Raw genomic sequence first — 115,343 nt, 5'->3', positions numbered from 1 at the left:
CGGTTCCGGCAGGCCAACCGGGGGCGCCCGGCGGTCGGCGGCGACGAGGAGAGCGCCTTCGGTGAGCTGCTGCGCTCGCCGACCCGCACGGCCGCGAAGGTGCTCGACGAGACCGTGGGCTACCTCGGCGCCGGCGTGGCGACGCTGGTCAACCTCTTCAACCCGGAACGGGTGGTGCTCGGCGGGTGGGCCGGGCTGGCGCTGGGGGAGCGGTTCCTGCCGCAGATCCGCGAGGCCACCGCGCGGCACGCGCTGCGCCAGCCGTACGCCCAGACCTCGATCGAGCTGTGCCAGCTCGGACCCGACGCGGTCGCGATGGGCGCGGCCACCCTGCCGATGGCCCGGCTGCTGCGCCAGGGCGGTGTGCCGCGCGGCGCCGTGGCCCGGGTGACCACGACGGTGCCGCCGCCGGCCCGCCGCCCCCGGTCGCGGGCCCGCTGATGCGCCGGGCCGGCGGCGTACGCCGCCGGCCCGGCTCCGGTCACGCCGGCAGGGTCCACTTCTGGTTGGCGCCGCCGGTGCACGACCAGATCTGCAGCTTGGTGCCGTCGGTCGAGGTGTTGCCGGTGACGTCGAGGCACTTGTTCGCCTGCGGGTTCACCAGGTCCCGGCCGGCGGTCCAGGTCCACCGCTGGGCGGGGCTGCCGTTGCAGGTCCAGAGCTGGACCCTCGTGCCGTCGGTGGTGCCGCCGCCGGCGACGTCCAGGCACTTGCCCAGCGCGCGGAGGCTGCCGTCGGTGGCGCGGGTCCACTGCTGGTTCGGGCCGACGTAGCAGGTCCAGATCTGCGCGGGGGTGCCGTCGGTGGTGTTGCCGTCGGTGACGTCGAGACACTTGCCGCCCAGACCGGTGACCGCGCCGGTCGGCGCGCCGCCGCCGGACGGGGTGCCGGCCCAGGTGAAGGTGGCGGTGGTGCGCGCCGGCAGCGTGTAGGTGAAGGACTGGTTGCCCCAGACCACCTTGACCGACTGCGCCGAGGTGCCGCCGTTGTGGGCGATCAGCGCCTTGGTGCCGTCCGGGTTGCGCCAGGCGACGTTCTGCACGGTGCCGTTGGCGGTGGAGGCGATCCGGTACGCCCCGGGCCGGACGAACTTGGTGAGATGCCCGGTGGTGTAGTACTCCACGGTGTAGTCGACCTGGCCGGCGCGGGCGCCGCCCTCCTGCACGCTGATCAGGCCGGTGCAGACGTCGCAGCCGCCGTTGTGCGGGCCCAGGTGCTGGTTGAGCGCGAGGCTCCACTTGACCAGGCTGCGGCTCCAGTTCCGGGCGTAGCCGACGATGTCGGCCATGTCCTCGTTGTGCTGGTTGGCGATCCAGGTGCCGCCGGAGTGTTCGGTGCTGAACTGCGGCACGGCGGGGTAGTCGTTGTGGACCTGGCTGCCGACGGCCGGGTCGCCCCAGTAGCCGTGCCAGGCGATGCCGCCGAAGAGCGGGTCGGTGCGGACGGCGGCGTCGGCCAGCAGCCCGGAGCCGATGGTGGCGTAGTCGCCGTAGTTCCAGTCGTGCACCATGACCTTGGTGGTGATCCCGGCGGCGCGGAAGGCGGGGTAGACGAAGTTCTTCGTCAGCTCGGCCAGGCCGGAGGAGTTCCAGCTCATGCCGGGATAGTTCATGGCGGTGGGGTTGCCGGCCTGGCAGCAGTTCGGCTCGTTCTGCACCGAGAGGTAGTCGACCTTCACGCCGCGGGCCGCGTACGCCTGGATGGTCTTGACGAGGTACTGGGCGTAGGTGGCGTAGTACTCGTACTTCAGCCAGCCCATCTGGTCCATCCGGCCGTTGTCCTTCATCCAGCCGGGGGCGCTCCACGGCACCACCTTGACCCGCAGTGCCGGGTTGAGCTGCCGGGCCTGCGCGGTGAGCAGCTCGACGTCGGTGTTGTAACCGTTGGCGCCGAAGTCGCTCAGGTCGCAGCAGGTGTCGTCGAGGGAGACGTTGCCGGGTCGGGACAGGTCGGAGGCCCCGATCGGGTTGCGCACGAACGACAGCCCGATGCCGTCGGTCGGGCTGAACAGCCGGCGCATCACCTCGTCGCGGGTGGCGGCGCTGACCGGCCCGCCGCGCAGCAGGTAGGCGGTGGTGTCGGTGATCGAGGCGCCGCCGCCCTCGAACTGCTGGTAGCGGGTGTTCTCGTCGACGGTGACGGTGTGGGCGGCGCCGGCGGAGGTGGCGGCGAAGCTGATCGGGCTCTGCTGTTGCAGTCCCCGGGTGACGGTGCGACCGCCGGCGTCGGAGGTGGTGGTGAGCCAGACGCCGACGCTCTCCCCGGCGGCCTGGGCCGGCGGGGCTGGGAGGGCGACGGTGCCGGCGGTCAGGCACAGCGCCAGGGCGGCGGCTGCCGTCGCGCGGCCGGTGGTGGGGGCGGGGTACGGGCGATGTTGTCCGGAATCGACGACCATAACTGAGAAAACACCGGTCGCGGTCTTGTGTCAAGACGTGAAAAAACCCTACGGCGCGGAGCTCTACGAGTGCTGGTTCGACAGAGGCGGGGCCTACCGCGCACGGCGCGGCCCAATGTTGTGCGGGTCCCCGGCTCAGCCGGGAGCCGGCACCCCCCACCACTCGCATACCGGGGTCCACCCACACTTGGCGGTGATCGACATGCCAGGCGGGCGTTGGCCCCGCGCAAGCTGCGCGGGCGGCCGGAAGGCGGTCGTCACATGGCCCGTACCGACGTTCACCGACCCGAGTGAGTTCAGCAGCGAGACCCGCAGATCCTCGCTGGTTCACCGACATCCATGAACACGGCTGCGGCCCCTGCGGCCTTGACGAGTTCCTCGCCTCGCCCGATCGGAGCCGCACTCGCTGCTACCGGCAGCCGTCGGCTCAGGCTCCGAACCCTCGCGGCTGTCAGCTCTGCACCTTCCAGTCGCACCACAAGCTCGCCCGCCGGCAGGAGCGCGTCGCCCTGGCGTTCGATCCGTCGGCAGCGCTACTCGCCGAGCACCGCGGCGGCGAGCGCGACCTCGACGTGCCCCCGATCCGCGGAAGGGCTTGGTAGCAGAGGAGTGGCAAGCGGCACCAGGCCGCAGGCGTGATGGTCCGTTCCTGTCCGGCCCCAAGGCGGACAAGCGCCCGTGGGTCGCCCGCGCTCGTTCGCCACCCCCGGCCGGCCCTCGTGGGAGCCCGTTGACTCGCCAGACCACACAGAAGCTGCTGACATTGCTTCCGCTGGTCGTACCAGCGTCAGCCCATGGTGACCCGCGACTGCTGCCCAAGCAGGCGCACTCGCCCGCTCCGCCTGCTCAGCCCGAGGGCATCTGCTCAGCCTGGAGCCGGCATCAACCGATGCGATTGATCGACGTTAGGCGACGTGAATGATCCAAACGGGTGGCCCAAATTCGAAGTTCAATGGATATGGTCTCTTCGCAATCTGTTCGCCGCAGGTTGCCATGAGCCCACAAGGAGCGTCATATGAGCGACGAATCCGACAAGGTGGACGGCCAGCGCAAAGCAATCCGTGAACACATCGAGAAGTACAAGCGCTTCAAGGTGCCCTACGAGCAGCAGACGGCACGTAAGACGATCGAACTGGCCCAGCGGGAGATCAGCAATTTGAGGAGGCGCAAGCCGAGTATCAAGGAATCATGGGAGGACAGCTGGCGCCCATGATGGGTGATCGCGGCACGCCCGCCGGGGCTCAGTCAGGCTGACAGACTCGACATCGAGCGGCATGGGGCATGTGGATGCCGTCCGCCATGTCAATCAGCCCCTCGATCCCGTCGGGTGGCGGCACCGGGCAGGTCCATCCGTCGCACGACCGGTACCGGGCCTGAGGCCAGGACGTTACACGCGCCCACTGGGGAAAACGACAAGGGGATGAGCAAGATGGGGATTTTCAGCAAGAAGAGAAGTGCCGCGATCAGCGCAGGCGAGATCGGCACCTTCACATCGCCCCATTCCCTCACCGATACGCTGGCGGTGGCCTATGCAGGAATTGCCTCCCAACTGAGCGTCGCGAGCGCGAGATCCAGGCGCCGGGGATCGCAGCGTCCATCTATCTCAGCCGCCTGGACGCAACAGGTCTCACCGTCACCGCAGGTAACAAGATCGAAACCTACTTCCAGTTCCGCGTCGATCTGCAAGCACACGGCAACGGCTGCAAGGGCCACGCCTCCTACGACCGGCCCATGTCGGAGATCAGCAGATGGATGGGTAACGCGATCAAGCTATCGTTCGGCCTGCGGAGCGCAGTGACCGAATGCAGCATGCAGGTCGAGGATTGGCGGACCGGCTGACGGCAGGCTCCCACCGGGGTCCGCGGCTTTGCTTTGGCTCTGGTGTGGCGCGCCCTCGTTCCTGAAGCTGCATCACGGGCCGCTCGCCGGGAGATCTTGTTGGGGAGGTTCGTCGATGGCGTTACCAGTGCGAGCGGCCCGCGCGGCACCGCAGTCGTAAACGGCCTCCAGCACCGGGGCCACAGGCTGCGTCCTTCCTCGATGAGCCGGTACTCGAGACGAGGTGGTGTGGTCTCGTGGTCGCGCCGCACGCCGAGCCCGTCGGCCTCCAGCTCGCGCAGACGCTGGGTCAGCAGCTTCTCGCTCACCCCTGGCATTCGCGGCGTAGCTCGCCATAGCGGTGTACGCCCTCCTTCAGATGGGCCAGGATCACCGGTCGCCATTTGCCGCCGATGACGTCGACGGCAAGCTCCAGGGGGCAGTGGTATGCATGGTGCCCCCTTGAGGCGGGGGAGCAGGTTGGGAGCAACCGGGTGCACTGAACCTTCACACCGAACTGGTCACTGGTTCGATCCCAGCGGCCTGGACTGGGTCAGGGCCGTCCGGCCCGTACTCGGCGACAGTCGGCAGGGCAGGCAGCTCGACGAGCGGATACCGCCCTCGCCGCCAGCCGAGCCGCCCTACCCGGCAGCTAAGCCGCCGCCTCGTTGTGCTTGCGCACCAGCTCGGGCAGCTCAGCCAGCGAGTCGAGCCGGAACAGGCAGCGGTCGCTGACGGCCTTGTCGTCGAGGATGTGCCCCCACGGGCCACGCCGCACCAGCGCGGTCGCCATTCCGGCCTCCTGCGCCGGCCGGATGTCGTTGTCCAGCCGGTCCCCGACGTACAACACCTGATCGGCGGGGCAACCCGCCTCGGCAACAACGCGCTCAAAGAACGCCGCCGACGGCTTCTCCACACCCCACCCGTCCGACGTGCCGATCACGTCCACCGGCAGGTCCAAGGCGCGCAGGATCGTCTCTGCCCGTGCCGTCTGGTTACCGGCCAAGCCGGCCTGCACGCCCAACTCGCGCAGCGCGGCCAGGCATGGCCGGGCGTCCGGGTACAGGTTCTCCTCCGAGAAGTGCTCCGGCTGACCGACAGCTGCGCGGCGCTTTCGCTCCTCGGCGAGGTCGAACCCTGGCCGGAAGACCTGGAACGTATCCCGGTAGTCCAGACCGCGAGCGATCACCGCCCCGAAGACCGCCGAGAAGGTGTGGCGGGGAACGCCCAGCCAGTCCGCCCAGGATCCGTACTCCCGGGACTCGTCGACGATCGTCTCGCCCACGTCGAAGAACACGCTCGCGATCACCGTGCGATTGTGCCCCCATTGCCTAACGTGATCAACGCCGACGGGCGCTGCGGTTCGAGCGCTTCCGGATACCTTGGAGGCCGCATGCATCGGCTGCGTTCGATCTCCTGCAATGGTCAGAGCTGCTGGTGTCCGGCGGCGACGGCCAGGGTAGTGCGTCGAAGATCGCTTACGTTCGCAACCTCGTTCAGGTTGATATGGCGGTCACTCCTGTGGTGAGGATCGGCCGGGCCGGTGGCTCGGGCCCAGGAGGCATGGGTAGCGTCCGTGGCATGCCTGAAGACACCTTCCGCTCGGTGGAGATCGAGCGCACCAGCGTGGGGAAGTACGTCGTGCGGAACGCCCGCGGCGGATCGATGTCGATGGGAACGGGTGAGGGCGGCAGCTTCACGCCGGTGGAACTGCTTCTGGCCGCCATCGGCGGCTGCACTGCGGTAGACGTCGACCACATCACCAGCCGGCGCGCCGAGCCGACCCGGTTCTCCGTCGAAGTCACCGGCGACAAGATCCGTGACGAGACCGGAGGAAACCGGATGCAGAACCTCAGGGTCGAGTTCACCGTGACGTTCCCGGCGGGCGCGGACGGCGACAAGGCGCGCGAGGCGCTGCCCCGGTCGCTGCAGCAGTCGCACGACCGGCTCTGCACCGTCTCCCGTACCGTCGAACTGGGCACTCCCGTCTCGATCGTCGAGGCTGCCGGTCCCGACGGGGACTGAGCCTTCCGGGCGTGCCAGGGTTCACGCGCTGCGCGGCGTTCGATCACTCCGCCGGCGAACCGGCTCAGTTCAGCCAATGAACCGATTGGTACGCCGGGCGGACGGTGTCCGTGGCGCGGTACAGGCTTTTCGCGTCGATCGGCTCTGCGCCACCGCCCGCCCGTGCCACTATCGGAGCAGAAAGGGCATAAGGGCAGGGACACGCGCCCGGACGGGACGGGGTGGTCGTGGACTCAGAGAGGCCAGGGTCACTGAGCGGAGCCGCTGCCGCGGCCAGCCAGCCGCGCCGCATATTGCGCATCGCGCTCGCCCTGCGTGGCGGGGTGAGCCTCGCCGTGTGGATCGGCGGCGCGATGAGCGAGATAGATGTCCTGCGCCGGGTCCGGCTCGAAGACGACGGCAGGGCGACGCTGCGCCGCCCGGAGTGGACGGGCACGCGTCCCGGCCAGACGAAACGGGCTGAGATCTACGGCGATCTGCTCGGGCTCGCCGGCTACCACCAGGTCGACGTCGACATCCTGGCCGGCGCCAGCGCCGGCGGCCTGAACGCGGTCATCTACGGCGTGGCGCAGAGCGTCGGCGCCACGATGGACAGCATGGAGACGGTCTGGCGTGACGCTGCTGGCATATGGAAGATGCTGCGCCCTACCCTGCCCACCGGGCGCGTGCCGTCACTGCTCAGCGGCGATCTGTACTTCTACCAGGAGATCCGCAAGGAGTTGAGCAGCCTCGTCCGGCGTGGTGATCCGGACGTGGCGGCCGAGGAGGTGACCATCGACCTTTCGGCGACCCTCCTGGCGGATGAGGGCGTGGTCGAGCGGGCGCTGCGGGAGGGACGGGCCCAGTTCCATTTCGTACGCCGGCAGGCCCCCCTCGAATCGGGTTTCACCGACCTCCCCGGCCCGTCGGACGTGACCGACCACGCAGGCGAGCTTCCGCCGCCCGTGCAGTTCCAGCTCGACCGGCTGGCACTGGCCGGACGCTCGACGTCGTCCTTTCCGGGCGCGTTCGAGCCCGCCTCCATCCACGCCGTCGCCGGCCGCTCCACCGCATACGCCGAAGGGACAGACGCCACGAACGTTCCGGAGATGTCGGGAACATTCTCGGGTACCCGGCCCACGGGCACTCCACTGCACGGGCCGCGGGCCCGCCCGTTCCACGTCATCGACGGCGGCGTATTCGACAACATACCGATCGACCGTGCGTTACGGGCCATCAACATCGCCCGGTCGTCCGCACCAACCGAGCGACGGCTCATCTACCTCGATCCGGATCCACCGACGCCGGTAGCGGCGCACACTCGAGGCTCGGACTACCGCAGCGCGCTGCACTGGTTGAGAACCATCACCCGGGCCATCGGCATGAAACAACGGTCGGAGACGGTAGATGACGAGCTCGGCCTCATCCGGGAACACAATGACCGGGCATTGGCGGCGCGCGGCCGACAGGAGGCCCTGGCACGGCAGCTCAGCCGGACCGAGAGGCTGACCGACGCTCAGCTCGATGACAAGGCGTACGCCACCTACCGGCTCGCCACCGACACCCCACGCCTCACGCTACTGCTCACCCGGCCGGCCCAGGCCACCATCGGTCGTACGCCGTTGTCCGGCCCGTATGAGGTGCTCGGCGAGCCCGAAGCCCTCACCGTCGAGAACATGCTGGCCATGGCCTACTACGACCGTGACGTGTGTCCCCGACTGTCGTGCGACGTCCACGCGGTCAACGACACCGCCACCCTCCTCATCGCCTGGATACGGGAACTGGAGGCCAAGCAACTCCGCTCCGAGCTCCACGAGCCACGGGACGTCTCCCGGCTCAAACGTCCCCTCTACCGGCTGCTGCGGATCGCCGTCCGGATACGCGACCTGGCCGATGCCGAATTCCTGCGCGACTCTCGGGGCCCCACCCGGCAGCGATCCGAGCCGCCCGACCTCGCCACCGCCGTCCGGCGCAGCCTGAACTACCAACACGCGTTGGCCCCCTTGGGCGAGCGTCTCACGGAAGCCCTCGACGTCAACACGAGCGTGGACGAGATCGACTTCTACCGCAGGCTCGCGGAGCGCTACCCCGTCCGGGGCGTGGTCATCGATTCGCCGGAGAGCACCGCTGAGTGGCGGCTACTGAATGACCTGTGGTGCTGCCTGGAAAACATACGCAGGGAAATCCAGGAGCGCGGTGCTGCGATAGCCGACGCAAGATACCGCAGCGGCGTGAGCCCGGCTGAACAGAAGCACTGGGACGATTCCCTCTTCCACGTGCTGCACCACAGCCCGCTGCAGTTCGTCGAGATCACGAAGCTCCACACCGTGTTCGCGGCCGCCGGTGGCGTCCCCGGCACCACCTCGACCATCCGCTACCACCAGGTGACCGGAAACCAATCGACGCCATTCGAAGCACTGTTCACCAAGCTCGTCCAAGCGGAGCGGGAAACCCGACTCCTGGCTCGGCTGCACAAGAACCCTGTCGATCCCACCACCCCGCTGCTCACCTCCAGATCCAAACTCGCCGGCAACACCGCCCGCAACTTCGGCGGCTTCATCGCCAGTCGGTGGCGGACGAACGACTGGGCCTGGGGACAACTCGACGCGACCGGCGGCCTGGTCGACATGCTGCTTGACGACGCGAACCTGCGGAACAACTTCGAAGCGCTGCAACAGGCCTGGAACCGCTACGTGGAGAAATCGCCGCCAGAGCTGTCCCTCAGCGAGTGGCAGGCAATGCTGACCCCCGTGTACGCCACCGTCCCGCCCCGTCCCGTCAAGGACGCACCAGTCTCCCGGCAGCAGCTCGACTGCCTGAAGCGGGGCGCGCAGGCGTGGTTGCAGTACTGGCTGCTCACCGACTCGGACACGGCGGACGGTGTAGCGACCCCAACCGCACGCCAGCGGGCCGAGAGCTTCGTAGCCGGCAGCGAAACCGTCGGGGACCTACGCCCCGCCTACCGATTCGGCCTGGCCAGCCGCCTGACCCAGCTGCTCTACCGGGCGTTCTGGCCGTCGACGTGGACCTGGTACACCGCCATCGCCCGAGTCCTCATGCTCGCCGGACGGCCGCTGTGGGTGCTCCTGCCGCTCGCCGCCGATCCACTGCGCGCCGCCGCGACCGCCGTCCTGCTGCTCCTGGCCGCCGCCGCCGTGACCGGCCCGGACGCGGACGGAACTTCCCGGTCCGGATTCACGCCAACCTCCGTCGCCGGGGTGACGGCCCTGGCCGTCGCCGCCATCGTGTGCGGCTGGCAGCTCTCGGCCTGGCTGGCGTGGCATCGACTCCGACATCAGGCCCGCCAGTGGGGGGAAGACTGGGCAGCGTCCGCCGAGCGGCTGTGGCGCAGAGCTCGCCTGAGGGCGGGTATCGGCTGGGCGATGAGCGTGGCATTCGCCGTGCTGGGCTTCTGGCTCCTGCGCGCTCCCCGTTCCGACAGCGGAGAGCGTATCGGCCCCGGGCTCGCCTCCTGGCCGGAGACCATCGCGTGCTCGGCCGCTCTCATCGCCATCGCGGTCGTCGCGTCGAAGTGGCCGTTGAGCGTCAGGGGCCCGCGCAGGAAACGAGTTCCGGCCCGCATGCTCGGCTGGCTCCTGGTGGCGATCGGGCTTGCGCTCACCGTCTCGGCCCGCCTCCGCCGCCTGTGCGTTACGGCGATCGAGGACCTGCCAATCCTCGGAACCGACGATCCCGCCGTCGGGTTGCTACTGCTCGTCGGCGCACTGTCCGGGCTCCTGCTGCTGGGCTGGTCGCACAAGTGGTGGACGCTGGGGGCGGTCCTGGCCACCGCTGTCGCCGCAACGACAGTCGCAGAAGTTGTCGCTCACCACCACCCGGAGATGCGGACAACCCATTCGCTCGGCATTGCGCTCCTGGGTTGGGTGATCGCCATGTCGCTCGTCACCGCGGTTCTACCGACCCGAGAAGAAATGGTCGAATAGGAAACGCCGACATGATGGGAAGTTCCCTGGTGGCGGACATCGATCATCTAGGCCACGCCGGACAGGTACTCCCTACGTCGCTGCGGTTCGAACCTCTCGATCGCGTACCGCAGCATGACCCGCGGCATGGCCCGGTAACGTCGGGCCAGAAACTCCTCCTCCGCCGCCCTGTCCCGGTTGCCCACCTCGCGCAGCATCCAGCCCACCGCCTTCTGGACGAGGTCGTGCGGGTCGCGCAGGAGCCGTTCACCGAGGCGGAAAGTCCAGTGGAAGTCACCGGCCCTGATGAAGGCGAAAGTCGCCATGATGGCGATGCGCCGGTCCCACACCAGGCTCGACTCGGCCAACCGGTCCAGGACGCTCCGGTCCTTGTCCACCAGCCAGGGGCCGACGATGTACGGCGCGGACGAGTCCACCAGATCCCAGTTGTTGATGTGGCCGGTGTTGGCCAGGACGACGCCGAAGATCTTCCCCCGTTCGTCCTCGTCTGCCCTGGTGAACTTTCGCACCAGGATGAACAGCGACGTCAGCCTCTCCTCGTGCACGCTGCTGGTCAGTAGCTTCGCCGTTTCCGGCAGGGAGAGATCGCGCCAGTACCGGGCGGCCACCCTGCGCTGTTCCGGCACCGGGACACCAATGGCCGTGTCGCCCTCGCCATATCCGCCTGGAGTCATCTGCAGAAACCGGCTCGATGCCTCCGCCCGCCGCGGGTCGGCGAGGCTGGCGAGTTCGTGACGCACGTCGGCGATCGTGGCCATGACTGTGCAACCTACCGCGACCGCCGACCTACCGGCATGCCGCCGACCGGCGGTCACCGCCGACGCGGCGTGACCAGCCCCGACTCGTACGCCCACACGACCAGCTGGGCACGGTCGCGGCAGTGCAGCTTCGTCATGGCCCGGTTGACGTGTGTCTTGGCGGTCAACGGACTGATCACCATGCGCTCGGCGATCTCGTCGTTGCTCAGCCCCCGGGCGACGAGCTCGACGATCTCCTGTTCGCGGGCGGTCAGCAGGTCGCGCCCGGCCGCCGGCTCGGCCGGCGGTGGGCCGCTGACGAACTCGCTGATGAGCGTACGCGTGACCGCCGGGGCGAGCAGCGCGTCGCCGCGCGCCACGACGGCGACGGCCTGCAGCAGGTCGGCGGGGTCGGCGTCCTTGAGGAGAAACCCGCTGGCACCCGCCCGGAGGGCGGCGAAGACGTAGGTGTCGAGCCCGTAGTTGGTGAGGATGAGGACGCGGACCGCGGCGAGGTCGGGGTCGGCGGCGATGCGCCGGGTGGCCTCGATGCCGTCGAGTCCCGGCATCTGCACGTCCATCAGCACGACGTCCGGCCGCAGGCGTCGCGACAGCTGGACGGCCGATGCGCCGTCGGCGGCCTCGCCGACGACCTCCAGGTCGTCCTCGGCGTCGAGCAACGCCCGGAATCCGGCCCGCATCAGCGCCTGGTCGTCGACGAGCAGGACGCGGATCACCCTTGACCGTCCAGCGGGATCGTGGCGCGTACCGCGAACCCGCCGCTGTCGCGCGCGGCGGCCTGCAACGTCCCGCCCAGTCCGGTGACCCGCTCCCGCATGCCGCGCAGGCCCACCCCCGGCGTCACCGGCCGGACCGGCGACGCCCGGCCGTCGTCATCCACCGAGACGGTCAGCCGCGCCGGGGCGTACTCGATGTGGATCTGGGCGGTGGCGGCTCCGGCGTGGCGGGCGACGTTGGTCAGGGCCTCCTGGACCACGCGATACCCGGCCTGGTCGACCTCGGCGGGTAGGTCGCGGGGCTGACCGGTGACGGTCACCTGCACCGGTACGCCGGCCGCCCGGGTCCGCTCGGCGAGCTCGCCCACCCGGGCCAGTCCGACGCGGTCCGCGTCGGAGGGTGAGCGCAGGACGCCCAGCGTCGCCCGCAGTTCCCGCATCGCGGCGCCGCTGGCCTCCTGGATCGCCAACAGGGCGGCTGACGGTTCCTCGTGGTGCTTGCGGGCCAGGTGCACGGCGATCCCGGCCTGCACCTTGATCAGGGAGATGCTGTGGGTCAGCGAGTCGTGCAGGTCCCGGGCCATGCGCAGGCGCTCCTCCCCGGCGCGGCGCAACGCCATCTCCTCGCGGGTGCGTTCGGCCTCGATCGCCCGCTGCTCGACCTGTTCCAGGTACGCCCGGCGCTGCCGCGCGACGAGTCCGGCGACGTTGGCGGCGAAGAACCAGCCCAGCAGCAGGGCGGTCCGCTCGACGATCTGCTGGCTGGGCCGGTCGGCGGGCGCGACCGAGACGTCGCGGGCCAGGAAACCGCCGAGGAAGACGAGACTGGCCAGCGCGGCGGCCGCTCGGTGCCCCCGCCAGGCGGCCAGGTAGACCGTGCCGAGGACGGGGAACGCGGCGGAAACCCCGGCGTGCACCCGGACGTGGAGGGCCAGCATGGCGGCGGTCGCCACGCCCAACGCCACGACCGGGTAGCGCCGGCACACCGCCAGGGCCGCCGCCATGACCAGGACCAGGGCGACGTCGGTCGCCCCCACCGGCGCGGCGTCCGGCGCGAGCGCGGCGTTTCCCAGCAGGAGGCCGCCGAGGGCGAGGCCACTGAGGGCGTACGGCAGATCGCGACGCATGGTCGCACTGTAGAACCGGCCGTCATCAGGGAGCATCTGGCGACTGTGGTAGCAGGGCGTACCACGGAGGTGGTATCGGTGGCCGGCCAGGTGCCTGCGGCGGCACGACGTTTTTCCGACCCGCTGCGGCAAGCATCGAGCCCATGACATACCGCTTCTTCGACCCCGCTCCCGCGAAGGCGGCGACCGGCCTGACCGCAGAGGTCTACCGGCAGATGTGGGAGGACTTCCTCGGGCCGGTACCCACCTTCCAGGCAATCGCGGCCGTGCCGGAGGTGCAGGCCGCGACGTGGGCGCTGATGCGCGAGGCCCTCCTCGCCGGGGACGCGTCCCGGGTGGATCGCGAACTCGTCGCGGCGGCGGTGTCCCGGGCCAACCGCTGCCGGTTCTGCGTCGACGCCCACGTGCTGCTGCTGCACGCCCTCGGCGAGCACGCGCTGGCCGAGGTCGTCGCCCGGGGCGGGACGCCACCGGAGCCGAGGCACGTCGAGCTGGTCGGCTGGGCCGAGTCCAGCCGGAGCCCCCGGGCCGCCGCCTGGACCAGCCCGTACCGCATCGAGGTCACCGGCACCCTGCTCGCCTTCCAGTTCATCAACCGGATCGTCTCGGCGCTGCTCGACGCGGATCTGCTGCCCGGCGGCCTGCAGCGCTCCCCGCTGGTGCGATCCGTCGGGGGCAGGCTCTACGCCCGGGCGGCCCGGGAGTTCAAGGAGCCCGGTCGCGGCCTGTCGCTACTCGACGCCGGCCCGGCGGTGCCACCGGCCTGGGCCGGGGACAGCCCGGTCGGCGTCGCGTACGCGGCGCTGAAGGACGCCGCCACGCGCGGCGGGGATCTCCTGGGCGAGGTGGCTCGCCAGACCGTCACGGCCACCGTGCGGTGGGAGGACGGACGGTACCCGGCCCGGCCCGCGGACTGGGCCGTCGATCTGGTCCGGGACGTGCCCGCCACGGACCGCGTCGGCACGCGGATAGCGCTGCTGGCGGCGTTCGCGCCCCGCGCGATCAGCCCGGGCGACGTCGCCCTATGGCGGCTCTCCCATCCGGACGACGCCGACCTCGTGCGGCTGGTCGCGTACGGCGCGATCACGGCCACCGACCACGTCGCCCAGGCCCTGTCCCCGACTCGTCACTAGGAACTCACCATGCGCAAGGCCTTCGTCATCGTCAGCACTCTGTCGCTCGCCGCGTTCGCCCTGCAGTTCATCTTCGCCGCCGTCGGCGCGTTCACGAAACCCGCGGGCGACGACGCGTACACGCTGCACAGCATCACCGGGATGGCGGTCATCCCCGTTCTCACCCTGCTCACCATCCTGTTCGCCGTGCTGGCGAAGGCGCCGGGCCGGACCGTCGGACTGGCGGCCCTGCCGCTCGGCCTGGTCGTCGTGCAGGCGCTCCTCGCCGGGCTCGCGAACGGGTCCACCGACGCCGCGGGCGCCAGCACCCCGTTCGGCCTGACCATCGCCGGGCTGCACGCGCTCAACGGCATCATCGCGGTACACGTCGTGGTCGGCGTCCACCAGGCAGCGCGGAAGCTGGCCAACCCGCCGGCGGCCGACGCCACCCCGGTGGCCGTCCGGGCAGGGGAGCCGGCATGACCACCGGCTCGCTGATCGCGGCCGACCTGGTGATCGCGGTCCTCGCGGCCGCCGCCTGGCTGGGCGGCGGCGCCACGTCGGCCGCCCGGCGTCGGCCGCTCGCCCTGGGACTGGTCGCCCTCGCGCTGCTCGCCACGCTCGCCCGGGCGATCACGATCATCGCGCTCGCCCGCGCCGGCTGGTGGTTCGCGGCGGAGAAGGTCCTCATCGCCGCCCCACTGTCACTCGCGGCGGTGGTCGCCGCCGGGCCGCGGCTGCTGCGGGCCCCGGGCGACATCCGCTCCGTCGCGGTCCCGCTTCTCTTCGCCGGGTACGCCGCAAGTGCCGGCCTGCTCGTGACGGTCCTGCACGGCTATCCGGCGTCGGCGGGAGTCGGACTGCTGGCGGTCGCCGGGGTCCTCGCCGCGACCACGGTCACGTGGCGGGTCCTCGGTGCACGCCCGTCGCCGACGGTGTCCCGGGCGGCCCTCGCGGTGGCGCTCGCGGCGCTGGTGATCGGGACCGGGCTGGCCGTCACTCCGGAGGCCGCTCCCGGCGTACCGCATGATCATCGGGATGCGCGGACCGCCGGTGAACCGACCCGGCGGTTCACCCTGACGGCCGGGACCGCCACGGTGAGCGTGAGCGGCCGGGACGTCGCGGCGTGGGCGTTCAACGGGCAGGTTCCCGGGCCAGAGCTGACCGTCACCGTCGGCGACGTCCTGGAGGTGACGCTGCGCAACCGGGACATCGCGCGGGGGGTCACGCTGCACTGGCACGGGTACGACGTGCCGAACAGCCAGGACGGAGTGCCCGGTGTGACGCAGGCGGCGGTGCTGCCCGGACAGGAGTTCGTCTACCGGTTCCGCGCCGACCAGGTCGGGACGTACTGGTACCACACGCACGCGGTATCCGACGTCGGCGTGCGGAAGGGGCTCTACGGTGCCCTGGTGGTACGCCCGGCGCCGGCGACTGGCGTCGACGTCGCCGTGCCGGTGCACACCCTTGCCGGGCTTCCACTGCCCGCACCGAGAGTGGAGCCGGTCGAGGCGGGAGTTCCCGTGCGGCTGCGGCTGATCAACACCGACAGCACGACCCACCGGTACGCCCTGGCCGGTGCCCCGTTCCGGGTCGCCGCGATCGACGGATCCGACCTGCGGAACCCGACGCCGCTCGTCGCCACCGCCGTGCTGATCCCGGCCGGGGGACGCTACGACCTGGTGTTCACCGCGCCCGCCACGCCGGTGGCGCTGTCGGTCGACGGACGCGAGGTCTACTCGACCGGACCGGTGTCGGCGGCGACCGGCGCGTGGCCGGTGCTGGATCCGCTCACCTACGGCGTCGCCTCTCCGGTGCCGTGGTCCCGGTTCGACAGGGAGTTCACCCTCGTTCTCGACCGTGGCCTCGACCTGCGAGGACTGCTTCCGCGGTACGCCCACACCGTCAACGGCGCGGCCGATCCGGACATCCCACCTCAGGTCGTCCGCCTCGACGACATCGTCAAGTTCACGATCGTGAACCGGTCCCAGGTCGTGCACCCGTGGCACCTGCACGGGCATCACGTCCTGGTGTTGGCCCGCAATGGGAAGCCGGCGACCGGGAGCCTCTTGTGGCTGGACTCTTTCGACGTCCGCCCCGGCGACGTGTGGGAGCTGGCGTTCCGGGCCGACAACCCCGGCATGTGGGCCAACCACTGCCACAACCTGGCGCACGCCGACGCCGGGATGACCCTGCACCTGATGTACTCGTGATTCTCGGCCGTGAACACGAACGACCGCCCAGCGGCCTGCAGCCCCGACGTGCGGTCTCGCGTTCCGCAGGTCAGGTAGGGATGTCTGAGGCGCTAACCTTTTGCTTCGCGGGTAGCTGCTAGGAATTCGTCGACAGAAAACGTTGCGTGCGAGATCAACGGATACCGTAGGACCATCGCGTCGTATGCCGCCCTACCACCTGCGGCGGCGGTGGCATCAGTGATCGTCGTGACGTGGTAGCCGCGTTCCATCGCGCTGCGCGCGGTCGACTCGACGCACATCGTTCCGATCATTCCGCCGATCGCCAGATACTCGACGTTGTGCTGCCGTAGCTGGACGTCCAGATCGGTGTTGGCCATGACATCGATATTCTTGTGGGGGGAGATGACCACCTCATTCGGCTCGGGCGACAACTCCGGATGGAATCGCGCACCCCAACTTCCGGCCTCGAACATGCGGTTGTCGTACATCTCCTGGTGAATGCCGGAGAGATGTTTCCAGGTGGTGTAGTCGCTTTCGGTGTAGGACATGGGAGCGAAAAAGACTGGAAACTCTTGTGCGCGCGCCCCGGCGAGAAGGCGCTTGATGTTGGCGAACGTGCCGATCCGGTCGAACTCCTCCTTGAATTCAAGGTATCCCTTGCCGCCTTCAGCGAACAATTCGTTGACTGTGTCAATGAGAAGCAGCCCGATGCGCCCAGTCTCGTACGCGTTGGTGGACACGAAACTTCCTCTCGACAGCGCTGGCGGTCTACTTCAACGTAGCCCACCCCCCTGGCGATGGTTGTTGTGTTCTGCCAGATGGTATTGGCCATGACGGCGAGACGGTCTGCGCCGGTCTCGTGCTGCGCTTCGATAACGACGACCTCACTATCCACATCGAGGGCGACGAGTGATTCCGGCTCTTCGAAGTTGAGCGGGGTTGAGGTGTCCGCGGTGGCCTCGGTTGGTGGCGGTGCGGGTGCGTAGGCGTTGGTTTTCGGGGTTGCGGAAGCCGTAGGCGTCGCGGGCGACGGTCTTGATGACGCGGTTGGTGCCTTCCTTCCGATCCGGCGTTGGTGATCCCGGTGGCCAGGAATGCGTGGATCTGCGGCCACCAGGTTTCGGTGGTGGTGGCGAGCCGGTGGAGTTCGGCTTTTGATCGAGAGCGGTCTACCCAATGTCGACGGTGGAGCGCTGTCGCAGGGCCGAGCGCTGCCGCAGGACGGAGCGCAGGCCCACGTAGGCGACCGCGCCGGAGGCCAGGTAGAGCGCGGCCTGCACGTTGAGGACGAGCACGACGCTGAGCGCGTCGCCGAGCAGGCCGGCGGCTGCCATGCCCAGCCCCTGTGACGCGTTGTAGATCGCGTAGTAGCCGCCGAAGGCTCGGCCCAGGTCGGTGTCGGGCACGCTTTGTTGGATTTGCGCGAAGGCTCCGCTGTTGTAGGCGATGCCCGGCGCGCCGACCAGGATGAACAGCAGGATGTACCACTCGGGCTGGCGGGTGACCGCCGGTCCGTTCCAGATGACGAGGCTGATCAGGGCGAACGTGGTGGCGCCGAGGCTCATCAGCAGCCGGGGACTGAGCCGAGCGCCCAGTATGCCGACAATGAGCCCGCCCGCCACGCCGCCGATCGCCTGGACGCCCCGCAGTACACCGGTGAGTGTGCCGTCAGCGTGCAGCGCGCGGCTGACGAAGACCACGAAGAGCACCACGAACAGGCCCTGCGCGATGCCGCCCAGCGCCACGCTCAGGAACGTCACGCGCACGCTGCGGTTGCGCAGCATCGCCGCGAGGCCGGACCGCCAGGCGGTGAAGAACGACGACGTACGCTCCGATGTCCCCGGCTGGGTGGCGTCGTGGTGCGCGGCCCGGCGGGCGACTGTGATCAGCGCCGTCGCGATCACGAAGGCCACGGCGGCGCCGATCGCCAGGTAACGGGTGCCTTCGCGGGTGATCGCAAACCCGCCGAGCGAGCTGCCGATGAGCCGCCCCACGCTCATGTTGAGCGCCACCATGCTGTTGGCGCGTACCAGGTGTGCGGCCTCGACGATGCCCGGCAACGCGGCGTTGCGGGCGGAGTCGAACGTCTGGGTCAGCACCGCCTGGGCCCCGGCGACCAGCGAGATGATCCACAGATGGTGCTCAGGTTGACCTAGCAGGGGGATCACCGCCACCGCCTGCAGCACGGCGACGCAGCTCATGAGCCGGAATCTGTCGAAGCGATCGGCCAGGGCACCGGCGAACGTTCCCAGCGTGATGCCGCACAGCAGCTCGACGAGGAAGACGGCGGAGGTGATGAACGCCGAGCCAGTCACCCCGAACACATAGATCGGCAGCCCGGTGAGCAGCAGCCAACTCGCCACGCTCGAGGAGAGCCCGGCAACCAGGATCAGAACGAATCCACGGTGACGCAGCAGCGTGAACATCTCAGATGAACTCAGGCGTGGGGTATGCCTGCAGACTGAGACTGACCGGCCGGGCTTCCCCGGGGGGCGCGTTGCGCATCGGACGCAGATAGGGCCGGATGACGGCGTCCAGGGTCAGCGTCAGGTGCCGCAGCTCCTCGGGGGTGACCGAGAGCGTGTAGTTGTGGAAGGTCGAACTCTCCCGCCACTCGTCCGTCAGCTTGTGCTGCTGGTGCTGGTAGCGCTGCAGCGCCCGGAAGACCTCCTCAAGCTCGAGCGCGGTCAGCGCCTCGTTGACCTGCTGCCCGTCGACATCACCCGGATCGGGCAGGAATTCGAACCCGACGGAGGCGGCACGCCAGGGGCGGTCACGCCGGTTGGCCCCCTCGGCGGGAACCCGTTCGATGAGGCCGTGTCGGCCGAGCTGATGCAGGTGGTAGCTGCAGTTCGACCCGGTGTCGCCGAGAGCCTCAGCGCACTGCGCGGCGGTTCTCGGGCCGGCGGCCAGCAGGTAGCGCAGCAGCCGCAGGCGCAGCGGATGCGCGAGAGCGCGCAGTTTGGTCGCGTCCTGCACGCGCACCCGGCGTTCCGGCTCACTCAGCTCCATCGGCACTCCTCAGCGAAAGGACTCTTTCGTTTATACGCTTGCAGGGCCGTTATCCGCAATGACCGTTTCGCTTGGGTCTCGCCTCATCGGACTTTCCGAGAACGAGCAGGGTTCGCGGGGGAGCCGACCCAGATGTTCGGGGCCGCAGCTCGTTAATGTCGAGCCGGATGATCACAGGTGAAGAGCTGCGAGCATGATCAACGATGCAACCCATCTGTTGGGGCTGCACCTCGACCGCCTGGTCGACACCCTTGAGGCACTGCCCGCCACGACCGGCGCCCCGATCCTCGCCGCGTGGAACGCAAGGAAGACCTGCTCGACCTGCTCGCGACCGCCCACACCCAACCCGACCGAAAACACGTCCACCGACTACGTCGCTTCTACACCCGCTGCGCCGCCAGCGACCTGCCCGAGCTGCACCGGCTCGCCACCACCATCGAAACCTGGTGGCCGCAGATCCACGCATTCCTGGCCACCGGGATCACCAACGCCGGATCGGAAGGAAGGCACCAACCGCGTCATCAAGACCGTCGCCCGCGACGCCTACGGCTTCCGCAACCCCGAAAACCAACGCCTACGCACCCGCACCGCCACCAACCGAGGCCACCGCGGACACCTCAACCCCGCTCAACTTCGAAGAGCCGTGATTCCTGGCCGTCCGCGCCGGTGCTGGCAGCTCACTGCCGCCTACGCCCTGAGCCTCAATCCACCGGATGGGTGACGCGACGGCGGTCGGTGCCAAGGATGAGCGACGCCGCCGCGGCCGCCAGCGCCCCGCCGAGCATCGGAAAGACGATGAACACCCAGAGCTGCTGCAGCGCGTCGCCACCTTCGAACACGGCCGGCCCGAGTGATCGTGCCGGGTTGACCGACGTGCCGTCGAGGGCGACGCCAACCAGGTGTGCTGCCGCGAGGGCGAGTCCGATGGGGAGGCCGGCGACGGCGGCGTGCTCGGTGCGGCTGGACACCACCAGGACCACCAGCACGAACAGGAAGGTCAGCACGGTCTCCAGCAGGATGGTGCCACCGAGGTTGATGCTCTCGCCATATCCATTGCTGCCCAGCGATTTCGTTTCGTCGGTGACGCCGCCCCAACGGGTCAGTGCGAACAGCAGGAACCCCGCTACGGTGGCGCCCGCAAGCTGGGCGATCCAGTACCGCACGGCGCCGAGGACGGAGATCTTTCGCGACAGCAGTACGCCGAAGGTGACCGCCGGATTGACGTGGCTGCCCGACAGCGGACCGATCGTGTAGACCAGCGCCAGCATGACGAAACCGAAGGCCAGCGCGACGACGACCACTCCGCCTTGCACCCTGGCAGCCACGGCGCTGCCCACACCGATGAAAACCAGCAGCAGCGTGCCGAGGAACTCGGCGCTGACGCGGCGGGCATCGTCCATGTCGTCAGCCTAGGCACAGTGATTTCGGCCGGTAGGAGTCTGGCGAAATCGCCCTGTAAGGGGTTCAAAGAGGCGCCTCTGTCTGCTCGTAACGCAAACGACCGGGACTACGACGGCTGCTGGCCCCGCCAAGGCGTGGCACCCGGCTTCAGTCGCGGGCGCAGGGAGCTGATAGATCGACGCGATATGATCTTGAAGTCGCCTCGGGTGCTCGATGGCCCGCATCAGAGGTTGCACAGCGAAGGTCCCGAGGATTGAGGACGAGGTCACCGACCGCGAGCCCCCAGGTGCTGATACGGGCGCGTCGGGCCATCCGCAGGTACTCCTCAGTTCTCGCGGCGGCGTCGGTAGGTCACCCGACGGAAGCCGCAGTAGCCGAGCTGCGGGTGGCTGTCGGCCCGGCCTTGGCCACCCGAGGGCGAGCAAGAATCCTGACTCTGCGAGATCGCCGAGCAGGTCGGGGTCTCGCAGATGCACGCGTCCCGGCTGCTGGCCCGCGCGTTGGCCAAGCTACTCACGCAGATGGTCGGCGCCTACTGACCCAATCTTCCATGGATCCTGCTCGGCCGGCCGCGCAGTTGCCCGCTGCTGGCAACGGATGGCTATCCACTCATCTGTGTGCCGGGCCGTCGACTCAGACGGGTTCGAACCGCGGATGAGCTCGCGCACGATAGGGGAGGTGCCACCAGGGCGAAGCAGGAAGTAGCGCAGCAGCTGTGCCACGGCCTTGCCCTCGGCGAGGCGATCGATGGGGCGAAGGCGGCAACGCGGGCGTGCCGACATCGACGACAGCAAGGACGACTCTGCGGGCCGAGCGGCCGGTGCTGGGCAAGGAGCAGGTGGCCCCGCCGAGGGTGGCCGCATGGCCAAGGACGGGGTGGTTCAGGACCAGCCGGTCCACGATCAGGTTCGCCACGAAGAGGTTGAGGCGAACATCCGGGGGCCCAGCCGCCGACGGCGGTATCGAGCTCCAAGCCAGCCGTGACTCGAGTTGCTGTGCCGGGAGTTCGCCGAAGGCGGGCGGGTCGTGAGGACTCGCCCGCCTTCGCCTGTAGGTCGGGTTCGGTTTGCGCTTTCATCCGGCCTGTTCGATACGGCGTCGTGGCTGTCCGCAGGGCTGTTGGTCATCGGGACCGGCGGCGACGGTAGGCGAGGACCGCGAGGGCGCCCACGGTGCCGGCGGCGGCCAGGACCGGTACGGGTTTCGTCCGCACCTTGTTGCCGATTTTGGTTGTCGCGGCGCGGGCGGAGGTGACCAGGGTTGAAGCGGCTTTGGCGGTGGTCTGCGGGCTGGCCTGCGTCGAGCTGCGTACCGCACTGGCGCTGTGTTGGGCTTTTTGCTGGATCGCCTTGACGCGCTGGGAGGTCTTCTGAGTCACGGTCCGGGTCAGCTGCGTCGCTGTTGTCTTAGCCGACTGGCCGACCCGGTCGACACGCTGTCGGAGTCCGTCGGCGGCGGTGGTGACCTTGGTGCCGACCTGGGCCTTGACGTCGGTCTTCTCAGCCAGGGCGGCAACGGTCTCGCCGAGTTCCGCGCGTGTGCGCTGGATGTCGCGTCGGGTCTGGTCCGGGTCGCTGCTTCCCGCTGGCGTGCTCATGACTCTCTCCGACTCGCTGCGCCGCGTATCGTCTCGGCGTCGGCGCGCACGCTGTCTCTGGTCGCCGTCGGGGTGACGGGCATGGCTTTGGTGACCTGCTTCTTGCCGCGTTGCGCCGCGATGGCGGCGGCGATGGCCAGGATCACCGTGACGATGAGGGCGGCCAGCGCATCGGGCATGATCGCGGCCAAGGCAAGGACGATCGTGGCGACGGCGCTGCCGCCGGCGTAGAGGCCGAGCGCGGCGCCGCCGCCGAGCAGCCCGGCGCCGGCGCCGGCGTGTTTGCCCTTCGTGGTCAGTTCCGCCCGAGCCATCGTCAGCTCGTCGCGCACCAACTTGGTGATCTGTTCGGTGGCGCGCTGCACCAGTTCAGCGACCGGCGCGCCAGTAGACGCAGCATCGGGGCTGCTGCTGGGACGTTCTGTCATGAGTACTCTCATCTCTCCCGCGGGTCGGAGTGCCCGGAGCGCTGCTCGGGTCAGCTGTGCAGGGCGGCCGGCGTACTCATCGAGCCTGGCGACCGACCGTCCGAACGTCCGCTCGGTGAGGGGATGAAAGTCTCGTCCAGCTGCCCGGCGGGGAGGTCGCTCTCCTGCTGGCGACGTCGCAGGGCCAACGTTCCCGCGGCTCCGGTCAGCGCCCCGGCCGCAAAGGCAAGGATGAGCGCTTGCCGAGCGGTGGAGTTCCTCCTGCGGGTCATGACTGCCTCCTGAACCCAACGTGCCTGCATGTCCTGATTGTCGGGCTCAGTTGCAGGCGTTAGGTCCTAAACGGCGGACTTGCATGGAATGTGAGTACGACTTGCCTCTCCCGGTCACCGATTGAGCTGTCGTCTACCTAGCGCGGGCGGGGGAGCCGGCAAGGTGATCGGCGTGGCTCAGGGGTGGCGAGGGTGAGCGGTACGGATCTGGGCGCCCGCAGCGAGCGGGGCAGTGAGTACGCCGACCTGTCTCGCCTGGTCCGGGCAGCGGGTCTCCTCGACCGGAGGCCGGGGCCCAGCGGTATCGCGCAGACGCTATCCGCCGCCCGCCGGTTGGTCGACCGGGCAGGCGTACGCCGTACGGCCACCGAGCTGCCAGGTCCGTACGGGGCTGCCGCACCGCCGACAGCGCTCCCGCTTGTAGACCCACCGCTCGTCCGGCACGGCCGGGTCGCTGACCACCTGGCCCGCGTCACGTCCCAGTGCCAAATGCTTCACGGCCAGCTGCCACAACCGCCTCGCCCTGGCATCCCCTACGCTGACAGCGCCGGGATCCAGCTCCGCCAGGAAGAGCAGCTCGGCTCGCCAAGCGTTTCCGATCCCGGCCCAGACCCTCTGGTCCAGCAGCGATGTCCCCACCGGCGCGCCGGCCACCGAAAGCCGGCGGACGGCCTCCACCGGATCGGCGTCGTCGCGCAGCGGGTCCGGTCCGAGCGAGGCCTTCAGGGCGCGTTCCGCGTCCGACGATAGCGGCTCACAGCGAATCGGCGCGATCAGGTCGTACGCCACCTCCGGTCCGGCCAACCGCAGCCGGGTCCCGCGCCGAGGCGGCACTGTCGGGTCGGCGATCCGCAGGAACAGCCCCCGCATGCCGAGGTGGACGTGCAGCACCGGTGCGTGGGTGAAGTGATAGAGCAGATGCTTGCCGTACGCCTCGACCGCCGTCAGGGACTGGTTGGCGTAGGGGCGCGGGTCGAAGCGACCCTGCGGGCTGGACACTTGTACTGGCTGACCGGCGAGGGTGGCGTGCTGCTCGCGGGCGTGTCGGTGGATGAGGTGCCCCTCGGGCATGGCCATCATCTACCCGGCATGCCGGTGGGAAAACCGGTGCGGCGGTCGCACCGCCACGTCCCGAAGGTGTTGATCGCGCGTTGCCCGCCATTGAAGCAGCCTCTTCATATCGCGGGCCCGCTCCCGTGCCCGTCAGCTTGGCGGGCGCAAGGACCCCACCGGTGCTGGCCGCCTCGTCGTCCGGGTGGGCGTGCACCGCCATCAAGGTCGGAGATCCCTCGGCCATGCCCAGATGCTACGAGGGGCGGTCGCCGCCGCGCGGCACTCACCGCGCGGCGCCAGTCCGCCCGTGGTCGATCGGGCGCCGGCTCGTCGAGCGGTGATCAGAGCAGGAGCAGTCGAAGTCACTGAGGCCGTTGCGGAAGTAGCCGGCGTAGATTCATCCCCCAGTTGGTGTAGGTCCAGTAGTTGCCCGGTGGAGGCATCGAACCAGCTGCACCACTTGTAGACGGTGGTGCCGTAGGGCACGTAGTCGATGGCCGTGCAGGCGGCAACTCCATACCGAGCACTTGAAACCCGTTACCTGGTGGTGTCGCCGTCCGGGAGCCTGGACGGTCGTCCTCGCTGTCCCGACGGTCGGCACCCTGGGCTGGCCGTGGTCACGACCCGCCCAGCACGGGTCCGACGCGTGTGGGGACAGCGGGGGAGCGCGGCGCCGCCGATGCACCACCGACATTGCCGCGACCGCTGCGGCGGCTCGAACCGTTCGAGATGCGGCGTGTTTGAAGATTACCTTCTTGACGACCGATCGATCCGTAGCTAAATTTCAGCCACCCGGACTGAGAGGCCGTCGTCTATGCAGACCCGACTCGCCACCGCGACTGTCCTGTTGGCCACCCTGACGACCACACTCGCGCCCCTTCCCGCCCAGGCCGCCGCCGCACCGGTGCATCCCCCGTCGGCCGAACACGGCTGGGTCACCTCGACGCTGCGGCACATGAGCCTGGAGCAGAAGGTCGGCCAACTCTTCGCCACCTACGTCTACGGCGGTGACGCCACCGAGCCCACGGCCGCCGACCGCGCCGCGAACCGGGCCGCGTTCGGCGTCGAGACGCCGGCCGAGGTCATCGACCGGTACCACCTCGGCGGTGTCTGCTACTTCTCCTGGTCGCACAACCTGGACGATCCCCGCCAGATCGCCACCCTCTCCAACGGCCTGCAGCGCGCCGCTCTCGGCGACGGCGCGAAGGGCCGGGTGCCCCTGCTCATCTCCACCGATCAGGAGCAGGGCGTGGTGCTGCGGATGCCCGCCCCCGCCGCGCAGTTTCCCGGGGCGATGGCGCTGGGCGCCGGGCGGTCACCGGGCGCCGCCCGGACGGCGGCGGAGGTCACCGGGCGCGAGCTGCGCGCCGTCGGCGTCCACCAGCCGTACGCGCCGATCGCGGACGTCAACATCGACCCGGGCAACCCGGTGATCGGCGTGCGCTCCTTCGGCGCCGATCCCAGCCTGGTGGCGGACCTCACCGCCGCGCAGGTCACCGGGTTCCAGGACGGTGCCGGTGCGAGCGCGGTCGCGAAGCACTTTCCCGGGCACGGCGACACGGCCACCGACAGTCACACCGGTCTGCCGGTGATCGACCACAGTCGGGCGGAGTGGGATCGGATCGACGCGCCCCCGTTCCGACAGGCGATCAACGCCGGTGTCGAGTCGATCATGACCGCGCACATCGTGGTCCCCGCGCTCGACCCCTCCGGCGACCCCGCGACGCTGTCGCCGACGATCCTCACCGGCGTGCTGCGCGGCGAACTCGGCTTCCGGGGCGTCATCGTCACCGACGCGTTGAACATGGCCGGCGTGCGGGCGAAGTACGGCGACGACCGGGTGCCCGTGCTGGCGCTCAAGGCCGGCGCCGACCAGCTCCTGATGCCGCCGGATCTCGCGCTGGCGCGGGACGCGGTGCTTCGTGCCGTCGCCACCGGCGAACTGACCGAGCGGCGGATCGACGAGTCCGTCCGGCGGATCCTCGGCCTGAAGTACCGCCAGGGGCTGGCCCGCTCACCGCTGGTCGACGTCGAGGAGGCGGTACGCACGGTTGGCGCGCCGGAGCACCTCGCCGCCGTCACCCGGGTCACCGACCCGACCCTCACCGCCGTCCGCAACGACGCCGGGCTGCTGCCGCTGCCCCGCGCCGACCGGTCGGTGCTGGTCACCGGCTGGAACAGCGCCGCCTTCGCCCCGATCACGACGGTCGCCGACGGGTTCATCGCTCGCGGCGCCCGGGCCACCGCCCGACCGGCGACCCTGCCCTCGGACGCGGTGATCGCCGCGACGGCCAGCCAGGCCGCCGCGCACGACCTCACCGTCGTCCTGGTGAACAAGGCTTGGGACACCGTTGTCACCGACCCGCGCGGCACCCAGCGGCGCCTCGTCGCGGCGCTGCTCGCCACCGGGAAACCGGTGATCGTCGTGGCGGTCCGCGATCCCTACGACATCGCGTACCTGCCGGGGGTGACCACCTACCTGGCGACCTACTCGTACACGCGGGCGGCGATGGACGCCCTCGTCCGTGCGCTGCACGGCGAGCTGTCCCCGAGCGGACGGCTGCCCGTCACGATCCCCACGGCCGAGGGGGCGGGCTCCGTGCTCTACCCCTACGGTCACGGCCTGAGCTGGTAGGAGGCAACCCAATGCAGCGGAGGAAATTCCTTGTCGGCGCGGTCGGTACGGGCGCGCTGGGGGCGGGAGCGGGAGCGCTCGGCGTCGGCGGGGCCCTGGCGCCCGCGGCGGCCGCCCCCGGTGTCCGTCGGGTCCGCACCGGTCTCGACCAGCTGGTGTCCTCCGGGTTCGCCGAGCTTGCCGGCGAGCGGGTCGGGGTCATCTCCAACCCGACCGGCGTCGACGCGGCCTACCGGCACCTGGTGGACCTGATGCACGGCTCCGGCCAGGTCCGGCTGGTCGCGGCGTTCGGCCCCGAGCACGGTTTCCGCGGCTCGGCGCAGGCCGGTGGCAGCGAGGGCACCGGCGTCGACGCCCGCACCGGCATCCCGGTCTACGACGCGTACGGCGCCTCGCTGGCCCGGTGGGAGAGCATGTTCACCGAGGCCGGGGTGGACACGGTGGTCTTCGACATCCAGGACGTCGGGGTCCGCTTCTACACCTACATCTGGACCATGTACACCTCGATGATGGCCGCGGCCCGGGTCGGCAAACGCTACGTCGTGCTGGACCGACCCAACCCGATCGGCGGGCGGGCCTACGGACCGATGATGACCTCGCCGTACACCTCGGGCGTGGGTCTGAAAGAGATCATCCAGCAGCACGGGATGACCGTCGGGGAGCTGGCCCGGTTCTTCAACGCCACCTTCCTGCCGGCCGAGGCGGGGCGACCGGTCGACCTGCACGTGGTGCGGTGCCGGCACTGGAAGCGCGACGACCTGGCCGCCGACACCGACGTGCCCTGGGTGATGCCCAGCCCGAACATGCCCACCCCGGACACCGCGCTGGTCTACCCGGGCACCGGTCTCTTCGAGGGCGTCGCGTCGATCACCGAGGGGCGCGGCACGACCCGCCCGTTCGAGCTGATCGGCGGGCTGGCGACCGACTTCGACCACCACTGGGGCGACCGGCTCAACGCCCGCAACCTGCCCGGTGTCGAGTTCCGCGAGGCGTACTTCTCGCCGACGGCGGCGGGGCACAAGCCGGCGTTGCTCAACAAGCTCTGCGCCGGCGTCGAGGTGAAGGTCGTCGACCGGGCGGTGTACGACCCGATCCGCACCGGGGTGGCGATGCTCATCGAAACGCACAAGTATCCGGCGTTCGCCTGGCGGCGCGACTCGTGGGACGCCGTGCGCCCGTACTGGATCGACAAGCTCACCGGCTCGCCGCGGCTGCGTACCCAGATCGACGCGGGGGCCGACGTGGACGATGTCGTCGGCGGCTGGGCCGACGAACTGGCGGCCTTCAACCGGCAGCGCCAGCCCTACCTGCTCTACTGAGGAGCGCGATCATGACCGGTTCGTCCCGTCGTCCGCTCCGCCCCCTCGCGCTCGGCCTGGCCCTGGTGGTCCTGGGCACGACGGCGCCGGCCACCGCCGCGACCGCCGGCCCGAGCGGATCCGGGCCGCCGAGCGTCACCCCCGCCGACATCCGGTTCCGCGACGACACGCTGCGCACCGGCGGCGCCCGCGAGGTGGGCCTGCTGCCCGAGCAGGTGGACCGCCTCACGGTCGACCTGGCCGGGTATCTCCAACCGACGCCGGACCACCCCGGTCACCCGGCTTACGCCGGCGCGGTGGTCCTGGCCGCCAAGGACGGCGTGATCGTCCAGCACGCGGCGGTGGGCACGGCGGTGCGGTACGCCGCCGTCGGCCCGCCGCCCGGGCTGGTCGGCGTGGAACTCCCCGCCGACCAGCAGCTTCCGACCCGGCCGGACACCATCTTCGACCTGGCGTCGGTCTCGAAGCTGTTCACCACGATCGTCGCCATGCAGCAGGTGGAGCGCGGGCGGGTGGAGCTGGACGCGCCGGTCGCCCGGTACGTCCCGGAGTTCGCCGCCGGCGGCAAGGCGGCGGTCACCGTCCGGATGCTGCTCACGCACACCTCGGGTCTGCCCGCCTTCACGCCGCTGTGGAGCAGGTACCCGACGCCGGCTGAGCGGTTCGCCGCCGCGCTCGCCACGCCGCTGGCGGGCGGGTCGACGCCGGGTTCCCGGTACGTCTACTCCGACCTCGGACTGATCGCGTTGGGCGTGCTGGTGGAACGGGTGACCGGCCGCCCGCTCGCCGAGCTGGTACGCGACGGGGTGACCGGGCCGCTGGGCATGACCGACACCGGCTACAACCCGGCCCCGGAGCAGCGGTCCCGGATCGCCGCGACCGAGTACCAGCCGTACGCCGGGCGCGGCATGGTCTGGGGCGAGGTGCACGACGAGAACGCCTGGTCCCTGGGCGGGGTGGCCGGGCACGCCGGGGTCTTCTCCACGGCGCCGGACCTGGCCGTTCTCTGCCAGTCGCTGCTCAACGGCGGCGAGTACCGGGGGCGACGGATCCTGCGGGCGGACACGGTGCGCGCGATGCTGGTCAACCACAACGCGCCGCTGGAGTCGGACTACCCGGAGAGCGACCGCGGGCTCGGCTTCGAGCTCAACAAGCACTGGTACATGATGGGGCTCTCCTCCCCGGTGGGCTTCGGGCACACCGGCTTCACCGGCACGTCGATCGTGATCGACCCGCTGTCGCACTCGTTCGTCGTCCTGCTCAGCAACCGGGTACACCCCGATCGTGGCTGGGGCAGCAACAACGTGGCCCGGCGCGCGATCGCGCGCGACCTGGCCGAGGCGATACCGGTGCGGCCGCGCTCCGACAGCGCCTGGCGGGCCGACCCGCGCGACCTCGCAACCGGCACGCTCACCGCGCCGCTGCGCCGGGCCGCCCGGGGCGGGACGGCGAGGTTCCTGCTCTGGTACGACACCGAACCCCGCTACGACAGCGCGCGGTTCGAGGTCTCCACCGACGGCGGCCAGACCTGGGCACCGGGGCGCATGGTGCTGCGGCACGCCGACCGGCGGTGGACCGCCGACGGCACGGTCACCGGCTACGGGGGCCGGGTCTGGTGGCAGGTCTCGGTGGCCCTGCCCGACCAGGCCACCCACCTGCGGTGGAGCAGCAGCACCGACGGCTCCGGCCAAGGGCGCGGCGTCTACGTCGACCGGGTCGTCGCGGCCGACCGGGACGGCGTGCTCTTCGGCGGGGAGGGCGGCGACGCCTCCCGACTCGTCGCCGACGGGTGGTCACCCGCGCGCACCTGACCAGACGGCGAACGAGTCCTGCCTCACCCGTACCGGCGCGGGTGAGGAAGGACGGTCTGCGCCCTCGCGTTCCCACCACCGATCGTCGTTCCGTCAACCGAAATGCATGCGGCGCCACCTGCCGTCCGCGGTGGTCGTTTTTCGTTTGGCGTCATCTCCGCCGCGGTCGTCGGCGGGCTTTGCTGCTCTACTGCTGCGGCGGGTCATCTGTGCCGTCGGCGACGACGATGACGACCAGCCGGCCGGCCGGTAGTGAACACGTCGGCCACCGCCAGCACGCCGCCGCCGTCCACGCCGGCGCAGAAGGTGGCGCCGTCGCCGACGAAGAGCACGGTGGTGCAGGCGTCGGCGACGCCGAAGCGGACCACCAGCGCACCCAAGCCGTCCCGGACAGGAAGCCCCCACCGGCGTCGAAGAACGACCCGTGGGCACGTGCGCGGAGGCCAACGCCAACGGCTGCGGCCCGTACGTGGAGGGCGACGACCCGGAGTACGACTGGTACCGCGACCGTGACGGTGATGGCATCGTGTGCCGGCCCCGCTGACCCTGCACAGCATGAAACGGCCCCGCCCTCCCGAAGGAGAGCGGGGCCGCTGCACGTGGAGCCGTTGATCGCCCAGCTGGTTGTCATCCAGTGGGCCAGACCGGACGGATGTAACCCTTTGGACGATGGCATCTGGTTGGGTGTCGGCGCTGCCCCGGACGATCCACAGAAATCATGATCGGCCGGACAACCTAGCCGTGTGGTGAGGCGGCTCCGGTGGGCGCCCTCGGGCGCGGGCTGCGTCGGATGCGGCGATTGCCGCCAGGACGAGGGCAGGTGCCATGGCGACCAGCAGCGGTGGCAGGACGGACGCCGCCGGCGACAGGGCGGCGAGTACGAGGACCCCGATCGGCCGGGAGCGGGAGACCCGGCCGAACACCTCGTACTCGAACATGCCCCGTCCGACGAGGAACAGCGCGGGTCCGCCGAGGATGACGATGATCCAGGCCGGTGCTGTGTGCCCGAATGGGTGCTCGATGACAAGCTCGTCGCCGACTGCGATGGCGACGATGCCGGCGACCATGAACAAGTGGGCGTAGATCGCCGGGATGACCGCGCGGTGTGGGTCGGGGTCGGCGTCGATGACCTCCGCCAGCAGACCGCCGGCGCGGTGGATGTAGATCCGCCACAGCAGCACCGTGGTAGCGAACGCGACCGCGACCGCGGCAACCCGCTCAGGCTCGAACCTGCCGCGGCTGAACGTCAGCCCGGTGACCAGGATGAGCTCGCCGAGCGCGATGAGGAAGAGCAGCCGGAAGCGTTCGGCTGCGTGCTCGCCGTAGATGCCGAACTCGGCTCTGCGCGGGGACGCACGACCCAGCCGCGGTGTGGGCAAGCCGAGCGAGACCGACACGTACTCCACGGCCACGGCCAGCGCCCACAGGACCGCACGGGCCGTGTCGTGAGTGACAGCACCCGCGATCCACGGCACTGCGGACACGCCGAACCAGAAGAGTTGCCGCAGGAAGGCGCGCTGCCCCGTGTGGCCCCGCAGCAGGAGCACGGCACCGGCGTTGCGACCGATCTGGGTGGTGACGTAGATGCCCGCGAAGATCAGGCCCTGCTCGCCGAACGCCTCCGGCACCGCGGCGGCCATCAGCAGCGTGGCGAACATGGTCGCGATCACCAGCAGCTGTATCGGCGGCCGGCGCGGGCTCAACCTGTCCGTGAGCCTCGCCGTGTTGGCCCAGACCGCCCACAGGGCCAGCAGCAACACCAGCAGCTGGAACGCGCCGCTCCAGTTCAGCTGCTCCAGCAGCTGCTGCGAGAGTCGTGCGAGCCCGAAGACGAACACCAGATCGAAGAACAGTTCCAGGTACGTCGCTCGTGGTTCCTCGGGTCGTCTCAGGAGCCCGGCTGCCCCACTCCTCATGTGCTCGCCCGTTTCGCCGTTTTGTACCACTTCCGGTAGTTCGTACCACACGACGACGCCGCCGAATCAGGGATGCGCTGCAGTGGTTCGGGTTCGAGCGGCTGTCACCCCGCCGGGCGGCGATAGAGGTCGGCGAGTTCCTTCCAACCGAAGGTCGGGACAGTTCCGCGCCGAGGCAGCGCGTCATCGGCCACGGAAATCAGGCGCAGGCTGCTCGAGCACGGGTAGCGGCGGCAGGTACGAGCTTCACGCCAGCGTCCGCGCGGCACTCCTCTGGCACTCGTTATGCACTGCCGCCGCATAGCTTGATCGTCGCGTGAGCGGTTGCCCGCAACGGGCGTCCGAGGCCAACCGGGTCGTCAGCCCGCACGCACCATTGAAGATCATTCACCGATCCGGCGAGGTCGCTGCCGTGCTAGCTGACTACCGGCGGCACCACGCCGCCAGATGACGGAGAACACACCATGCCGAAACTCGACACATTCGTCATCGTCGGAGCGAGCCTTGCCGGGGCCAAGGCCGCCGAGGCACTGCGATCAGAACACTTTGCCGGTCGGATCGTTTGATCGGCGACGAAACGCGGCGGCCGTACGAGCGGCCGCCACTGACCAAGGGGTTCCTCCTTGGCACGGCCGATGCCGAGAGCCCCTCTATTCACGAGCCGGACTGGTACGCCACGCACGACATCGACCTACGCCTGGGCACACGGGTCACCGAGGTGGACGTGCGCAACCGCATCGTGCGAACCGGCGCGGAGGCGATCGCGTACGACCGGCTGCTGCTGGCCACGGGGTCGGCTCCGCGGCGGTTCCCCGGACCGGGCGGGGACCGCGAGAACGTTCTGTACCTGCGCAGCTATGACGATTCGCAGCGACTGTCCGGCGTGTTGCGCGACGGGGGACACCTGACCATCGTTGGCTCCGGCTGGATCGGGTTGGAGGTGGCGGCCGTAGCCCGGCAGCGCGGGGTCGCGGTCACCGTGGTCACGCCGGACTCCGTCCCGCTGGGCCGCGTGCTGGGTGACCGGATCGGTGGGCTCTTCACCGAACTGCATCGCAGCCACGGGGTCGACTTCCGGTTCGGCAGGCGAGTGCGGGAGCTGCGCGGGGGCACCCGCGTGGAGCAGGTGCTGCTGGACGACGGCACCACCGTGCAGACCGACAACGTGCTCGTGGCCATCGGGGCCGAGCCGAACGTGGACTTGGCGGAGCGGGCCGGGTTGGCCGTTTCGGACGGCGTACTCGTCGACGCCTACCACCGCACCGCCGACCCGAGCGTCTTCGCCGCCGGCGACATCGCCAACGTCGACCACCCGCGGTACGGCACCCGGATCCGGGTCGAACACTGGTCCAACGCCCTCCACTCCGGTCCGGCCGCGGCGCGCTCCATGCTCGGCTCCGGCACGCCGTGGACCCGCGTACCGTATTTCTTCACCGATCAGTACGACCTGAGCATGGAGTACGCCGGGCGGCTGACACCCGGCGCGGACCTCGTCGTGCGCGGTGAGCTGGACAAGCGCGAGTGCATCGTGTTCTGGACCGTCGGCGGGCAGGTGGTGGCCGGCATGAACGTCAACGTCTGGGACGTCAACGACCAGATCCAGAACCTGATCGAGGCGGGGTTCTCCGGTCATCGGGTGGACTCGGCCCGCCTGGCCGACCCCGCGGTGCCGCTCGCCGAACTGTTGCCGTGATGGCATCAGCTGTTGCCGGGACGGTGACGAACCTTCTCGGTCGAACCGTCGTGCGACCTATCGAGATACGCACTCGTTCGTAACTGGAAGCGCACTGCGGCTCACTAGCGTGCCCTGGAGCACGGCGCGGCGGTGCCGGTGGACGAGCCGAAGTGGCTCGGCGTTCCCGGGGGCATCCCACGCCGACGATCTGCAGCGCTCGACGAGTTCGCGGCGCAGAACAATGCCGTGCCCCAACCCGGAGCACGGCATGTCCGACAAGGGAGACAATAATGAAAATCGTGGTAGTCGGCGGTACGGGCATGGTCGGCCGTCATGTTGTGACCAAGCTGCAAGAGCGAGGGCACGAGGTGATTGCCGCGGCCCCGCAGACCGGCTTCAACACCCTGACCGGTGAGGGCGTCGACGCGACGCTCGAGGGCGCGGAGGTCGTACTGGACGTGACCAACGCGCCGAACATGGAGGAGGGGCCCGCCACCGACTTCTTCCGCACCTCCGGCCGTACGCTGCTGGCCGCGGAGAAGAAGGCGGGAGTACGCCATCACGTGACGCTGTCGATCGTCGGCGTGGACCGTCCGCACGACCTTGGCTACTACCGGGCCAAGGTGGCGCAGGAGCAGGTGGTACGCGACGGCGATGTCCCATTCACCATCGTGCGCTCCACGCAGTTCTTCGAGTTCATGAAGGCGGTCGTGGACGGCAACGCCGACGGCGACACGGTCCGGCTGCCCACCACGATGGTCCAGCCCATCGCCGTCACGGACCTGGCCGCGGAGCTGGCCTCAATCGCGGTGGAGGCGCCTGTCGGTGATGTCGTCGAGGTGGCGGGACCCGAGGCGATGCCGCTGGACGAGTTCGCCCGCCGGCTCACGGCGGTGACCGGTGACGGCCGGACGGTGACCACCGATCCCAGTGTGCGGCCCTTCTTCGGGGTGGAGCTGGACGGACGGCTGCTCGTGCCCGGCCCCGGCGCCCGGCTGGCGGCCACCGACCTGCCGGCCTGGCTCGCCGCCTGAACCGGGAGATCGGCGTGCCCGGGCTGCGCGCGGCGTGCCCGGCACGGCTGCTGCTGGCGGGCGACGGCCGCCGCCGCACCTGATGGTGCGGCGGCCGGCCCCGCTGGTCATCGACGTGGTCCGGCTGCGCAGAACCAGCGGTCGGTGGTGGGCAGCCTTACGTGAGTCGCGCGGCTGCCCACCACCGACGGCAGCACCGGGACGGCCCGTCGGTCGATGAGAGTCTCCTTCACCCGGCTCAGCGGACGTGCACCCGCAGGTGTGCCAGGCGGTCGCGTTGCCGCGACCTGTTCGGGTGAACCAGTGACCGCGCGCACGCACTCGTTCGCCACCGCTTCTGCACTGGGCCTCCCTAGCGTTCCTGAGCAGAGACGACCCCGACCTGGGAGGCATGTCATGCGCGAAGAACCCGCCGTCGTGCTGGTGCACGGCGCATTCGCCGACTCGACCGCGTGGAATCCGGTCCTGGCCGGGCTGACCCGGCAGGACGTTGACGTGATCGCCGTCGCCAACCCCCTTCGCAGCCTGCAGGGGGACGCCGAGTACCTGCGGGACGTGATCGAAGGACTCGACCGGCCGGTGATCCTGGTGGGTCACAGTTACGGCGGCATGGTCATCACCGAGGCGGCGACGGACCTCGACGCGGTGCGTGGCCTGGTGTACGTGGCCGCGTTCACCCCGGACCAGGGTGAGTCCGCGTTCGAGCTCGCCGGGAAGTTTGCCGGCAGCACCCTCGGGTCGACGCCGCTGGCGTACCCGGTCGGCGGCAACGAGGTTCGCATCGGCCCGGCGAAGTCCCACGTGCAGTTCGCCGCGGACCCCGAGTTCGAGGACGCGAGCCGGCCCGGCCGCACCCAACGTCCGGTGACCGAAAAGGCGCTGACCGACTGCCTGTCCAGCGCCAAGCCCGCCTGGCGGACGCAGCCGACCTGGCAGGTGTTCGGTGACGTCGACCGCAACATCCCGGTAGAGCTGTTCCGGTTCCAGGTGCGCCGGTCCGCGCCGTACGGCGTGTACGAGGTGCCCGGGGCCTCACACGCCATCGCGACCTCGCAGCCCGAAGCGGTGACCGCGACGATCCTCCAAGCCATCGCCTACGCCACAGCCTACTGAGCCGGCCGTGCCGGTAGCCCCCTCGCGACGGGCACAGAGCCTTGACGTTCCGCCGCCGGAGGGTGAGAAGCACGCCTTGGACACCTGCCCGGACGTCCGGGGGGGGCAGCGAGGCGGTGCCCACCGCCGCTGGTCTGCTCGCGCTGCGTGAGACCGCGCCGCATCACCTGGCGTCGGTACGCGCCCACCTGATGGACGACCTCGACGACGTCGAGGTGGCCTGCCTCACCCCGGTCTTCGAGCGGCTCGGCCGGCGCCTCCGCGCCGAGCGTGCCGCGTCGTCCACCCCGGTCCGACAACCCAAGGAGCCCCGAGATGCCCGCCATCACCGTCGACGACGTCCTCGTCCTGCCCCGTCTACCCGAGCTGGACCAGTCCACCACCTACCGGCCGGTCCACCGGCTGACCACCGCCCCCAGCGGCTACGAAGGCGAAGGCTTCCCGGTCCGCCGCGCCTTCGCCGGCGTCCCACTGACCGAACTGGACCCGTTCATCCACCTCGACCAGATGGGCGAGGTTGACTACGCCCCCGGCGAGCCCAAGGGCACCCCCTGGCACCCCCACCGCGGCTTTGAAACCGTCACCTACATGATCGACGGGATCATGGACCACCAGGACTCCCAGGGTGGCGGCGGCACCATCACCGACGGCGACACCCAGTGGATGACCGCCGGCAGCGGCCTGCTGCACATCGAAGCCCCACCGGAGCACCTGGTCACCAGCGGCGGCCTCTTCCACGGCCTGCAACTGTGGGTCAACCTGCCCCGCGCGGCCAAAATGAACCCGCCCCGCTACCAGGACATCCGCGGCAAGGAATCCGCCCTGCTCACCACCCCCGACGGCGGTGCGCTGATCCGGGTCATCGCCGGTGAGGTCGCCGGACACCACGGCCCGGGCTCGACCCACACCCCCATCACCATCGCCCACGTCACCGTGCAGCCCGGCGCGGAACTCAGCCTGCCCTGGCGGGCGGACTTCAACGCACTGGTCTACGTCCTCGCCGGCCGCGGCACCATCGGCACCCACGGGCGGCCCATCCACATCGGCCAACTCGCCGTGCACGGCCCCGGCGACGCCCTACGGGTGGCCGCCAACGCCAACCAGGACGCCAACATCCCCGCCCTGGAGCTCTACATCATGGGCGGCCAGCCCATCCGGGAGCCCGTCGCCCACTACGGGCCGTTCGTCATGAACACCCGCGACGAACTGGTCCAGGCCTTCGAAGACTTCCAGGCCGGCAAGCTCGGCGTCATCCCCGCCAAGCGGCTACCGCACACCGACTCCCCGGCACCGCGTCCCTGACCGACCCCGTACCCGACAGCGCCGGGCGAGCCCGCGCCACCGGCGATGGCGACGACCGCCAGGCCGCCGGCATCCCACTTTCCCCTTGACCGAACGAAGGAACATGTCATGACAATCAGGACCGGTGCCCCCGTCGTCGTGGGCGTGGACGGATCCGCCGCGGGGTTGGACGCGGTGCGGATGGCGGCTCGGGAGGCGGCGCACCGGCGGTGTCCGCTGCGGATCGTGCACGCCTTCATCTGGCCGCTGATGGGTGTGTCGGTCTGCCCGGCCCCCGGCGGACCGGTCAACGGGGGCCTGCGCCACCAGGCCGAGCGGTACGTCGCGGAGGCCGTCGCCGAGGCCGGCAAGGTCGCCCCGGACGTGCCGGTCACCGGCGCCGTTGTCGATGGCGCGGCAACCACGGTGATGCTGGCCGAGTCCCGGGAGGCCGCGCTGGTGGTGCTCGGGCACCGTGGCCTGGGCGGCTTCGCCGGGCTGGTGATCGGCTCGGTCACTGTGCAGGTCTCGGCCCGGGCGCTGAGCCCGGTGCTGGTGGTGCGGGGAGATCCGCGCGCCGACGGCCCGGTGGTGGTGGGCGTGGACGGCTCGGAACTGTCCACCGAGGCGATCGGGTTCGCGTTCGAGGAGGCCGCCTACCGGGACGCCCCACTGGTCGCGGTGCACGGGTGGCTCCACCCCACGCCGGCCGGCCACGGTGAACTCCTGCCCCTGGTGTACGACGGGAAGGAGTACGACGAGGAGTTGAAGCGGGTCCTCGCCGAGTCGGTCGCCGGCTACGCCGAGCGCTACCCGGAAGTGGCCGTGCAGCACCGGCTGGTCCGGGGCGCCCCGGCCCACGTACTGACCGAGGATTCGAGGACTGCCCAGTTGGTGGTCGTCGGCGCACACGGACGCGGCGCCCTCGGCGGGCTGCTGCTCGGTTCGGTCAGCCACGCGGTGCTGCACCACGCGCACGCCCCGCTCGCCATCGTCCGGCACTAGGGCCTGTGTCGAAGTCGGCGGTGGTCGCGACTGTTGTCGGGTCTGCGCAGGCTCGGTAGGCCGTACCTTCACGGAGCGAAAGCGGGGCGGTTGAGCCAACTGGACTCTTCACGGGCTATGCAGAATTCTTTATAGGGTTACGCTGGCGCACCATGGCGAACCTCCGAATGACAGTGCCGCGCCTGCTGGTGTTAGAGGCGTTCCTTGATGAGCCCGAGTGCGAGCGATACGGCCTCGAGCTGGCGCGCGTAGCCGGGCTTGAGCCGGGCACGATCTATCCGATCCTCGTGGCGTTCGAGGGCGTCGGCTGGCTCACGAGCCGAGCGGAGGAGATGGATGTCCACGTCGAGGGCCGCCCTCGGCGGCGGTACTACCGCCTCACTGCGGATGGCGTGGCCGCCGGTCGTGCCGCCATCGCCGCTCGAAAGCAGCGCTCGCAGCGGGCGGGCGCCCGGAGGCTGGCGTGGTGAGCCCAGACCGAGAAGGTGAGCCGGCGCGGCGCCTCACGCTGCCTCCTGCCGAGCGGGCCACGGTCGCGGTGCTGTGCCGTCTACTGCCGGCGAGCTTCCGAAGCCGGCAGCGCGACGAGTGGACGGCTGACCTACTGAGCTTCACAAGCGGTGCGGGTGCCCGCTGGCGGTATCTGGCCAGCGCAGCATGGACGCTGCCCGCACTGCGCCACGCTGCACGTCGCGGTGGCTTTGCCGACCTGTCCACCGTCACTCCAAACCCTGGCGCACTCGCCTCGATGGCCCACGTCTTCCTCCTCGGGCTAGGTTGGCCAGTGCTTTCCTGGCTGATCATGGTGCCCGTTACCTACATAGCAGCGGACGTTCCCAGTCGCATCGCCCGGACCGGGGCGCTGGTCGACCCGAAGACGCTGTGGCCGACGGACGGACCGTTCGTCATTCTGTTTCCGTTGGAGGCCCTGCTGCGCCTGGGCGCCTGGGCAGTAATCCTCGGCGGTCCCTTCCTGCTGGGCGCCTTCGGCGCATCAGGGCTGGTACTTGCCGTCATGCGGCGTCGCCGCAGCGGTAGGCACCGGCTCGTCATCGCTGCAGTCGGGCTCGTCTGCCTCGCCCTGACAATCGTGACCGGCCTCGCCTGGTCCTACGGCGCCTTCTACCCCCACCGCGACAGCGGGCGCACGGCAGCCGTACTGGGCATTGCGGCCGGGATCCTCGCCCTCGCCGGACGACGCCTCAGCGCGCGGGTCCGAAGCACGCTCGCGGTACTCAGCGTTCTCTCGGTCACCGTGCCTTTTGTTCATCTCACGACAACCGGTGCCGCAATGCTGAACTGGTACCTCGACTAAGGTCTATGTCGAGGTCACAGCCACTCGTTGATCGCGGCGAGGTGGATGGTGGCCTCGTAGCGGACGGCCAGCTTGTCGAAGCGGGTGGCCACGGCCCGATTGCGCTTGAGCCGGTTGATGCCGCACTCCACGGCATGGCGCTGCTGGTAGACGTGCGGGTCGAAGGCTGGTGGCCGGCCGCCTTTGGATCCTTTGGCTCGCCGGTGGGCGTCCTGGTCGGCTTTGCTCGGGATCGTCGCGGCGATGCCGCGCCGGCGCAGGTAGGCCCGGTTCGCCTTCGACGTGTACGCCTTGTCGGCCAGGACCCGATCCGGGCGGGTCCTCGGCCGGCCAGTGACCAGGCGGGGAACGCGGATGGCGGCCAGGACCGGGATGAACTCGAGTCCACTGACACCTCTCAGGTGATCCGCCCGGCGGCGTCGGCGAGGGCCTGCAACGCGGTGAGCACCTTCTTCCAAGTGCCATCACGCTGCCACCTGCGGAACAGGGCATACACCGCCGACCAGGACCCGTACTGCGGTGGCACGTCCCGCCACGGCGCACCCACGCGGATCCGCCACCGGATTCCGTCAATCAACTGCCGCCTACTCCATGACGACGGTCGATCTGGCCGCTTCGGTGCTGGCAGCAACGGCTCCAGCACCGCCCACTGCACGTCAGTCAGGTCGAACCGCCGCGTCACCGCTAAGGTGTCCACGAGGTCTCCGGTTTCAGGTTCTGCTTGATCGCTGAACCATCTACCGGAGACCTCACCCATTTTCGATCTCCGACACGCGAAGATCCTCAAGCCAGCTCAAGCCCTGGCACCGACTTCGACACAGGCTCTAGGCCCGACGGCCCTGATCCTGGACGCTGCCGCGCGACCCGTACCACCTGGAGTCCAGCATGCCTGGCGTCTGCGCCGGCGGTGATGTGCGGGCCGACTCCGTGAAGCCGCGGCCGAACTCAACCAGGTCTGGACCAACCTGATCGACAACGCGCTCGCCGCGATGGGTGGGACCGGCACGCTCACGGTGCACACCGGCCGCAATGAGGACCTGCTGATCGTGGAGATCCGCGACACCGGGGCGGGGATTCCTCCGGAGGTACGGCCGCGGATCTTCGAGCCGTTCCTCACCACTAAACCGGTCGGCGAGGGGACCGGCCTCGGGCTGGACGTCTCCTACCGGATCGTTGTCAACAAGCACCCATGGAGACTCCGGGTGCAGTCCGAGCCCGGCGACACCAGGACGATCGTGTTGTTGCCGATGAGGCGCGGGTGACGGTGGTGGCATCGCCGCCTTCGCTGCCGGACTGGGCGGTTGCCGTCTGCAGCATCCGGTGGTCGACCTCCCCACGACAATGCCGCCTGATGCAGAGACCCGCACAGCGGTGCCGATCTACCCGCTCGTGAGCGACTGGCTTGGCGAACAGCGGAGTACGGCGACATCCTGACGCGGTCAGCCCGCAACGTGCGATAGTCCCGGCGTCGGCTTGCTCGGTCTGCAATGGCAGGCCGGCGCCGCCGCCGGACACAGCACGGCTCGGGCAGCCATCCGCTGCGCGGGCGCACCGTCGTGCGTTGCACCCGCCTCATCTCCCTGCTGCCGGATGGTCACCCCCTGATGCGCTGGGTGTGTGACGGCCGCGCTGAGCAGGTGGGGACCGTTGCTGACGACCGGAGGCTCGCAGCCTCGATCCGGTCACCCAGGTTGTGGTGGAATGAATGTGACCGGCCGGTAGCTAAGCCCCATCACCGTGCAGCGTGACGGACATGGCAAACAACCGTCGCCGACTGCCGTGAGGCGACTGATCCTCACCATTCTCTTCTGATACCCAAATCTCGCTTCCGGGCGGAGAAGTGGCGTTTCCGGCGGGCGAAGCCGCCGGTGGCAAGGAAGAACCAGCCGATCGTGGCGATATGCGTTCATGTCTCCGTCCACCAGTTGAGACAGCGCGGCCGCGGAATCCGTGACAGCCGCGTGGTGACAGTCACTGGTGGGGCCCCAGATTGGGATTTGCGCTTCCCCCGGCTCACGATTGAGCCTGTTGGCAGCCGCGGCGTGCTGGGAGCGGGGGCGGGAAATGGCGGCCTGTAGTGCCAATCGCGCGCCGGCTCGGGCGGACGATCTCGAGGAGGCCGCGGCGGTCTTCACGAGCGTGCGGCCACGCCTGTTCGGGATTGCGTATCGCATGCTCAGCAGCGTGGCCGAGGCCGAGAATCTGGTGCAGGAGGTGTGGCTCCGGTGGCAGACCTGCGACTGCGGCGTGGCGGTCGACCCGGTCGCGTTCCTGGTGAAGACGACGACCAGGCTGGCCATCAACGCACTGCAGTCGGCGCGGGTGCGGCGCGAGACGTACATCGGGCCGTGGCGCCCGGAACCCGTCGACACGAGCGCGGAGCGCGGGGAGGCCCTGGAGTTCGCGGCGCTGCTACTGATGGAGAAGCTCACGCCCAACGAACGCGCCGCGTATGTCCTGCGGGAGGCCTTCGACTATCCGTACGCGCAGGTTGCCTGCGTCCTGCAGTCGACCGTACCCGCGGTGCGACAGCTGGTCAGCCGGGCGCGCAAGCACATGGCGCAGGAGAGGCGTACGCCGGCCAGCGCGGCCGCGCAGCGGGAACTGCAGACCACGTTCACGACGGATCTCCACCTGGTCCTGGGACGGCGTCGAGGTGCGGTGGGTCACTACGAACGGACAGACGGCGGCCGCGCTCTGGCGCGACGGCGTCCTGGACGCCGTGCTCACGGTCGGCGCCTCGACCGACGGCATCGATCAGGTGCTGTGAATGATGAACCTGGAGAAGACCAGAGCGGTCTCCGGACCAGCCTGACCCGCGAGGTCACGAACCAGCCTGCTAACCGGTCCAGGTGTCCGGAAGAGCTTGCCCAGTCGGCCGCGGTCCTGCTGTGCGGGCAACCGGACATTGACCTGACCATCGCCCGCGGCGCGGCCCACGTGCCGGCTCTGTGGCCATGATGACGTTGAACTGGTCACCAGTACGCGGCGAAAATGATCTTGACGATGAACCGAAACGTTTGGGAGGTGTGGTGGCTGGTTCTCCGTTCGGGCAGCGGTTGCGGGAGTTCCGGCAGCTGGCGGAGATGACCCTCGAGAATCTGTCCGAGGCGTCCGGGGTGAGTTGTCGGGCGATCAGTGACATGGAGCGGGGGCACAGTCGCGCGCCACAGAAGCGGACGTTGGCGGCGTTGGCCGACGCGCTGAAGCTCGGTGACGAGGATCGTGCCGGCCTGGTCGAGCTGGCGCGTTGCGGGCGGTCGGAGAGCGGGGTCGGGCGGCCTCCGGTGGGTGAGCTACCGCGGGGGGTCAATGACTTCGTGGGTCGGGCGCGTGAGTTGGAGTTGCTCCGCCGCCACGCAATGTCGGCGTCTGCCGATGGGTCGATGCTGGTGGCGGTGGTGCACGGCCAGCCGGGGTTGGGGAAGACGGCGTTCGCGGTCCGGGCGGCTGAGCAGTTGCGTGAGGTGTTCACCGACGGGCAGTTCTACCTGGATCTCCGGGGTACGGATCCCGTGCCGATGACGGTCGGCGAGGCGTTGCTGCGGCTGCTGCGGGCGCTGGACGTCAACCCTCGCAGGATCGCTGAGGATGAGCAGGAGCGAGCCAGCCAGCTGCGAGCGATTCTGCGGGATCGGCGGTGTCTGCTGGTGTTGGACAACGCAGCGGATGAGAGTCAGGTGCGACCGTTGTTGCCGGGTCTGGGTGCGGGAATGGTGGTGGTGACCAGCCGTCGATTGTTGGGCGGTTTGGAGGGGGTGGTGCGGGTCGGGTTGGCACCGTTGACATCGGGCGAGTCCGCTGTCCTGTTGCGGGCGATCGTGGGGGAGTCGGAGCGGGCGGCCGGGCAGGAGATCGGCACCGTGGCCCGGTTGTGTGGCCACCTGCCGTTGGCGTTGCGGATCGCCGGTACGCGGATGGCGAGTCGACCGGGGTGGACGATGGGGCATCTGGCGGAGCGGCTGGGGGACGCGGATCGCCGGTTGGCGAACCTCTCGGTGGGGGATCTGGGGGTGGCGGCGGCGTTCGCGTTGTCGTACGCGCAGTTGTCCGATCCGGCGAAGGCGATGTTCCGACGGCTCGCGCACGTGCCGGGGGTCGATTTCGCCGCTCCGATCGCTGCGGTGCTCGCCGAGGTCGATCTCTGTGACGCCGGAAATCAGTTGGATGAGTTGGTTGACCTTGGCCTGCTGCAGCCCGAAGGGTTCGATCGTTACCGGTTCCATGACCTGATCCGGCTCTTCGCGGCCGACCGGCTGCGCGGCGAGGAGCCGGCGGAGGCCAGGACGGCCACCGAGCGTCGGATGGTGGATTGGTTGTTGGAGACGGCGATCGTCGCGGGCCGGTGGTTCGAGCCGGGGTTCGGCACGCCACCGGATGACTGGCAGGGTCTGGTTTCCATGGCCACGCCGGAGCAGGCGCAGAGCTGGTTGCAGGTCGAGGCGGACAGTTGGCTGGCCGCGTTGCGGTCGGCGGCCGCCGCCGAGCAGCACCAACGGGTCGTGGACGTGGCCGAGGCGATGCACTGGTACTCGGACCGCCGGATCCATTGGAGACACTCGTCTGAGGTCTACCGGCTGTCCCATGTGGCTGCTTCCCAGCTGCCTGACCGTCGGCAGGAAATCACCCACATCAACTACTACGCCTGGGCTGTCTCCACCTGTGAGCGGCGCTACGAGAAGAGCGCGGCACTGGCGCTGAAGGCCTACCGGCTTGCCGGGAAGCTCGGGGACACAAAGGAACAAGCCAACGCTCTGCACTACACGGCCCGTGCTTGGCGGATGGGCGGCAATTTCGAGAAGGCCATAAAGGCGTACCACCGCGGCCTGATTCTGGCCGACGCCGCCGGCAACCACGACGGATACGTCCAGATTCGCGTTGGACTGGGGCAGACGTTCATCGAGTTCGGCAGATTGGGCGAGGCGCTGACCGAGTTCCGGGGTGTGCTGCGGGAGGTCGATACGCGACCGGTCGCCCCCGCATCGGCGCGGGTAGCTCGGATGACGGCCCGGACGGCGATCGCCAGGTGCCTGGCCGACATGAAGCGCTGGCCGGAGGCGCTCGACGAGGCGACGCGGGCACTACCCCTGGCTACCGACCACGGCCCGAGTTTCACCGGACGGATACACCTGACGCTGGGCCGGGCACACTCCGCCCTCGGCGCGACCGACAAGGCCCGCTACCACCTGGCCCACGCGGTCAAGCTGCTGGAGGACGGCGGTGAGGACCGAAAGCCCACCAAGCCTGGACTCTCACCGGTCGATCCTTCACCTCCACCATGCGCCATGATCCTGTGTGAAGTGGAGATCCCCATGCGGGCATGGCATCGAGGCATGGCCTTACATGCACATGTGGGCGCCCCCTGTGCGCTCCAGCGAGCCAGGGCGATCAGTTCAGCGAAGGCCGAACTGGCGGCCCTTGACGCCTTGGGCGTGTCCTGCCGATCATGACACCAGTGACGGCGGCGACGGCGCGAAGGTTGGGGCAGGTCAAGCCTGCTGCGGGCCGGCAGCGCCGTCGTGTCCGGATTGATTGTCTGCTCCAGCCGTCTTCCAATGCGGTGGGCGGCCGTTTGCTCCGCCCAACCACGTCGACAGCGGCCCCTGATTCCGTCCTACGGATCGGCGCATGGCATTGACCAAGGCCAGTTGCGCTCGGGCCGGCGCCACCATCGCCTGCTCGAACTGGTCCTGCGACAGTGGTGCGGTCGTCGTGTCCACCCCCGTGGTGACGTCCAAGAGTCGCTGCACCGCTTGGCCGAACTTGTCGATCTCGGCGGTAACCGCGCTCGGGGCGACGAGGCTGGCTGACATCAATGCGGCGCTCCACGCCCCCCAGTCATAGTCCCAGCCCGTGCGTCCCAGGTGAGCGCGCCGCAAGATCATCGAGAACGTGGCGTACTCACGCAGCAGGTCCTGGTAGGCCATGAGTTGCCGGTCCCGTAGCCAGTGTCGGTCCTGTGCACGGCGGGTGAGCATCCCGCCGACGAAAACCCCGACGGTCGCCGAGAGCGCGCCGCCAACTGTCGTGGCAACGATATCCAGCAACGCCATGAAGCCTCCCCGTGACCGCCGGGCACGAGCATCGATGATCGCGGCCCTCGTCGTCAACGCACGAGACGAGTTGCAGAGCGCGAGCCGGCGGCGGATGTCTCGCAACAACCCGCTAGTGTTCTGTCCCGTCGATCATGGAAGCCAGATGAGGGCGGCGATGAGGACAAGGCTGGCGCGGTAGAGGGATGCGCGTTTGGCGTAACGGGTGGCCAGGTCACGCCACTGCTTGAGGCGGTTGAAGCAGCGTTCCACGACGTTGCGCTTGCGGTAGACCGCCTTGTCGAAGGCCGGTGGCCTGCCTCCGGCGCTACCCTTGGCAGCCCGGCGGGCGACTTGGTCCGAGCGTTCCGGGATGACATGCCGGATCCCGCGGTGACGCAACGCGCGACGGGTGGAGTCGTGGGCGTAGCCCTTGTCCGCGATTAGCACGTCGGGGCGCTTGCGCGGCCGGCCCGGCCCGGGCTCGTTCACCCGGATCGCGTCCAGCAGCGCCAACAGCTGCGGGTTGTCACCAGCCTGACCGGGAGTGAGCAGGATCGACAACGGCCGTCCGCGTCCGTCGACGGCGAGGTGGATCTTCGTGCTCAGCCCTCCACGGGACCGGCCGTGCGCACCAGGCGTCGCCGCACTTGTCGGTGAGCCCCCTTTTGCGGGCACCAGCGGCATGCTGGTGTGCCCGCACGATCGACGAGTCGATGCTGATCGTCCACTGCACCGGTGTGCCGTCGTCATGCACCTGCGCCGCCGCCAGAATTCGATCCCACGTCCCGTCCGCCGTCCAGCGGCGCAGACGTTCGTGGCAGGTCTTCCACGGCCCGAAGCGCTCCGGCAGGTCACGCCACGGCGCACCGGTACGCAGCTTCCACAGAATCCCGTTGATGACCTGCCGGTGATCCCGCCACCGCCCCCGAGAACCACCAGGCTCCGGCAGCAGCGGCACGATCACCACCCACGCCTCATCGGTCAACTCACCACGACGCACCACCGGCACATCGTCAACGACCAACCACCACAAGATCGGCAGGACACGCCCTAGCCTAGCCCGCCCTCACGCAGATGTGGGGCCGTTGCCGGTGTCCCGCTGATCCGACACGCTCCGGTCAGCCGGTCACCACACTCGGACGTCACTGGAACCACACTCCGGCCTCCTAGTGTGGTGTCACCGAAGGCGGAGAGAGCCCTTCACCGGCCCTTCTGGCGCGTCACGCTGGAATGACCATGGCCCAGACGGCCACGTTGCGCCTGGAATGGTCGCAACTTCCGGGGCAATGAGGGGGAACGAGAAGCGCGTGGGCGACGGACTGGCGCAAGGCACACACACCGTGACGGTGTGTGGGATCGATCAGCGCTTTCATGTGGCCGGTAGCGGCCCGGTGTGTGTCGTGTACCCCGGCGGTCCCGGCGTGAGCTGGGACTATCTGCGGATGCCGGAGCTCGAGGAGCACATGCAGCTTGTCTATATCGAGCCGATCGGGACCGGTCGGTCCGGTCGGCTCGCTGATCCGCGTGGCTACTGCTGTGACACGTACGTGGCATTCCTGGACGCGGTCGTCTCCCAGCTCGACACGGATCCGGTGTTCCTGCTCGGCCATGGGTACGGCGGCCTCGTCGTGCAGCGCTACGGGCTCGACCACCCGGCCCGGGTCGCCGGGCTGGTCCTGTACGGGACTTCTCCCGTGACCGACGAGCAGTTCCGGCAATCGGTTGTGGCCGAGATGATCGCCTTTCCGGCCCGCCACCCAGGCCGCCGAATGGAGGCCGACGCGGTGGTGGGCGCGTTTGAGGGTGCGCTGACCGCTACCGACGACGAGACCTTCGTCCGCTGCCTGCAGGGCGCGTGGCCCGCCTACCTCGCCGACTACTGGGCGCACGAGGAAACCTTCGCGCCGGTCCGGGCCCGCCTGCGCGGCTGGGCCGAGCCCCAGCGGGGCGGGGAAGCCGTGCCGTTCGACGTCCGGGCGGAGCTGGGCCGGATCGAAGCGCCGACTCTGATCCTGGCCGGTGCCCACGATCCTCTCTTCGGCCCACATTGGGCCGCGATGCTGCACGAGGGCGTTGCGCACTCGGGCCTGATCGTCTTTCAGCACAGCGGCAACCTGGCACACATCGAGCAGCCGGCAGCGTTCACGGGCGCGGTCGCTGACTTCATGTACCTGGTCGGCGCGGAGTGACCGAGGCGGGTCAGCCGGGGCGCGATGCGTCAGGGACACCCTGCTCAAAGCCGCTGTGGTAGTGGACCCGCGGGCACCGGTCGAACGTCGCCGACCGCGGCTGCACCCGGGTCGAGGACCGGCGGCGCCGCTGCTCACTCGATATCAACTGCTTCAGCACTTCCAGCTCGTAGCGTCGACGGCTGTTCCAGTGAGTCCGTCGAGGGGTCCTCGGGTGAATGACGTGAGCCCGAGTGGAAGCGAGACCTCGCCAGGGCGCGGTTCGTCCAGGAGCCGGGGGACCGTACGACCTCACTGCGAGGTCCTCAGGAAGTCGCCACGTATCAGAGGAGGATTCGCCATGCCGAACAGAGACGAGCCCGGGGCAGACGGGCAGCACCGCGACACACCGCGCCGGAAGTGCGAGGCGGTGCACCGACAAGACGTCCGGCACGGGCACCCGGCATACCCAGACGCGACGGAGCGGTCGTGATCGAACCCCTGCGAACAGCGGACCGGCCCTGGCTGGCGGTTCCTCATCCAGCGCAGGCAACGGTGAGGAGCGGAGTCGCACGCAACAGCGACCAGGAACCGCTGTCCCACGGGGCGCAACTGGCGCGTGAGCAGCAGATCAGCCACACGCTGCAACACGCCATCCAGCCGGTCACCAGCGTCGTCAGGCACCTCGGCGGCCTGCAGGTCGCCGTGCGATGCCACGGCGCCGACCCCGCGCTGCGCATCGGCGGCGACTGGTACCTGATTCTGCCGCTGGCCAACGGAGATCTGGTCCTGGCCGTGGGCGACGTCGGCGGTCACGGAGCGGGCGCCATCGAGGCAATGATCGGGCTGCGGTACGCGACGGTGGCGTACGCCGCCGAGGGCCACCCACCGGCAACGATCCTGTCCCGGCTAAACACACTGCTGTGCGGCGCCGACCACGGGACAACCGCGACCGCTGTCGTCGCGACATACCGGCCGAGTACGGGCCAGCTCCTCTGGGCGCGCGCCGGGCATCCACCGCTGCTGCTGGCCGACCATCACCGCGTGACACGCCTCCCCAACCCTCGAGGGCCGCTGCTGGGGGTCTTCCCGGCGCCGCCGTTCACGCAGGAGTCCCGCCACCTGCTACCGGGGCACTCGGTGCTGCTCTACACCGACGGCATGATCAAGCGGGGGACGTTCGACGACGGTATCGACCTGCTGGCCGATCGGATCACCGGCGTCGACGGGCACCCGGCGGCGATCGTCGACCGGCTCGATTTCGACGCCGCCCGCGACGACGCTTGTGCACTACTGGCACAACGCGTAGCTTGATCGACCGCCGATGACCGTCGACATCCTGCACCACCTCGCCGAGCGGGACGGCAGGACGGTGCGCTGGCGGTTCCGACAATGCCGGCTGCAGGGTCTGGGCCGGAGCCCTCGACGCCCGAGCACACCCGCACGAAGAATTCGTTTCTGCGTTAGTTCTGCCTGGTATGGGGATGACACCGCTGGTTGAATCGGTGTATGAGCTGGTCCGTCCCGGGGCGGCCGGGGGCGGACGGCGAAGGCGGGTCATGACTGAGTCGGCATTGGCAGTGCGGTTCACCATCCTGGGCCCGGTTGGAGCCCGGCGCGGTGACGCCAATCTCGAACTCGGTGGCCGTCAACAGCGGCTGGTGCTCGCCCTGCTGCTGGCTCACGGCGGATCGGTGGTCGGCCTCACGGACCTGGTCGACACCATCTGGAATCAGGCCCCGCCGACAAGCGCCGTCAACGTCGTCCATCGCTACATCGGCACCCTACGGAGGCTGATCGAGCCCGACCTGCCAGTACGCGCCGTCGGTACCTACCTCACCCGGCATGCGGCGGGATACCAACTGCGGGTCGACGAGGACTCGCTCGATCTGCTGCGCTTCCGTCGCCTGGTAGCCCAGGCCCGGCAGGCGCCCGAGACCGGCCCGGCCGTACGGCTCTACACCGAGGCGCTGGCGCTGTGGCGCGGTTCCTGCACGATGGGCCTGGATCCGGACTCGCGCGCCCATCCGGCCTTCGCCGGGATAGATGCCGAGTATTCGCAGGTCGTCCGGGATGCTGCGGACACTGCCCGGCGTGGCGGTCAGGCCCGCCTGGTGATCCCGGCGCTCCGCCAGGCGGCCGGGCAGAACCCACTCGACGAGGCGCTACAGGCCCGCCTCGTCCTCGCGCTGGCCGCCGACGGCCGGCAGGCCGAGGCCCTGGAAACCTTCCAGGAGGTCCGCCGGCGGCTCGGCGATGAACTGGGCATCGACCCCAGCCCCGAGCTGCTCGATGCCTACGACCGCCTGCTGCACCAGCGCACCTCGGCCGAATGGTGGGGCGCGCCACCACCGCTCGGAACAGTCGCCGCCAGCCCGCTCGCCCACTCGCCCGCCGACGGCGAGGAAGCGATCGGGCCAGTGAACCCACCGCCGACACCAGCTCAGCTGCCGCCGGACCACCCGTTCTTCGGCGGCCGGACAGACATCCTGACCCGGGCACAGGCGCTGCTCGAGGAGGACCGGCGGCACGGGCGGGCCACCGTGGCGCTGGCCCTCGACGGGATGCCGGGCGTCGGCAAGACCACGCTCGCGATCCGTCTGGGACACCTTCTCGCCGCGGGGTACCCGGACGGGCAGCTCTACGCCGACCTACGCGGCTTCGCCGCCCAGGACTCTGCGATGTGCCCCGTCGAGGCGCTCCGTGGATTTCTGAGCTCGCTCGGCGTACCGCGGGAGACCGCGCCGACCGAACTGCACGCGCTGGCCGGCCTCTACCGCAGCATCCTCGCCGGGCGGCGGGTCCTGATCGTGCTCGACAACTGCCGAGACTTCGAGCAGGTGAGGCATCTGCTGCCCGGCACCCCCGGCAGCCTGGCCATCGTGACCAGCCGTAACCGGCTCACCGACCTGATCACCACCGGTGGGGCCCATCCCTTGCCGGTGGACCTGCCGCCGCCCGACGAGGCGGGGGAGTACCTGGTACGGCGGCTGGGTGCCGAGCGGATCGCCGCAGAGCCGGTAGCGGTCGGTGAAATCATCGCCAGCTGTGGGCGACTGCCGCTGGCCCTCGCCCAGGTTGCCGCTCGTGCCGCAGCCCTACCAGCAACACGGCTCGCAGAGATCGCCGCAGAACTAGCGGCACCGCGCAGCCGCCTCGACAGCTTCAGCGGAAGCGCTGAGACGAGCTTGACGGAGGCGTTCTCCTGGTCGTATCGAGCGCTCAGCCAGCCGGCGGCACGCCTGTTCCGGCTACTGGCACTGCACCCCGGCCCCGATTTGACCGCGGATGTGGCGGCAAGCCTCGCCGGTGTCGATCCGCCCACCGGCACAACCCTCATGGCGGAGCTGGCCACGCACATGCTCACCCAGATCCGGTCCGGCCGGCATCAGGTACACCACCTGGTGCGGGCGTACGCCGCCGGCCTCAGCGCCGAGGAGGACACACCGCACGAGCGTGGCGCCGCCATCAGGCGCCTGTTCGACCACTACCGCTCCTCGGCGTACCACGCCCACCTGCAGTTCGATCCGCAACTCCCCGCGCCCGAGCCACCGGCGCCCGGACCCGGGGTGACACCGCTGCGCTTCGCCGGCCACGATGAGGCGATGGCCTGGTTCGAGGCCGAACGACGGGTCCTCGCAGCCGTTGTCGAGCAGGCCGGCGCGCAGGGAGTCTCCCAGGTCGCCTGGCACGTCGCGCGCACCATGCAGAACTTCCTGGACTTGACCGGCGGGACGTTGGACCTGGCGGCGACCAGGCGCAGCGGGCTCGCCCGGGCGACCGCCGAGGGCGATCCACAGGCGCAGGCCCACGTGCAGCGCAGTCTGGCCGGAGCGTTGTACCGGCTGCACGACCTCGACCAGGCGATGGAGCACCTCCAGCGGGCGCGGGACCTGGTGAAACGGCTCGAAGATCTGCAGGGCGCTCGCCAGGTAGAACTGAACTCGCCGCACGCCCGTAGGGAACAGCTTCCGCACGAGGAAGCGATCCCACAAAGCCATCGCGCGCTCGCGTCGTTCAGAACCGCCGACAAGCGCAACCAGGCACAGGCGATGCCGGCCATCGCCAGCAGCAGTACGAGGAGCACCCGGTAGGAGTGCCGGCTTGTCATCGAAGATCGCTTGTCTTCGCAACCCGTTCATCGCATCGAGGGGCGGACGCGGAGGTAGGTCAGGACCGCAAGCACGCGGCGGCGGGTGTCGTCGCTGGGCGGCAGGTCGAGCGTGGTCGGGTGTTGCGGACATTGCCAGTGCCAGCTCAGTGCCTCATCCGCTCGGGCGACCGGATCTCCGGCGGTCCCCGGGTAGGTGCGCCGCGTAGGGCTGTCACAAACAGGACGGACGTCTTGTCCTTCCTGTAGAAACTCTCGTTTGGAGGAATCTATGAGCGCTGAGCAGGCAAACCTGCCGCCAGGCGTTGAGGTGATCACGACTTTGCCGGAGGCGGCGGCTCTGATCCCGGCGGGCGCCGAGGCCAGGACGATCCGGGTCACCCTGTCGCCCGGTGACCCCGGCGCGCCGCCGCACCGGCACCCCGGGCCGGTCTTCGGCTACGTGACCCAGGGCGAGATCCTCTTCGAGCTGGAGGGGCAGCCGCCTCGGGTGCTCAAGGCCGGTGACGCCCTGTTCGAACCCGGGGGCGACGTGATCCACTACCAGGGCGCCAACAACCTTGCGGACGCACAGTCGCAGCTGGTGGTGACCATGTTCGCGCCGCCGGGCACCCCGGTTCTGACCGTGGTCAGCGCGGAGGAGCTGGCCGAACGACGACACCTGCGAGTTACCCAGCCACGATGAGCACCAGGAGATCGGCGGCTCGGGGTGATGGTCGCCCCGGTGCGCCGCGATGGGTGCGACCCGCTAGGCGATACCGAGCGCAAATCAGATGAATCAGTAGCCCGGCTCGCCGCCAGCGGCGAGCCGGGCCGCTGCCTCGGCGGGCGTGTCGTCGTAGCCTGGCCGGGCCAAGAGCACCGCGGTACCGCACCAGGTCTTGCTCTTTGCGCACGCCACACCCTGATTGCGTTGACCCGGCCCCCGGTGACAGCGGCCGGGAATTCGTGCTGTCGCTGGGGCAGGGCCGCGTCCTGTCCTACCAGGTACGTCGCCTCCTTGACCTGTCGAAGGGCTACTCGGGTAATCGGCGGCCGTCTTGGTAGAGCAGCCTGCGGAACCGTGGCCCGCCGCTGCACCTGGTGGCGGGCCACGGTCTCCCCGCGCCGTGATCGTCATGCCCGTTGACGACCAGGCGCGGCGGCTGCCCGCTGCTGCCCAGCACGCACTGGACCGCGGCTACCACGTGACCGCCGTCGCCCCCGGGCAGGGTGGCGCTGCGGCTGGTCCTCAACGGGCAAGCCGCCTTCGTGATCGCGGCGCAGGCCCTCGACCTGCCGGAGGTGCAGATCGCGGACTGACCGCCGCCGGTGGTGCCCCGGCCACGCACCTCTCCGGATGTCGTTCCGCTCCAGCCGCCGCAGGCCACGCAAGCGCATCCCAGGTGCGAGACGTGACGCACCTGGCGACCCCGAGCGCTAGGAGTGATGTGGACCCGTGGCGGTGCTGGAGCTGCGGCCGGTGGTGGCCGATGCCATGGGCCTGCCGACGGTGCCGGCGCGACCGGCGGCGGCTGCGCCGGGACTACCTGCGCCGGGCCGCCGCCCAGGACGCGCTTCGCGACATGACCCGACCAGACCGCGACCAGACGTAACGCCGCACACCCGACCGGCGCATGTAGACCGGGATTCCGGTGCGAGCGTCCAGATGACAGGGGCGGAACACCCGACCCCTCCCCGGCCTGCCGGCGGGTGGTTCCGCCCCTGTCGTACCTGATGGCCATTGGCCAGCGCGAGTACGGCGCCCGGCATGACGACCCCACCGACCGCCGCGAAGACCAGGCGTGCATCCCCGTCCAGCCCACCCCCGAGGCGCCCGCAGGGTCCACCGCACCCTAGCCGGCCAGCCCACCCCCCGCCGGTCGCGGCGCCGCCTGTGGGTCGCCGCCGCCGTGGTGGTCGCGCTGACCTTGGTCGGCGGGGTCGTCCACATGCTCGTGCCGACCGATGAGCAAGAGGCGACCGAGCGCTGCCACGACGCCATCCGGGCAAGCTGTTCTCCCCGTCGACCGCGGTGCTCGCCGAGGACGTGCAGTAGAACAACCCGCGCTGCGGTGTACCGGGCCGTGGGGGATTTGAACGCGCAGAGAGCGCGAGGTTTCGGCCACGGCCGGCGAACTCCCGGGCCATCTGGGCGCCCAGTCCGGCGCTGGCGCCGGTGATCAGGATGTTCTCGCTGCGCCCATCAGCGCACCGCTGCCGCGGCGGCCCGGCCGGCGACGCGGCCGGAGAACAGGCAGCCGCCGAGGAAGGTGCCCTCCAGCGAGTTGTAGCCGTGCATGCCGCCGCCGCCGAACCCGGCGACCTCGCCCGCGGCGTACAGGCCGGACAGTGGTTCGCCGTCGGAGCGCAGGACCCGGCCGGCGAGGTCGGTCTGCAGCCCGCCCAGGGTCTTGCGGGTGAGGATGTTCAGGCGTACGGCGATCAGCGGTCCCGCCTTGGGGTCGAGCAGCCGGTGTGGCGTGGCCACCCGGACCAGCCGGTCACCGCGGTAGGCGCGAGCCCCGCGGATCGCGGTGATCTGGGCGTCCTTGCTGTACGGGTTGGTGATCTCGCGGTCCCGGGCGACGATCGTGCGTTCCAGGTCGGCGAGGTCGATGAGCGGCTCGTCGGTCAGCTTGTTCATGCCGGCGACGAGCTCCGGCAGGGTGTCCGCGACCACGAAGTCGGCCCCGCGCTGCTTGAAGGCCTCGACCGGTGCCGGTGCGCCGGGCCGGATGCGACCGAGGACCTGGCGGATGTCGCGTCCGGTCAGGTCCGGGTTCTGCTCGGAGCCGGAGAGTGCGAACTCCTTCTCGATGATCTTCTGAGTGAGCACGAACCAGCTGTGATCGTGGCCCGTGGTCATCAGGTGTCGCAGCGTGCCCAGGGTGTCGAAGCCGGGGAAGAACGGTGGTGGTAGCCGGCGGCCCTGCGCGTCCACCCACAGCGACGACGGACCGGGCAGGATCCGGATGCCGTGCCCGGGCCAGATCGGATCGAAGTTGCGCAGTCCCTCGACGTAGTGCCACATCCGGTCCGGGTTGATGACGGTGCCCCCGGCGGCCTGCGTGATGCCGAGCATCCGGCCGTCGACGTGCGCCGGCACGCCGGCCACCATGTGCTTCGGCGGGACGCCGAGCCGGGCCGGCCAGGCCTCGCGGACCAGATCGTGGTTGCCGCCGATGCCGCCCGAGGTCACGATCACCACCGGGGCGCTGATCTCGAAGTCGCCCACCCTGACCCGCGAGCTCGACACGCCGCGCGCGACCGAGCTCGGCTCCAGCACGGTGCCGCGGACGCCGGTGACCACACCGGCCGTGGTGACCAAAGCGTCCACCCGGTGCCGGAACCGCAGCTCGACCCGGCCGCGGGCGACGGCTTCGCGGACCCGGCGCTCGAACGGCTCGACCACGCCCGGACCGGTGCCCCAGGTGATGTGGAAGCGCGGCACGGAGTTGCCGTGGCCCTCGGCCCGGCCGTCGCCGCGCTCGGCCCAGCCCACCACCGGGAACAGACGGTGACCCATCGCGCGTAGCCAGGCCCGCTTCTCGCCGGCGGCGAAGTCGACGTAGGCCTCGGCCCACTGGCGCGGCCAGTGGTCCTCCGGCCGGTCGAACGCGGCGCTGCCCAACCAGTCCTGCCAGGCCAGCTCCCGCGAGTCGCGGATGCCCATCCGGCGCTGCTCCGGCGAGTCGACCAGGAACAGCCCGCCGAACGACCAGAATGCCTGGCCACCGAGGTTCTGCTCCGGCTCCTGATCGAGCAGCACCACTCGCGCGCCGCCGTCCGCTGCCTCAGCAGCCGCGACGAGACCCGCCAGTCCACCACCCACCACGATCACATCTGCGTCCACCAGCCCAGCCTTACCGACGTGGGTGCCAAACGGGGAGCCGTACAGTGACGAAAACTGTTCTGCTGTTATCACCGCGGTGACAAATTGAGGTGGCTATGTCGGATCCCGTCGGCGACATCGAGCCCCGGCTCGCCGACCTGGGCGCTCACGTGGGCGAGCACCTGCGGCGCAGCAGGGGAGCGCTGCACGCACGGTTGCTCGACGCGGTCCGCGCGGTGATGCGCTCGCAGGGCCGCTCGCTGACCGGCGACCAGGGGCGCGGGCTGTCCCTGGGCGTGGAGACCGCGGTGACCGAGTTCGTCGAGGCCGTCGCCGACCCGGCCCGCGACCTGGAGCGCACCAGGGCGGTGTTCCGGGCCCTGGGCCGCACCGAGTTCTTCGAGGGCCACCAGGTCGACGCGCTGCGCACCACCCTGACGTTCGGAGCCCGGGAGATCTGGTCGTTCCTGGTCGAGTCCGCCACCGACCGGCTGTCCCCGGACGAGCTCTACGTGCTGGCCGCCGCCCTCTTCGGCTACGTTGACGCCCTCGCCGGGTCAGCGACTGAGGGTTACCTGCAGGCGCAGCAGGACACGTCACTCGACTGGGCCGTGGCCCGTCGGCGACTCGTCACCCTGCTCGTGCAGGCGGATCCGCCGGGCGACACCGTGCTGCGCGCCGCCTCGGAGGCGGCCCGGTGGCCCCTTCCCGCGTCGGTGGCCGTCGCCGCCGTCGACGGCGGCGACGCCGACCACCTGGCACGCGCCGTGGGCGGCGGCACCGTCGCCACGGTGATCGACGACGCCGTACGGCTGGTTGTCGCCGATCCCGAGACGCCCGGGCGCCTCGCCCGGCTGCGGCACGTTCTCGCCGGCCGGCGCGCCGCGCTGGGCCCGAACGTCCCGCTCGCCTCGGCCCGGCAGTCGTACCGTCTGTCCGCGCGGGCCCTGCTGTTGCAGGGCGCCGGACGGTTGCCGGCCGATCACCTGCTGGTCTGCACGGACCACCTGTTCGAGCTGATCACGCAGTGGGAGACAGGGCTCGCCGACCTCCTCGCCGCACAGGAGCTGGCGCCGCTTTCGGATCTGCCGCACGCCACGCGGGAGACCCTGGCCCACACGCTGTACGCCTGGTTGCGCGCCCAGGGCCAGGTGATCCCCACGGCGGCGGCGCTGCATGCGCACCCGCAAACGGTCCGATACCGGCTCCGCACGCTCCGACGGCTCTTCGGCGCGAGGTTGCAGGACCCTGATGCGCGGCTGCGGTTGCACGTCGCCCTGGAACACCGGCTCACCCGCTGAGGCGCATCGTCCGGATCAAGAACAGACTCTGGGTCGGTCGCGTGCTCAGCCCTGACCGGGCTCGCCAGTCTGCTCCCACATCGACTTCATCTCGCCGAACGCCTGCTCCATGATCTGGACCATGGCGGCCCGGGCGCGGTCGCCGTCGTGCCGCTGAATCGCCTGCGCCACGTCGGCGTGCAGTTGGAGAGCCTGCTCGTGGGGGTAGTGCGGCATCAGGTCGTAGTGGTGGCGGCCGGTGAGCACCTCCGCCACCAACTCCTGCAGCTTGACGAACATCTCGTTACCCGAGGCGGCCAGCACCCGCCGGTGGAACTCGATGTCGAGGCGGAGGAAGCGCTCCTCGTCGCCGGCCTTCCCGGCGGCCCACATCTTGGCCGCCAACCCGACGAGATCACTCGCCTCGTCGGGATCGACCCGGCTCGCGGCCAGCCAGGCGGCGTGCGGTTCGACGGCGGTCCGCAGCTCGGTGATGGAGCGCATCTGTGCCATGCGGCCGGCGGAGGCGAGTCGCCAGCGGATCACCTGCGGGTCGAAGACGTTCCAGTCGTTCGCCGGCCGGATCATCACCCCGACCCGCCGACGGGTCTCGATGAACCCCATGGCGGCGAGCACCCGCAGGACCTCGCGGACCACCGAGCGGGACACGCCGTACCGGTCGACCAACACGTCGATGTTCAGGACCGAACCGGGCGCCAACTGGCCGCCGCAGATGGCGGTGCCGAGGTGGTCGAGAACTTGCGCATGCAGCCCGGCCTCGGCAGGGGCCTTTTGGACGGCTGCAGCCTCCGATGAGGACGGGTCCACGCGTTGGAGCATACCAGTTCGAGATCACCTCTTGAATAAATCCGCTTTATCGGCCTAGCATCCGGACGCTAAGCGGATGTAAACACCGAGGCGGCGCTCTACCCCCGGGGCGGCGGCCACGACAAAGGAGAGAGATGGACGTGCGGCGTCGATCGATATTCGGAACTTCTCTGGCCGTGGTTGCCGCCATGGGCCTGTCAGCATGCGGCGGCGGTGACGACAGCGCCGCGTCCAAGACGGTGCGGGTGACCCTGGCGAACCACGTGTGGACGGAGAACATCAAGCAGGCTCTGCCCGAGTTTGAGAAGCAGACCGGCCTGAAGGTCGAGATCACCCAGCTCGGCGAGGACCAGCTCTCTGACCAGTACAACGTCAAGCTGAACGCGGGCTCCAGCGACCTCGACGTGATGATGTACCGCCCCCTGCAGGAGGGGAAGCTGTTCGCCAAGAACAAGTACCTCGCCGACCTGTCCGACGAGGTCAAGTCCAACAAGGACTGGGACTTCAGCGACTTCCAGGCCGGCCCGGTGGAGGCCACCTCATACGAGGACAAGGCCGTGGGCGTCCCGATCATCACCGAGCAGGAGGTCCTCTACTACCGCAAGGACCTGCTGGCCAAGGCCGGTCTGACCGCCCCGCCGAAGACCCTCGACGAGCTCAAGACGGCGGCAGCCAAGGTCAAGGCCGCCGACCCGAGCGTCGCCGGCTTCGTGGCCCGTACCGGCAAGTCGCCGGCGGTCACCCAGTTCTCCAGCTTCCTCTACAGCTTCGGCGGTGACTTCGTCGACAGCAGCGGCAAGGCCTCCGTCAACAGCGAGCAGGCCAAGCAGGCGTACGCCTACTACGGCGGGCTCATCAAGGACCACGGCCCGGCGAATGTCAGCACCGACATGAGCTGGCCGGAGGCGATGGCCATCTTCACCCAGGGCAAGGCCGCCTTCTACACCGAGGCGAACTCGCTCTACAGGAACGCCACCGACCCGGCCAAGTCGAAGGTCGCCGACACCGTCGGGTTCGCGCCCTTCCCGGCCGGCCCGGCCGGTTCGAAGCCCTACAACATCCCCTCCTGGGCGCTGGGCGTCAACGACAGCTCGAAGAACCAGAGCAACGCCTGGAAGTTCGTCGAGTGGGCGACCGGCAAGGAGCAGACGCTCGCGCAGCAGAAGGCCGGCGTGCCGGGCGCGCGTACCTCGGTCTGGGCCAACCCCGAGGGCACCGCGTCCTACCCGAAGGATCTCGTCGAGGCCATCGCCGCCAGCACCAAGGACGGCGTCGGTCACGACCGCCCGCTGGTCAACAAGGTCGCCCAGGCCCGGGAGATCGTCGGCCAGCCGATCGTCGACGCCATCGCCGGCAAGGACGCGGCGGCGGCGGCCGAAACCGCCAACGCGGCGTTCCAGAAGTTCCTGGACGACGAGGCCAAGTAAGCCTGGCGCGGGGGTGGCGGAGCCGAGCGCTCCGCCACCCCCGCCCGGCCCGCCCACCCCGGAGATCTCATGGCAGCAGTGACCACCCCCATCAGACCGCCCCGCGGCGCCTCAGAGACGCCGGCCACGCCGGCGTGGGCCCGCTGGGCCAACCACCACCGCAAGTGGCTCTTCGCGGCGCCGGCCATGGTCTTCGTCGCCGCGCTGATCATCTTCCCGCTGGCCTGGACCGGGTATCTCAGCCTCACTGACGCCGAGGGCTCGGTCCGGGCGGAATCCGAATTCGTGGGCGTCCAGAACTACGCCGAGGTGCTTTCGGACACCGATCGATTCTGGCCCGCCGTCGGCCGGACCGCGGCGTTCACCCTCGTCGCGCTGCTGTTCGAGGTCGTCCTCGGCATGGCGGTCGCGCTGCTGCTGTGGCGGCCGTTCCGGGGTCAGAAGTGGGTCCGGGTCGCCATCCTGATGCCGTTGGTCGCCACCCCGGTCGCGGTCGGCATGATGTGGCGGCTCATCTTCGACCCGAACATCGGTCTGGCCAACCAGATGCTTGGCTGGATCGGCATCGGACCCCAGCCGTGGCTCGCCGGCCAGCACTCGGCTCTGCCCACGGCGATCTTCATCGACGTCTGGCAGTGGACGCCGATGGTCGTGCTGATCCTCCTCGCCGGCCTGAGCTCGCTCTCCGACGAGCCCCAGGAGGCGGCGCGCATCGACGGCGCCAGCAGCTGGCAGCGATTCCGGCACGTCACCCTGCCGCTGGTGATGCCCACCGTGATCGTCGCGATCCTGCTGCGCGGCATCGACGCGCTGAAGACCTTCGACATCCTCTACGCCACCAAGGGCCGCGGCGGCGGCTCTTTCCACGAAGTCGAGACGCTCAACGTGTACGCCTACGGCCTGAGCTTCGACTACAACGAGTACGGCACCTCATCGACGGTCCTCATCATCTTCTTCCTGATCATCATCGGGTCGATGTGGGCCCTGACGTCCCGCAGGAAGGAGGCGCAGCGATGAAGGCCCGCTCCGCCTACCGGATCTTCCGCTTCATCGCGCTCGCCGTCGTGGTGATCGCGCTGCTCGCACCGCTGTTCTGGATGGTCGCCGCGTCGTTCAAGACCAACGTCGACATCTACGACACGGGCAAGGCGATCGTCTTCTCGCCCACCGTGGACAACTACGCCAACGTCCTGACGCAGGCGAACTACGTCCAGTTCATCGGCAACAGCCTCTGGGTGGCCTTCGCGGCCACCGCGCTCTCCCTGCTGCTCGGCGTGCCGGCGGCCTACTCGATGAGCCGCTTCAACATGCGCAAGTCGGCGCTGGTGGTGCTCATGGCGCGGGTCATCCCCGGTGTCTCGCTGCTGGTGCCCTGGTACTACGTCTTCTCCAACCTGCAGATGGTCGGCGGGTTCGGCGTGCTGATCCTCAGCCACATGTTCGTGTCGCTGCCGCTGGTGGTCTACATCATGATGGGCTACTTCGACGGCCTCCCCCTCGAACTCGAGGAGGCGGCGCTCGTGGACGGGTTGACGCACATCGGCGCGTTCCGCCGGATCACGCTGCCGCTCTCGGTGCCGGGCGTGGCCACCGCCGGAATCCTGTCCTTCATCTTCTCCTGGAACAACTTCATGTTCGCCCTGGTGCTCTCCGGCGCCGACACCAAGACCCTGCCCGTCGCGATCTTCGACTTCGTCGGCTACGCCAGCATCGACTGGGGCGGCCTGATGGCGGCGGCCACCGTCGTCACCCTGCCGATCATGCTGATCGCCCTGTTCGTGCAGAAGTACGTCGTCTCCGGGCTCACCGCCGGCGCGACGAAGGGCTGAGGGCACCATGACGACAATCGCCCGCATCGAGACGTTCCTCGTCGCCCCCCGTTGGCTCTTCGTCCGCGTCGAGACCGATTCCGGGATCGTCGGCTGGGGCGAGGCGACCTGCGAGGGGCGCTCCGAAACCGTCCGGGCCGCCGTCGAGCAGCTCGGTGAACTTCTGATCGGCCGGGACGCGCTGCGGATCGAGGACCACTGGCAGGTGATGACCAAGGGCTCCTTCTACCGGGGTGGCCCGATCCTGGCCAGCGCCGTGGCCGGCTTGGACCAGGCGCTGTGGGACGTCGCCGGCAAGCGGTACGGGGCGCCGGTGCACCAACTGCTCGGCGGGCCCGTCCGCGACCGGATCCGCGTCTACGGCTGGGTCGGCGGCGACGAGCCGAACGAGGTCCGTGACCACATCGCCGCGCAGGTGGCGGCGGGCCTGACCGCCGTCAAGATGAACGCCTCCGGGCGGATGAGCCCGATCGCGTCGGTCGCCGAACTGGACGCGGTGGTCCAGCGGGTGGCCGCCGCCCGCGAGGTGCTCGGCGACGAGCGCGACGTCGCCGTCGACTTCCACGGCCGGTTCACCCTCGCCAACGCCCGCCGCGTCGCACCGCTGCTGGAGCCGTACCGGCCGCTGTTCCTCGAGGAACCGGTGGTGCCCGAGAACTCCCACCTCATCGGCGACTTCGTCCGGTCCACCACCACCCCGGTGTCGACCGGCGAGCGGCTCTACAGCCGGCAGGAGTTCCTACCCGTGCTCCAGGCCGGCATCGCGGTCGCCCAACCGGACCTCTCGCACGCTGGCGGCATCACCGAGGTACGCAAGATCGCCGCGCTCGCCGAGGTCTACGACGTGCAGCTCGCCCCGCACTGCCCGCTCGGGCCGATCGCCCTGGCGGCCTGCCTGCAGGTCGGCTTCGCCACGCCGAACTATCTGATCCAGGAACAGAGCATCGGCATCCACTACAACCTCGGCGCCGAGGTGCTCGACTACTGCCTGGACAAGACGCCGCTGACCTTCGTCGACGGGCACGTCGAGCGGCTCACCGCGCCGGGGCTGGGCATCGAGATCGACGAGCAGGCGGTACGCGCGGCCGACAAGCGCGGCCACGCCTGGCGCAGCCCGATGTGGCGGCACCCCGACGGCTCTTACGCGGAATGGTGACCATGACCCTCGACCTGACCACCGAACTCGCCGCGGCCCGCGTACTGGCGGTCATCCGCGGCACCGACACCGCCGCCGCGGTCGCCACCGGCGTCGCGCTGCTGGAGGAGGGCGTACGCATCGTCGAGGTGGCCCTCACGACGCCGGGTGCGATGCACGCCATCGAGGCCATCCGCGCGGCCGCGCCCGCCGAAGCGCTGGTCGGCGCGGGAACGGTGCTGACCGTCACCGACGTTGCCGACGTGATCGCCGCCGGGGCGCAGTTCATCGTCACCCCGGCCGTCGTCGAGTCCATCCCCGAGGCGGTGCGCCGCGGACTCCCGGTCGCCGCCGGGGCGCTCACCCCGACCGAGGCGTACACGGCCGTGCGGATGGGGGCGTCCGCCGTGAAGCTCTTCCCGGCGGCCCTCGGCGGGCCGGCGTACCTGAAGGCGCTGCGCGACCCGTTCCCGGACATTCCGTTCGTCGCGGTCGGCGGGGTGGGCCTGGCCGCGATGCCCGCATATCTGAGCGCCGGGGCGATCGCCGTCGGCGTCGGCGGCCCGCTGGTCGGGGACGCCGCCTCCGGCGGTGACCTCGACGGGCTGCGCCACCGGGCGCGGGCCTATCTGGCGGCGGCTGCCCGCCAGCCGGCCTCATGACCGCGGTCGACCTGCTCACCTTCGGCGAGGCGCTGGTGGCGCTGCGGGCGGCCGGCCCGCTGGCCGTCGGGGGTGCCCTGACCATGCACTTGGCCGGCGCGGAGTCGAACGTCGCGATCGGCTTGGCCCGGCTCGGCCACCGGACCGCCTGGGTCGGCCGGGTCAGCGACGACGAGTTGGGCGAGTACGTGCTGCGGCAACTGCGCGCCGAAGGCGTACGCGTCGACGGCGTGACCACCGATCCCGCGCGGCCCGCCGGTCTGATGTTCGTGGAACGGCGTACCGCCGACCTGACCCGGGTGCGGTACCACCGGGCTGGCTCGGCCGGATCGGCCCTGCGCGTCGAGGATGTCCGCAAACCGATCGCCGACGGCGCCCGGGTGCTGCATCTGACCGGGATCACCCCGGCGCTGTCCGACAGCGCCCGCGAGGCCGTCACCTGGGCGGCCGAGACCGCGTCCCGGTCCGGGACGCTGGTCTGTCTCGACGTCAACTACCGGGCCCGGCTCTGGACCCGGGAAGCGGCCCGCGCGGTGCTCACACCGCTGGCCACGTCCGCCTCGGTGATCATCGCCTCCGCCGACGAGCTGGACCTCGTCGACGAGCCCGGGGCGGACGAGTCCACCGTCGTGGCTCGCCTGTTGGCGCGCGGCGTGGAGACCGTCCTGGTCAAGCTCGGCGCCGACGGCGCGCGGGCCTACACCCGCCAGGGCGTCCGGCATGTTGCGGCGGTGCCGGTGACCGCGGTGGACACGGTCGGCGCCGGTGACGCGTTCAGCGCCGGTTACCTCTCCGGGCACCTCGACGGACTCGACCTCGACGGCCGCCTGCGCCGCGCGGCGATCCTGGGTGCCTTCGCCGTCGCCGGTCACGGCGATTGGGAGGGCCTGCCGCGCCGCGCCGAACTATCCCTCCTCGACGGACACGAAACCGGAAGCACCATCCGCTGAACCCGCCCAGGGCGGCACCTGAGAAAGGCACCTCGTGAAGATCGTCGCAGCGGATGTCATCGTATCCAGCCCTGACCGCAACTTCGTCACCCTGAGGATCACCACGGATGAGGGGGTCACCGGCCTGGGCGACGGCACCCTCAACGGGCGGGAACTGGCCGTCGCGTCGTACCTGCGCGACCATGTCGTCCCGCTGTTGATCGGGCGGGATCCGCACCGCATCGAGGACACCTGGCAGTTTCTCTACCGCTCGGCGTACTGGCGGCGCGGGCCGGTGACCATGGCGGCGATCGCGGCCGTGGACGTCGCGCTCTGGGACATCAAAGCCAAGGCCGCTGGCATGCCGCTCTACCAGCTGCTGGGCGGCGCGTCGCGGACCGGCATCATGGCGTACGGCCACGCCTCGGGTCGGGACATCCCCGAGCTGTTCGACTCGATCCGCAACCACCTCGATCTCGGCTACCGGTCGATCCGGATCCAGACCTCGGTCCCCGGTATCAACGCCGTCTACGGGGTGGCCGCGCAGCCCAGCGCCGACGGCAAGCGGTACGACTACGAGCCGGCGCAGCGCACCCCGCTGCCGGCCGAGGAGGACTGGGACACCCGCTCCTACATGCGTCACCTGCCCGGCGTCTTCGAGGCGGTACGCAACGAATTCGGGCCCGAGCTTCCGCTGTTGCACGACGGTCACCACCGGATGACTCCGATCCAGGCCGCCAGGCTCGGCAAGGATCTCGAACCGTACGACCTGTTCTGGCTCGAGGACTGCACTCCGGCGGAGAACCAGGAGGCGCTGCGGCTGGTACGACAGCACACCACCACGCCGCTGGCGATCGGCGAGGTCTTCAACACCGTGTGGGACTACCAGACGCTCATCCGGGAACAGCTGATCGACTATGTCCGTTCCGCGGTCACGCACACCGGGGGCATCACGGCCATGCGCCGACTGCTCGACTTCGCCGCGCAGTACCAGATCAAGTCCGGCATCCACGGTCCGACCGACATCTCACCGGTCGGCATGGCCGCCGCCCTGCACCTCGACCTGGCCATCCACAACTTCGGCATTCAGGAGTACATGCCACACGGGCCCCTGACCAACGAGGTCTTCCGGCAGTCCTTCACGTTCGCCGACGGCTACCTCCATCCGGGCGATCAGCCGGGGCTGGGCGTCGAGCTCGACGAGGAGACCGCCGGCCGGTTCCCGTACCTGCCGGCCTACCTGCCGTTCAACCGCCTCAAGGACGGGACCGTCCATGACTGGTAGGCACCGTGCCGCTCCCGCGTCCAGCCGCCGGTACCCGCCCCGACATGTCGTCGTGATGGGCGTGTCCGGGGCGGGCAAGACGACCGTGGCCAGGGGGATCAGCGACCTGACCGGCCTGACCTTTGCCGAGGCCGACGAGTTCCATTCCGAGGCGAATGTGGCGAGGATGCGATCCGGCGTACCCCTCGACGACGCCGCCCGCTGGCCCTGGCTCCGCGCCCTTGCTGCCTGGATGGCCGGCCGTGACGCCGAAGGCGTGTCGACGGTGATGGCCTGCTCGGCGTTGAAGCGGTCCTACCGGGAGGTGCTCCGGCAAGGACCACCAACCTTGGACTTCCTGCACCTTGACGGGACGGCGGAGGTCATCCGGGAGCGGATGGCCCAGCGCGCCGGGCACTACATGCCGGCAAGCCTCCTGGACTCCCAGCTGGCCATCCTCGAGCGGTTGCAGCCGGACGAGCCGGGTCTGGTGCTCGAGGTCTCGCTGCCTCCGCACGAGCTCGTGTCGGCCGCAGTCGACCGTCTCGGTCTGTCTGCCGGAGCCGCCGCCGTAGGCGGGTAGCCGCTGTGGGGACCGGGTGGTTCCGCGGCGGGAGCACTGTCGATGAGGGCGCAGTATCCGCCGGGTGCTGCGGCCTCAGTGCCGCGCTGCATGACCGGACCTCACCGCGGGAGGGGTCATTCAATGCGCTCAGCGTGGTGTCTGAGAATCTCCAATCCGGCCCGCGACCTTGTAGCATGCGGCGGACGACGGCCGGCAGCTGGAGCGCGGCTCTGGCACGACTCGGTGGGCGGCTCTGCCGGGTCGGGCGGCCGCGGCGCCGGTCAGGCCGGGGTCGGAGTGAGAGAGGAACCTGCTCGGCGTGTTCCAGGAACCGGACCGGACCCGGATGACCGGAGGAAATTCAGTTGGCGGGGCGCCGGGCGCCGACCCGCCGGAGGCGTGGGACGCCGGCCTGGCCAAGGCCGTGCGGCACGTCGCCGTGCTGCGTACCGGGTTCTATGTCGTCGTGCTGCTGGTTGCGCTCGGCGGCCAGGTGTCCGGGGCGATGGAACGGCTCGGCATGCCGTGGTACATCGCCCTTCCCGCCGTCGGGGCATTGGAGCTGGGCGGCGTCGTGGTGCTGGCCAACGCCGACGTACGCCGTCGACTGGGCGAACCGGCGATCCTGTCCCGCGTGCTGTCGGCCGGTATCGCCGTCGCCGCGGTCGCCTTCAACTGGCTGGCGCACAGCAACCACCTCGAAGGCGGCTTCTACGCGGGCATGTCCCTGCTCGGTTATCTGGTGTGGCTGATGAACACCGGGAACCAGCGGCGTGACCGGCTGCGCGCCAGGCAGCAGCTTCCACCCACGACGCCGGCCTACGAGCCGGTCGGGCACTGGTTGCGACACCCGTGGCTGACCCGCCGTGCCCGCTCGCTGGCCAAGGCCCACCCCGGCCTCGGGCTGTACGGCTCGCTCGACGCGGCCCGCGCGCAGATCCGCGCCGAGCGGCGGCAGGCGGCGCTGAGCAAGGTGTTGCACCGCAAGGTCAGCCGAGCGCTGGACCCCACCACCGCGGACATCGCCGTGGCGGTGTACGACCTCGACGAGATCGCCCGGCGGCTGGCAGAGCAGGCGGACTACGACGGCCTCACCGCACTGATCGCCGCCGATCTGGCACCTGCGCGCGTGCTGGCCGGGAACCTGCCGGCGCGCGAACGCCGCAGGCGGTGGCGTCGGAGCGGTCAACCCGAACCGGCCGCACTGGCCTCGGCCGCGCGGCTGCTCGCCGCCGCGCCGGACCCGGTCACGGACGTGGCCCTCGTAGCTCCTGCGGCGGACGCGGCCTCCGCCGGCTCAGCGCGGCCAGAGCCGGCCGGGGACGCCGTTCAGCAGGCCGGTGCCACTGGGCAGACGGGAGACGGTGCCCAGCCTCCGGGATCGCAGCGATCCCGGACGGCGGCGCCGGAGCGCACCGACCGACAGCCGGAGCGGTCCGAAAGCACCTCGACCACCGACCAGTCCGACCCGCCCCGCGCCTCGGACTGGGCGGCGCTGCACGCGGAGATCGCCCCGCTCCTGCCGGCAGCCGCCCCGCGTCGAGCGCCGCGCAACACCGCAGGCCGGTCGGCGACCAGCCGGGCGGAGGCACCGTCGACCACGGACACGCCGGGCTCCGTCGTGCAACCGGCCGACACCGCGCCGTCGGCACCGACCCGCGGCGCGGCAGCGACACCGCGAACCCCGACGGGACGGGCACGTGTCGCCCGGGTCGCCGACCCGGTGGGCGATCCCGTGCCGATCGCGGCAGTAACCCGAGAGCTACCACTGGTGACCGGGCGGGACCTGCCGGACCTGGTGGACACCGCGGCGAGCCGGACCACGGCACCCGTCGCGGCCCCCGACGCCGGGGAAGGGACCAGCCAGCAGCGATCGGCTCCGCGATCGCGGCAGCGCCCGGTGGGACGACGGGGCCCGGCGACCGGGCTCGGAGATCGTCCTGGGCCGGTCGAGCATCCGGTCGGCTGAGGCCGGTCGGCCCGGACCGAAACCCGTGCCGTACCCCAAACCGGACCGCGCGACCGGGACGGACCCCTACATCACGGCGGACAAGCTCCGCGAGGTCTCTGCCACCGACCCGCCAACGTCCACCACCACGGTGAGGCCATCGGCCGATCCCGCGGCGGCCTGAGCACGAAGATCACCTGGCCCGTTGATGGTCGTGGCCGGCCGTTGTCGATCCTGCTCACTACAGCGGCCGCTCGGCCGACCACTGTCCGAAGCGTCCGGTCGGCGGACCCTGCGGCACCACCACCGGCCAGCCGCGCACCGAGCGCTTCAGCACCGCCCGGTCGAGCCCCAGGACAGCACGGTGTTCAACGGCAGGTTGGTCCACCAGACGCGCGCGTCGGGCGTCGTCCTCAGGAGCTGGTGCGGGATGGCCGCCCAGAACAGCGCCGTCGTACCCGCCCACAGCTCGACGTGACGCCCGCCGAACAGGTACGCCAGACCGCCCTCCTCGACGATGTTGATATCGATGTCCTGGTGCCGGTGTGCCCGGCTCGTGACCTTCGGCGTGCCCTCGCAGCAGGAGAGGCCGAGGTCGTGCTCCCACAGTGACAGGGTCATCTGAACATTCGGGAAAGAGTGATGATCTGCGGCGAAGGTTTACCTGCCGTCTCAGCCTACGCTCCATTGTGAAACATCATTGAATCATTGGACGACGGAGGACGTCATGTCATATCGCCTGACCGACGACGATGTCCGACTCTTCGACGAACAGGGTTTCCTGATACTGCGCGGCCGAATTCCCACCCCGCTGCTCGACCGCCTGCGGAATGCCGCACAGGAGTGGGTCAGTGCCGGGCGTGCCGAGCCGGCGGACACTTCCCAGCGATCCGACTACCAGTTCGTCGACCGTCCGGAAGGCAGAACCCTGTTCCGGGTCGACTACCTGCACGCAAAGGGGGAGCCGGCGTCCCTCGAACTGCTCGGCGCACCGCAGTTGCTGGGCATCGCCGAAAGCCTCGCCGGGCCCGCCTTCGTGCCGACCTACGAGTCACTGGTCTTCAAGGAGGAGGGCGACGGCGCCGCCATCCCCTGGCACCAGGACGCCGTCCACCCGCGCAACCACCGCATCTTCAACATCGATGTCTACCTCGACGAGTCCCACCGGGACGAGGGTGCGCTACGGGTGCTGCCCGGCAGCCAACGCCGGCCGGCGGACATCTGCGCCCTCACCGAGGCGTACGGCTGGCAGGTCCCCGGCGCGGTGCCGGTCGAGCTGGCGCCCGGGGACGTGCTGGTGCACGACGTCATGCTCGTGCACGGATCGGCGCCGGTCACCGGGAATCGGCTGCGGCGCACGATCTACTACGAGTTCCGATCGGCGGAGCAGATCCTGGCGGAGGGGCCGTGGGACGCCGACTGGGTGCAGCGGCGCCTGCGACTCATTCCCCTCGCCCTGAGCGAGTACGCCCGCCGCAATCCGGGGCGGCCGGGCTTCTCCTGGCGGATACCCGACCGGCTGCGCCCCGCCCCGGCCGGCGACGCGGCCACCGAGCTGCGCATCGCCCACACGTCCCACACCCCCGGATCGCACTGCAGCGCCGGGGACGTGCCCGCCCCCTGATCGTCGGCAGGCGTACTGCCGGCGCCACCGGTCCGCGGCGGCCTCGCGGAGCCGCAGATACCCGGTCCTCGGTTCCGGTGCGGCGACCCTTCTCTTTCCGAAAGGACAGGTGACGGCGTGACGCCGACCCCCTCGACCTCGCCCCGCCCGCAGCGATCCCCGTACCGCCGGCGGCTGTCCCTCGTCGCCGCTGGCGCCGCCGCCCTGATGGCCCTGGGCGGGCTCCCCGCCGTGGCCGCGCAGCAGAGCGCCACGTCCCCCGGCGGCCCCACCCTGCGCCATCTCGCCGACAGTCGTGGGCTGCGCATCGGCGCCGCGGTGGACGCCGGCCCCGTGCTCGCCGCCGACGCCCCCTACGTCACGACGCTCACCGCGCAGTACAACCACGCGACCACCGCGAACGCGCTCAAGTGGGACCATCTCCGGCCGACCCGCGACTCCTGGAACTTCCGGGAGGCCGACGAGATCGTCGAGTTGGCCCTCACCCGGGGCATGACGGTGCACGGGCACACGCTGGTCTGGCACCACCAGCGGGCCACCTGGGTGAACGCGATCACCAGCGAGGCCGAGGCGCGCGCGGTGCTCGAGGAACACATCAAGACGGTGGTCGGAAGGTACAAGGGCCGGATCAAGGTCTGGGACGTCGTCAACGAGGCCACCGGCGACAACGGCAACCGCCGCTCGACCAGCGAATCGGTCTGGGAGCGGCTGATCGGCCCGGAGTACGTCGAGCTGGCCTTCCGCTGGGCCCACGAGGCCGACCCGGACGCCGTCCTGCAGTACAACGACTACGGCGCCGAGGAAATGGGCATCAAGGCGAACGCCGTGTACGCCCTCGTGAAGGACCTGCGGGCCCGGGGCGTGCCGGTGCACGCGGTCGGCTGGCAACTGCACGCGAAGTACGGCTGGCGGATCACCGACGCGCACTGGCGTAACGCGAACCGCCTGGCCGCGCTGGGCGTGCGGTTGTCGATCACCGAGTTCGACTACGGACTGCCGGTGCCGGTCACCGCGGAGAAGCTGGCCGACCAGGCCCGCGCCTACCGCGAGGTGGCCGAGTTCTGCCTGGCGCAGCCCGCCTGCACCGCGCTGACCACCTGGGGCTTCACCGATGAGCACTCCTGGATCCCCGGCGAGCGCCCGGACCACGACGCGGGGCTGCCCTTCGACCGCGCCTACCGCGCCAAGCCGGCCTTCCACGCCCTGCGGGACGCGCTCGGCGCCACGGCGACCACCGCGCCGGCCGCCCCGCGCATCCTGGACACGGTGGGCGCCGACGGGCGGGTCACCCTCGGCTGGCGGGGCGTACCCGGCGCCGAGGAGTACACCATCCGCTACGGCACCTCGCCGACCCGGCTCACCGGCAGCGTCACCGTCGGCCGGGCCACCACCCACACGGTCATCGGCCTGGCCGGCCGCACCGTCCACCACTTCAGCGTGACCGCCGGCAACGCCCTCGGCGACGGACCCGCCTCGGCCACCGTCACCTCGACGCCGACGGCGGCCCGGGCCGGACGCCCGAGCCTGACCGTGGCCGCGACGGACACCCGGGCCCTGCTGCTGCGCTGGAGCCGCGCCTCCCACACCACCGGCTACACCGTGGAGTACGGCCGGGTCACCGACGGCGGCTTTCCCGTCCGCGTCGACGTCGGGAACCTCACCCGCTACCGGCTCACCGGCCTGACCGACGGCACCGCGTACCAGGTGCGGGTGGTCGCCCACAACGGCAACGGCGAGGGCCGACCGTCGACACCCGGCACCGCCACCCCGGCGCTACCACGCACCCCGAAGCTGTCCTCTCTCCAGGCGACCGCCGCGGTCACCGTGGACGGCGTGCTCGACGAGGCCGACTGGCGGCTGACGACCCCGGTCGCCGAGACCGTCCTCGGCACCACCGACAACACCGCACGGGCCGGCTTCACCTGGGACGACACCTATCTGTACGTAGCTGTGCAGGTCACCGACGGCACCCTGCACCGGGATTCGCACGACGCCTACGACGACGACGGCGTCGAGATCCACCTCGACGGCGACAACGACCGGGCGCAGGCGTACGACCCCCTGACGGACCGGCAGTTCTTCAAGCGCTGGAACGACCCCGGCCTTACCGAGGCCCGCGGCAACACCGCCGGGGTGCGACACGCCTGGGCGCCGCGCCCCGGTGGATACGCGGTGGAGCTGGCCGTGTCGTGGAGCTCCATCCAGGTACGTCCCGGCCCGGACACCACCATCGGCATCGACGTGGGCGTCAACGACGACGACGACGGGGTCACCCGGGAGGGGCAGCTGGTGGCGTTCGGCACCGAGGCGAACTGGCAGGACCTCAGCGCGGTGGCGGAGCTGACCCACATCGCGCGGGGGGCCGCCCTGCGGTGACCCGGGCTCGCCGCCGACACCGCGCCCACGCACCCGATGGCCACCGCGAGGGGGTGACACGTGACTGATCGACAGGCGGCCGGGCCACGCTTCGGTGTCAACTACGTGCCCAGCCGGAACTGGTGGCACTGCTGGCTGGACTGGGACAGCGGCTCGATCCTGGCGGACCTGCGGGCCGTCGCCGGCCTCGGCCTGGACCACATCCGCGTCCAGCTGCTGTGGCCGGTGTTCCAGCCCGATCCCACGGTGGTCAACCCGGCCGCCCTCGACCGCCTCGGCGAGCTGCTGGACCTGGCCGACCGGCCCGACGTCGGCCTGGACGTCTCGGTCACCGTGCTCGACGGGTGGCTCAGCGGGTTCGTTTTCGCACCGGCCTGGCTCAAGGGCCGCAACATGATCACCGACGACGGTGTGGTGACCGCGGAGCTGCGCCTGCTCGACGCCCTCGCCGCGGCCATCGGCGGGCACCCCCGGTTTCTCGGCTTCGACCTGGGCAACGAACTGTCCGTCATCAACGGCGACGTCGCGCCGGACGACGGCGACCGGTGGGCCGCCCGGATGCTGGCGCACTGCGAACAGCTCGCGCCGGGGCGCCTGCACGTCAACGGCCACGACCACCAGCCGTGGTTCGAGGGCCGTACCTTCTCACCGGCCGGAGCGGCCACGGCCGGCGGCGCCAGCGTGTTCCACACCTATCCGTTCTGGACGGGCGCGCTGGAACGGTACGGGGTCGACGGGACCGGCACTCGGCATCTGGGCGAGTACATGGTCGAGCTGGCCGCCGCCCATGCGAGCGACCCGCACCGGCCCCGGTGGCTGCAGGAGTTCGGCGCCTCGCCGGTGGAACGCCCGCCGGACTCGATCCCGGACTGGGCCGAGTCCCTCGTGCGCAACACCCTGTCCTCCGCCGACGTCTGGGGGTGCACCTGGTGGGGCAGTCACGACATCGACCGCCGGTTCACCGGCTTCCACGAGTACGAGTACGACCTGGGCCTGCTGACCGTCGACAACGACGTGAAGCCGACCGGTGAGCGCCTGCGGGCACTCGTCGCCCGGTGGCGGGCGGCGCCTCCCCGGCCGGCCCGGCGCCGCACCGCGCTGGTGCTCGACGACCCGCACCGGGCCGGCCTGGAGTTTGCCGACCGCTTCTTCGCCCTGATCGACGAGGGCATCCGCCCGGCGATCGTCACCCGTGACCGGGCCACCGACGCCGATCACCTGGCCGGTCGCGGCATCGACCAACTCGTCGGCCGCTGACGGGGCCGGCCCCGGTGACGGAGCGGCCCAGGTCAGACAGGTCGGCTGGCACCGGAGGGGGGCGAACCCTGGGTACCGATGCAATGACGACCAGGGACAGGGGAGGAGGCGCGTGCCGGTGGCGACGATGAGGACGAGCCGCCGCCGCGGCCGGCTCGGCGTGCCGGTCGGCGCATGACCAGGAGGGCCACGGCGGCCCGACAGTGAACGTGCGGCTGCACTGGGCGCGCAGCGGCGCCTGCAGGCCGCGCAGCGGGCCGGGGACGTCACCGCGCTCGACGAACTGCTCGACGACCGCCCGGGTGCCATCGGCTCCGACGGCGCCCGGCACACCGAGCAGGACGACCCGGCGATTCCGTTCCCGACGGTCGGCTGCGTAATCGGTATGCAGAGCGGTAGGTCGATCCGAGCGCCCTGTGTCAACCCGACCGGCGACACGATGGCTCCATCAATACGCAGATGAATATAGTCGCAGCGTATCCGGAGAGCGTCGGTTATCAATTGACGTGAAATTCATGAAGGCAACAATGGTGTCATCGGATAATTGTTTCCGGGCCCTTGTCTCCGTGGTTCCGTGCCCCGAGCATCGTCGGTGACACCTTCGCTTTCCACCGGTGTCCTCGATGTTCCAGGAGGGAACCACGATGTTTCCGAAACGCCGGTCCGCGCTGTTCGGCGCGGCGTTCAGCGCGGCCGTTCTGGGGATGCCCGCCGCATCGGCCCAGGCCGCGGACGCCCTCGCCGACGGCAGCACGCTCGTCAACCGCACGGGGTCCGTGCTCACCGTGACCGCGGGGGTCAACCGGGCCAACGACATCACGGTCCGGCTGGTCGGTACCACGTACGTGATCACCGACCAGGTCGAAGGAGTGAGCGCCGGCGGGGCCTGCACCCAGGTCGGCGCGGAGGCCCGCTGCCCCGCCGCCGGGACCACCGAACTCGTCGTCAACGCCGGCAACCTCGACGACCGCGTCACTGTCGACCCCGGCACGTCCGCCCCCGTCGGCGCGTCCCTGCAGGGGGGATCGGGCAACGACCGACTGGTCGCCGGAGCCGGCAACGACACCCTCGACGGGGAGGAGGGCGTCGACACGCTGCTCGGCGCCGGCGGGAACGACACCCTCAACGGCGGCACGGGCGGCGACTCGGCGTTCGGCGGTGCCGGCAACGACAGCGTCGGCGGCCAGGAGGGAGCCGACTCGCTGCAGGGCGGCGACGGCAACGACGTGGTCGAGGGCGGCGGGGGAGCCGACCAGGTCGCCGGCGACGGCGGAGACGATCTGCTCGACGGTGGGGTCGGCAGGGACCGGGTGGCCGGCGGCGTCGGCCGGGACACGCTCCTGGGCGGTGGCGGCGACGACGTCCTCGACGGGATCGACGGACTCGGCGGCAACGACCGGCTCTTCGGCGGGGCGGGCACCGACACCTGCTTCGCGGACCCGGGTGATCCGGCCAACGAGTGCCCCTGACCGGCCGGGGTGCCGGGCCGGTGACCAGCCGGCGCCGCACCCGGCAGGGAGCCCGCCTGACAACCGTCACACCGATCGACAGGGAGTTCATGCCATGAATGCCAGGAAAAAGATGCTCGTCGTGACGGCAACGGTTCTCCTCGGCCTCGGCCAGGCGGTGGCGGCTGGCGGCCCGGCCGGCGCCGTCGACCGCGACCACGGGCAGGGCACCGTCTCGGCGGACGCTGCGACGGTCGCCGCTGTGGAGGGCACCGTGGTGCGGCAGGTGGGCGACGCCGTCCTCATCGACGCCCGGCCCGGCGTCGTCAACGAGATCCGCATCCGGCGCCAGGGGCAGAGCCTCGTCGTGTCCGACCAGGGGGACCAGGTGCTGGCGGTGGCGCCCTGCGTGGCCGACGGCAACAGGGCCGTCCGCTGTCCGCTGCCGGTCGCGCGCATCTCGGTGGAGAGCGGAGACCTGGACGACGACATCCGGGTCGCGGCGAACGTGGACATCGCCGGCACGCTGGACGGCGGTAGCGGCGGAGACGTCATCGAGGGTGGACCGAAGGACGACCACATCGTCGGCGACCCCGCCGTGGCCACGGCCGGTGGTCGGTTGCTGGCCACCCCCGGCAACGACACGATCATCGGCGGGCCGGGCAACGACACCCTCGACGGCCTCGGCGGCAACGACACCATCTCGGGCGGCCCGGGCAACGACACGCTGCTCGGCAACACCGGGAACGACACCCTGCGCGGGGAGAGCGGCAACGACACCCTCAACGCCGGTACGGGCAACGACAGCCTCGACGGCGGAACCGGCAACGACACCCTCGACGGCGTCGACGGCGTGGCGGCCAACGACTCCCTCGACGGGAACGTCGGCTTCGACACCTGCACCTCCGACACCTTCGACCCGGTCGTCAACTGCCCCTGACCGCACGACGCGGTTCCCACCCGCCCCCGTGGCAGGTGGGAACCGCGTCGTGTCGGGTGACCGCGCCGGCGGCTACAGCCGTGCCGGACCCGGAGGTCACGTCTCGGACAGCCAGCCGCGCTCGTGGGCGCGCCACCCCAGCTGCAGGCGCGACTGCGCCCCCGCGGTCTTCATCAGGTGCTGCATGCGGCGTACGACGGTGCGCCGGCTCATTCCGAGGCGAGCCCCCGCCGCCTCGTCGGTCATCCCGGCGACCAGCAGGGACAGCAGTCTGCGGTCCTCGTCGGAGATCTCGCCGAGCGCGGTGGGCGCGCCGTCGCCGGACAGCGCCAACGGGCTCGCCGCCGCCCACGCCCCCTCGAAGAGCGCGACGAGCGCTTCGAGCAGCGCGCACGGATGCACCAGCACCGCCGCGTCCTGTGCGGCGTCCGTCCAGACCAGGGGGAGCAGGGCCAACGTGTGGTCGGCGATGGCGAGCTTCGTCGGCACGGTCGGTGCGAGGCGCGCCAGTTCGCCGGTACGAACATGCTCTGCGGTCGCCGCCAGGATGGCCGGATCGGCGAGGGAGTCGATGGTGTAGACGACGCGGTAGGTGACCTGCGACGCCCGTTCCATCTGCACGTTGTTGACCTGTTTCACGGCCGCGTACGGCGGTGCCACCAGCAGGCGCACCTCCGCCCTGGCGACTCGCTGCACCCGGTCGAAGGCACGCTGCACGCTCGCCTGGCCCTGAACGATCTCGACCAGCTCACCCGTACGCCGTCCGGCGGTGCGGCCCCGGGTCTGGGCCGCCAGCGTGTGAGCCGCCTCGCGGATCCGATCCAGTTCGGCGTGCCGGCGCTGAATCAGCTGGTCGATCGCCTCGTCGGGCGGAACCGGCACGACCAGTCCGTGCGGCGGTGGCGTGCGGTGCACCATGCCCTTTCGCTGCAGGCCGCCCACGGCGCGGCTGATCTGAGTGGCGGCGCGTCCCGTGCGTCTGGCGAGCTGCTCGACGGTGGCACCGCCGTGCCGCAGCAGTGCGAGGTAGGCCGACTCCTCGGCAGCGGTGAGTCCGGCGGATTCAAGCAAGGCAGGGACCTCCCACTGGGCGGTGCGGGACCGGCGGTTCGGTGGTGGACGGTGCTGGTCAACCGACGGCGGCGCATCTGAGCCAGTGCCCATCTGCGCCGTGAATTGATCTAGCCCGGGGTGGCGCCAAGTGTGACACTCTGCCGAGTTCATCTCCGCGATGACCCGGCCGGACCGCGGTCGGCAGGTGGCCAGTCGTGACGTCACGACAAGATCGGGGCTAGTCAGCCCAAGAAGAGGGTCGATGTCTGTGTATCTACTCCGGTCACCCCGGCATGTCGCCCGGATGGCGGCAGCCGGTGCCCTCGCGATGGTGGGGATAGCCGCTCTGGCGGCCGTGGCCCCATCGCCGACGCTCGCCGCACCGCGGCCGGCCGCCGAATCCGGCGGTGCGGCGCAGCGCCTCGAACACCACACGGTGGCCCTGGTCACCGGCGACACGGTGGCGCTCACCCACGGGCCGAAGGGGATCACCTCGTACCGCGTCACCCCCGGCCCCGGGCGCGAGGACATCACCTTCCTGACCCGGTCGTCCGGTGATGGCGCTGTCTCGGTCGTACCCTCCGACGCGTTGACCCTGCTCGCCGCCGATCACCTGGACCCCCAGCTGTTCGACCTGCGCGCGCTGATCGACCACGCCACCGCCGACGGCGGCGAACTGCCGCTGCTTGCCCAGTACGGAAAGACGGCTACGCCCGAGCGGTCCGACGCGCTTCGGGCCATGCTCGCCGACACCGCTCGGACCACCCGGACGCTGCCCCGGCTCGGGCTGAGCGCGGTGCGCGTGGCGCCGAGGAACACCGGCCGCATGTGGCGCGCGGTCACCGGCGGCGAGAAGTCGGCCCACCGGCTGCGCGGCGATCTCGGAAAGCTCTGGCTGGACCGCAGGATACCGGTCTCGCTGGACGGCAGCGTGGCCCAGATCAACGCCCCCACGGCCTGGCAGGCGGGGCTCACCGGCGCCGGTGTCACCGTCGCCGTCCTCGACACCGGCTACGACGTCGACCACCCCGACCTCAAGGACGCGGTCGTCGCCTCCGCCGACTTCGTCGGCGAGGGCACGGTGGACGACCACGTCGGACACGGCACCCACGTGTCCTCGACCATCGCGGGCAGCGGTGCCGCCTCCGGCGGGTTGCGCAAGGGCGTGGCGCCCGGCGCGAAGCTGGCCGCGGGCAAGGTCTGCGACGAGGACGGTTGCCCCTGGTCGGCAATCCTCGCCGGCATGCACTGGGCGGCGACCGACGTGCACGCCAAAGTCATCAACATGAGCCTCGGCAGCATCGACACCCCCGGTGTCGACCCGCTCGAGGCCGCGGTGAACGACCTGTCGGCCCAGACCGGGGCGCTCTTCGTCATCGCGGCGGGTAACAACGGATGCACGTACGGCAACAACCCGGTCGGCTCGCCGAGCACCGCAGACGCGGCGCTCAGCGTGGCGGCGGTCGCCGACACCGACTACATCGCCAGCTTCTCCAGCTGCGGTCCCCGCACCGATGACTCCGCGCTGAAGCCGGAGATCAGCGCCCCTGGCGTGAACATCACCGCGGCGGTCCCCGGCGGCGGCTACGGGGCCCGCAGCGGCACCTCGATGGCCAGTCCGCACGTCGCCGGCGCAGCGGCGATCCTGGCCCAGCGGCACCCCGACTGGACCGGGCAACAGCTCAAGGCGGCGTTGACGAGCAGCGCGGTCGAGGTCCCCTGGACGAGCACACCGTCGACGCGGTACGGGACCGGCCGGGTGGATGTCGCCCGGGCGTTGTCCGCTCAGGTCACACCGAGCGTCGGTGCCGTCAACGTCAACCAGCCCTGGCCCCGCCCCACCACCCCCGTGACCCGGACGGTCACCTACCGCAACGACGGGACCGCGCCGGCTGTGCTGGACCTGGCCGTGTCCTCGGTGCCAGCCGCGCTGGTCACGCTGAACACCTCTCAGCTGGAGGTACCGGCGGGAGGCAGCGCCTCGGTCACGCTGACGGTGGGCAGCCAGGGCGAGGCCGAGGACTACCACCTCGGCGCCCTCACCGCCACCGTCGACGGGACGCAGGTGGCACGGACGGCCCTGACGTACCACCAGGAGGCGCGCCACGACGTCTCGGTGAAGCTGATCAATCGGCTCGGTAAGGTCGCCGACGGCGGCGTCGCCGCGGTGAACGGTGACACCGGCGAGATGACCTGGCTGAGCGTCGTCGGCGGCACGGCACGGGCCCTGCTGCCCGCCGGCCGGCACTACCTGCTGACCACGGTCTACCCGGGCGGACCGGACGACGTCACCTTCACCTACGGGATCGTGCCGATCACCGTGACCGACGAAACGGCCGTCCTGCCGGTGACCGTCGACGCCCGCCTCGGCAAGCAGGTCCGGCTCGACGTCTCCGACCGTTCTGCCGAGCACGTCGTGACCTCGGTGGACCTCACCCTCGACGTGGCGGGCAAGCGTCTGGCACACGGTGGCGCCTTCGGCCTCCAGGGCGCCAACTACGTGCTCCCGCTCAACGACCCCGCGATCGCCTACAGCGCCCGGGCGGTCTTCGACAAGAAGGGATCGAGTGTCCAGTCGCCGAGCCCGTACTACTACCGCATCGCCGACGTCCGCGACGGCGTGCCGACGAACCCGGTGCGGACGGTGGCCAGGGAGGAACTGGCCCGGGTGAGGATGACCTTCAAGGCTCCAGGCGTCGCATCCAGCGGAACGGCCGCAGTCGGCATGATCAGCGACAGCGGCATGCCCATCCTGTCCTTCGAGGGCCCGGTCAACTATCCGTCGACCGTCGTCGAGTACCGCTCGCCGGGGCGGTACGAGAGTGACATCCGGATCGGGGACGACTGGATCTCCGCGCCGGCGAAGACCGTCAGCCTGGACCAGGAGAGCGAGGAGACCTGGAACAACGCGATCCTCGGGCCATCGTTGGACGACTCCACCGGGTCGCGTCGCGACGACTTCATGTCGATCCCGCGCATCCCGTGGTTCGTCGACGCCGAGCCGCACACCCACGGCTACAGCCCAGCGTCAGGCACGCTCACCCTCAGCCGGGACGGCCAGCAGGTCAGCCAGTGGCCGGCCAACCAGTGGGGCTACGTGTACGGGCTGCCGACCGAGGAGTCGACGTACACCCTGCGGGCGAGCGTGAGCCGGGACGTGCCCTTCTCGACCCTGTCGAACAGGATCGAGACCGAATGGCGGTTCACCGCCAAGGGCACTGACTCCTACGTCGCCAACCCGCTCATTGTGCCCCGCCTGGCTGCCGTCGGGCTTGACGGGTACAACCGGGCCGACACGGGGGCGCGGATCAAGGTGCTGATCGGCCTCGGCGGCCAACCCACCGGAGGTACCGCGTCCACCCGGGTCAAGCGGGTGGAGGTGTCCTACAACGAGGGCGACACCTGGCAGCCGCTGGTGGTCACCGCCGCCTCTGAGGGGCGGCTGGGCAAGGTGATGATCGAGAATCCGTCTGCGGGCCATGTCGCGCTGCGCGTCGCCCTGACCGACCAGGCCGGCAACCAGGTCACGCAGACCGTCTACCGCGCCTACGCGGTGCGGTCCCGGTAGTCACGCCAGCCGGGCCCGAGCAGCTCCTGACGCCGCTCGGGCCCGGGTACGGCCGACTGGCGGGTGGTAGGGCACGATCCGAACATCGCCCGCCGCGCATCCCAGGCCACGAGTGCGCCAGCGTCGTCGCGGCGGCCCCGCACCCGACCAGAGGCGGGTCCTGGCCGACAAGGCCTACCGCTTCCGCGGAGGCCTCGATCGCTTGTCGTGCTTCCGTCATTGCCTCTCGCCGGAGCCCTCCGTAGCGTCGCGGCTACAGATCGATGCTCTACGCGGAAGGGCTCCCCTCGTGACCGAACTCGTCGCTCCGCAGCTCGTCGTGAACAGCAGGATGATCTACTTCGGCTGGACACCGGCCGACCCCGACGCCGTGGCCGCCCTGGTGCCCGCCGGGCTCAAGCCGATGCCCAACCGTCAGGTATTCATGAACCAGTACGTCGTCGACGACCCCGGGCAGACCTCCGGCTTCGGCGCATACTCGCTCACCTACCTCGGACCGGACCTGTCCGGAGTCGACGCCCCGGACGGGGTCACCCCTGGTCGCTGGTGGACGCACTACTTCAACTCCAGCCCGGTGGTCCGCAGTTACGCCGCCGCCCGAGGTGTCCCGGCCACGGCGGGGACCACCAGCATCGAGGTGAGGGGTCACCGGCTGGTCGCCACCACCGAGGCGGACGGCGTACCCGTGATCAGGACGACGGCCCGCGTCGGGCGCACCGGCGATGCGGTGAACCAGGGCCAGCTCCGCTACCTCACCAAGCTGGACGGCAAGCTGGTCAGCGGGAACTACCCCTTCGTGGCTGCCCCGGTCGACCCCTTCGAGGTGGAGTCACTGGAGTTCCTGGATCGCGACCACTCGGTCTACGCGCTGCGTCCGGCCGAGCCGCTGGAGGTCGTGTGGGGCTTCTACTCGCCGCGATCGTCGTTCGCCTATCCAGGTGGCGAGTCGCTGCTCGACTGAGCAGCTCCTCAAGGCCTCGCCGAGTTCAGGTGGACTGCCGATCAGCACCGGTGCGACAGGAGTGGCAAGCTGCGGTGGACGGGCGCTGCCGCGGTGGCGGAACTGGGCGAGCTGTTCGAGAAGGTGCCCGTGGGGGCGGGACCGGCACCGGGTGATCTGGTCATCGTGGACAGCCATGCGTGGTCATGCCGGATCCAGAAGGGCCCTTGACCGCGGTGAACGAGCCGGGTGAGAAGGTGACATTGACTCCCCGGAGCGCGTGCACCCGGCCAATGCCGCGCTTGAATTCGCGGTGCATGCCGTGGACCCGGACCTTACGGTCGGCGGCGGTGTCCTCTGGCCGAACGCCGTCTACCTGCTCACTTCCACAAGTGGCAAGATCCCATCCTCGGCGTGCCGACCGCCTCCGACGATCGTGGTAACACCCGAATCCGTGGTTCGGATATCCACACCATGCCGGCCGCGACGTCACCGGGGCCGGCCGGGCCGCCAGCGCTCCAGCCGGTGCACGACCAGCCAGAGTAGCGTGAGGGCGCCCGCGGACACCGGCAACCAGAGCAGCCGGTGCACGATCCAGGACGGGTCGCCCGGCGGTCCCAGGAGTCCGGGCCGGATGGTGCGCACCGAAGATCAGCAGTGCGGCGCCCACGACACCGACGCCGGAAAGTGCGACGCCGTCCGACGCCCGGGACGCCGCATCAGATGGCCTCGACCGTCAAAGACCTGGTTCGCTACCAGGCCTTGCCGCGGATCGGCGGGACGTCGAGGTCGTGGTGCCCGCCGCGGTGCTCGGCGAGCAGCTGGCGGCGGATGGTGCGCCAGGCGATGCGCTCTTGGCGGTGGGTGAGCTTGCGGTACAGCTGGAAGGTGCAGAGCTGGCAGCCGCACAGGTTCGGGGCATGGGTCGACGCCTGCCGGTAGCAGCGGGTGCGGATCCAGCGGTCGGCGGCGAGGAACTCGTCGAGGTCGCACGGTCCGCGGCCGGGCTCGTGAACGTCAGTGAACCAGTGGCGCACCAGCGGGTCCCGCTGCTGCACGCGTTCGGGTCGGTGGATGTCGGTCCGGGCCATGTGACGACCTGCCCTTCGGCTGCCCGCGCACCGTGCGCGGGACTAACGCCTGGCTGACATGTCGATCACCTCCGGACAGGGGGAGCGGAAGGCGTGGGGTCCAGGGTAGGGGTTGGGTCCGACGGGCGTCGGTGCGGGATCCGCCTCAGAGGTGGTCACCACCGCGGCGGTTAGTGCTGGCCGGCGGACGGCCGTTCCTGGCTGTCGGTACTCCATGCAGGCGCGACGATGATCCGGCCATTCCCTTTGCTGCGGTGAGGGCGGGGGCCATGGTGGGAGCTGCCGGCCACGGTGTCGGTCACGACCCCGTCCGAGATCCTCCTGTCCACGGCGTCGAGCACCAGCGTCGTACGCCGGTCCAACGGCAGTGGGCAGCGAGCGCGTAGGTGCGCCCACACCGTCGCGCTGTCCGCGCAGGGTGTCCAGCAGCCGCCAACAGTCCCGTCCGCCAGGGCGATCCGGCCCTGGCCCTTTCGCTTCGGGCAGGTGCGGGTGGTTCCGGGCGGGCTGGTGCCGGTGCACTGCGACGTGGTCCACGACCAGGCCGTCTACGTGGAGCCGAACGTCTGGATCCGGCACCGGCTGTAGGCGCGCCCGAGCGGCGGGTGCCGGGGGTTCAGCGGGTCGCGTCCGGATGTCCCGGCATGCTGGAACCGCCGCCGCTGCTGCCGGAGCCGCCGGCAACGCCGGAGCCGTCGTCCTTGGTGACGATGTCCGGCGGCACGTCTGTGTCGTCCGGCGCCGGCACCTCGGTGTCCGTCTCGACCTGGACCAACCGGGCCTGGCCGGCCTCGTCCTCGGCGTGCTCCGGGTCGACCGGCAGCTCACCGTCTCGCGCCTGGTACCCCACGGTCGCCTCCCGTCGGTGCCCGATTCCGGTCCCGGCTGGCTTCCCCGTGTATTAGTGGGGAAACCTGCGGCCGGGTACGCCATGCCAATAGGTGAAACATCGCTCGAGCGCTGATCTTGGTTCACGGGTCCCTTCGTACAAACCACGCTCGCGTGCACGAAACTGCCGCCCGATGCGCGCCCCTGTCGCGGACCGTGAGGTCCCCGCGACGCCTCTTGAGGATCATGTCAGGCATCAGGTGGGACGCGAATGTCGAGCATGTCCCGGGACACGACAGCGCGAAGGCCGGTTGATACTGCCGAATTGACCTCTGTGAGGATCAAGGCGGCCCGCAAGCGGGCCGCGTCGGCCGCGCTCGGCCGCCCGGCGGCGCAAGCGCCGGCATCGGCTGGCGCGCCGGCGATACTCGCAGGTGCGCCAAGTGCCCAGATCCGGTGCCTACGGCGGGGATCTTCGACAGAGATGGGCTTGAGGCAAAGGAAGCGGTACGTGGCAGAGGCGGAGTTCCCCGACGATCTTTTCCGGCCACTTCTGGGCAAAACTGGAACACCGGCCCGAACTCGATCGTTGGCGCTTCGCGATCATCGACTATCAGAACAACGTCCTGCTCAGTGGCTTGGCCTGCAGCGAGCGGCAGGCCGCAGCCATCGTCAACGCATGGGACCAGGTGATTGCAACGTCGCCCGACGAAGAGGATCCCAGCGTGGATTGGGTCGATGACTCGGAATGATGGGTGGCTCGCCGCCCCAGGGACGCGCGGTCCCTAGAGCAGCGCGATCTGACCGAGCAGTTCGGGCGGATCGGACAGCACTGCGCGGAGCTTGTTGATCTGCGGGAACTCACTTACTCCCGCTTCGCGCCATAGGCTCTGCCACTCGGAGTCGTCGCTGAGGACCCGGTCAAGTGCCTCGACTGCCAGCTGTGGCAGGTCGTCGTCCAGGTGAAGGGACTCACCAGCAAGCAGGAAATCCGGCGCGTACGGCGAGGTTATCGGGTCGCCGCCGGGCATCTGAGACGCCACGATCGCTGCCGCAGCGATGGCCGAGGCGGCATCGTCATGGTCGAGGTAATCGGTGTTGATTGCTGCCGTTGTCAGGGCAGCACGAACCATTGCCGACCGCGCAGACGGATCGGCATCGTGGAGGTCACCGCACCAGTCGGCGGCGCTGTCGTTGTCAAACGGACCATCGTCCCAGGTGCCCATGTGCTCCTCTTCCACGTTCCCGTTGAGCGGATCATGAAGCCAAGCGGGGGCGGACGCAACGGCGCGAGAGCTTGGTTGTACAGCCATCGGTACAGCCCAGCTGGCCGACGGACGTGGGTGACGAGCGACGGCAACCGACAAGCCCGAGCAGGTCAGCTACGGTCAACGACTCTGACCGACAGCAGTCTTGATCTTTGCAAGGTAACGGTCCGCAGCTGCTCTCTCCCCTGACCGTGAACGGTCCAGTGCACGTCTTCTGGGCTTCGGCGGCCGGCGGGGTCCGCGGCGGGTTGGTTGTCGGTCCCGCTAGCGTCGGCCTGTACCGTGCCGGAGTCACGTATCCGGTACGGGGAGGTAGTTTTGAGGGCGCGTCATATTTTGCTGGCGGTTGCGCTGGTCGGCGGGTTGGCTGGCTGCGGCAGCAGTGGTGAGGACAAGCCGGCTGCGGCTCCGACGACGCCCAGCAAGCAGCTCAGCGCGGAGGACATCGCCAAGGCGGAGGAGGCGGCTGGTATCCCGCCGAAGCCGGACCAGGCGACCGCCGACGCGTACCTGGCTGCGCTAGGGAACATCGACGCCGAGATTTTGGAGAGCACCAAGCCTGATCGGCTCATCAGCCGAGGCCGGGACCAGTGCACCAGCATCAAGGAGTGGCCGGACGACCAGGCGAAGCTGATCACCTTTGTGAACACGCGCTTCAGCTCGCCGGACCACCCCAACGGGTTCGGGACCACCAAGGCGAAGAAGATCAACGACGTGGTGCACAAGTACATCTGCCCCAGCTACTGATGGCGCGCGCTCCTGGCGCCGCCCGGCGAACCGGTCCGCGGTCTCTCGGTCGAACGGCATCCATTCCTCGGCCGTAGGTCGTGCCACTAACGTGCCATCGACCCAGGACAGCGGAGGACAGTCGGGGCCGCGCGAGACCGCTTCGAACAGGCAGCCGAGCCGGTAGACAGGCGCACATCGACAATTCCCGAGCTGACAGTCTGGGAGCCACCGGGGCGGACTGGACCGGACGGGGCGGGACGGGATCGATCGAGTTGCCGAGCGCTTGAGGACCAGGAGCAGGCGGACGGCATCGGACGGCCTTGGCGTGGTCTTGGGAATCTACGGATCAGGAGGTCGGGCGTGCGACCGGCAGCAGTCCTCATTTAGTCCTCAAGAGGTCGGACCGCGACCGACTGACGCTGAGAGATGCCAGAGGCGTTTCCGCATGTCAGGCCAGCCAAGGCCAGGTAGGCACAGGTAGCCAACTTGATCTCGTAATGCGTAGGTCGACGGTTCGATTCCGTCAGGCGGCTCGGTACAGAAGCCCAGGTCATCGACCTGGGCTTCGCCAATCGCTGCCGCGCCGCTTCGCGGCTTGCCACCGGGTACCTGGGGTCCAGCCGCACGGCGCGCCGCCGACACGGCAAGCCGCCCCTGGCCTGAGAGGCCAGGGGCGGTAAGCCACACGCCGCCGGATAGCCGCCCACCGATCACACCGCCGTGCCAGCCGCGTGCCAGTAGCCGGTGTCCCAGGCGGTCTCCAGCGGTCATGATCGGGCAACACAACACCGCCGCTGACCAGGCGTTCCGGGCAGATCACGACAGCCGAGAACGATCTTCCAAACTGAGGTTCCCGACCGGTCCGGTTGGCCTGTCACTAGCGGTCATACTTGCCGGGTGGGGACCCCAGACCTAACGTACGGCGGCGCTGTGCCGGCGCTGGTCGAGGTCGTTCCGGAGCTGCGCGATGCCTTGAACGAACACATGCGGGACAACGACGAAATCCTCCCGAATGTCTTCTTCGGCTGTGACGTGGTGCCCTTCGTCTTGAACGCATGGGAGCGGGGTAGGGCCAACGTCCTCGGTCGATGCCTCGCGTTTCTCGATGCCGCTATGGCCAGCCCGGACCTCAGCACCCGCGAGCTTGTGGCGATCTCCTTCGTTGAATCCGTCGGGCCCTGGGGTCCGGCGATGGCAGACTTTATTGCGATCTGGCCGCAGACCCTCGCAGAGGAAGCCGCCGCACAGGTTGGACAACGGCAGTACAGCCATCCGTACAGCCAAGCCGGTTGACGATCGGCGGGGCGGAGCGACACCGGCCGACGCGACGTGCAGGTCAGCGACCAGGAGCGACGCAGACCGACAGAGCGCCTGATCTTCGCAAAGCAGTGGTTGGGTCGGGCCATCCGCGGGCCACAAGACGGTGTCAGCCAGGGTGAATCAGGCCACTGGCCGGCCCTGCCGACCAGGCGACACGCGGCGCTACGGGAGAATTTTGCCAAACCCCCAAGCTGCCGGTCAGCCGGTCGCGCAGGTGCCCAGGTGGGCGTCGAGCCAGCTGAGCAGGGTGGCGCTGTACTGCCCGCTGATGCTGGCAGGGTCCTCGCCCTCGTTGAAGGTGGGCAGGTGGTCGCATCCGTCGAGCCGGCAGACGCTCAGCCGGGTCGGGGCCTCGGCCGTGGCGCGCCGCCAGGCGGCGATGCTGGCGTCGACAGGTACCCAGGCGTCGGTGGCGCCATAGAACAGCAGCACGGGGCAGGAGGTTCGCGCGAACACCGGCTCCGGGTCGAAGTCCATGTCGGCCCAGGTGCCGGGCTGGGCGGGCAGCTGGCGGGGCAGCCAGGCGAGCGGAAACCACGCACGTTCGGCGGCGTGGTCGACGGCTTGCTGGGCGGCTGTCCGGTCGATGTGCCCACGCAGGTAGTCCTCGACCTTGGCGCGAAGGCGGTCCAGCTCGGCGATGTCGGCATCTGCGAATCCGTGCCGGCGAAGCTGCTCGGCGGTGCCGTAGCGCATCTGTGCGGCGGGGCTGACGCCGCTAGCGGAGACAAGGATCAGGAAGGCGACCAGGCCGGGGTTGCGGACGGCGGTCAGCGGGGCCGCCCAGGCCCCCTGGCTCCATCCCCACAGCCCGACAGGGGCGTCGCCGACGTGCCGGCGCAGGAGTTTGACGGCCGCGGCCGCGTCATCGGCCTGCCGAATCAAGGGGACATCGTGGTCGTTCACGCGCGGCCGGCGGTCGAAGCGCAGCACCGCGATGCCCATGTCGGGCAGTAGGTGAGCCAGGTGGCTGTAGCAGAAGTACGACCGATGGCCAGCCTCCGCACCGTGCAGAACGACCACGGCACCGCGGACGGATCCGGCTGGTAGGTCCAGCGTGGCCGGGAGCCGCATGCCCTCGACATCGATGTTCAGCTCCATGCCCGGCAGTCAAGCACAGAGGCGCCGGTACGGCTGCCGTCCGTTCAGCGGCCGGTGATGAGGCCGGCAGGGTAGGCGAGCTTGATCAGGTTCTGGCCAGGCTGCCTCCTCGACACCCCCAGTTGCACCGATCGTTCGACAGACCCGTCCCCGGGCCCACCACTCAGGCCACGCTGATTCGTACCGGGTCGTCGTCGGGCCCGCCGGGAAGCCGCACGGTCACCCGCCCTTGCCCGACGTGCACGCTGCCGCGGCTCGCGGTGATCGGCCGGTCGGTAGCCAACACCACCTCGTCGTCGCCCTGGGTAGGGCGCAGCAGCACCGTGTCTCCCTCGCAGGAGACCAGTTCGCAGGTCGTCTCCACCAGCGTGGCGGCGCCGACCCGGATCCCGTACGGCAGGATCAGCCCGGTACGGGCGGGCATCCGCAGCCGTCGGCCGGCCAGCACCGGGACGCCCTGCCAGTCGAGCGTGAGGGTCACGGCGGACGGTGCCACGTTGACCAGGTGCAGCAGCCGCTGCCCAGCCGCGTCCACCGTGGAGGTGAGCACGAGACCGGGCCCGTCGGCGTTCGCGGCGAGCCGCTGGCGCACCCCGAGCCGCGCCACCGCCGCGCGCCAGAAGTCCAGGTCGCAGGGGACGTCGGCGGCGATCACCAGCGCTCGCCCGGTGCCGACGGCGACCTCCACCGCGCACGGCTCGCCGGAGCCGACCTCGACGAGCACGGGCTCGGCGGTGACGCCGGCCAACCGCTGCGCGTAGCCGACCCGGGCCTCGGCCCGGCCCGCCGCCCAGCCTTGCCCGACCACCGAGGGGAAGGACTGCGGCCCGTCGTCGACGCGGCCGGTGACGGTCAGCCCGAGCGCGTCGGCGAGCAGCGTGCACCGGGTGCCATCGTGGTCCCGTTCGGGCAGCACGCCGTGCAGCAGCAGCCGACCGCCGCCGCGCAGGTGCTCGACCAGCCGCTGCTGCACCTCCCGTCCGAGCGTGGCGGCGCTGGCCAGCGCGATCAGCGGCGGTGTGTGCGCCGGCAGCGGCGACTGGAGGTCGACGGCCGGGAACGAGTAGCCGGCGAGCAGCAGCGCCCGGGCGAGCACGTCGCGCGGACCCATGCCGCGGAATCGTTCCAGGTCGGCGACCTGCGCGGCCCGCGACGCCGAGGCAGGGTGGTGGTACTCGGTCAGGTAGTGGTCGGGTACGAGACCGAGCGCCAGGCCGTCGTTCTCCTCGTCGGAGTCGGCGAGCAGGTCGGCGACGCCACGTACGGCGTGCAGTGCGCGCCGGGCCGCGGCGTAGGTCGGGTTGAGCCGCCCCTCCGGGTCGACGGGCGCGGCGAACCCGTGCCGCTCGCCGGTGAACGCGATCCGGTCGTTGCCGTCGCCCACCGGCTCGGCCAGCGGCGGGTTGTATCCGCCCGCGAACAGGTAGAGATTGATCAGCCGGTTGCCCTGTGCCACGCAGAGGCGAGCCTTCAGCTCGGTCGCCTCCGGCGGGTAGAGCGTCGACAGGTCCTGGCCGTAGTCGCCGTTGCCCGCTTCGAACTCCAACGACATCGTCGGCTGGTGGGCGTCGTGCACGGCGGCCAGGAAGGCGTTGCTGACGTACAGGTCGGCGACGTTCGTGACGGTGAGATCGCCGAGGTAGTAGTCCGAGCCGGAGGTGAGCTGCGGCTGACCCCGGTACGCCTCGAAGAGCTGGCTGATGCCGATCGGGAAGCTCCGGCCCCGTCCGCCCTCGGTGCCGTGCACGTTGATCAGGAACGGCACGCCGGTCACCCCGTGCCGTTCGGCGGACTCGCGCAGCGTGACCACGTACCGCCGGTACCGGTCGCGCATGTAGCGGCCCAGATCGTCGTGGAGCGTCAGCGACCGCGCCTCGGCCGGGGTGCGCAGTGCTGCCGCCCAGGCGTCGGGGTCACCCGGGTCGGCGCCGATGCGCTCGGCCGCGACGTCCTTGCCGTACCGGTCGACGGCCCAGCGCCGCAGGTCCTCGCAGACGACGTCGGTGAGGTCGGGGGAGTTGGTCACCCAGGACAACATCCCGATCTCGTTGTCCACCTGGACGCCGATCACCGGCCCGCCCCGGTCGGCGAGCCGTTCGGCGATGACCGGCATCACCTCGGCGTACCAGCCCTCGGTCGCGGCCAGGAACTCCGGAGCCAGGTAGTCGATGGTCCGGGTCTCGACGGTCCGGCCGTCCCAGGTGGTCGGCAGCAGGTGGGGGTGTTCGTCGTACAACCGGTATGGGATGCCCTCGTTCTTGACCTCGGCCATGATGAACGGGCCGGGCCGGACCAGCGCGTGCAGGCCCTGCTCGTGGGCGAGGTCCAGGAAGCCGGCGAGGTCGCGCTGCTCGTGGGTACGACCGGTCAGGTCCACGCTGCCGTCCGGCAACTCGTGCCAGAGCCAGGGCACGTAGGTCGCCACGGTGTCACCGCTGCATTCCCGCAGCCGATCGAGGCGGTCCGCCCACTGCGCCCGGGGCAGCCGGAAGTAGTGCACCTCCCCGGCGAGCAGCAGTCGGGGACGACCGTCGACGATGATCCTGCGGTCGTGGAGAAGAACTCGCGACATGCGATGTGACTCTTCCTCTCGCCGGATCCTCAGGCGGTCCCTCTTGTGATCTGGCCGACGGCTGCCTATGGTGCCCTGAAACCGGTTTCTGGTAGGCACGTTACGGATAGAGGAAGCCATGGGCAACAGTCGGGTCACGGTTCGACAGATCGCCCGGCTCGCCGGAGTCTCGGTAGCCACGGTGTCCCGGGTCTCCAACGGCACCGGCCAGGTGTCGGAGGAGATGCGCCGCCGTGTCCTGCGGGCCATCGAGGAGCATGGCTACCGGCCTGACCACCTCGGCCGAGCGCTCGCCGCGCGCCGGCACGGCGCGCTCGGCCTGGTCTTTCCAGGCCTGTCCGGCCCGTACTTCACCGAACTGATCCAGGGCTTCGAGTCCGAGGCCGTCCCGGCCCGGGCCAGCGTGCACATCCTCTGCACGCATCTGCGCGAGGACTCCGACGACCAGGTGCTGGAGATGGCCCGCCGGGTCGACGGCATCGCCGTCATCGGCGGCACCATCTCCGAACCGGCGCTGCTCCGGCTCGCCACGACGGTCCCGGTCGTCGTCCTTGCCGGCCGGGGCCCGGACACGGTCTACTCCGTCGGTGTCGACAACGCTCCGGCCATGATCCGGCTGACCCGACACCTACTGGCCGACCACGGCCTGCGCCACCTGGCCTTCGTCGGCAACCCGGACGGGTCGCCCGACGTCAGCGAGCGGTGGGCCGGCTTCCGGCAGGCGTACCGGGAGCTGGGCCTTACCCCGCCCGCCGAGCCGGTCCGGGTCGCCATGCAGCAGCCGGACGGCGTACTCGCCGCCGAGCGGCTGCTCGTCGGCGGCACCGCCCCGGAGGGGGTGGTCTGCGCCAACGACGAGATCGCCATCGGCGTCCTGGTCGGGGCCCTCGGCCGAGGGCTGCGCGTACCCGAGGACCTCGTCATCACCGGCTTCGACGACGCGCCCATGGCCGCGCTCGTCTCGCCGTCGCTGACCACCGTGCGGCAACCGATCCGGGACCTGGCCGCCGAGGCCGCCCGGCGGATCCTCAGCGCCGCCGACGACCCCCACGCGGCGGCACCCGGAAGCGTCGTGCTCCCCACCGAGTTCGTCGTACGCCGCAGCTGCGGCTGCCCGACGAAATCCCTCACTGGGGGCACCGGCAGATAGAACGACCGAGACTCGGCCGGATCGCCGCGCCGTCGCCCTGTCGACCAGCGGCTGCACCGGCACGGAGCAGCAGTCCGGCCCCGGCACCGACGCGACTTCGGTGCAACGACGGTAAGTCGTTCTCGGCCGACGACGTCGTCTGCGGTTCACCCAGCCCGGTGCGCACCCGGCGACGCCCGCTCCGTGCGACATGTCGCCCGCGGCCGCCTCACGCTCAGCTCCCGGCGACCTCGATCAGCATCGCCCCCGGCTGGGGCAGGTGCAGCTCCACCACCGCGGCCCCGCCCCGAGCGCGGGTGTCGACCTTCTCGACCGGCAGCGAGTCGGCGGCGCGCAACGCGTCCCACTGCTCCTCGGTGGGCCAGTCGGCCACGCCGAGCTGCTCTGCCAGCGTGGTGACGTCGCCGTGCTCGCGGTCGAGCCGGGTCACCGTCACCGTTCGGCCGTCGGCACCCTCGACGGCAAGCCGGATCTGACGGGCCAGCGCCGGGTCGCCGTCGCGCTTGGACTGGTCGAGAGTGGAGTTCCAGACCAGGATGACGAGGCCGCCGTCGGCGCGTCGGCTGGCCCAGCTCTGCACCAGCCCGTCCGCGCCGTCTCCGGAAGCCTGGACGCTCAGCTCGGTCTCGCCCAGCTGGGCGAGCATGCGCAGGGCGTGGTAGCGGGGCTTGGCGATGCCGCCGACGGTGATGAGGCCGAAGCCGCCGTGCAGCAGCCGGGGCGGGCGGCCCAACTCCTCGAAGTGGTCGCTGGCCACCCAGTAGGAGAGCGCCTCGACTCGGCCGGCGGCCGAGCGCATTCCGCTGAGCAGGAAGGTCGCCGCCGAGGTGCCGTCGTTGACCGGGTGGAAGTGGGTGGGCGTGACCCCCCACTCGGTCCACAGGATCCGCGCGTCCGGAAAGCCCAGCCGGTGCAGGGTCGGGCGCAGGTCCAGCGGTGGGCTGCCGTAGGTGTGGGTGGAGACGAAGTCGACCGGCGCGCCCGAGCGGTGGGCATGCTCCAGCAACGCGTCCACCCATCCGGCGGCGGCCGACGACGGCCCACCGACGGGGATCCGCGGGTCGACGTCCTTGACCGCCGTGGCGGTGACGTCGTAGAGCCGCATCCACTCGTCGCGGGTGCCGGACCAGAACACCTCCAGGTTGGCCTCGTTCCACACCTCGAAGCCCCAGCTCAGCACCGTCTCGCCGTACCGCTCCAACAGGTGCGCGACGAGTGCCCGGACCAGCTGGGCCCAGCGGTCCCAGTCCTTGGGCGGGGAGATGACGCCGCGGTACTCGAAGACCGTTCGATCGGGGTCGCTGGCCAGGTCGCGGGGCATGAAGCCGATCTCGACGACCGGCCGCAGGCCGATGGAGAGGACCAGGTCGTAGACCCGGTCGACACCGGTGAAGTCGTACACCGGCGCGCCGTCCACCTCGCGGTAGACGGCCAGGTCGTCGTGGAGGATCGAGTGCGCGCGGACCGTCTCCACGCCGATCTCCTGTCGGATGCGGCGCAGCGCGGCGAGCAACTCGCGGCCGATCTCCCGGCCGCCGGAGGTGTCCGTGCAGAGCAGCTGGGACAGCCGCTCGCTGCCGATCATCGGTTGCCACGGCCGGGGCAGTGGCACGCCCTCGTCGTCGGCGTCGACCCGCAGGGCGACGGTCGGGGCGTTGCCGTCGGCCGGCAGCGCGGCAGCGTGGACCGGGGCGCTGAGCGGGCCGGTCACGGTGACCTCGGGGACGGCGGCCACCGCGTAGGCGTACGGCTCGCCGGGCTCGCCGGTGGTGTCGACGTACCAGGTGTCGGGCACCGAGAGGACGTCGCCGCCGAGGTGGTCGATCGGGGTGAATTCACCGGAGGGTACGCCGTCGCGCAGCGGTGCGCGGTGCACCAGGTAGCCGACGGCGCCGGAGACCGGCGACCAGGACAGTCGGATGTGGCCGACCCCGGCGGCGGCCGCCAGGTCACCGGGCGGGGCGAGCAGCGGAATCCCGCTCCTCGCGTCCTCCTCATCGCTGCGCAGTGCGATGCGGGCCTCCCAGTCGGATCGAGCGTCGGCCGGCTGGTGGTCGCTGGTGCTCGTCACCGGGGTACCTCCAGGGGTGTTCGTGGGGTCCGGTCCGAGCACTGTAACCGGTTTCTGTCGTGGTTGCGCCTGTGGTGCCGTGACTTTTCGCGTGCCGCACCGGTCATCAGGGACGGTGCCGGGGATCCGGCGAGCGAGGTGCGCCGGCATCCCGAAACCCGGCCGCCGCGCCCGCCGGCCACAGCCAGGATCGTGCGCGTGCCGGTGTACCGCAGATTCGCCGCGCGGATGCATCTCGGGTGATGGCTGAACGGCAGAACGAGCACCCCCATCACGCCGCCATCGTGGAGCGCGGCGAGTTGCGCAGCCGGTTAACCCGTCGCCCGGGTCGCCGCGGACGTAGTGCGCTCCGTCGGCGAGCAGCAGGTGCGGTCGGTGGTCGATGAGGGTCCGGCGGCGGTGCAGCGCGACTGTGGACAGCGGGGGCGGCTCTTCGTCGTCGAGGGGTTGTGAACTCCGACACGCCTACCTATGGTCTGGTGTAACCGGTTACAGCGACCGGAACGTAATAAGTCGGTGGAGGTATGGGCAGCAGTCGGCTGACGGTTCGGGAGATCACTCGCACGGCCGGGGTGTCGGTCGCGACGGTGTCCCGGGTGTCCAGCGGCACCGCTCAGGTGTCCGAGGAGACCCACCGCCGGCTGCGGGCGATAGAGGAGCAGGGTTACCGGCCGCACCATCTCGGCCGGGCACCGGCGACGCACCGGCACAGGGCGATCGGCCTGGTCTTTCCCAGCCTGTCCGGCCCGTACCGCTGTGACCTGATCCAAAGCTTCGGGTGGGAGGCGGTGCGGGCGTGGACCAGTGTCCACGTTCTCTGCACCCACCTGCGCGCTGATTCCGATGGCGAGGCCATCGAGATGGCGCACCGGGTGCACGGCCTGGCCAATTTCGCCGGCACGGTCTCCTCACGACACGATCGAGGAACTGGCCACCATGCTCCGGTCGTGGTGCTCGCCGGCGACGGACCCACGGCGTGCCGGCCGTACGGGTGGACGATGCCGCCGCGACGGCCGCTGACCCGGCATCTGCTCCGCTCAGGAGTTGCGCCGGCTCGACGCCAACGACGAGACAGCGCTCGGGCTGCTCGTCGGCGCCACGGGCCGCGGCCTGCGGGTGCCGGAGGATCTCGTGATCGCCGGCTTCGACGACCGTCCGATGGCCGCCCTGGCCAGCCCAGCGCCGACGCCCGTACGGCAACCGGTACGCGCGCGGACCGCGCGCCTGATGCTCCAGGTCGCGGCCGGGGGCGCCGATCAGCTCGAGACCGATCTCGTCATCCGGGCCGGCTGCGGCTGCTCGACAGGCACGGATTCCACTTGACCGGCCGTCACCAGCCGACAGCGTCGCGCCACAGCGACGCGAGCCGAGCGCGCGGTGGCGACCACATTGTGAAGGAGGGGCTATGAAGCACTTGAGGTATGCCACAGCTCTGGTGGTCGCCCTGGCGCTGGGCGTGACCGGCTGCGGCCGGGACGAGGGCGGCTCTGGCTCCGGCGGGCAACCCGCCGGCAAGGAGATCGCGGCTGGAAAGGCCAAGGGCGAGATCACGGTCTGGGCGATGGGCGCCGAGGGGGAGAAGCTGACCGAGCTGGCCGCCGATTTCTCCAGGGAGAACCCGGATGCCAAGGTCAACGTCACGTCGTTCCCGTTCGACGCGGCGCACGACAAGATCGCGACCGCCATCGCGGGTCGGCAGACACCGGACGTCAGCATGATGGGCACGACCTGGATGGGCGAGTTCGCCAAGACGGGAGCCATCGACCCCACCCCCACCGGGCTCTTCGACGAGAGCAAGTTCTTCGAGGGCGCGTGGAACACCACCGTCGTCGACGGAACCTCCTACGGTGTCCCGTGGTACGTCGAGACCCGGCTGATCTTCCATCGCAAGGACCTGGCCGCGAAGGCGGGCGTGCAGAAGCCGACCAACTGGCAGAGCTTCACCGAGTTCGCCAACGGGATGAAGGCCAGGGGCGGCGCCAAGTGGGGCGCCTACCTGCAGCCGGGCGGGACGGGCTCGTGGCAGTCCTTCATGCCCTTCGCCTGGCAGGCCGGCGCCGACATCATGCAGGACGGCAAGTTCACCCTCGACACCCCGGAGATGCAGAAGGCGCTGGAGTACTACGCCTCCTTCTTCAAGCAGGGACTCTCGCCGACGCAGCTGGCGCCCGGCGCCATGGAGACCGGCTTCGTCAAGGGTGAGATCGGCGCCTTCGTCTCCGGCCCGTGGCACATGGGCATCCTGCGGGAGCAGGGTGGCGCGGCGATCGAGGGCAAGTGGGACGTCGCGCAGATGCCGCGCGAGAAGGCGGGCACGTCCTTCATCGGCGGCTCCGACCTGGTGGTCTTCAAGGATTCCAAGAACCGCGACGCGGCCTGGAAGTTCGTGCAGTTCCTCACCAACCCGGCAGCCCAGCAGAAGCTGTACGACCTGGTCGGCAGCCTCCCGTCGGTGCAGGAGTCCTGGCAGTCCGGCAAGCTGGCCGACGACCCGTTCCTGAAGGCGTTCGGTGAGCAGCTCAAGGACGCGAAGTCGGCACCGGCGATCGCCACCTGGGAACAGGTCGCCGACGTGATCGACGACGGCATCGAGCGCGTGGTCCGCGGCGTCGCCGATCCCGCCACCGCCACCAGGGAGATGCAGGCCAAGGCTTCCTCCATCGGCACCGGGAGCTGACGGTGGCCTCCGCCACCGCGCAGCGACCCACGCGCACCGGCGGCAACCGGCGGGCCAGGGTCAGGCGCCGCGAGGGCGTCGCGGGTTGGGGCTTCGCGCTTCCGTTCCTGCTCGTCTTCGCGGTGTTCATGGCGGGCCCGGTGCTGGCCTCGTTCGCCATGAGCTTCACCGATCTGCGCAGCGCCGATTTGCGCGACCCCCTCGGGGTCAACCCGATCGGCCTGGACAACTACGTGAAGCTGTTCGGCGACGACACGTTCCGGCAGGCCGCCCTCAACACGGCGTACTTCGTGGTGGTCGGGATCCCGCTGACGATGGTCCTCGGGCTCGCGGCGGCGGTCGGCCTGGACGCCGGAATCACCAGGTTCCGGACGTTCTTCCGGGTCGGCTACTACCTGCCGGTGGTCACGAGCATCGTGGCCATCGCCGTCGTCTGGCGCTTCCTGCTCGAGCCGGACAGCGGCATCGTCAACACGCTGCTCGGCTACCTCGGCATCGACGGGCCGAACTGGCTCACCGACACCAGGACGGCCATGCCCGCGCTCATCGTCATGGCAGCCTGGCGCAACATGGGGTTCCTGATGGTCATCTTCCTGGCCGGGCTGCAGGCGATCCCACGGGAGCTGTACGAGGCGGCGGCCATGGACGGCAGCAACGCATGGTCGCGGTTCCGCCACGTCACGCTGCCGTTGATGCGGCCCACGCTGCTCTTCGGCGGCGTCATCACCGGCATCGGATACCTGCAGTTCTTCGAGGAGCCGTTCGTGATGACGCAGGGCGGCCCGCTGGACAAGACCCTGTCGGTGGCCTTCTACATCTACAACCAGTTCGGCTTCGGCAACTACAGCTACGCCGCGGCCATCAGCTATGTCCTGTTCATCGCCATTCTCGTCCTGACGCTGGTGCAGTTCCGGCTGCTCCGGTCGAAGACGTAGGGGGAACGTCATGACGACTCCCGTACAGACGCCGGCGCCCACGTCCACCCCCGCACCGCGCCGGTCAGGCACCTCGACGTCGGAGGCTCGGGGGCACCTGTGGGTGTATGCCGTCCTCGCCGGTGGCCTCGTACTCCTCGTCGGTCCGTTCGTCTGGATGCTGCTCGGCTCGTTCAAGCCCGACGCCGAGCTTCGACAGGTACCGCCCACCTGGTTACCGGCGTCTCCGACAACGGACAACTACCGCCAACTGTTGACCCAGTTGGACTTCCCGCAGTTCTTCTTCAACAGCACGGTGGTGGCCCTGGCCATCACCGTGGGCAACCTGGTCTTCTGCTCGATGCTCGGCTACGCCCTGGCGAAGCTTCAGTTCCCCGGCAAGCGGGTCGTGTTCGCGCTCGTCCTCGGGATGCTGATGGTGCCGGGCATGGTCACGTTCGTTCCGCTGTTCATGCTCGTCAGTCAACTCGGCATGGTGAACAGCTATTCCGGGCTCATTCTGCCGTGGTTGGCTCAGCCGTTCGGGGTGTTCCTGATGCGCCAGTTCATCCTCGGCCTGCCCGACGACCTCATCCACGCGGCCCGGGTGGACGGCGCGGGAGAGTTCAGGATCTTCACCAGGGTGATCCTGCCGCTGTGCGGGCCTGCCCTGGCCACGCTGGGGATCCTGCAGTTCCTCGCCACCTGGAACAACTTCCTCTGGCCGCTGGTCGTCGCGCAGTCCGAGGAGAAGTACACCCTCCCCGTGGCCCTGGCGCTGTACGCCATCGGGGAGAACAGCACCCGCTACGGCCTGCTGATGGCGGGTTCGGTGGCGACCATCCTGCCGATCCTGCTCATCTTCGTGCTGCTGCAGCGCTACTTCGTGCACGGCATCGCCATGACCGGCCTCAAGTGAGGAGTGTTCCGTGCGACCCAGATCCCGCCTCACGGTCGCGGCAGGAATGATCATGTCTCTCGGACTGGTCGTCACCTCCGCGCCCGCGGCCACAGCCGCACCACCGTCCCCGACCGGCCCGGCCCCGCACTCCACTGCGGGCCGTAACGCCGAGCTGCACCGCTACACCGCCGACACCTGGCGATCCTTCGTCGCCATGGTGGACCCGGCCACCGGCCTGGTCGCCGACAACATCGGCGGTGACCTCGACCCGGCGGGCCGCTCGGCGTACACCTCGCCGACCAACATCGGCGCCTACCTGTGGAGCACCGTGGTCGCCAGGGAGACCCGGCTCATCTCCGCCGGCGAGGCCCGCGCCCGCATCGCCAAGACCCTCGACACGCTGGCCCGACTGGAGATCCACCAGGCCTCGGGCATGTACTACAACTGGTACGACCCGGCGACGGGAGCGAAACTCACCACGTGGCCGGTCGACGAGAGCACGGTCCACCCGTTCCTGTCCAGCGTCGACAACGGATGGCTCGCGACCGCCCTGACGATCGTCAAGGCCAAGGTGCCGGAGCTGGCGGCGCCGGCCCAGGCGCTGCTGCGCCGGATGGACTTCGGGTACTACTACAACCCGGCCGAACGCCAGATCCGCGGTGGCTTCTGGGTGGACCCGCCGCCGGGGTGCTCGGTCGCGGGCAACTACCGGGGCGGCCCGGACGTCTACTACACCTGCCACCACTACGGCGCTTTCAACACCGAGCCGCGCATCGCCAGCTACCTCGGTATCGCCGCTGGTCAGATTCCCCGCGAGCACTACTTCGGGACGTGGCGGACCTTCCCCCCGGAGGGCTGTGACTGGGCGTGGTCCGAGCAGCGGGCCGTCGGTCAGTGGCGCACCTACCTCGGCGTGCGGCTGTTCGAGGGCGCCTACCGCTACCGAGGCATGCAGCTCGTGCCGACCTGGGGCGGGTCGATGTTCGAGGCGCTGATGGTGCCGCTGTTCGTGCCGGAGGAGAAGTGGGGCCGCCGCAGCTGGGCGATCAACCACCCGACGTACGTGCGGGCGCAGATCGAGCACGGACTGCGCGAGGCCGGCTACGGGTACTGGGGGTTCTCGCCGTCCAACAACCCGGCGGGCGGGTATCGGGAGTACGGGGTGGACCCGATCGGGATGGACGCCGGCGGATACACCTCGGACCAGGAGCGCACCACCGTCGACTACGGGTATGGGGAGTGCCGGCCGGCGCAGCCGTTGCCCACCGCGTACGGGCAGGGTGTGGTGACTCCGCACGCCTCGTTCCTGGCGCTGCGCTACGCCGAGGACGAGGCCCTGCGGAACCTGGCGAAACTGCGGCGGGACTTCGACGCGTACGGTCCGGGCGGCTTCTATGACGCCATCAACGTGACCACGGGGCAGGCGTCGGAGCGCTACCTGTCCCTGGACCAAGGCATGATCATGGCAGCGCTGGGCAACGCCCTCGCCAACGACGTGCTGCGTGAACCGTTCAGCGGCGGCGCCATGAAGCAGCGCCTGGCGCCGCTGATGCGGATGGAGGAGTTCTCCGTGCCGCAGCGACAGGACGACTGATTCCGGGTCTGGATGATCCTGCGGTGGAGTCGGCTCCGCCCTTCACCGCAGGATCAGCCCAGCCGACGTTTCGCATGCTCCGGCGCATCTCCCCGCAGCGACGCGCGGTCCACCTGTGAGGCTCCCGTCTCCCGTCGCAGCGACGTGAGCGGGACGCTCCGGCCCACCCGGCCTCCCGCTGACCTGCACGCCGAGCCCTGGGGCGACCACATAGCACCACCAGCCGTGGATCTTGATTCGCCAGTGGTCCTCGTCGTGTCTCCTGGCACCGCCAAGTGGGCGGCTGACGCCGGTGGCGGAGTCGCGGTGGTATCACTTCCCGCCGATGGGTCGTGTCCTTTCGCGCTCGTCGAGCTGGTGATCAGGCCGGCGCGGGTAGGGAGCCTGGAGTCAGCAAACGCACTCGAAGGACAAGCCGCTACTCGCCGGGGTCGCGGTCCAGGCTGCTCGGACAGGCGCATGCCGTTGCATCTCCGCCCAGGTATCCCTCAGCGCTGCGGCCCGTAGTGGCCCGGTGGGAGCGAACTTGAACCCCGTGTCCTGAACGTCGAGGCTTTCAAGGCCGATCAGAGCGGCCTCATCGTCGAAGGCCATCTCCAAACCGAGCTGCCATAGTTCAGTCTGGCGGTAGGGATCGTCATCGTCACCGACACCAGCGATGGCCAGCTGCCGGGTGAAGGTCAGAATCAGGCGGTTGTCGCTCCATGACCGTCGGCCCCACTGGATGATGAAGCCATCGGCGTCGGAGTCCGGAGTCGGGTCGATGCCGTCGATGTCCAGTTGCAGGAACTCAGCGAACGCAGCCCACGCCGCGCCGAAATCGGTCACAGAGTCCTGCTCGACGCCGTGCCGCCGCAGGATCTGCGCGAACACGTCGACGCTGGTCCGCCAGGGGACGTACATATGCTCAGCATGCCCTGATGGTCCATCCGGCTGCCGGCCGCGTTGTGCGGTGACGCCCCCTGCAAGGTCAAGGGCGCTTCGCGTCGCTGCGCGATGGTCCTGCGGGCCGCACCAGGCGCTGCCGGCCGCACCAAAACCTCCCTTGACCCCGGAGCCTCTGCGCCCCCTCGGGTCGGCGTCACCGGCAGGCCAGGAGCCTGCCGGAGTGCGCGCGGCGCATCCCCACCACGGCCTCGCCGCGCGATGACCGGTCCCGACACCGGCGCCCGGACGAGCCGTCAAAATGAGCTTGACGTGGTACGGCCGGTGGGCTGGCTTCCCTGGTGCGGGCCAACAGAAGGCGGTGCCGCGGTTTCGGTCTTTGTAGTACAGGCATCAAGAATGTCGGTGGCGCGGTCACGATGACGCTCATCGGTGGCTTCGGCTATCGCCGCATGTATCAAGGGAAGAAGGTCCGCTCGGCGGATTAGGTCGGAACTGTCGAGGAGCAGCGCGGCCGCGATTGCGGCCGCGTGCCGGGTGGCAGGATCAGGGTCGTGCAGGAAGGCGGAGACGGCCTGGAGGATTACGGGGCGCTGGGCGCGGAGCTCGGCCATTGCCGGGTAGCCGTCCAGGGAGAAGCCGGAGCGTTCCAACTGTGCCACTACGGCCTCGTTGACGTCGGCGGCAATTCCGCCAAGCCCGTCCAGGAGCAGCACTCGCAGCGGACGGGGCGGGACGGCCCGATAGCGGATCCGCTCATCGACGAGGGCGGTGGCGGCGTAGGGTTCGGACAGGATCGCCGCGAGGTACAGGGTGGTTGGTACGGTGGCTGAATAGATGCTGTTCTGGTGGTACACCGTGTTGAACAGGTGCTCCAGCGCGTCGGCTCTGACTGCGGGCTCGTCGTCCATCAGCTTGGTGAGCGTCGACGGCGTATCCCCGGCTGGCCCATACGCGTGGCAGAGCGAGGCCCAGTCCGTGCCGTGAAGCAGTGCACGAGGATCGAGCGGCGGACCAACCCACGCCGGCTCGCCCGTGGGGTGGGTAGTCATCACGCAAAGAGGTTACAGATCGGGCCGTTGGTGCCGCAGAGCAGCGCATGCCGTGCCCGCGTGCCCGATGCAGCGGTCAACACCAGCCCACACGAGCGCCCCAGCGGCCCTGCTACGAACGCTCCGTGCTCATCCACCCGGCAACGCGACTACTTGGTGTGTAGATCAATCCGATTCCCAAGCTGAGGGTCAGCGCAGCCGGCCCGGGACACCGTGCCCCGCGCCCGCGGCTGGGGCAATGGCACGCGCCCCCGGCGGCATCCTCACTCTGAGCAGCCACGGTAGCGGCGAGGGATGTTTCGGCGACCGTGGACGCCGGCGTCGCCGATTTGGCCGCGTAGAGGTGGTCGGTGGTGTCTTCCGGTAGCAGGAGCCACACGGCGGCGAGGTCCTATGCCGTGTCGCCCGCGCGGAGGTCGCCGAAGTCGATCACGCCACAGAAGGTGCCTTCGGCGGTGAGGACGTTGGCTGGGTGCAGGTTGGTGTCAAACCATAGCGCTGGGGCAGCCCGTTGAGGCGCGGTGACCGCGTCGTGCCAGACGGCACGGGCGGCGTCCGGTGGGTTGTGGATCAATCCTCGCCGGTGGCTGATGTGGACATGGGTCAGGCGAGGCGGCGCTGCAGGGTGAGTTCGCGACGCCATCGCCACGATGGCGCCCTGGGGTGGGCCGTTCACCGAGTTCACACCCCCATCGGATCTCACAACGTTCCTGGCGAGGAGAGGTCAGTTCGTGGGGACCGTCACCACGCCGTCCCGTGAGCCACCAACGCGATAGATCAGGCTGCGGGCGATCGGATCGTCCTCGAGATGCGCGCGCAACCATAGGCGCTCCACCGGGCCACCTCGGCGGTCGCGTGGCTCAGCGGGCAGCGTACGAGTTGTTCAGCCGCCCAGCGTCCAGCTGCGAGCCTCATGTTCGGCGGATGCGTCCACATCCGGCCGGTTCAGCCGCGGCGAGCTGGTCGTTGACCCCTCTGAGCGGCGTGCCGCATACGCGGTCTGGGCTGTCGAGGCGCCGCCCTGAAGGCGCCGCCTCCTGGGTGCTTGACAAGGTGGCAACGCCCATCGCCGGGCCACGCGTGCCCGGCCAGCGCAGCGTGCCTGGTTGCCGCATACCTCGACGCTGCCGATCGACCCGATGTGCAATTTGTGAACCGGCTCGTCAGCAGCGGTGACCCGGAGCTGGCGCTGGACTCGATCGGCGAGCTTGTCGCGCTGGCTCGCGGTAACCGCTTTCCTGGCCGGATCAGCCCAGCTCCGGCCGGCGCCCGGGCGGCGGCGAGATGGACTTCTGAGGCCGGTCGCAAGAACGAGCGCGTCGCTGTGGCGGCCCACTCGTTCGGTCGCGCGGTTCACACCCGGGCGTCGGCGGGTGCCGGGGCGGCCTCGAGCGGCAGGTCGCGCATCCGGCGGATCGGGGTCGACAGATAGATGATCGGGGACAGCAGGGTGAGCGCTCCGAAGATGAGCAGAGTGGTGCGGGTGCCGAGGGGCCCGGCCAGGGCGCCGGCGAGCAGCCCGCCGAGCGGGATGGCGCCCCAGGAGACGAACTTGACCGTGGCGATCACCCGGGACAGGAGCTCCGGCGGGCTGGCGAGCATCCGGTAGGTGCGAGTGGTGACACTGAGCACCACGCTGGAGCCGGCAAAAATGATGTTGCCGACGGCGAAGGCGAGGTAGGCGGCCGTGCCTGTGCCCAGCGGGATGATGAGGGCACCAGCCACGCCGACGAAGGCCGCGACGATCAGGCCGCGCGCGGTGCCGATCCGATCGGTGAACCGGGTGGTCAGCGCGGCGCCGATGAGCGTGCCGAGGCCGTCGGCGGCGAGCAGCAGCCCGACCATGAGCGGCGACGCGTCCAGCTCGCGTACCAGGTAGTACGGGAAGAGGGCGAGCATCGCGCCGCAGACGAAGTTCGTCGCGGTGGCGTCCCACATGGCCGGGCCGATGATCGGGTGTCGGATCACGAAGTGCCAGCCCTCGCGGATCATCGTGACCATCGGTGGCCGCTCGGCCGGTCGCAGCACCTTCCGGGCCGGGAGAGTGCGCAGCAGCACGGCAGAGATCAGGTAGCTGACGGCGTCCACGAACAGCGTCGGCACCGCACCTAGCAGCTGCACCGCGAGTCCGCCCAGGGATGGCCCGCCCAGCTGGGTGGCGGCGTGCGTGCCGGAGTTGAGGCTGTTGCGCGCCTGCAACTGCGCGGCCGGCACGATCTCCGGCAGGAAGGTCTGGTTCGCCACGTCGAACAGCACGTTGGCGAAGCTCACGGCCAAGGCGACCGCGACCAACTGGGCGACCGTCAGGGCGTCGAACCACCAGGCCAGGGGACGGACGCGATGGCGAGGGCCCGGATCAGATCCAGGGCGACCTGCATGCCGCGCAGCGGCACGCGCTGCACGATCACCCCCGCCGGCAGGCTGATGAAGAGGTACGCGAGATAGCCGGCTGCCGTGATCAGACCCATCTCGAAGGCCGACGCGTCCAGCACGGTCAGCGCGGTCAGCGGCAGGGCCACCGCGCCGACCGCCGAGCCGAGATGACCGGTCGTGCCGGCGATCCACCAGCGCCAGAAAGTCGTCAGTTCCATAGTGGAACTGACTATAGTGGTGAGTGTGAGAAGAGTCGACCTCGCCGATGCGCACTGCGGCATCGCGCAATCCCTCGGCGTGCTGACCGACTGGTGGACCTTCCTGCTCGTCCGCGACATCGCCGGCGGCGTGACCCGCTTCGATGGCCTGCAACGTGGGCTCGGGATGAGCCGCCGCGCCCTGACCGAGCGCCTCGCCGCGCTCGTCGAGCACGGCGTGCTGCACCGCCGGCGGTACACAGATCGCCCGCCGCGCTACGACTACCTGCTCACCGCCAAGGGCGAGGGTCTGCTGCCGGTGCTGATCGCGCTGCAGGAATGGGGCGACCGGCACGTGCTCGGCGACGGGTCGCTCACCGCCACGGCGGCGGCCGGGTCGGCGGAGACGCGCCGGGTGCACGCCCTCGTCGGCCGCCGACTCCCTGAGCTGACCCTGGTACGCCACGACGGCGTATCAGTGCCGCCGGCTGACGCGGATGCCTGGACGGTGCTCTACTGCTTCCCCGGCGCGTTCGTACCCGGCGTACAGGGCCTCCCTCCGTACTGGGCCGACATCCCCGGCGCCCCCGGCTGCACGCTCGAGTCCAGCACCTATGCCGCACGGGCCGCTGATTTCGCCAGCGTGGGTGCGCGGATCCACGGGGTCAGCACTCAGCGTCCGGACCAGCTGGCTGCTTTCGCCGCACATGCTGAGCTGCCGTTCCCGCTGCTCTCCGACGCCGACGGGCGGCTCGCCGCGGCGCTGCTGCTGCCCACCTTCCGAGCCGCCGGCGCTGACCGACTCAAGCGGGCCACGCTGCTGCTCGACCCGGCCGCGGTGGTGCGCGCCGTCCAGTTCCCTGTGACCGATCCGGCCGGCTCGGTCGACGAGATGCTGCGCCTGGTACGCAACCACGTTCAGGGCGCCGGGTAGGACGGCCGCCAAGTGTGTTGCGAGCGCTGCCCATAGATGCTCTGCGGGCTGCCGGTTCGATGCGGGAACTGGTACTCGTTGGCGGTGCTCGCGGTCCCGCTCGCTGGCCGCGTGCTGGTAGATCAACGCGGCCAGCGAGCTCGCGTGGCCCATCCCTTGCATCAGCTCCCGAGTGCTCGCCCCGGAGGCAGCGTGTTGCCGGTGTGCCGCAGGGCGCCCTTTTCGCCGGCGTCGTCGGTGAGGACCAGGTTCCGGAGGACGCCAATCGGTACCGCACAACATCGCCATCGCCGCATGAGGACCAACCCGGTGCCCGGCAACGCTTTCTCGCAGTTCCGAAACGGGCCCATGGGCGAGCGAAAGTCGGGGATCAGGGTGCCGTCGACGATGGCGATCTGGTCGACCGGCCGCCGGCGTACCGGGGCGAGGGCCAGCAGCGGGCCGAGGCTGTCGATGACCCGGTGTGCGGCTGAGTGCGACACCCGAACAGCGGACCGATCTGAGGCATGGTCAGGTTGGTACGCCAGTACGTGGCCACCAGCAGCACCCGGTCGGCGAGGTCGAGGGCCCACTGCCGGCCCGGCCGGCCGTCAGTGATGCCACCACCGCCGCGCTCGGTGGCCAGCCGCCGGAACTGCGCCGGTGTAGACCAGCGAACGGAAAGATCCACCCCGGGCGGGCTGCGGAGTTCACCTGCACCCAGGCATCTCGGCCGGGCGTCCTCAGCAGACAGACGCCGGGGTTACGAGACAACCTCTAGCGAGGTCAGGACCGACGGAAGCGTCGCTTGCGCCGCCGACGCCGGGCTCGACTACGTCCGGTCTCGGAAGTCTCGCGAGGACGGCGCACCACGGGCTTCGCCATCAGCGGTCGTCCGGCGAGCATGCAGGCCGCAGCGGTCATGGCGAAGACCACGAGCCAAATAGACACCGCGGCCGAACCATCGACGTCGCCCGGCAGGCGGGGATCGCCCAAGCCCCCCGGATCCCGTATCACCGTGACCCGCGCGCCGACCTCGCCTTCGGGATTGTGGCTCGCACCGATCTCCGCGCCCGGCCACGCGCCCAGCTCGCCAGGAATGCGTGTTCCCTCCGGGTCCGCCAGCGCGTAGTAGAGGTGGCGCCCATTCTCGGTACCGTCGCGTATCTGTGTCACGGTGGCCTCGACCTGCTCGCCGCGCGCTTCGAGGACGGCGGTGTAGAGGCCCATCGCGCTGGCGAAAATGAGCAGCCCGGAAAAGAGCCACGCCAGGGACAGCAGGCCCATGCGAGGAGGTTGTGCGGGGGCGGTCACGAGCACCGCCGCCACCAAGGCGAGGCACCACAGGATCGCGCCCGGCGCGGCCACCCTGTCGGCCCGGATCCACGTGGTCGCGACCAATGCGCCGCTGAGCGCCGACACGACGGTCAACACGGCCAGATACGCCGCACCCAGCTGATTCACCAGCCGGAGATCGCGAATCGACACGAGCCGGAGTGTAGAGCGCCGGTGCAAAGCTGTACGAGGCGCGCGATGCGGCTTGTCGGGCGCTCCTACGTGCCATGATCTGAGCGCGGTGAGTTACGAGACACCTTTCGGCGGGCAGACGTCCGGCGACGGTCATTGTCTAGTCCCACCACACGCTTGACGAATCCGTCCCAGGACATGCTCGACGGTTGGCCTAGAAGCGGCGAAGGACCACCGCACCTGAGGCGGTGGTCAGTCGGCCTGCTCAGGTGGGAAGTCGTCGGCGAAGGCAGCCTCGACGGCTGCCGCCGGCATGCAGTCGTGTTCGTGGGCCCAGGTGCCTGCAACGTGCAACAGGGGATCGAGTCCGTCGTCGGTGACGAAGGTGAAGTCGACGCGTTGGGGCAGGGTGCGCAGCCCGCACTGTCCCTCGATCGGCGTGAGCCGTTCCCACTGGCAGTTGGTGGCGGCCAGGGCGTCGGCCACCTGAGCGAAGGTCAGTCGTGCGGGCAGGGCGATGACCTCGCCAGACTGTGCTTGGCTCGGAAGCTCGAATGTCCCTCGCCAGGTCTGGACCGTCACTGAGGTGATGATCCGGCAGCGGCATACGACGAACTCGACGTCACCGTAGGAGTACAGGTGCGGCCACCTGTGGCGTTTGTCGATCCGCCCGATGTCCCACGGCATGCCGTAGGCGGCGACGACCTCCCGTAGACGGGCGCCGGGATGAAGAAGGCCGACCCGGCCAGTGGAGCCGAACGCTGCCAGGACGTCGAGCGCCTCCACCGTCCTCAGCCTCCCCGCGGTAGCCGTCTCCCCGGCTCAGCAAGCCACACGATCAACCGGTATGGATCATGTCAAGCATCTGATGGGACGCAAGTGACAAGCATGTCCCGTGACACGACAATCCGGCGACGGTCATTGTCGAGTCCCACCTGATGGTTGACGAATCCGTCCCAGGTGTTGCTTGACGGTGGTCTAGAGATAAGTGCGAAGATCGCATCGCCGTCCTGGCGCTACGGGGTCCTGGCGTGGTGGTGAACCGGCCCTCGGTGTGGCCTGACCGATGATTCTTCCGCGCCGTGCTGGTCTGTACGCCGAGTACCGACTCACGGGAGGCTGAAAGCATGCGAAAACTGACCTTCGGCATGAACCTGAGCCTGGACGGCTACATCGCCGCGCCCGGCGACGACCTCGGCTGGGGTGTGCCGAGCGACGAGCTGTTCCAGTGGTGGTCCGACCGGGTGAGGGCGACAGGCATGGCGCTGTACGGGCGCAAACTGTGGGAGACGATGAGCTCTCACTGGCCGACCGCCGACCAGCAGCCGGGTGCCACACCGGCGGAGATTGAGTTCGCCCGCCGCTGGCGGGACATGCCGAAGGTGGTGTTCTCCTCGACGACCAGCACGGTCGACTGGAACACCCGCCTGGTCAACGGCGACGCGGTCACGGAGATCACCCGGCTCAAGGCCGAGGACGGCGGCCCCATGGATATCGGCGGCGCCACACTCGCCGCAGTGGCCATGCGGGACGGGCTGATCGACGAGTACGCGATCGTCACCCATCCGGTCCTGGTAGGTGGCGGCACGCCGTTCTTTGCGGCCCTGGACAACTGGGTGAACCTGACCCTGGTGGAGACCCGGACGTTCCCTGGCGGCGTGGTCCTGACCAGGTACGAGACCAGGCGCTGAGTACCCCAACCTCGGATCGGCCCGGGCTTCGGGCCGCCCAAGGATCTCGTGGCGCTGTGTTTCGAGGCGATCGTGATACCCGTCCCGGATCACAGACCGCGTATGGCACAAGACACGCCGCCCCGTGACTGCGCGCACTGATAGCCGCGGGTAGGAGCACGACCACGCGTCCTTTCCGCCAGCATCCGTTCGATCGGCACGGGAGGAATCCAGCATGAGCGACCGCCACTCGTTCCTGACCAGTAAACCGACGTGGCCCGGACATCGGGCCCATCGGGAAGCGATCTTGCCGCCGATCGATGGTCGATATGGCCCGATGATCTCGGATGCCCAGACGTGCATCCGGGCGTGGGCCAAAGGCGCGGCCCACGTCCGGCGGAGCCGACGCTCAGGTTGCTGCGCCATCAATACGTCTGACCGTCGACCCGCTCAGATGGCCTCGACCGTCAAAGACCTGGTTCGCTACCAGGCCTTGCCGCGGATCGGCGGGACGTCGAGGTCGTGGTGCCCGCCGCGGTGCTCGGCGAGCAGCTGGCGGCGGATGGTGCGCCAGGCGATGCGCTCTTGGCGGTGGGTGAGCTTGCGGTACAGCTGGAAGGTGCAGAGCTGGCAGCCGCACAGGTTCGGGGCATGGGTCGACGCCTGCCGGTAGCAGCGGGTGCGGATCCAGCGGTCGGCGGCGAGGAACTCGTCGAGGTCGCACGGTCCGCGGCCGGGCTCGTGAACGTCAGTGAACCAGTGGCGCACCAGCGGGTCCCGCTGCTGCACGCGTTCGGGTCGGTGGATGTCGGTCCGGGCCATGTGACGACCTGCCCTTCGGCTGCCCGCGCACCGTGCGCGGGACTAACGCCTGGCTGACATGTCGATCACCTCTGGACAGGGGGAGCGGAACGCGTGGGGTCCAGGGTAGGGGTTGGGTCCGACGGGCGTCGGTGCGGGATCCGCCTCAAAGGCGGTAACCACCGCGCGGCGGGTAGTGCTGGCCGGCGGACGGGCTGTTCCTGGCTGTCGGTACTCCCGGAGGCGCGACGATGATCCCGTGCCCGATCCTCTACGCCACCCGCCCGGCGTCAAGGGCGCTGCGCGTCGGCACGCCGATGGCCTGCGGTCACCCTTGACCCCGACCGGGCGCCGCAGTTCTTGGCACCGATCCCGGTGAGGGGGCGGCGTGGCGTCTGGCTGCGGCAGCCATCAGGCGGAGGACCAGAACTCCCCGGCGCGGAAACAGGGAGGCCGGGCCACCGCCGAATGGGCATACTGCGAGCCACTATGAGCGAACCGTTCGTCCTTCACACGTCTGGCGACCAGCGGTGGCTTGTTCACCCCCCGCAGGATCCGTACGGCGACGGCTACGTCTACACGATCGCGACGGAGTTGCACGAGCAGGGCATGACCGCGTCGACAGTCGCCAAGGTTGACGGGATCTACGCCTCCCTGGAGACGACGCTGCCTGGCTTCGTTGGGAGGCTCGCAGCCGATTGGCAAGGTTGGAACGGCACCCGTACCTGGATATCCATGGAACGCGAGCTTGTGATCGACGCCCGGCACGACGGTCGAGGCCACGTGTCGCTGGGTGTGACTCTTCGGGCTCCCGTCCCCGGCTGGGACGACACGGCTTGGTCCGCTAGAGCCGTCTTCGTTCTCGAAGCAGGGGAGGAGATGACCCGCTTTGCCGCTGACCTCACACACTTCCTCCGCACGTAGGCGCAGCCAGGCCTCACCCGCTCGTACAGCCATCCGTACAGCCGAGATGGCCCACCAACGCCGATGCTGCTCCGACAATGGCAGACGAACTGACCAGGGGCGGAGCACCCGACCATCCATCCGCGATCTTCTTCTAATCCTAAGGCCACAGGCCCGAATCCTGCCGGGCGCACACACGTCACCGCAGGTCAGCGGCTTCCCGCTCCCGGTCGAGACGATCACCGCGGCACCCGTACAAGCCATTCGTACAGGCAGGTCAGCCGAAGAGGTGCTTCGCGGCCTTGTCCACGGCGGCCCGCTCAATCTCCGGTAGGACATGGGCGTACGTGTTCATCGTCAACCCGATCTGACTGTGCCCGAGCACCTTCATGACCGTCCGGGGTGAGGCGCCGGAGACGGGCAGGAACGTCGCTCAGGCGTGCCGCAGGTCGTGCAGCCGCAGCCAGTCGAGTCCGGCCGCCGCCCGGATCTTGCGCCACGTCCGGTCGATGTGGTCCGGGTCCATCGGCTTACCGACCTTGGACGGGAAGACTAGGCCGGGATCCTGCCACTGCTGGCCCGCCGCCCACCGGTCCGCGGCTTGCTGTCGACGGTGCGCGAAAAAGGCCGAGGGTCTCCGCCGGCACCGGAACAGTCCGCCGGGACCGATCCGTCTTGGGTGCCACGAGTTGCAACCGGCCATCCGCTCGCTGGACGGTTTGCCGCACGGTCAGGGTGCCAGCGTCGAGATCGACGTCCGACCAGGCGAGGCCGAGCAGCTCCCCGCGACGGAGCCCGACCGTCAGGGTACAGATGTACAACGCTTCCAGGCGATGACCCCGCAGCACATCAAGCAACCGCTTGGCCTGGTCCACGCCCAGGGCGCGACGCTCGATCTGCCTCATAGCCGGCGGGCGGACCGACTTGGCGGCGTTGCGCTGCACCAGCTCCTCCCGCTCCGCGCCGTCGCCCCTCCGCGCCGTCGCCCCTCCGGGGCAGCGCAAACGTGATTCGACAACTGATGTGCGACGCAGCCGTCGCAAGGTCCTCTCATGTCGATGAGAGCGCATGGCATGACTGGCTGACTCGTTACCTCGCCGATGAGTCGTGAGCAGCCGCTATGGAGGCGAGGTAGCCCAGCAGATTGGCGTCGTTGGCACCGGGATCACGGATGAAACAGCGATCGCGCGGGTGGGCGAGAGCGTGCGGCCAACCGCTTTCCCCGCCAAGCGTTGACGATGGATTGATCAGCAATATATGTTGCCCCGGTGACTGAGATGCGCGAGGTCACGTTTCTGATCCTGACTGCGCTAGCTGACGAGCCGCGCCACGGCTACGGGATTATCCAGGAGGTCGCCGTCCTGTCCGGTGGCCGCGTCACCCTGCTGCCGGGAACCCTCTACGCCGCCCTGGACCGGCTGGTCGCGCAGGGCTTAGTGGAGCTCAGCCACGAGCAGGTCATTGACGGCCGGCTGCGCCGCTACTACCGGTTGCGCACCGACGGTCGCGCCGAGCTCGCTCGCCAGACAGAGCGGCTGCGCCAGCTCGCGTCCGCCGCCGAATCCCGGCTGCGCGCCCTACGGCCTAACCACGCCTGACCCCTACTGTCACAGGTCCTGGGAGAATCCATGCACCGCTGGCTACTGCTGGCCTATCCGCGCGACTACCGCCGGAAGCGCGGCCCCGAAATCCTCGAGACGGTGCATGACATTGCACCCACCAGCCGCGGTGCGCGTGTAGCGACGAATTTCGTACGCCACGGTCTGCGCGCCCGCCTCGGGCGACCAGCAAGTCGCAGCGTGGTCGTCTGGGCATCGGTCTTCACGGTGGCGTGCGGTCTGTTCGCCGCATCCTTCGGCACCTGGCTCACCTGGCTCGGCTCCCGCCCGCTTGACCACAACGAGCTTGCCGCAGCGGTCAGCCAGCTCTATCCGGACAAGCAGGTGAGCCATATAGACAAGAACGACCCGCCCGCCGTGTTCATGATCTATGGCAGCCCACTGAGCTGGAGCTTCGCTTCCGAGCTGCTGTTTGGTGACGGCGGCGAATACTCGCTGGCCGGGCTTGGCGCGTCCTTCGAACAACTGCCGGCCGACAGTCGCCCGCGCGTCCTCGCAGAGCTCAGGCAGCGGCTCCAGGCGGCCGGATGGGACTACACCGAAGAAATCTATTCCAACTCGTACGACTGCATTCCCGGCTCGCGATGCGATCCTTCCTCAATACCCTCCAACATCACCCTGTACGCGCAACGTGGCGACAACATCCTTGAAGTACACATCAACGCCGACAACACGACCCCGAGGATGGACTTCGCCATGACCCGGTCGACGCCCTGGAGCGCGTATCCCGCTGGCGTTGTCGCCTTCGTGCTAGGCGCGCTGAGCGGCTGGTGCCTATTCGGCTGGGCCAGCAGACGCACGGAAGGGGGCCACCCGCTGGCCCAAGGATTGGCGAGGTTCCTGTATGGCTTCGCGATGTTCCTGTGGTTGGCACCGATCCTGCTGAGCGCGCCGCTGATGCTGTCGCACCACCTGAGCGAGCCACATCTCCGCTGGCATCTACCGTGGGAATGGCTCGGCCAGCCCACCATGTCGCTTCCGTTCCTGCTCGGCTGCCTCATGCTGACCCTCGCGCTGGGCCTCGCCGCGCTGCCCTACCGGCAGCCAGCTGACCAAACCCTCGCGCCCAGCTGACGCACTCAGCCGAGGCCAAGTGCACGGATCTGGCCTGGCTGCGGTCGTAGCACCAGTCAATAGGTAGCCGCGATCAGCGCGCTGAGGTCGGCGTAGATCAGTTGGCGAACGAGTGTCGCGCATCAGTCGACGGAGGGACCCCGGGCAGCGCGACAAGGCCGGTACGAGTTGCCGAGTCCCAGATGATGCTGCGGCTGCACTACCGCATCCGTGACCGCAAACGCTGGCGCGAGTTCCTGAGCTTCCTCAAGACCCTGCGCCGCCGCTGGCCCGACCAGAAGCTCTATCTGATCTGCGACAACTTCTCCCCGCACAAACACCCCGAGGTCCGCGCCTGGTGCGCCGCCAACCAGGTCGACCTGGTCTTCCCACCGACCTATGCGTCATGGCTGAACTGGATCGAAGCCGAGTTCGCCGCCGTGCGGTACTTCGCCCTCAACGGCACCGACCACCGCAGCCACGCCGAGCAGGATGCCGCCATCGGCGACTACATCCGATGGCGCAACCAGCGAGCCCGACCGAAATCCAGATTCGCCGCCGGCTCCAAGATCCGCCACCCGGATTACCCGTTCAAGGCTGCATGACGAGGCACTAGCAAAGTCAACCTATTTTTAGACCGATCTGTCTGATAGTCTTGGTGCATGGTTTCAACGCGTCCGTCTGCACGGCAGCGCCTCCTCGAGGCTGCTGACCGCTTGTTCTACTCCGAGGGTGTCCACACGGTCGGGATCGACAAAGTGATCGGAGAGGCGGGGGTTGCCAAAGGCTCGCTTTTTTACAACTTCTCGGGCAAGGACGACTTGGTGGCCGCCTACCTTGAAGGCAGGGATCAGCGGCGACGCGACCGGATCGCCCGGCACCAGCAAGGCCTGAAAGATCCAATCGAAAAACTGCTGGCAATCTTCGACGCCCTGAACGAAGCGGTTGCTGCCCCAGGTTACCGGGGCTGCGCCTTCGCCAACGCAAACGCCGAAGCCCTCCCTGGCAGCGTAGAAGCCAAAGCCCTCCGTACTTTCCGGGACTGGCTCGCCGATACCCTTCTGGCCCTGGGCAAAGAAGCAGGATTCACTGACGCTGCCGATGTGGCGGCCCGCCTCGGGCTGCTTTACGACGGGGCCGTCGCCAACTCCCAACTGGACACCCACCCGGACGCGGTCCGCCTCGCCAAAGAACTCGCCTCCATGGTCCTCAACAGCTCACCTAGGACCACCTGAGGTGGAAACTATGGGGCACGCAAAGCCGCCAATTTCTGCTATCCAGGTTCCAGTCTGCGTTTGCACTGGGTGCCATGCGGCAGAAGATTCCAGGAACAACCGCGCTACCGCCGCGGCGTCGTCCTCTCCGTTCTACTGGTCATGGCGGCCTTCTGGAGCGAGGACCTCCTCGGTCTCCGCTAGGTCACTCGCCGCGACGGGATGCGGGCCAGCTTCTGCTGCGTGTTCCGCCCACGCCCGTCCAACCGGCTGGGAAACGACCGGCATAAGAACCTCCGGGAATAGGTTCTGAGCAGACTCGGTTACGAGTGTGTCGCTGGCAGGGGTGACCCACAAAAGCACAAGAACTCCCGCCGTCGAGCGGGTGGGACACCGCCAATGTCATGAGCCCAAACCTTGAGCTCAAACTTGCACTACCAATACCTCAACTAAGTTAGGAACTGAAGCAATGGATTACAAACTCGAACTCATCGGGTACGTCCAGGTCGATCCAGACATCACGCTCAGGAGGATGGTGGCGCAGACCACCACGCCAAAGGGAACTGTGCTTCTCCTGCATGGATTTCCGGAGACGCTGTGTGCCTGGAAAGACATTTCCCTGGCGCTGTCCACGGACTACGAAGTCCATGCCATCGACTGGCCAGGCTATGGTCTTTCATCGCGGCCCCCGGCCGACAAGTTTTCGTACTCGCCCAAAGATTATGCGCGTGTTCTGCAGGACTACATCAAGAAGGCGAACATCGCGACATCGACGCTCACGATCTATGCGACCGACATCGGAGCTCTCCCGGCCCTGCTAGCAGCTCTCGACGATCCGCAGATCGCCAGGACCATCATTGTTGGTGATTTCGCGCCGTTCAACAGGCCTCAGTACATGCACGACGGATTGCAAAGTCTGAAGTCGGAACCCTCAGCAAGTGCGACGCTCGCCGGCTACAAAAGCAGGACCAGTGCGGAGCTTCTCGACACCGCCTTGAAGGGAGGTATTCCCAAAGAAGCGCAGTTTGAGGCTTCGGCTGAGTTCAAGGATGACGTCTCCCGCGCATGGAGCCATGGCGGAATGACACCGCCTGACGCCTTCTACCACTACTACTCCCATTTTACGCGAGATGAAGATTATCTTGAGGCGAACATCGACAAGCTCAAAACGCCCGTGAAAGTCGTCTGGGGCGAGAAGGACAACTTTATCAAGAAGGAAATGGGGATCGAGTTCGCGCAAAGGATTAACGCGAACATCCGTATTCTTCCTGATGTGGGACACTACGCCCACCTGCAAAGCCCGGAGCTGGCCATTGAGGAGATTCGTGCCTCATTCCGATGACCGCGCGGTGCCCGTTCCAGGGGGGGCAGCTGCAAACATCGTGCACTTCTCTGGCAATTGTGGCGAAGCCGGAGAAAAGGTGCCGGCCGAGAGCTTCGCAGCTAGTGCCTCGTCATGCAGCCTTGAACGGGTAATCCGGGTGGCGAATCTTGGAGCCGGCGGCGAATCTGGATTTCGGTCGGGCTCGCTGGTTGCGCCATCGGATGTAGTCGCCGATGGCGGCATCCTGCTCGGCGTGGCTGCGGTGGTCGGTGCCGTTGAGGGCGAAGTACCGCACGGCGGCGAACTCGGCTTCGATCCAGTTCAGCCATGACGCATAGGTCGGTGGGAAGACCAGGTCGACCTGGTTGGCGGCGCACCAGGCGCGGACCTCGGGGTGTTTGTGCGGGGAGAAGTTGTCGCAGATCAGATAGAGCTTCTGGTCGGGCCAGCGGCGGCGCAGGGTCTTGAGGAAGCTCAGGAACTCGCGCCAGCGTTTGCGGTCACGGATGCGGTAGTGCAGCCGCCCGGTGGCCAGGTCCAGGGCGGCGATCATGTGCCGGACGCAGCCGGGGGAGGACTACGTGGCCGCCGGTGGGATCGTCACCTCGGCGGGCAGCCGATGAGGAAGCGGCTCGCCGGTCACCTCGGCCTAGCCCTGCCGGGGCTGCGGTCGTGACGTCATTAAAAGCCGATGAGCGAGCGGTGGGGTCAGCTGTGACGCCGTCCCAGAAGTTCGTACGGACGATCTGGCCTGATGCCAGGCACGGGCTTGACCTTGACGCAGCGTCAACCCTGCATGCTGGCGTCATGTCCAAAGATCCTCACATGACAACCGGGCGGATTCCCGAGCCGGTAATTGAGGTCCAGGGCCTGGAGAAGTCATACAAACAGCTACATGTGCTGCGCGGCGTGGACTTCGACGTGGCGCGGGGCAGCATCTTCGCCCTGCTCGGCTCCAACGGAGCGGGCAAGACCACCGTCGTGCGGATCCTGTCCACGCTGCTCAAGCCGGACGCGGGAGCAGCCACGGTCAACGGCTTCGACGTCGCCACGCAGGCGGCGAAGGTGCGGGAGTCGATCAGCCTGACGGGGCAGTTCGCGGCCGTCGACGAGATTCTGAGCGGGCGGGAAAACCTGGTGTTGGTCGCCCGGTTGCGGCACCTGACGAATCCGGGCCAGATCGCGGACGACCTGCTGGCCCGATTTGCACTGACCGACGCGGCCACGCGGAAGGTGTCGACGTACTCGGGCGGTATGCGCCGCCGCCTCGACATCGCGATGAGCCTCATCGGGAACCCACCGGTGATCTTCCTCGACGAGCCAACCACTGGGCTCGACCCGCAGGCGCGCCTTGAGGTGTGGCAGGCCGTCCGGGAGCTCGCCCGGCAGGGCACGACGGTGCTGCTCACCACGCAGTACCTCGACGAGGCCGAACAGCTGGCCGACCGGATAGCGATCCTGCATCAGGGGCGCATCATCGCCAACGGCACCCTCGGCGAGCTCAAGCAGCTGCTCCCGC

At 69.7% G+C, this 115,343-nt stretch carries 92 protein-coding genes and 10 pseudogenes (2 of these 102 running past the window's edge); 63 read left to right on the top strand and 39 right to left on the bottom strand.

Translation table 11 applies throughout. From position 1 onward, the window contains the following. Positions 1 to 441, top strand: the final stretch of a protein-coding gene (locus AC5L3Z_RS05405) for an ROK family protein (protein WP_494839993.1). It extends 822 nt beyond the left edge of the window; 441 of the gene's 1,263 nt are visible here — the last part of the coding sequence; its start codon lies off the left edge, out of view; its stop codon occupies positions 439 to 441. Positions 442 to 481: 40 nt separating this feature from the next. Here AC5L3Z_RS05405 and AC5L3Z_RS05400 read toward each other — a convergent pair whose 3' ends face one another. Continuing rightward, the gene (locus AC5L3Z_RS05400; protein ID WP_494839991.1) at positions 482 to 2,395 is read right to left on the bottom strand and encodes an RICIN domain-containing protein; all 1,914 of its coding nucleotides are present in this window, start codon (positions 2,393 to 2,395) and stop codon (positions 482 to 484) included. Positions 2,396 to 3,410: 1,015 nt separating this feature from the next. Here AC5L3Z_RS05400 and AC5L3Z_RS05395 point away from each other — a divergent pair. Continuing rightward, positions 3,411 to 3,608, top strand: a complete 198-nt coding sequence (locus tag AC5L3Z_RS05395; RefSeq protein ID WP_334521575.1) for a hypothetical protein — start codon at positions 3,411 to 3,413, stop codon at positions 3,606 to 3,608. A gap of 505 nt (positions 3,609 to 4,113) precedes the next feature. On the opposite strand, the pseudogene AC5L3Z_RS05390 reads toward AC5L3Z_RS05395, so the two are convergent. Further along, positions 4,114 to 4,607 (bottom strand): annotated as a pseudogene (locus AC5L3Z_RS05390) (winged helix-turn-helix transcriptional regulator). 258 nt (positions 4,608 to 4,865) lie between these two features. Further along, positions 4,866 to 5,522 (bottom strand): HAD family hydrolase, encoded by a 657-nt coding sequence (locus AC5L3Z_RS05385; protein WP_494839989.1) that lies wholly within the window; start codon positions 5,520 to 5,522, stop codon positions 4,866 to 4,868. Between the two features lie 296 nt (positions 5,523 to 5,818). Here AC5L3Z_RS05385 and AC5L3Z_RS05380 point away from each other — a divergent pair, with 296 nt between their 5' ends. Then, the gene (locus AC5L3Z_RS05380) at positions 5,819 to 6,238 is read left to right on the top strand and encodes an OsmC family protein (protein ID WP_494839988.1); all 420 of its coding nucleotides are present in this window, start codon (positions 5,819 to 5,821) and stop codon (positions 6,236 to 6,238) included. A gap of 293 nt (positions 6,239 to 6,531) precedes the next feature. Further along, positions 6,532 to 10,161: a patatin-like protein gene (locus AC5L3Z_RS05375; protein ID WP_494839986.1), complete on the top strand. Its 3,630-nt coding sequence runs from the start codon at positions 6,532 to 6,534 to the stop codon at positions 10,159 to 10,161. 47 nt (positions 10,162 to 10,208) lie between these two features. Here the strand turns inward: AC5L3Z_RS05375 and AC5L3Z_RS05370 are convergent, their stop codons facing one another. The 3 genes from AC5L3Z_RS05370 to AC5L3Z_RS05360 are packed head-to-tail and all read right to left on the bottom strand — an operon-like array spanning position 10,209 to position 12,762. Next, positions 10,209 to 10,919 carry a DNA alkylation repair protein gene (locus AC5L3Z_RS05370; protein WP_494839984.1) on the bottom strand — a complete coding sequence of 237 codons (711 nt, stop codon included), beginning with the start codon at positions 10,917 to 10,919 and terminating at the stop codon, positions 10,209 to 10,211. A gap of 53 nt (positions 10,920 to 10,972) precedes the next feature. After that, entirely contained in the window at positions 10,973 to 11,635 is a 663-nt protein-coding gene (locus tag AC5L3Z_RS05365; protein ID WP_494839983.1) for a response regulator, read from the bottom strand. Further along, positions 11,632 to 12,762, bottom strand: coding sequence for a sensor histidine kinase (locus AC5L3Z_RS05360; protein ID WP_494839981.1), 1,131 nt, complete (start codon positions 12,760 to 12,762; stop codon positions 11,632 to 11,634). Before AC5L3Z_RS05360 ends, AC5L3Z_RS05365 begins: the two co-directional genes overlap by 4 nt. 143 nt (positions 12,763 to 12,905) lie before the next feature. Here AC5L3Z_RS05360 and AC5L3Z_RS05355 point away from each other — a divergent pair, with 143 nt between their 5' ends. From AC5L3Z_RS05355 to AC5L3Z_RS05345, 3 genes are read left to right on the top strand one after another with little or no spacing between them, the layout of a single operon-like run. Further along, positions 12,906 to 13,895: a carboxymuconolactone decarboxylase family protein gene (locus tag AC5L3Z_RS05355; protein ID WP_494839980.1), complete on the top strand. Its 990-nt coding sequence runs from the start codon at positions 12,906 to 12,908 to the stop codon at positions 13,893 to 13,895. A gap of 9 nt (positions 13,896 to 13,904) precedes the next feature. Then, positions 13,905 to 14,357, top strand: coding sequence for a DUF6220 domain-containing protein (locus AC5L3Z_RS05350; protein ID WP_494839979.1), 453 nt, complete (start codon positions 13,905 to 13,907; stop codon positions 14,355 to 14,357). Then, complete coding sequence (locus tag AC5L3Z_RS05345) at positions 14,354 to 16,087, top strand: multicopper oxidase family protein (RefSeq protein ID WP_494839978.1); 1,734 nt, start codon at positions 14,354 to 14,356, stop codon at positions 16,085 to 16,087. Before AC5L3Z_RS05350 ends, AC5L3Z_RS05345 begins: the two co-directional genes overlap by 4 nt. Positions 16,088 to 16,179: 92 nt before the next feature. Here the strand turns inward: AC5L3Z_RS05345 and AC5L3Z_RS05340 are convergent, their stop codons facing one another. The 4 genes and pseudogenes from AC5L3Z_RS05340 to AC5L3Z_RS05325 form a co-directional block, all read right to left on the bottom strand. Continuing rightward, positions 16,180 to 16,809, bottom strand: a complete 630-nt coding sequence (locus AC5L3Z_RS05340; RefSeq protein ID WP_494839977.1) for a cysteine hydrolase family protein — start codon at positions 16,807 to 16,809, stop codon at positions 16,180 to 16,182. A gap of 147 nt (positions 16,810 to 16,956) precedes the next feature. Then, positions 16,957 to 17,218, bottom strand: a pseudogene (locus AC5L3Z_RS05335) (transposase); the annotation flags it as partial. Positions 17,219 to 17,238: 20 nt separating this feature from the next. Continuing rightward, positions 17,239 to 18,495 carry an MFS transporter gene (locus AC5L3Z_RS05330; protein ID WP_494839976.1) on the bottom strand — a complete coding sequence of 419 codons (1,257 nt, stop codon included), beginning with the start codon at positions 18,493 to 18,495 and terminating at the stop codon, positions 17,239 to 17,241. A 1-nt stretch (position 18,496) separates the two neighbouring features. Then, on the bottom strand, positions 18,497 to 19,081 hold the full coding sequence (locus AC5L3Z_RS05325) for a winged helix-turn-helix domain-containing protein (RefSeq protein WP_494839975.1): 585 nt from the start codon (positions 19,079 to 19,081) through the stop codon (positions 18,497 to 18,499). 220 nt (positions 19,082 to 19,301) lie between these two features. Between AC5L3Z_RS05325 and AC5L3Z_RS05320 the strand changes: the two are divergent. Next, positions 19,302 to 19,709 (top strand): annotated as a pseudogene (locus AC5L3Z_RS05320) (transposase); the annotation flags it as partial. Between the two features lie 73 nt (positions 19,710 to 19,782). On the opposite strand, the gene AC5L3Z_RS05315 reads toward AC5L3Z_RS05320, so the two are convergent. Then, complete coding sequence (locus AC5L3Z_RS05315) at positions 19,783 to 20,481, bottom strand: MIP/aquaporin family protein (protein ID WP_494839974.1); 699 nt, start codon at positions 20,479 to 20,481, stop codon at positions 19,783 to 19,785. A 350-nt stretch (positions 20,482 to 20,831) separates the two neighbouring features. On the opposite strand from AC5L3Z_RS05315, the pseudogene AC5L3Z_RS05310 reads away from it, so the two are divergent. Then, positions 20,832 to 21,021, top strand: a pseudogene (locus tag AC5L3Z_RS05310) (sigma factor-like helix-turn-helix DNA-binding protein); the annotation flags it as partial. A gap of 584 nt (positions 21,022 to 21,605) precedes the next feature. Here AC5L3Z_RS05310 and AC5L3Z_RS05305 read toward each other — a convergent pair. The 3 genes from AC5L3Z_RS05305 to AC5L3Z_RS05295 form a co-directional block, all read right to left on the bottom strand. Then, positions 21,606 to 22,079 carry a DUF3618 domain-containing protein gene (locus AC5L3Z_RS05305; RefSeq protein ID WP_494839972.1) on the bottom strand — a complete coding sequence of 158 codons (474 nt, stop codon included), beginning with the start codon at positions 22,077 to 22,079 and terminating at the stop codon, positions 21,606 to 21,608. Further along, entirely contained in the window at positions 22,076 to 22,507 is a 432-nt protein-coding gene (locus tag AC5L3Z_RS05300; RefSeq protein WP_494839970.1) for a phage holin family protein, read from the bottom strand. The genes AC5L3Z_RS05305 and AC5L3Z_RS05300 overlap by 4 nt, the downstream gene beginning before the upstream one ends. 587 nt (positions 22,508 to 23,094) lie before the next feature. Beyond that, positions 23,095 to 23,850 (bottom strand): DNA-formamidopyrimidine glycosylase family protein, encoded by a 756-nt coding sequence (locus AC5L3Z_RS05295; protein WP_494839969.1) that lies wholly within the window; start codon positions 23,848 to 23,850, stop codon positions 23,095 to 23,097. 796 nt (positions 23,851 to 24,646) lie between these two features. Between AC5L3Z_RS05295 and AC5L3Z_RS05290 the strand changes: the two genes are divergently transcribed. The 3 genes from AC5L3Z_RS05290 to AC5L3Z_RS05280 are packed head-to-tail and all read left to right on the top strand — an operon-like array spanning position 24,647 to position 29,597. Continuing rightward, complete coding sequence (locus AC5L3Z_RS05290; protein ID WP_494839967.1) at positions 24,647 to 26,467, top strand: glycoside hydrolase family 3 protein; 1,821 nt, start codon at positions 24,647 to 24,649, stop codon at positions 26,465 to 26,467. A gap of 11 nt (positions 26,468 to 26,478) precedes the next feature. Beyond that, positions 26,479 to 27,786: an exo-beta-N-acetylmuramidase NamZ family protein gene (locus AC5L3Z_RS05285; protein ID WP_494839965.1), complete on the top strand. Its 1,308-nt coding sequence runs from the start codon at positions 26,479 to 26,481 to the stop codon at positions 27,784 to 27,786. Between the two features lie 11 nt (positions 27,787 to 27,797). Beyond that, complete coding sequence (locus AC5L3Z_RS05280; RefSeq protein ID WP_494839963.1) at positions 27,798 to 29,597, top strand: serine hydrolase domain-containing protein; 1,800 nt, start codon at positions 27,798 to 27,800, stop codon at positions 29,595 to 29,597. 203 nt (positions 29,598 to 29,800) lie between these two features. Here the strand turns inward: AC5L3Z_RS05280 and AC5L3Z_RS05275 are convergent, their stop codons facing one another. Continuing rightward, positions 29,801 to 29,965, bottom strand: coding sequence for a hypothetical protein (locus tag AC5L3Z_RS05275; RefSeq protein ID WP_494839962.1), 165 nt, complete (start codon positions 29,963 to 29,965; stop codon positions 29,801 to 29,803). 56 nt (positions 29,966 to 30,021) lie between these two features. Between AC5L3Z_RS05275 and AC5L3Z_RS05270 the strand changes: the two genes are divergently transcribed. Beyond that, a complete protein-coding gene (locus AC5L3Z_RS05270; protein WP_494839960.1) occupies positions 30,022 to 30,141 on the top strand; it encodes an excalibur calcium-binding domain-containing protein in 120 nt (39 codons plus the stop codon). Positions 30,142 to 30,313: 172 nt separating this feature from the next. Here AC5L3Z_RS05270 and AC5L3Z_RS05265 read toward each other — a convergent pair whose 3' ends face one another. Continuing rightward, positions 30,314 to 31,564 (bottom strand): low temperature requirement protein A, encoded by a 1,251-nt coding sequence (locus AC5L3Z_RS05265; protein ID WP_494839958.1) that lies wholly within the window; start codon positions 31,562 to 31,564, stop codon positions 30,314 to 30,316. A gap of 511 nt (positions 31,565 to 32,075) precedes the next feature. Between AC5L3Z_RS05265 and AC5L3Z_RS05260 the strand changes: the two genes are divergently transcribed. From AC5L3Z_RS05260 to AC5L3Z_RS05230, 7 genes are all read left to right on the top strand, one after another. Continuing rightward, entirely contained in the window at positions 32,076 to 33,206 is a 1,131-nt protein-coding gene (locus AC5L3Z_RS05260; protein WP_494839956.1) for an NAD(P)/FAD-dependent oxidoreductase, read from the top strand. 272 nt (positions 33,207 to 33,478) lie between these two features. Then, positions 33,479 to 34,222 (top strand): SDR family oxidoreductase, encoded by a 744-nt coding sequence (locus AC5L3Z_RS05255; protein WP_494839954.1) that lies wholly within the window; start codon positions 33,479 to 33,481, stop codon positions 34,220 to 34,222. A gap of 396 nt (positions 34,223 to 34,618) precedes the next feature. Further along, positions 34,619 to 35,335: an alpha/beta fold hydrolase gene (locus AC5L3Z_RS05250; RefSeq protein WP_494839952.1), complete on the top strand. Its 717-nt coding sequence runs from the start codon at positions 34,619 to 34,621 to the stop codon at positions 35,333 to 35,335. 315 nt (positions 35,336 to 35,650) lie between these two features. Further along, positions 35,651 to 36,637 (top strand): pirin family protein, encoded by a 987-nt coding sequence (locus AC5L3Z_RS05245; protein WP_494839950.1) that lies wholly within the window; start codon positions 35,651 to 35,653, stop codon positions 36,635 to 36,637. Between the two features lie 108 nt (positions 36,638 to 36,745). Next, positions 36,746 to 37,621: a universal stress protein gene (locus tag AC5L3Z_RS05240; protein WP_494839948.1), complete on the top strand. Its 876-nt coding sequence runs from the start codon at positions 36,746 to 36,748 to the stop codon at positions 37,619 to 37,621. 152 nt (positions 37,622 to 37,773) lie between these two features. Next, on the top strand, positions 37,774 to 38,091 hold the full coding sequence (locus AC5L3Z_RS05235; RefSeq protein ID WP_494839946.1) for a PadR family transcriptional regulator: 318 nt from the start codon (positions 37,774 to 37,776) through the stop codon (positions 38,089 to 38,091). After that, positions 38,085 to 38,936 carry a hypothetical protein gene (locus AC5L3Z_RS05230; protein ID WP_494839944.1) on the top strand — a complete coding sequence of 284 codons (852 nt, stop codon included), beginning with the start codon at positions 38,085 to 38,087 and terminating at the stop codon, positions 38,934 to 38,936. The genes AC5L3Z_RS05235 and AC5L3Z_RS05230 overlap by 7 nt, the downstream gene beginning before the upstream one ends. 14 nt (positions 38,937 to 38,950) lie before the next feature. Here AC5L3Z_RS05230 and AC5L3Z_RS05225 read toward each other — a convergent pair. Then, positions 38,951 to 39,633, bottom strand: a pseudogene (locus tag AC5L3Z_RS05225) (transposase). Positions 39,634 to 39,886: 253 nt separating this feature from the next. On the opposite strand from AC5L3Z_RS05225, the pseudogene AC5L3Z_RS05220 reads away from it, so the two are divergent. From AC5L3Z_RS05220 to AC5L3Z_RS05210, 3 genes and pseudogenes are all read left to right on the top strand, one after another. Continuing rightward, a pseudogene (locus AC5L3Z_RS05220) lies at positions 39,887 to 40,198 on the top strand (ATP-binding protein); the annotation flags it as partial. A 766-nt stretch (positions 40,199 to 40,964) separates the two neighbouring features. Then, positions 40,965 to 41,897 carry a sigma factor-like helix-turn-helix DNA-binding protein gene (locus tag AC5L3Z_RS05215; protein WP_494839942.1) on the top strand — a complete coding sequence of 311 codons (933 nt, stop codon included), beginning with the start codon at positions 40,965 to 40,967 and terminating at the stop codon, positions 41,895 to 41,897. Beyond that, the gene (locus tag AC5L3Z_RS05210) at positions 41,894 to 44,386 is read left to right on the top strand and encodes a tetratricopeptide repeat protein (RefSeq protein ID WP_494840614.1); all 2,493 of its coding nucleotides are present in this window, start codon (positions 41,894 to 41,896) and stop codon (positions 44,384 to 44,386) included. Before AC5L3Z_RS05215 ends, AC5L3Z_RS05210 begins: the two co-directional genes overlap by 4 nt. A gap of 39 nt (positions 44,387 to 44,425) precedes the next feature. Here AC5L3Z_RS05210 and AC5L3Z_RS05205 read toward each other — a convergent pair whose 3' ends face one another. Together AC5L3Z_RS05205 and AC5L3Z_RS05200 are read right to left on the bottom strand one after the other, a co-directional pair. Continuing rightward, complete coding sequence (locus tag AC5L3Z_RS05205; protein WP_494839940.1) at positions 44,426 to 44,989, bottom strand: hypothetical protein; 564 nt, start codon at positions 44,987 to 44,989, stop codon at positions 44,426 to 44,428. 132 nt (positions 44,990 to 45,121) lie between these two features. Further along, a protein-coding gene (locus tag AC5L3Z_RS05200) for an IS5 family transposase (RefSeq protein WP_494840612.1) occupies positions 45,122 to 45,971 on the bottom strand; the annotation gives its coding sequence in 2 pieces (ribosomal slippage) (positions 45,122 to 45,638 and positions 45,637 to 45,971; 852 coding nt in all). Between the two features lie 307 nt (positions 45,972 to 46,278). Here AC5L3Z_RS05200 and AC5L3Z_RS05195 point away from each other — a divergent pair. The 4 genes from AC5L3Z_RS05195 to AC5L3Z_RS05180 all read left to right on the top strand — a co-directional run bounded on the left by AC5L3Z_RS05195 (position 46,279) and on the right by AC5L3Z_RS05180 (position 51,935). Beyond that, a complete protein-coding gene (locus AC5L3Z_RS05195) occupies positions 46,279 to 47,160 on the top strand; it encodes an alpha/beta fold hydrolase (RefSeq protein WP_494839939.1) in 882 nt (293 codons plus the stop codon). 468 nt (positions 47,161 to 47,628) lie between these two features. Then, positions 47,629 to 48,453 carry a PP2C family protein-serine/threonine phosphatase gene (locus AC5L3Z_RS05190; protein WP_494839937.1) on the top strand — a complete coding sequence of 275 codons (825 nt, stop codon included), beginning with the start codon at positions 47,629 to 47,631 and terminating at the stop codon, positions 48,451 to 48,453. Positions 48,454 to 48,698: 245 nt separating this feature from the next. Next, positions 48,699 to 51,233: an AfsR/SARP family transcriptional regulator gene (locus AC5L3Z_RS05185; RefSeq protein ID WP_494839935.1), complete on the top strand. Its 2,535-nt coding sequence runs from the start codon at positions 48,699 to 48,701 to the stop codon at positions 51,231 to 51,233. Between the two features lie 327 nt (positions 51,234 to 51,560). After that, a complete protein-coding gene (locus tag AC5L3Z_RS05180) occupies positions 51,561 to 51,935 on the top strand; it encodes a cupin domain-containing protein (RefSeq protein ID WP_494839933.1) in 375 nt (124 codons plus the stop codon). Between the two features lie 1,500 nt (positions 51,936 to 53,435). Here the strand turns inward: AC5L3Z_RS05180 and AC5L3Z_RS05175 are convergent. Further along, the gene (locus tag AC5L3Z_RS05175; protein ID WP_494840611.1) at positions 53,436 to 55,130 is read right to left on the bottom strand and encodes an FAD-binding dehydrogenase; all 1,695 of its coding nucleotides are present in this window, start codon (positions 55,128 to 55,130) and stop codon (positions 53,436 to 53,438) included. A gap of 50 nt (positions 55,131 to 55,180) precedes the next feature. Between AC5L3Z_RS05175 and AC5L3Z_RS05170 the strand changes: the two genes are divergently transcribed. Continuing rightward, positions 55,181 to 56,365 (top strand): PucR-like N-terminal domain-containing protein, encoded by a 1,185-nt coding sequence (locus AC5L3Z_RS05170; protein WP_494839931.1) that lies wholly within the window; start codon positions 55,181 to 55,183, stop codon positions 56,363 to 56,365. Positions 56,366 to 56,410: 45 nt separating this feature from the next. On the opposite strand, the gene AC5L3Z_RS05165 is transcribed toward AC5L3Z_RS05170, so the two are convergent. Then, positions 56,411 to 57,172, bottom strand: a complete 762-nt coding sequence (locus AC5L3Z_RS05165) for a FadR/GntR family transcriptional regulator (protein WP_494839929.1) — start codon at positions 57,170 to 57,172, stop codon at positions 56,411 to 56,413. Positions 57,173 to 57,360: 188 nt separating this feature from the next. Here AC5L3Z_RS05165 and AC5L3Z_RS05160 point away from each other — a divergent pair, with 188 nt between their 5' ends. The 10 genes and pseudogenes from AC5L3Z_RS05160 to AC5L3Z_RS05115 form a co-directional block, all read left to right on the top strand. Next, complete coding sequence (locus tag AC5L3Z_RS05160; RefSeq protein WP_494839927.1) at positions 57,361 to 58,599, top strand: ABC transporter substrate-binding protein; 1,239 nt, start codon at positions 57,361 to 57,363, stop codon at positions 58,597 to 58,599. A gap of 78 nt (positions 58,600 to 58,677) precedes the next feature. Beyond that, positions 58,678 to 59,616 (top strand): carbohydrate ABC transporter permease, encoded by a 939-nt coding sequence (locus tag AC5L3Z_RS05155; protein ID WP_494839925.1) that lies wholly within the window; start codon positions 58,678 to 58,680, stop codon positions 59,614 to 59,616. Further along, complete coding sequence (locus AC5L3Z_RS05150) at positions 59,613 to 60,428, top strand: carbohydrate ABC transporter permease (protein ID WP_494839923.1); 816 nt, start codon at positions 59,613 to 59,615, stop codon at positions 60,426 to 60,428. Before AC5L3Z_RS05155 ends, AC5L3Z_RS05150 begins: the two co-directional genes overlap by 4 nt. A gap of 7 nt (positions 60,429 to 60,435) precedes the next feature. Further along, entirely contained in the window at positions 60,436 to 61,584 is a 1,149-nt protein-coding gene (dgoD, locus tag AC5L3Z_RS05145) for a galactonate dehydratase (RefSeq protein WP_494839921.1), read from the top strand. 2 nt (positions 61,585 to 61,586) lie between these two features. Then, on the top strand, positions 61,587 to 62,225 hold the full coding sequence (locus AC5L3Z_RS05140) for a bifunctional 4-hydroxy-2-oxoglutarate aldolase/2-dehydro-3-deoxy-phosphogluconate aldolase (protein WP_494839919.1): 639 nt from the start codon (positions 61,587 to 61,589) through the stop codon (positions 62,223 to 62,225). Continuing rightward, on the top strand, positions 62,222 to 63,175 hold the full coding sequence (locus AC5L3Z_RS05135) for a sugar kinase (protein WP_494839917.1): 954 nt from the start codon (positions 62,222 to 62,224) through the stop codon (positions 63,173 to 63,175). Before AC5L3Z_RS05140 ends, AC5L3Z_RS05135 begins: the two co-directional genes overlap by 4 nt. A 34-nt stretch (positions 63,176 to 63,209) precedes the next feature. Further along, complete coding sequence (gene manD / locus AC5L3Z_RS05130; protein ID WP_494839915.1) at positions 63,210 to 64,439, top strand: D-mannonate dehydratase ManD; 1,230 nt, start codon at positions 63,210 to 63,212, stop codon at positions 64,437 to 64,439. A gap of 55 nt (positions 64,440 to 64,494) precedes the next feature. After that, on the top strand, positions 64,495 to 65,001 hold the full coding sequence (locus AC5L3Z_RS05125; RefSeq protein WP_494840610.1) for a gluconokinase: 507 nt from the start codon (positions 64,495 to 64,497) through the stop codon (positions 64,999 to 65,001). 301 nt (positions 65,002 to 65,302) lie between these two features. Then, the gene (locus AC5L3Z_RS05120) at positions 65,303 to 66,952 is read left to right on the top strand and encodes a hypothetical protein (RefSeq protein WP_494839913.1); all 1,650 of its coding nucleotides are present in this window, start codon (positions 65,303 to 65,305) and stop codon (positions 66,950 to 66,952) included. 132 nt (positions 66,953 to 67,084) lie between these two features. Beyond that, a pseudogene (locus tag AC5L3Z_RS05115) lies at positions 67,085 to 67,174 on the top strand (IS5/IS1182 family transposase); the annotation flags it as partial. A gap of 87 nt (positions 67,175 to 67,261) precedes the next feature. On the opposite strand, the gene AC5L3Z_RS05110 reads toward AC5L3Z_RS05115, so the two are convergent. Further along, a complete protein-coding gene (locus AC5L3Z_RS05110; RefSeq protein ID WP_494839911.1) occupies positions 67,262 to 67,552 on the bottom strand; it encodes a cupin domain-containing protein in 291 nt (96 codons plus the stop codon). Positions 67,553 to 67,658: 106 nt separating this feature from the next. Between AC5L3Z_RS05110 and AC5L3Z_RS05105 the strand changes: the two genes are divergently transcribed. The 5 genes from AC5L3Z_RS05105 to AC5L3Z_RS05085 all read left to right on the top strand — a co-directional run bounded on the left by AC5L3Z_RS05105 (position 67,659) and on the right by AC5L3Z_RS05085 (position 74,576). Continuing rightward, positions 67,659 to 68,555: a phytanoyl-CoA dioxygenase family protein gene (locus AC5L3Z_RS05105; protein ID WP_494839910.1), complete on the top strand. Its 897-nt coding sequence runs from the start codon at positions 67,659 to 67,661 to the stop codon at positions 68,553 to 68,555. Positions 68,556 to 68,672: 117 nt separating this feature from the next. Further along, entirely contained in the window at positions 68,673 to 70,931 is a 2,259-nt protein-coding gene (locus tag AC5L3Z_RS05100) for an endo-1,4-beta-xylanase (protein WP_494839908.1), read from the top strand. A gap of 60 nt (positions 70,932 to 70,991) precedes the next feature. Beyond that, positions 70,992 to 72,188, top strand: a complete 1,197-nt coding sequence (locus AC5L3Z_RS05095) for a glycoside hydrolase 5 family protein (RefSeq protein WP_494839906.1) — start codon at positions 70,992 to 70,994, stop codon at positions 72,186 to 72,188. A gap of 623 nt (positions 72,189 to 72,811) precedes the next feature. Next, positions 72,812 to 73,657, top strand: a complete 846-nt coding sequence (locus AC5L3Z_RS05090) for a calcium-binding protein (RefSeq protein WP_494839905.1) — start codon at positions 72,812 to 72,814, stop codon at positions 73,655 to 73,657. A gap of 94 nt (positions 73,658 to 73,751) precedes the next feature. Continuing rightward, the gene (locus AC5L3Z_RS05085) at positions 73,752 to 74,576 is read left to right on the top strand and encodes a calcium-binding protein (protein WP_494839903.1); all 825 of its coding nucleotides are present in this window, start codon (positions 73,752 to 73,754) and stop codon (positions 74,574 to 74,576) included. 96 nt (positions 74,577 to 74,672) lie between these two features. Here the strand turns inward: AC5L3Z_RS05085 and AC5L3Z_RS05080 are convergent, their stop codons facing one another. Next, on the bottom strand, positions 74,673 to 75,854 hold the full coding sequence (locus AC5L3Z_RS05080; protein WP_494839901.1) for a helix-turn-helix domain-containing protein: 1,182 nt from the start codon (positions 75,852 to 75,854) through the stop codon (positions 74,673 to 74,675). Positions 75,855 to 75,984: 130 nt separating this feature from the next. Between AC5L3Z_RS05080 and AC5L3Z_RS05075 the strand changes: the two genes are divergently transcribed. Further along, positions 75,985 to 79,197, top strand: a complete 3,213-nt coding sequence (locus AC5L3Z_RS05075; RefSeq protein ID WP_494839899.1) for a S8 family peptidase — start codon at positions 75,985 to 75,987, stop codon at positions 79,195 to 79,197. 289 nt (positions 79,198 to 79,486) lie between these two features. Then, entirely contained in the window at positions 79,487 to 80,158 is a 672-nt protein-coding gene (locus AC5L3Z_RS05070; protein WP_494839897.1) for a hypothetical protein, read from the top strand. A gap of 468 nt (positions 80,159 to 80,626) precedes the next feature. On the opposite strand, the gene AC5L3Z_RS05065 is transcribed toward AC5L3Z_RS05070, so the two are convergent. From AC5L3Z_RS05065 to AC5L3Z_RS05050, 4 genes are all read right to left on the bottom strand, one after another. Further along, complete coding sequence (locus AC5L3Z_RS05065) at positions 80,627 to 80,782, bottom strand: hypothetical protein (RefSeq protein ID WP_494839895.1); 156 nt, start codon at positions 80,780 to 80,782, stop codon at positions 80,627 to 80,629. A gap of 107 nt (positions 80,783 to 80,889) precedes the next feature. After that, the gene (locus AC5L3Z_RS05060) at positions 80,890 to 81,228 is read right to left on the bottom strand and encodes a hypothetical protein (RefSeq protein ID WP_494839864.1); all 339 of its coding nucleotides are present in this window, start codon (positions 81,226 to 81,228) and stop codon (positions 80,890 to 80,892) included. Between the two features lie 616 nt (positions 81,229 to 81,844). Next, complete coding sequence (locus tag AC5L3Z_RS05055) at positions 81,845 to 82,078, bottom strand: preprotein translocase YidC (protein WP_334520429.1); 234 nt, start codon at positions 82,076 to 82,078, stop codon at positions 81,845 to 81,847. 763 nt (positions 82,079 to 82,841) lie between these two features. Then, positions 82,842 to 83,282 (bottom strand): DUF4259 domain-containing protein, encoded by a 441-nt coding sequence (locus tag AC5L3Z_RS05050; RefSeq protein ID WP_494839893.1) that lies wholly within the window; start codon positions 83,280 to 83,282, stop codon positions 82,842 to 82,844. A 360-nt stretch (positions 83,283 to 83,642) separates the two neighbouring features. On the opposite strand from AC5L3Z_RS05050, the gene AC5L3Z_RS05045 reads away from it, so the two are divergent. After that, positions 83,643 to 84,071, top strand: a complete 429-nt coding sequence (locus AC5L3Z_RS05045; RefSeq protein WP_494839891.1) for a hypothetical protein — start codon at positions 83,643 to 83,645, stop codon at positions 84,069 to 84,071. A 912-nt stretch (positions 84,072 to 84,983) separates the two neighbouring features. Beyond that, a complete protein-coding gene (locus AC5L3Z_RS05040) occupies positions 84,984 to 85,346 on the top strand; it encodes a DUF7674 family protein (RefSeq protein ID WP_494839889.1) in 363 nt (120 codons plus the stop codon). A gap of 225 nt (positions 85,347 to 85,571) precedes the next feature. Here AC5L3Z_RS05040 and AC5L3Z_RS05035 read toward each other — a convergent pair whose 3' ends face one another. Further along, positions 85,572 to 86,474: an alpha/beta hydrolase family protein gene (locus AC5L3Z_RS05035; protein WP_494839887.1), complete on the bottom strand. Its 903-nt coding sequence runs from the start codon at positions 86,472 to 86,474 to the stop codon at positions 85,572 to 85,574. 163 nt (positions 86,475 to 86,637) lie between these two features. After that, complete coding sequence (locus AC5L3Z_RS05030; protein WP_494839886.1) at positions 86,638 to 89,046, bottom strand: beta-galactosidase; 2,409 nt, start codon at positions 89,044 to 89,046, stop codon at positions 86,638 to 86,640. 118 nt (positions 89,047 to 89,164) lie between these two features. On the opposite strand from AC5L3Z_RS05030, the gene AC5L3Z_RS05025 reads away from it, so the two are divergent. Beyond that, on the top strand, positions 89,165 to 90,196 hold the full coding sequence (locus tag AC5L3Z_RS05025) for a LacI family DNA-binding transcriptional regulator (RefSeq protein WP_494839884.1): 1,032 nt from the start codon (positions 89,165 to 89,167) through the stop codon (positions 90,194 to 90,196). Positions 90,197 to 90,410: 214 nt separating this feature from the next. On the opposite strand, the gene AC5L3Z_RS05020 is transcribed toward AC5L3Z_RS05025, so the two are convergent. After that, positions 90,411 to 92,267 (bottom strand): GH39 family glycosyl hydrolase, encoded by a 1,857-nt coding sequence (locus tag AC5L3Z_RS05020; RefSeq protein ID WP_494839882.1) that lies wholly within the window; start codon positions 92,265 to 92,267, stop codon positions 90,411 to 90,413. Between the two features lie 524 nt (positions 92,268 to 92,791). On the opposite strand from AC5L3Z_RS05020, the pseudogene AC5L3Z_RS05015 reads away from it, so the two are divergent. From AC5L3Z_RS05015 to AC5L3Z_RS04990, 6 genes and pseudogenes are all read left to right on the top strand, one after another. Next, a pseudogene (locus AC5L3Z_RS05015) lies at positions 92,792 to 92,929 on the top strand (LacI family DNA-binding transcriptional regulator); the annotation flags it as partial. A 382-nt stretch (positions 92,930 to 93,311) separates the two neighbouring features. Then, positions 93,312 to 93,590: a substrate-binding domain-containing protein gene (locus AC5L3Z_RS05010; RefSeq protein WP_494839880.1), complete on the top strand. Its 279-nt coding sequence runs from the start codon at positions 93,312 to 93,314 to the stop codon at positions 93,588 to 93,590. 82 nt (positions 93,591 to 93,672) lie between these two features. Further along, positions 93,673 to 94,944 carry a sugar ABC transporter substrate-binding protein gene (locus AC5L3Z_RS05005; RefSeq protein ID WP_494839879.1) on the top strand — a complete coding sequence of 424 codons (1,272 nt, stop codon included), beginning with the start codon at positions 93,673 to 93,675 and terminating at the stop codon, positions 94,942 to 94,944. A 2-nt stretch (positions 94,945 to 94,946) separates the two neighbouring features. Beyond that, on the top strand, positions 94,947 to 95,879 hold the full coding sequence (locus tag AC5L3Z_RS05000; RefSeq protein WP_494839877.1) for a carbohydrate ABC transporter permease: 933 nt from the start codon (positions 94,947 to 94,949) through the stop codon (positions 95,877 to 95,879). Between the two features lie 10 nt (positions 95,880 to 95,889). Beyond that, positions 95,890 to 96,777 carry a carbohydrate ABC transporter permease gene (locus AC5L3Z_RS04995; RefSeq protein ID WP_494839876.1) on the top strand — a complete coding sequence of 296 codons (888 nt, stop codon included), beginning with the start codon at positions 95,890 to 95,892 and terminating at the stop codon, positions 96,775 to 96,777. A 52-nt stretch (positions 96,778 to 96,829) separates the two neighbouring features. Then, a complete protein-coding gene (locus AC5L3Z_RS04990) occupies positions 96,830 to 98,353 on the top strand; it encodes a glucoamylase family protein (protein WP_494839875.1) in 1,524 nt (507 codons plus the stop codon). Between the two features lie 390 nt (positions 98,354 to 98,743). Here the strand turns inward: AC5L3Z_RS04990 and AC5L3Z_RS04985 are convergent, their stop codons facing one another. The 4 genes and pseudogenes from AC5L3Z_RS04985 to AC5L3Z_RS04970 form a co-directional block, all read right to left on the bottom strand. Then, entirely contained in the window at positions 98,744 to 99,256 is a 513-nt protein-coding gene (locus tag AC5L3Z_RS04985; RefSeq protein ID WP_494839874.1) for a hypothetical protein, read from the bottom strand. Between the two features lie 278 nt (positions 99,257 to 99,534). Next, positions 99,535 to 100,293: a hypothetical protein gene (locus AC5L3Z_RS04980; protein WP_494839873.1), complete on the bottom strand. Its 759-nt coding sequence runs from the start codon at positions 100,291 to 100,293 to the stop codon at positions 99,535 to 99,537. A gap of 388 nt (positions 100,294 to 100,681) precedes the next feature. Then, positions 100,682 to 100,975: a hypothetical protein gene (locus AC5L3Z_RS04975; protein WP_494839871.1), complete on the bottom strand. Its 294-nt coding sequence runs from the start codon at positions 100,973 to 100,975 to the stop codon at positions 100,682 to 100,684. 668 nt (positions 100,976 to 101,643) lie between these two features. Continuing rightward, positions 101,644 to 102,881: pseudogene (locus tag AC5L3Z_RS04970) on the bottom strand (MFS transporter). 25 nt (positions 102,882 to 102,906) lie between these two features. On the opposite strand from AC5L3Z_RS04970, the gene AC5L3Z_RS04965 reads away from it, so the two are divergent. Beyond that, positions 102,907 to 103,794, top strand: coding sequence for a winged helix-turn-helix transcriptional regulator (locus AC5L3Z_RS04965; protein WP_494839869.1), 888 nt, complete (start codon positions 102,907 to 102,909; stop codon positions 103,792 to 103,794). A gap of 365 nt (positions 103,795 to 104,159) precedes the next feature. On the opposite strand, the pseudogene AC5L3Z_RS04960 reads toward AC5L3Z_RS04965, so the two are convergent. From AC5L3Z_RS04960 to AC5L3Z_RS04950, 3 genes and pseudogenes are all read right to left on the bottom strand, one after another. After that, positions 104,160 to 104,493, bottom strand: a pseudogene (locus AC5L3Z_RS04960) (helix-turn-helix domain-containing protein); the annotation flags it as partial. A gap of 66 nt (positions 104,494 to 104,559) precedes the next feature. Next, entirely contained in the window at positions 104,560 to 105,261 is a 702-nt protein-coding gene (locus tag AC5L3Z_RS04955) for a hypothetical protein (protein ID WP_494839868.1), read from the bottom strand. A 231-nt stretch (positions 105,262 to 105,492) separates the two neighbouring features. Further along, positions 105,493 to 106,026: a hypothetical protein gene (locus AC5L3Z_RS04950; protein ID WP_494839866.1), complete on the bottom strand. Its 534-nt coding sequence runs from the start codon at positions 106,024 to 106,026 to the stop codon at positions 105,493 to 105,495. Positions 106,027 to 106,367: 341 nt separating this feature from the next. Between AC5L3Z_RS04950 and AC5L3Z_RS04945 the strand changes: the two genes are divergently transcribed. Beyond that, a complete protein-coding gene (locus AC5L3Z_RS04945) occupies positions 106,368 to 106,931 on the top strand; it encodes a dihydrofolate reductase family protein (protein ID WP_494839865.1) in 564 nt (187 codons plus the stop codon). 462 nt (positions 106,932 to 107,393) lie between these two features. On the opposite strand, the gene AC5L3Z_RS04940 is transcribed toward AC5L3Z_RS04945, so the two are convergent. Further along, complete coding sequence (locus AC5L3Z_RS04940; protein ID WP_494839864.1) at positions 107,394 to 107,732, bottom strand: hypothetical protein; 339 nt, start codon at positions 107,730 to 107,732, stop codon at positions 107,394 to 107,396. Positions 107,733 to 108,200: 468 nt separating this feature from the next. Between AC5L3Z_RS04940 and AC5L3Z_RS04935 the strand changes: the two genes are divergently transcribed. From AC5L3Z_RS04935 to AC5L3Z_RS04910, 6 genes are all read left to right on the top strand, one after another. After that, positions 108,201 to 108,635 (top strand): DUF6228 family protein, encoded by a 435-nt coding sequence (locus AC5L3Z_RS04935; RefSeq protein WP_494839863.1) that lies wholly within the window; start codon positions 108,201 to 108,203, stop codon positions 108,633 to 108,635. A gap of 1,256 nt (positions 108,636 to 109,891) precedes the next feature. Next, positions 109,892 to 110,212, top strand: coding sequence for a PadR family transcriptional regulator (locus AC5L3Z_RS04930; RefSeq protein ID WP_494840608.1), 321 nt, complete (start codon positions 109,892 to 109,894; stop codon positions 110,210 to 110,212). Positions 110,213 to 110,242: 30 nt separating this feature from the next. Continuing rightward, entirely contained in the window at positions 110,243 to 111,307 is a 1,065-nt protein-coding gene (locus AC5L3Z_RS04925; RefSeq protein WP_494839862.1) for a hypothetical protein, read from the top strand. 182 nt (positions 111,308 to 111,489) lie between these two features. Further along, positions 111,490 to 111,891: a transposase gene (locus AC5L3Z_RS04920; protein ID WP_494839861.1), complete on the top strand. Its 402-nt coding sequence runs from the start codon at positions 111,490 to 111,492 to the stop codon at positions 111,889 to 111,891. 57 nt (positions 111,892 to 111,948) lie between these two features. Beyond that, positions 111,949 to 112,521, top strand: a complete 573-nt coding sequence (locus tag AC5L3Z_RS04915) for a TetR/AcrR family transcriptional regulator (RefSeq protein WP_494839860.1) — start codon at positions 111,949 to 111,951, stop codon at positions 112,519 to 112,521. A 448-nt stretch (positions 112,522 to 112,969) separates the two neighbouring features. Continuing rightward, positions 112,970 to 113,842: an alpha/beta fold hydrolase gene (locus AC5L3Z_RS04910; RefSeq protein WP_334616628.1), complete on the top strand. Its 873-nt coding sequence runs from the start codon at positions 112,970 to 112,972 to the stop codon at positions 113,840 to 113,842. A gap of 112 nt (positions 113,843 to 113,954) precedes the next feature. On the opposite strand, the gene AC5L3Z_RS04905 is transcribed toward AC5L3Z_RS04910, so the two are convergent. Beyond that, positions 113,955 to 114,377, bottom strand: coding sequence for a transposase (locus tag AC5L3Z_RS04905; protein WP_494839858.1), 423 nt, complete (start codon positions 114,375 to 114,377; stop codon positions 113,955 to 113,957). 254 nt (positions 114,378 to 114,631) lie between these two features. Here AC5L3Z_RS04905 and AC5L3Z_RS04900 point away from each other — a divergent pair, with 254 nt between their 5' ends. Then, positions 114,632 to 115,343: the 5' portion of an ABC transporter ATP-binding protein gene (locus tag AC5L3Z_RS04900; RefSeq protein WP_494840607.1), read on the top strand. 125 nt of this gene lie beyond the right edge of the window; the window shows 712 of its 837 coding nt (coding positions 1-712); the start codon lies at positions 114,632 to 114,634; its stop codon lies off the right edge, out of view.

Source organism: Micromonospora sp. LZ37 (assembly GCF_059359015.1).
Note: the sequence above shows the minus strand (reverse complement) of the source record. Positions and strands in the feature narration are given on the sequence as shown.

Coding starts and splice junctions, on each gene's coding strand:
- AC5L3Z_RS04910 (WP_334616628.1), top strand. CDS start 112,970: ATGGATTACAAACTCGAACTCATCGGGTACGTCCAGGTCGATCCAGAC.
- AC5L3Z_RS04915 (WP_494839860.1), top strand. CDS start 111,949: ATGGTTTCAACGCGTCCGTCTGCACGGCAGCGCCTCCTCGAGGCTGCT.
- AC5L3Z_RS05360 (WP_494839981.1), bottom strand. CDS start 12,762: ATGCGTCGCGATCTGCCGTACGCCCTCAGTGGCCTCGCCCTCGGCGGC.
- AC5L3Z_RS05305 (WP_494839972.1), bottom strand. CDS start 22,079: ATGAGCACGCCAGCGGGAAGCAGCGACCCGGACCAGACCCGACGCGAC.
- AC5L3Z_RS05235 (WP_494839946.1), top strand. CDS start 37,774: ATGGCGAACCTCCGAATGACAGTGCCGCGCCTGCTGGTGTTAGAGGCG.
- AC5L3Z_RS04935 (WP_494839863.1), top strand. CDS start 108,201: ATGAGCGAACCGTTCGTCCTTCACACGTCTGGCGACCAGCGGTGGCTT.
- AC5L3Z_RS05370 (WP_494839984.1), bottom strand. CDS start 10,919: ATGGCCACGATCGCCGACGTGCGTCACGAACTCGCCAGCCTCGCCGAC.
- AC5L3Z_RS05395 (WP_334521575.1), top strand. CDS start 3,411: ATGAGCGACGAATCCGACAAGGTGGACGGCCAGCGCAAAGCAATCCGT.
- AC5L3Z_RS04940 (WP_494839864.1), bottom strand. CDS start 107,732: ATGGCCCGGACCGACATCCACCGACCCGAACGCGTGCAGCAGCGGGAC.
- AC5L3Z_RS05025 (WP_494839884.1), top strand. CDS start 89,165: ATGGGCAACAGTCGGGTCACGGTTCGACAGATCGCCCGGCTCGCCGGA.
- AC5L3Z_RS05205 (WP_494839940.1), bottom strand. CDS start 44,989: ATGGCGTTGCTGGATATCGTTGCCACGACAGTTGGCGGCGCGCTCTCG.
- AC5L3Z_RS05185 (WP_494839935.1), top strand. CDS start 48,699: ATGACTGAGTCGGCATTGGCAGTGCGGTTCACCATCCTGGGCCCGGTT.
- AC5L3Z_RS05240 (WP_494839948.1), top strand. CDS start 36,746: ATGACAATCAGGACCGGTGCCCCCGTCGTCGTGGGCGTGGACGGATCC.
- AC5L3Z_RS05050 (WP_494839893.1), bottom strand. CDS start 83,282: ATGGGCACCTGGGACGATGGTCCGTTTGACAACGACAGCGCCGCCGAC.
- AC5L3Z_RS04905 (WP_494839858.1), bottom strand. CDS start 114,377: ATGATCGCCGCCCTGGACCTGGCCACCGGGCGGCTGCACTACCGCATC.
- AC5L3Z_RS05250 (WP_494839952.1), top strand. CDS start 34,619: ATGCGCGAAGAACCCGCCGTCGTGCTGGTGCACGGCGCATTCGCCGAC.
- AC5L3Z_RS05090 (WP_494839905.1), top strand. CDS start 72,812: ATGTTCCAGGAGGGAACCACGATGTTTCCGAAACGCCGGTCCGCGCTG.
- AC5L3Z_RS04995 (WP_494839876.1), top strand. CDS start 95,890: ATGACGACTCCCGTACAGACGCCGGCGCCCACGTCCACCCCCGCACCG.
- AC5L3Z_RS05160 (WP_494839927.1), top strand. CDS start 57,361: ATGGGCCTGTCAGCATGCGGCGGCGGTGACGACAGCGCCGCGTCCAAG.
- AC5L3Z_RS05255 (WP_494839954.1), top strand. CDS start 33,479: ATGAAAATCGTGGTAGTCGGCGGTACGGGCATGGTCGGCCGTCATGTT.
- AC5L3Z_RS04925 (WP_494839862.1), top strand. CDS start 110,243: ATGCACCGCTGGCTACTGCTGGCCTATCCGCGCGACTACCGCCGGAAG.
- AC5L3Z_RS05150 (WP_494839923.1), top strand. CDS start 59,613: ATGAAGGCCCGCTCCGCCTACCGGATCTTCCGCTTCATCGCGCTCGCC.
- AC5L3Z_RS05135 (WP_494839917.1), top strand. CDS start 62,222: ATGACCGCGGTCGACCTGCTCACCTTCGGCGAGGCGCTGGTGGCGCTG.
- AC5L3Z_RS05345 (WP_494839978.1), top strand. CDS start 14,354: ATGACCACCGGCTCGCTGATCGCGGCCGACCTGGTGATCGCGGTCCTC.
- AC5L3Z_RS04945 (WP_494839865.1), top strand. CDS start 106,368: ATGCGAAAACTGACCTTCGGCATGAACCTGAGCCTGGACGGCTACATC.
- AC5L3Z_RS05140 (WP_494839919.1), top strand. CDS start 61,587: ATGACCCTCGACCTGACCACCGAACTCGCCGCGGCCCGCGTACTGGCG.
- AC5L3Z_RS05290 (WP_494839967.1), top strand. CDS start 24,647: ATGCAGACCCGACTCGCCACCGCGACTGTCCTGTTGGCCACCCTGACG.
- AC5L3Z_RS05330 (WP_494839976.1), bottom strand. CDS start 18,495: ATGTTCACGCTGCTGCGTCACCGTGGATTCGTTCTGATCCTGGTTGCC.
- AC5L3Z_RS05280 (WP_494839963.1), top strand. CDS start 27,798: ATGACCGGTTCGTCCCGTCGTCCGCTCCGCCCCCTCGCGCTCGGCCTG.
- AC5L3Z_RS05210 (WP_494840614.1), top strand. CDS start 41,894: ATGATGACGTTGAACTGGTCACCAGTACGCGGCGAAAATGATCTTGAC.
- AC5L3Z_RS04985 (WP_494839874.1), bottom strand. CDS start 99,256: ATGTACGTCCCCTGGCGGACCAGCGTCGACGTGTTCGCGCAGATCCTG.
- AC5L3Z_RS05285 (WP_494839965.1), top strand. CDS start 26,479: ATGCAGCGGAGGAAATTCCTTGTCGGCGCGGTCGGTACGGGCGCGCTG.
- AC5L3Z_RS05085 (WP_494839903.1), top strand. CDS start 73,752: ATGAATGCCAGGAAAAAGATGCTCGTCGTGACGGCAACGGTTCTCCTC.
- dgoD (WP_494839921.1), top strand. CDS start 60,436: ATGACGACAATCGCCCGCATCGAGACGTTCCTCGTCGCCCCCCGTTGG.
- AC5L3Z_RS05325 (WP_494839975.1), bottom strand. CDS start 19,081: ATGGAGCTGAGTGAGCCGGAACGCCGGGTGCGCGTGCAGGACGCGACC.
- AC5L3Z_RS05005 (WP_494839879.1), top strand. CDS start 93,673: ATGAAGCACTTGAGGTATGCCACAGCTCTGGTGGTCGCCCTGGCGCTG.
- AC5L3Z_RS05170 (WP_494839931.1), top strand. CDS start 55,181: ATGTCGGATCCCGTCGGCGACATCGAGCCCCGGCTCGCCGACCTGGGC.
- AC5L3Z_RS05110 (WP_494839911.1), bottom strand. CDS start 67,552: ATGACCCTGTCACTGTGGGAGCACGACCTCGGCCTCTCCTGCTGCGAG.
- AC5L3Z_RS05350 (WP_494839979.1), top strand. CDS start 13,905: ATGCGCAAGGCCTTCGTCATCGTCAGCACTCTGTCGCTCGCCGCGTTC.
- AC5L3Z_RS05035 (WP_494839887.1), bottom strand. CDS start 86,474: ATGGAGCTGAACATCGATGTCGAGGGCATGCGGCTCCCGGCCACGCTG.
- AC5L3Z_RS05400 (WP_494839991.1), bottom strand. CDS start 2,395: ATGGTCGTCGATTCCGGACAACATCGCCCGTACCCCGCCCCCACCACC.
- AC5L3Z_RS05245 (WP_494839950.1), top strand. CDS start 35,651: ATGCCCGCCATCACCGTCGACGACGTCCTCGTCCTGCCCCGTCTACCC.
- AC5L3Z_RS05060 (WP_494839864.1), bottom strand. CDS start 81,228: ATGGCCCGGACCGACATCCACCGACCCGAACGCGTGCAGCAGCGGGAC.
- AC5L3Z_RS05300 (WP_494839970.1), bottom strand. CDS start 22,507: ATGACAGAACGTCCCAGCAGCAGCCCCGATGCTGCGTCTACTGGCGCG.
- AC5L3Z_RS04990 (WP_494839875.1), top strand. CDS start 96,830: ATGTCTCTCGGACTGGTCGTCACCTCCGCGCCCGCGGCCACAGCCGCA.
- AC5L3Z_RS04930 (WP_494840608.1), top strand. CDS start 109,892: ATGCGCGAGGTCACGTTTCTGATCCTGACTGCGCTAGCTGACGAGCCG.
- AC5L3Z_RS05315 (WP_494839974.1), bottom strand. CDS start 20,481: ATGGACGATGCCCGCCGCGTCAGCGCCGAGTTCCTCGGCACGCTGCTG.
- AC5L3Z_RS05125 (WP_494840610.1), top strand. CDS start 64,495: ATGGGCGTGTCCGGGGCGGGCAAGACGACCGTGGCCAGGGGGATCAGC.
- AC5L3Z_RS04920 (WP_494839861.1), top strand. CDS start 111,490: ATGATGCTGCGGCTGCACTACCGCATCCGTGACCGCAAACGCTGGCGC.
- AC5L3Z_RS05030 (WP_494839886.1), bottom strand. CDS start 89,046: ATGTCGCGAGTTCTTCTCCACGACCGCAGGATCATCGTCGACGGTCGT.
- AC5L3Z_RS05355 (WP_494839980.1), top strand. CDS start 12,906: ATGACATACCGCTTCTTCGACCCCGCTCCCGCGAAGGCGGCGACCGGC.
- AC5L3Z_RS05295 (WP_494839969.1), bottom strand. CDS start 23,850: ATGCCCGAGGGGCACCTCATCCACCGACACGCCCGCGAGCAGCACGCC.
- AC5L3Z_RS05105 (WP_494839910.1), top strand. CDS start 67,659: ATGTCATATCGCCTGACCGACGACGATGTCCGACTCTTCGACGAACAG.